General features: G+C 59.6%; 95 protein-coding genes and 8 pseudogenes (1 of these 103 only partly in view). 50 read left to right on the top strand and 53 right to left on the bottom strand.

Annotation, left to right across the window (positions count from 1 at the left end):
- On the bottom strand, positions 1-238 hold the 5' end (the start) of the coding sequence (locus tag HWX91_RS17890; protein ID WP_028197538.1) for a DMT family transporter. The gene continues 629 nt to the left of window position 1, outside the view; 238 of the gene's 867 nt are visible here — the first part of the coding sequence; the start codon lies at positions 236-238; the stop codon falls past the left edge of the window.
- A gap of 126 nt (positions 239-364) precedes the next feature.
- Entirely contained in the window at positions 365-703 is a 339-nt protein-coding gene (locus tag HWX91_RS17885; RefSeq protein ID WP_025647654.1) for a DMT family transporter, read from the bottom strand.
- A 233-nt stretch (positions 704-936) separates the two neighbouring features.
- Here HWX91_RS17885 and HWX91_RS40775 point away from each other — a divergent pair.
- A pseudogene (locus HWX91_RS40775) lies at positions 937-1,203 on the top strand (integrase); the annotation flags it as partial.
- 245 nt (positions 1,204-1,448) lie between these two features.
- On the opposite strand, the gene HWX91_RS17880 reads toward HWX91_RS40775, so the two are convergent.
- The 8 genes from HWX91_RS17880 to HWX91_RS17845 form a co-directional block, all read right to left on the bottom strand.
- Entirely contained in the window at positions 1,449-1,937 is a 489-nt protein-coding gene (locus tag HWX91_RS17880; RefSeq protein WP_025647650.1) for a DUF2127 domain-containing protein, read from the bottom strand.
- A gap of 150 nt (positions 1,938-2,087) precedes the next feature.
- Entirely contained in the window at positions 2,088-2,612 is a 525-nt protein-coding gene (locus HWX91_RS17875) for a hypothetical protein (RefSeq protein WP_028197536.1), read from the bottom strand.
- Positions 2,609-3,808: a tyrosine-type recombinase/integrase gene (locus tag HWX91_RS17870; protein ID WP_028197535.1), complete on the bottom strand. Its 1,200-nt coding sequence runs from the start codon at positions 3,806-3,808 to the stop codon at positions 2,609-2,611. The genes HWX91_RS17875 and HWX91_RS17870 overlap by 4 nt, the downstream gene beginning before the upstream one ends.
- 406 nt (positions 3,809-4,214) lie before the next feature.
- Positions 4,215-5,420, bottom strand: a complete 1,206-nt coding sequence (locus tag HWX91_RS17865) for an IS91 family transposase (RefSeq protein WP_025647643.1) — start codon at positions 5,418-5,420, stop codon at positions 4,215-4,217.
- Between the two features lie 286 nt (positions 5,421-5,706).
- Positions 5,707-6,717: a site-specific integrase gene (locus HWX91_RS17860; RefSeq protein ID WP_028197534.1), complete on the bottom strand. Its 1,011-nt coding sequence runs from the start codon at positions 6,715-6,717 to the stop codon at positions 5,707-5,709.
- Positions 6,714-7,697, bottom strand: coding sequence for a tyrosine-type recombinase/integrase (locus tag HWX91_RS17855; RefSeq protein ID WP_028197533.1), 984 nt, complete (start codon positions 7,695-7,697; stop codon positions 6,714-6,716). The genes HWX91_RS17860 and HWX91_RS17855 overlap by 4 nt, the downstream gene beginning before the upstream one ends.
- The gene (locus HWX91_RS17850) at positions 7,690-8,952 is read right to left on the bottom strand and encodes a site-specific integrase (RefSeq protein WP_028197532.1); all 1,263 of its coding nucleotides are present in this window, start codon (positions 8,950-8,952) and stop codon (positions 7,690-7,692) included. The genes HWX91_RS17855 and HWX91_RS17850 overlap by 8 nt, the downstream gene beginning before the upstream one ends.
- A gap of 125 nt (positions 8,953-9,077) precedes the next feature.
- Positions 9,078-9,863 carry a tyrosine-type recombinase/integrase gene (locus HWX91_RS17845; protein ID WP_042275511.1) on the bottom strand — a complete coding sequence of 262 codons (786 nt, stop codon included), beginning with the start codon at positions 9,861-9,863 and terminating at the stop codon, positions 9,078-9,080.
- Positions 9,864-10,079: 216 nt separating this feature from the next.
- On the opposite strand from HWX91_RS17845, the gene HWX91_RS17840 reads away from it, so the two are divergent.
- The 12 genes from HWX91_RS17840 to HWX91_RS17785 all read left to right on the top strand — a co-directional run bounded on the left by HWX91_RS17840 (position 10,080) and on the right by HWX91_RS17785 (position 23,463).
- Positions 10,080-11,132, top strand: a complete 1,053-nt coding sequence (locus HWX91_RS17840) for a DNA-binding protein (RefSeq protein WP_102857446.1) — start codon at positions 10,080-10,082, stop codon at positions 11,130-11,132.
- A gap of 56 nt (positions 11,133-11,188) precedes the next feature.
- A complete protein-coding gene (locus HWX91_RS17835) occupies positions 11,189-11,878 on the top strand; it encodes a response regulator transcription factor (protein ID WP_028197531.1) in 690 nt (229 codons plus the stop codon).
- On the top strand, positions 11,862-13,169 hold the full coding sequence (locus HWX91_RS17830) for a sensor histidine kinase (protein WP_025647635.1): 1,308 nt from the start codon (positions 11,862-11,864) through the stop codon (positions 13,167-13,169). Before HWX91_RS17835 ends, HWX91_RS17830 begins: the two co-directional genes overlap by 17 nt.
- Positions 13,170-13,272: 103 nt before the next feature.
- A complete protein-coding gene (locus HWX91_RS17825; protein ID WP_025647632.1) occupies positions 13,273-13,563 on the top strand; it encodes a DUF4148 domain-containing protein in 291 nt (96 codons plus the stop codon).
- Between the two features lie 227 nt (positions 13,564-13,790).
- Positions 13,791-15,182: a TolC family protein gene (locus HWX91_RS17820; protein WP_028197530.1), complete on the top strand. Its 1,392-nt coding sequence runs from the start codon at positions 13,791-13,793 to the stop codon at positions 15,180-15,182.
- Positions 15,179-16,243, top strand: a complete 1,065-nt coding sequence (locus tag HWX91_RS17815; RefSeq protein WP_025647628.1) for an efflux RND transporter periplasmic adaptor subunit — start codon at positions 15,179-15,181, stop codon at positions 16,241-16,243. Before HWX91_RS17820 ends, HWX91_RS17815 begins: the two co-directional genes overlap by 4 nt.
- Before the next feature lie 42 nt (positions 16,244-16,285).
- Complete coding sequence (locus HWX91_RS17810) at positions 16,286-19,405, top strand: efflux RND transporter permease subunit (protein WP_028197529.1); 3,120 nt, start codon at positions 16,286-16,288, stop codon at positions 19,403-19,405.
- 114 nt (positions 19,406-19,519) lie between these two features.
- Positions 19,520-19,825: a hypothetical protein gene (locus tag HWX91_RS17805; protein ID WP_052660759.1), complete on the top strand. Its 306-nt coding sequence runs from the start codon at positions 19,520-19,522 to the stop codon at positions 19,823-19,825.
- Between the two features lie 255 nt (positions 19,826-20,080).
- On the top strand, positions 20,081-22,099 hold the full coding sequence (locus tag HWX91_RS17800; RefSeq protein ID WP_028197527.1) for a bifunctional DedA family/phosphatase PAP2 family protein: 2,019 nt from the start codon (positions 20,081-20,083) through the stop codon (positions 22,097-22,099).
- Between the two features lie 39 nt (positions 22,100-22,138).
- The gene (locus HWX91_RS17795) at positions 22,139-22,741 is read left to right on the top strand and encodes a phosphatase PAP2 family protein (RefSeq protein ID WP_028197526.1); all 603 of its coding nucleotides are present in this window, start codon (positions 22,139-22,141) and stop codon (positions 22,739-22,741) included.
- Between the two features lie 17 nt (positions 22,742-22,758).
- Positions 22,759-23,283 carry an HAD family hydrolase gene (locus HWX91_RS17790; protein WP_063607669.1) on the top strand — a complete coding sequence of 175 codons (525 nt, stop codon included), beginning with the start codon at positions 22,759-22,761 and terminating at the stop codon, positions 23,281-23,283.
- Positions 23,284-23,313: 30 nt separating this feature from the next.
- Positions 23,314-23,463: an integrase gene (locus HWX91_RS17785; RefSeq protein WP_028197525.1), complete on the top strand. Its 150-nt coding sequence runs from the start codon at positions 23,314-23,316 to the stop codon at positions 23,461-23,463.
- Positions 23,464-24,359: 896 nt separating this feature from the next.
- Here the strand turns inward: HWX91_RS17785 and HWX91_RS17780 are convergent.
- The 3 genes from HWX91_RS17780 to HWX91_RS41330 form a co-directional block, all read right to left on the bottom strand.
- A complete protein-coding gene (locus HWX91_RS17780; RefSeq protein WP_156034533.1) occupies positions 24,360-24,500 on the bottom strand; it encodes a hypothetical protein in 141 nt (46 codons plus the stop codon).
- A gap of 643 nt (positions 24,501-25,143) precedes the next feature.
- Positions 25,144-25,362 (bottom strand): hypothetical protein, encoded by a 219-nt coding sequence (locus tag HWX91_RS17775; protein ID WP_028197524.1) that lies wholly within the window; start codon positions 25,360-25,362, stop codon positions 25,144-25,146.
- Between the two features lie 442 nt (positions 25,363-25,804).
- On the bottom strand, positions 25,805-26,038 hold the full coding sequence (locus HWX91_RS41330) for a cytochrome b/b6 domain-containing protein (protein ID WP_169742598.1): 234 nt from the start codon (positions 26,036-26,038) through the stop codon (positions 25,805-25,807).
- Positions 26,039-26,334: 296 nt separating this feature from the next.
- On the opposite strand from HWX91_RS41330, the gene HWX91_RS17765 reads away from it, so the two are divergent.
- From HWX91_RS17765 to HWX91_RS17750, 4 genes are all read left to right on the top strand, one after another.
- A complete protein-coding gene (locus tag HWX91_RS17765; RefSeq protein WP_028197523.1) occupies positions 26,335-27,228 on the top strand; it encodes a LysR family transcriptional regulator in 894 nt (297 codons plus the stop codon).
- Between the two features lie 638 nt (positions 27,229-27,866).
- On the top strand, positions 27,867-29,036 hold the full coding sequence (locus tag HWX91_RS17760; RefSeq protein ID WP_030101873.1) for a porin: 1,170 nt from the start codon (positions 27,867-27,869) through the stop codon (positions 29,034-29,036).
- A 1,080-nt stretch (positions 29,037-30,116) separates the two neighbouring features.
- Positions 30,117-30,806 (top strand): response regulator transcription factor, encoded by a 690-nt coding sequence (locus tag HWX91_RS17755; RefSeq protein WP_028197521.1) that lies wholly within the window; start codon positions 30,117-30,119, stop codon positions 30,804-30,806.
- Entirely contained in the window at positions 30,790-31,836 is a 1,047-nt protein-coding gene (locus tag HWX91_RS17750) for a histidine kinase dimerization/phospho-acceptor domain-containing protein (protein WP_052660757.1), read from the top strand. Before HWX91_RS17755 ends, HWX91_RS17750 begins: the two co-directional genes overlap by 17 nt.
- Before the next feature lie 64 nt (positions 31,837-31,900).
- On the opposite strand, the gene HWX91_RS17745 is transcribed toward HWX91_RS17750, so the two are convergent.
- Positions 31,901-32,206: a PepSY domain-containing protein gene (locus tag HWX91_RS17745; protein WP_028197520.1), complete on the bottom strand. Its 306-nt coding sequence runs from the start codon at positions 32,204-32,206 to the stop codon at positions 31,901-31,903.
- A 205-nt stretch (positions 32,207-32,411) separates the two neighbouring features.
- On the opposite strand from HWX91_RS17745, the gene HWX91_RS17740 reads away from it, so the two are divergent.
- From HWX91_RS17740 to tnpC, 11 genes and pseudogenes are all read left to right on the top strand, one after another.
- On the top strand, positions 32,412-32,738 hold the full coding sequence (locus tag HWX91_RS17740) for a DUF4148 domain-containing protein (RefSeq protein ID WP_028197519.1): 327 nt from the start codon (positions 32,412-32,414) through the stop codon (positions 32,736-32,738).
- 193 nt (positions 32,739-32,931) lie between these two features.
- The gene (locus HWX91_RS17735; RefSeq protein WP_028197518.1) at positions 32,932-33,708 is read left to right on the top strand and encodes a COG4705 family protein; all 777 of its coding nucleotides are present in this window, start codon (positions 32,932-32,934) and stop codon (positions 33,706-33,708) included.
- A 31-nt stretch (positions 33,709-33,739) separates the two neighbouring features.
- Positions 33,740-34,486 (top strand): COG4705 family protein, encoded by a 747-nt coding sequence (locus HWX91_RS17730; protein WP_030101870.1) that lies wholly within the window; start codon positions 33,740-33,742, stop codon positions 34,484-34,486.
- A gap of 21 nt (positions 34,487-34,507) precedes the next feature.
- Complete coding sequence (locus HWX91_RS17725; RefSeq protein ID WP_028197516.1) at positions 34,508-35,173, top strand: response regulator transcription factor; 666 nt, start codon at positions 34,508-34,510, stop codon at positions 35,171-35,173.
- Entirely contained in the window at positions 35,149-36,495 is a 1,347-nt protein-coding gene (locus HWX91_RS17720) for an ATP-binding protein (RefSeq protein ID WP_028197515.1), read from the top strand. The genes HWX91_RS17725 and HWX91_RS17720 overlap by 25 nt, the downstream gene beginning before the upstream one ends.
- A 1,483-nt stretch (positions 36,496-37,978) precedes the next feature.
- Positions 37,979-38,827, top strand: coding sequence for a metallophosphoesterase (locus tag HWX91_RS17715; protein ID WP_052660756.1), 849 nt, complete (start codon positions 37,979-37,981; stop codon positions 38,825-38,827).
- A gap of 1,319 nt (positions 38,828-40,146) precedes the next feature.
- On the top strand, positions 40,147-40,581 hold the full coding sequence (locus HWX91_RS17710; RefSeq protein WP_051743439.1) for a response regulator: 435 nt from the start codon (positions 40,147-40,149) through the stop codon (positions 40,579-40,581).
- A 448-nt stretch (positions 40,582-41,029) separates the two neighbouring features.
- Positions 41,030-41,272 (top strand): annotated as a pseudogene (locus tag HWX91_RS40770) (SMP-30/gluconolaconase/LRE-like region family protein); the annotation flags it as partial.
- Between the two features lie 77 nt (positions 41,273-41,349).
- Positions 41,350-41,736 carry an IS66-like element accessory protein TnpA gene (gene tnpA / locus HWX91_RS17705; protein ID WP_028197512.1) on the top strand — a complete coding sequence of 129 codons (387 nt, stop codon included), beginning with the start codon at positions 41,350-41,352 and terminating at the stop codon, positions 41,734-41,736.
- A gap of 16 nt (positions 41,737-41,752) precedes the next feature.
- Positions 41,753-42,070, top strand: a complete 318-nt coding sequence (gene tnpB / locus HWX91_RS17700; protein WP_081833121.1) for an IS66 family insertion sequence element accessory protein TnpB — start codon at positions 41,753-41,755, stop codon at positions 42,068-42,070.
- A gap of 63 nt (positions 42,071-42,133) precedes the next feature.
- Positions 42,134-43,480, top strand: a pseudogene (tnpC, locus tag HWX91_RS17695) (IS66 family transposase); the annotation flags it as partial.
- A 118-nt stretch (positions 43,481-43,598) separates the two neighbouring features.
- Here tnpC and HWX91_RS17690 read toward each other — a convergent pair.
- Entirely contained in the window at positions 43,599-44,027 is a 429-nt protein-coding gene (locus tag HWX91_RS17690; protein WP_255246792.1) for a tyrosine-type recombinase/integrase, read from the bottom strand.
- Positions 44,028-44,215: 188 nt separating this feature from the next.
- Between HWX91_RS17690 and HWX91_RS17685 the strand changes: the two genes are divergently transcribed.
- From HWX91_RS17685 to HWX91_RS17675, 5 genes and pseudogenes are all read left to right on the top strand, one after another.
- Entirely contained in the window at positions 44,216-44,875 is a 660-nt protein-coding gene (locus HWX91_RS17685; RefSeq protein WP_051743438.1) for a site-specific integrase, read from the top strand.
- Between the two features lie 24 nt (positions 44,876-44,899).
- Positions 44,900-45,175, top strand: a pseudogene (locus tag HWX91_RS41325) (tyrosine-type recombinase/integrase); the annotation flags it as partial.
- A gap of 4 nt (positions 45,176-45,179) precedes the next feature.
- Complete coding sequence (locus HWX91_RS40765) at positions 45,180-45,476, top strand: tyrosine-type recombinase/integrase (RefSeq protein WP_127837934.1); 297 nt, start codon at positions 45,180-45,182, stop codon at positions 45,474-45,476.
- Positions 45,473-46,420 (top strand): tyrosine-type recombinase/integrase, encoded by a 948-nt coding sequence (locus HWX91_RS40760; protein WP_028197511.1) that lies wholly within the window; start codon positions 45,473-45,475, stop codon positions 46,418-46,420. The genes HWX91_RS40765 and HWX91_RS40760 overlap by 4 nt, the downstream gene beginning before the upstream one ends.
- Complete coding sequence (locus tag HWX91_RS17675; RefSeq protein WP_028197510.1) at positions 46,413-47,426, top strand: site-specific integrase; 1,014 nt, start codon at positions 46,413-46,415, stop codon at positions 47,424-47,426. The genes HWX91_RS40760 and HWX91_RS17675 overlap by 8 nt, the downstream gene beginning before the upstream one ends.
- Here HWX91_RS17675 and HWX91_RS17670 read toward each other — a convergent pair whose 3' ends face one another.
- From HWX91_RS17670 to HWX91_RS40755, 6 genes and pseudogenes are all read right to left on the bottom strand, one after another.
- On the bottom strand, positions 47,427-48,095 hold the full coding sequence (locus tag HWX91_RS17670) for a tyrosine-type recombinase/integrase (protein WP_244144084.1): 669 nt from the start codon (positions 48,093-48,095) through the stop codon (positions 47,427-47,429). It abuts the gene before it with no gap.
- Positions 48,052-49,041: a tyrosine-type recombinase/integrase gene (locus HWX91_RS17665; RefSeq protein WP_244144083.1), complete on the bottom strand. Its 990-nt coding sequence runs from the start codon at positions 49,039-49,041 to the stop codon at positions 48,052-48,054. The genes HWX91_RS17670 and HWX91_RS17665 overlap by 44 nt, the downstream gene beginning before the upstream one ends.
- The gene (locus tag HWX91_RS17660; protein WP_028197509.1) at positions 49,038-50,270 is read right to left on the bottom strand and encodes a site-specific integrase; all 1,233 of its coding nucleotides are present in this window, start codon (positions 50,268-50,270) and stop codon (positions 49,038-49,040) included. Before HWX91_RS17660 ends, HWX91_RS17665 begins: the two co-directional genes overlap by 4 nt.
- A 169-nt stretch (positions 50,271-50,439) precedes the next feature.
- Complete coding sequence (locus tag HWX91_RS17655) at positions 50,440-50,676, bottom strand: helix-turn-helix domain-containing protein (protein ID WP_028197508.1); 237 nt, start codon at positions 50,674-50,676, stop codon at positions 50,440-50,442.
- Between the two features lie 266 nt (positions 50,677-50,942).
- Entirely contained in the window at positions 50,943-51,521 is a 579-nt protein-coding gene (locus HWX91_RS17650) for a glycine zipper 2TM domain-containing protein (protein WP_028197507.1), read from the bottom strand.
- A gap of 334 nt (positions 51,522-51,855) precedes the next feature.
- A pseudogene (locus tag HWX91_RS40755) lies at positions 51,856-52,044 on the bottom strand (hypothetical protein); the annotation flags it as partial.
- A gap of 99 nt (positions 52,045-52,143) precedes the next feature.
- Here HWX91_RS40755 and HWX91_RS17645 point away from each other — a divergent pair.
- Both HWX91_RS17645 and HWX91_RS40750 read left to right on the top strand, forming a co-directional pair.
- Complete coding sequence (locus HWX91_RS17645) at positions 52,144-52,542, top strand: hypothetical protein (RefSeq protein ID WP_081833118.1); 399 nt, start codon at positions 52,144-52,146, stop codon at positions 52,540-52,542.
- A gap of 1,032 nt (positions 52,543-53,574) precedes the next feature.
- Positions 53,575-53,729, top strand: a pseudogene (locus tag HWX91_RS40750) (hypothetical protein); the annotation flags it as partial.
- A 577-nt stretch (positions 53,730-54,306) separates the two neighbouring features.
- On the opposite strand, the gene HWX91_RS17640 reads toward HWX91_RS40750, so the two are convergent.
- From HWX91_RS17640 to HWX91_RS17630, 3 genes are all read right to left on the bottom strand, one after another.
- A complete protein-coding gene (locus HWX91_RS17640) occupies positions 54,307-55,209 on the bottom strand; it encodes an NAD(P)-dependent oxidoreductase (protein WP_028197504.1) in 903 nt (300 codons plus the stop codon).
- Complete coding sequence (locus tag HWX91_RS41205) at positions 55,109-55,630, bottom strand: helix-turn-helix domain-containing protein (RefSeq protein ID WP_341809976.1); 522 nt, start codon at positions 55,628-55,630, stop codon at positions 55,109-55,111. The genes HWX91_RS17640 and HWX91_RS41205 overlap by 101 nt, the downstream gene beginning before the upstream one ends.
- An 83-nt stretch (positions 55,631-55,713) precedes the next feature.
- On the bottom strand, positions 55,714-56,637 hold the full coding sequence (locus HWX91_RS17630) for a LysR family transcriptional regulator (RefSeq protein ID WP_028197503.1): 924 nt from the start codon (positions 56,635-56,637) through the stop codon (positions 55,714-55,716).
- A 131-nt stretch (positions 56,638-56,768) separates the two neighbouring features.
- Here HWX91_RS17630 and HWX91_RS17625 point away from each other — a divergent pair, with 131 nt between their 5' ends.
- The 7 genes from HWX91_RS17625 to HWX91_RS41090 all read left to right on the top strand — a co-directional run bounded on the left by HWX91_RS17625 (position 56,769) and on the right by HWX91_RS41090 (position 64,458).
- Positions 56,769-57,632: an amidohydrolase family protein gene (locus HWX91_RS17625; RefSeq protein ID WP_028197502.1), complete on the top strand. Its 864-nt coding sequence runs from the start codon at positions 56,769-56,771 to the stop codon at positions 57,630-57,632.
- A gap of 170 nt (positions 57,633-57,802) precedes the next feature.
- Positions 57,803-59,107 carry a dicarboxylate/amino acid:cation symporter gene (locus HWX91_RS17620; RefSeq protein ID WP_028197501.1) on the top strand — a complete coding sequence of 435 codons (1,305 nt, stop codon included), beginning with the start codon at positions 57,803-57,805 and terminating at the stop codon, positions 59,105-59,107.
- Positions 59,108-59,223: 116 nt separating this feature from the next.
- Complete coding sequence (locus HWX91_RS17615; RefSeq protein WP_081833134.1) at positions 59,224-60,318, top strand: porin; 1,095 nt, start codon at positions 59,224-59,226, stop codon at positions 60,316-60,318.
- Between the two features lie 101 nt (positions 60,319-60,419).
- A complete protein-coding gene (locus HWX91_RS17610) occupies positions 60,420-61,445 on the top strand; it encodes an amidohydrolase family protein (protein WP_028197499.1) in 1,026 nt (341 codons plus the stop codon).
- Positions 61,446-61,447: 2 nt separating this feature from the next.
- Positions 61,448-62,131: a 4-carboxy-4-hydroxy-2-oxoadipate aldolase/oxaloacetate decarboxylase gene (gene ligK, locus HWX91_RS17605; protein ID WP_028197498.1), complete on the top strand. Its 684-nt coding sequence runs from the start codon at positions 61,448-61,450 to the stop codon at positions 62,129-62,131.
- Between the two features lie 14 nt (positions 62,132-62,145).
- Positions 62,146-62,835 (top strand): substrate-binding domain-containing protein, encoded by a 690-nt coding sequence (locus HWX91_RS17600; protein ID WP_028197497.1) that lies wholly within the window; start codon positions 62,146-62,148, stop codon positions 62,833-62,835.
- 63 nt (positions 62,836-62,898) lie between these two features.
- On the top strand, positions 62,899-64,458 hold the full coding sequence (locus HWX91_RS41090) for a methyl-accepting chemotaxis protein (RefSeq protein WP_052660755.1): 1,560 nt from the start codon (positions 62,899-62,901) through the stop codon (positions 64,456-64,458).
- Positions 64,459-64,637: 179 nt separating this feature from the next.
- On the opposite strand, the pseudogene HWX91_RS17590 reads toward HWX91_RS41090, so the two are convergent.
- The 7 genes and pseudogenes from HWX91_RS17590 to HWX91_RS17560 all read right to left on the bottom strand — a co-directional run bounded on the left by HWX91_RS17590 (position 64,638) and on the right by HWX91_RS17560 (position 74,237).
- Positions 64,638-66,303: pseudogene (locus tag HWX91_RS17590) on the bottom strand (phage integrase family protein).
- A 10-nt stretch (positions 66,304-66,313) separates the two neighbouring features.
- Positions 66,314-66,652: a transposase gene (locus HWX91_RS17585; protein WP_474631172.1), complete on the bottom strand. Its 339-nt coding sequence runs from the start codon at positions 66,650-66,652 to the stop codon at positions 66,314-66,316.
- A gap of 247 nt (positions 66,653-66,899) precedes the next feature.
- Positions 66,900-70,937: a CheR family methyltransferase gene (locus HWX91_RS17580; RefSeq protein WP_042275440.1), complete on the bottom strand. Its 4,038-nt coding sequence runs from the start codon at positions 70,935-70,937 to the stop codon at positions 66,900-66,902.
- 519 nt (positions 70,938-71,456) lie between these two features.
- Positions 71,457-71,654 carry a hypothetical protein gene (locus HWX91_RS17575; RefSeq protein WP_025496736.1) on the bottom strand — a complete coding sequence of 66 codons (198 nt, stop codon included), beginning with the start codon at positions 71,652-71,654 and terminating at the stop codon, positions 71,457-71,459.
- Between the two features lie 331 nt (positions 71,655-71,985).
- Entirely contained in the window at positions 71,986-72,420 is a 435-nt protein-coding gene (locus HWX91_RS17570) for a hypothetical protein (protein WP_127837935.1), read from the bottom strand.
- A 50-nt stretch (positions 72,421-72,470) separates the two neighbouring features.
- The gene (locus HWX91_RS40730; protein ID WP_244144081.1) at positions 72,471-73,292 is read right to left on the bottom strand and encodes a hypothetical protein; all 822 of its coding nucleotides are present in this window, start codon (positions 73,290-73,292) and stop codon (positions 72,471-72,473) included.
- A 504-nt stretch (positions 73,293-73,796) separates the two neighbouring features.
- Positions 73,797-74,237 carry a c-type cytochrome gene (locus HWX91_RS17560; protein ID WP_341809975.1) on the bottom strand — a complete coding sequence of 147 codons (441 nt, stop codon included), beginning with the start codon at positions 74,235-74,237 and terminating at the stop codon, positions 73,797-73,799.
- Between the two features lie 715 nt (positions 74,238-74,952).
- On the opposite strand from HWX91_RS17560, the gene HWX91_RS17555 reads away from it, so the two are divergent.
- The gene (locus HWX91_RS17555; RefSeq protein WP_042275433.1) at positions 74,953-75,312 is read left to right on the top strand and encodes a hypothetical protein; all 360 of its coding nucleotides are present in this window, start codon (positions 74,953-74,955) and stop codon (positions 75,310-75,312) included.
- Positions 75,313-75,442: 130 nt separating this feature from the next.
- Here the strand turns inward: HWX91_RS17555 and HWX91_RS17550 are convergent, their stop codons facing one another.
- Both HWX91_RS17550 and HWX91_RS17545 read right to left on the bottom strand, forming a co-directional pair.
- On the bottom strand, positions 75,443-76,354 hold the full coding sequence (locus tag HWX91_RS17550; RefSeq protein WP_162181300.1) for a class I SAM-dependent methyltransferase: 912 nt from the start codon (positions 76,352-76,354) through the stop codon (positions 75,443-75,445).
- Between the two features lie 506 nt (positions 76,355-76,860).
- Positions 76,861-77,217, bottom strand: a complete 357-nt coding sequence (locus HWX91_RS17545) for a SpoIIAA family protein (RefSeq protein WP_028197493.1) — start codon at positions 77,215-77,217, stop codon at positions 76,861-76,863.
- A gap of 1,204 nt (positions 77,218-78,421) precedes the next feature.
- Here HWX91_RS17545 and HWX91_RS17540 point away from each other — a divergent pair.
- Positions 78,422-79,114: pseudogene (locus HWX91_RS17540) on the top strand (tyrosine-type recombinase/integrase); the annotation flags it as partial.
- 611 nt (positions 79,115-79,725) lie between these two features.
- Here the strand turns inward: HWX91_RS17540 and HWX91_RS17535 are convergent.
- From HWX91_RS17535 to HWX91_RS17460, 15 genes are all read right to left on the bottom strand, one after another.
- Positions 79,726-80,496 carry a DUF3047 domain-containing protein gene (locus HWX91_RS17535; RefSeq protein ID WP_028197492.1) on the bottom strand — a complete coding sequence of 257 codons (771 nt, stop codon included), beginning with the start codon at positions 80,494-80,496 and terminating at the stop codon, positions 79,726-79,728.
- A 797-nt stretch (positions 80,497-81,293) separates the two neighbouring features.
- Positions 81,294-81,509 carry a hypothetical protein gene (locus HWX91_RS17530; RefSeq protein WP_127837936.1) on the bottom strand — a complete coding sequence of 72 codons (216 nt, stop codon included), beginning with the start codon at positions 81,507-81,509 and terminating at the stop codon, positions 81,294-81,296.
- A 182-nt stretch (positions 81,510-81,691) separates the two neighbouring features.
- Positions 81,692-82,045 (bottom strand): DUF3579 domain-containing protein, encoded by a 354-nt coding sequence (locus HWX91_RS17525; RefSeq protein ID WP_035520035.1) that lies wholly within the window; start codon positions 82,043-82,045, stop codon positions 81,692-81,694.
- Positions 82,027-83,649: a methyl-accepting chemotaxis protein gene (locus HWX91_RS17520; RefSeq protein WP_042275429.1), complete on the bottom strand. Its 1,623-nt coding sequence runs from the start codon at positions 83,647-83,649 to the stop codon at positions 82,027-82,029. The genes HWX91_RS17525 and HWX91_RS17520 overlap by 19 nt, the downstream gene beginning before the upstream one ends.
- A gap of 112 nt (positions 83,650-83,761) precedes the next feature.
- Complete coding sequence (locus tag HWX91_RS17515; RefSeq protein ID WP_028197488.1) at positions 83,762-84,892, bottom strand: porin; 1,131 nt, start codon at positions 84,890-84,892, stop codon at positions 83,762-83,764.
- A gap of 192 nt (positions 84,893-85,084) precedes the next feature.
- Complete coding sequence (locus HWX91_RS17510) at positions 85,085-85,759, bottom strand: response regulator (RefSeq protein WP_028197487.1); 675 nt, start codon at positions 85,757-85,759, stop codon at positions 85,085-85,087.
- Between the two features lie 417 nt (positions 85,760-86,176).
- Positions 86,177-87,037, bottom strand: coding sequence for an ABC transporter permease (locus HWX91_RS17505; protein WP_025495996.1), 861 nt, complete (start codon positions 87,035-87,037; stop codon positions 86,177-86,179).
- Between the two features lie 25 nt (positions 87,038-87,062).
- Complete coding sequence (locus HWX91_RS17500; protein ID WP_028197486.1) at positions 87,063-87,860, bottom strand: ABC transporter ATP-binding protein; 798 nt, start codon at positions 87,858-87,860, stop codon at positions 87,063-87,065.
- A gap of 99 nt (positions 87,861-87,959) precedes the next feature.
- Positions 87,960-88,973, bottom strand: a complete 1,014-nt coding sequence (locus HWX91_RS17495; RefSeq protein ID WP_028197485.1) for an ABC transporter substrate-binding protein — start codon at positions 88,971-88,973, stop codon at positions 87,960-87,962.
- Between the two features lie 1,272 nt (positions 88,974-90,245).
- A complete protein-coding gene (locus tag HWX91_RS17485) occupies positions 90,246-90,611 on the bottom strand; it encodes a hypothetical protein (RefSeq protein ID WP_051743435.1) in 366 nt (121 codons plus the stop codon).
- Between the two features lie 95 nt (positions 90,612-90,706).
- Positions 90,707-91,309: a ubiquinol-cytochrome c reductase iron-sulfur subunit gene (gene petA / locus HWX91_RS17480; protein ID WP_028197483.1), complete on the bottom strand. Its 603-nt coding sequence runs from the start codon at positions 91,307-91,309 to the stop codon at positions 90,707-90,709.
- A gap of 320 nt (positions 91,310-91,629) precedes the next feature.
- On the bottom strand, positions 91,630-92,148 hold the full coding sequence (gene pal / locus HWX91_RS17475; protein ID WP_028197482.1) for a peptidoglycan-associated lipoprotein Pal: 519 nt from the start codon (positions 92,146-92,148) through the stop codon (positions 91,630-91,632).
- A gap of 1,035 nt (positions 92,149-93,183) precedes the next feature.
- Positions 93,184-93,615, bottom strand: a complete 432-nt coding sequence (locus HWX91_RS17470; RefSeq protein ID WP_028197480.1) for a carboxypeptidase-like regulatory domain-containing protein — start codon at positions 93,613-93,615, stop codon at positions 93,184-93,186.
- Between the two features lie 52 nt (positions 93,616-93,667).
- Positions 93,668-95,122, bottom strand: a complete 1,455-nt coding sequence (locus tag HWX91_RS17465) for a trypsin-like peptidase domain-containing protein (protein WP_028197479.1) — start codon at positions 95,120-95,122, stop codon at positions 93,668-93,670.
- An 895-nt stretch (positions 95,123-96,017) separates the two neighbouring features.
- The gene (locus tag HWX91_RS17460; protein WP_042275421.1) at positions 96,018-97,538 is read right to left on the bottom strand and encodes a sensor domain-containing diguanylate cyclase; all 1,521 of its coding nucleotides are present in this window, start codon (positions 97,536-97,538) and stop codon (positions 96,018-96,020) included.
- 1,432 nt (positions 97,539-98,970) lie between these two features.
- Here HWX91_RS17460 and pstS point away from each other — a divergent pair.
- Positions 98,971-100,002 (top strand): phosphate ABC transporter substrate-binding protein PstS, encoded by a 1,032-nt coding sequence (gene pstS / locus HWX91_RS17455; RefSeq protein WP_025496808.1) that lies wholly within the window; start codon positions 98,971-98,973, stop codon positions 100,000-100,002.
- Between the two features lie 1,560 nt (positions 100,003-101,562).
- Positions 101,563-101,772: a hypothetical protein gene (locus tag HWX91_RS17450; RefSeq protein WP_042275419.1), complete on the top strand. Its 210-nt coding sequence runs from the start codon at positions 101,563-101,565 to the stop codon at positions 101,770-101,772.
- A gap of 76 nt (positions 101,773-101,848) precedes the next feature.
- On the opposite strand, the gene HWX91_RS17445 is transcribed toward HWX91_RS17450, so the two are convergent.
- The 4 genes from HWX91_RS17445 to HWX91_RS17430 form a co-directional block, all read right to left on the bottom strand.
- The gene (locus HWX91_RS17445) at positions 101,849-102,166 is read right to left on the bottom strand and encodes a P-II family nitrogen regulator (protein ID WP_028197477.1); all 318 of its coding nucleotides are present in this window, start codon (positions 102,164-102,166) and stop codon (positions 101,849-101,851) included.
- Between the two features lie 496 nt (positions 102,167-102,662).
- Entirely contained in the window at positions 102,663-104,678 is a 2,016-nt protein-coding gene (locus tag HWX91_RS17440) for a VTT domain-containing protein (protein WP_028197476.1), read from the bottom strand.
- Positions 104,679-104,809: 131 nt separating this feature from the next.
- Positions 104,810-106,147 (bottom strand): ATP-binding protein, encoded by a 1,338-nt coding sequence (locus HWX91_RS17435; protein WP_028197475.1) that lies wholly within the window; start codon positions 106,145-106,147, stop codon positions 104,810-104,812.
- Positions 106,111-106,785 (bottom strand): response regulator, encoded by a 675-nt coding sequence (locus HWX91_RS17430; protein ID WP_028197474.1) that lies wholly within the window; start codon positions 106,783-106,785, stop codon positions 106,111-106,113. The genes HWX91_RS17435 and HWX91_RS17430 overlap by 37 nt, the downstream gene beginning before the upstream one ends.
- Before the next feature lie 217 nt (positions 106,786-107,002).
- Between HWX91_RS17430 and HWX91_RS17425 the strand changes: the two genes are divergently transcribed.
- The 4 genes from HWX91_RS17425 (at position 107,003) to HWX91_RS17410 (ending at position 113,645) form a co-directional block, all read left to right on the top strand.
- The gene (locus tag HWX91_RS17425) at positions 107,003-108,238 is read left to right on the top strand and encodes a TolC family protein (RefSeq protein WP_028197473.1); all 1,236 of its coding nucleotides are present in this window, start codon (positions 107,003-107,005) and stop codon (positions 108,236-108,238) included.
- Positions 108,239-108,245: 7 nt separating this feature from the next.
- Complete coding sequence (locus tag HWX91_RS17420) at positions 108,246-109,283, top strand: efflux RND transporter periplasmic adaptor subunit (protein WP_081833115.1); 1,038 nt, start codon at positions 108,246-108,248, stop codon at positions 109,281-109,283.
- Positions 109,284-109,303: 20 nt separating this feature from the next.
- Positions 109,304-112,339 carry an efflux RND transporter permease subunit gene (locus HWX91_RS17415; RefSeq protein WP_028197471.1) on the top strand — a complete coding sequence of 1,012 codons (3,036 nt, stop codon included), beginning with the start codon at positions 109,304-109,306 and terminating at the stop codon, positions 112,337-112,339.
- 106 nt (positions 112,340-112,445) lie between these two features.
- Entirely contained in the window at positions 112,446-113,645 is a 1,200-nt protein-coding gene (locus tag HWX91_RS17410) for an MFS transporter (protein ID WP_028197470.1), read from the top strand.
- Positions 113,646-113,815: 170 nt separating this feature from the next.
- Here HWX91_RS17410 and phoU read toward each other — a convergent pair whose 3' ends face one another.
- Positions 113,816-114,523, bottom strand: a complete 708-nt coding sequence (phoU, locus tag HWX91_RS17405) for a phosphate signaling complex protein PhoU (protein WP_028197469.1) — start codon at positions 114,521-114,523, stop codon at positions 113,816-113,818.
- Positions 114,524-115,343 lie beyond the last annotated feature (820 nt).

Here is a 115,343-nt window from a genome sequence, read left to right as displayed (position 1 = left end):
TAAATGCCAAGAAGAGAGCCACGCCCGCGAAGGCGCCGTCCTTCAGTTCGTCGAATCTTATCCGCCGTGGTTTGCGCGCCAGAAGAATCAGCATGACAACGCCGCCAACAAGAAAGCGGAATGCATTGAACGCAGTGGCGCTCAAGGTCGTTAGGGATTCGTGGATGGCGACGAACGACCAACCCCATAGGATCGTCACACCAACCAGTGCGGTTGCCCACATGTTTTCGGTCTTCATCGGTTCACCTTTACAGCGCGGGGCGCATCTGCCAGCCGGCAATGCGTGCCGAGGCGCAAGGATCTTTTGACGCGGTGCCGCTCGAACGCGGTACGCATTTCGGTCTTACAGTCGAACTGACCACCCCTATGGAGGGCTCTCGCTAAGGTTCAGCACGATCAGGCTAACGACGGCCAAGGCGAGACCAAGCAGTTTGAGGGTGGTGATGGATTCACCAAACCACGCGATGCCGATAAGAGCAGTCAGCGCGGTGCTGGCTCCTGCCCACACCGCATAGGCCATCCCGATCTCAATATGTTTGGTGGAGATCGCCATGAGCCAGACTGCACCCGTATAGCAAGCGACAGTGAAAGCCGTTGGCAGGAGGTGAGTAAATCCAGCGGAGATTTTGAGGCCGATGGTGCCGAGCACTTCAGCAGTGACGCTGACACCGAGAAGAATCCATGCGATTTGAATCGCGGGCATACAAATCCTCACTACCTCAACGTTTATACCGAACGTTGAGAAGAGGATGCCAGCGGTACCCCGGATGCGGTTAGATTAGTACAAGCGGCAGAGGATCGCAAGACAGCCGCTATCTGTTTTTGTCATGTCAGTTGTCTCATGCACGTGATTTACTTTTCGGCATTTGTGCGGACTGGGCATTGGCCAGCGCGACACGCGCTCCGTGTCGCGAATCGACGTAACGGAAAACGCCCCTGACCTCCACGCCTTCGTCTGAACCTCGCCTCGTCGATTTTCCAGATGCCGACGAACTCGCCATGCTGCGCGCCTGGTACGCCGGCACGCCGGTTCGCAAAGCCGTGGAGCGCTACCTGCCGCAGCGCGTCGGGGCCGGGCGGTCGGCACGGGGCGTCCTCGGCGGCATTCGCCGACGACTGGCGAAGGTCGCGCGACAGGTCGGTCGGCCGGATCTCGCCGCCGTTTTTGAGCACCCTGACGGTGAGCGCTTACGGGAGGGTCGGCCGTCACTTCGTCTAATCTGTCGGTGTGGGTAATCGTAAAATTTTCGCCAAAACGCCGTCAACCTGTTGTTACGCAAGGGAATTCGCGCTAACGAAGTACGCATCGAATGCGAACTCTCATGCGTGATCGGTGCCGTGCGCGCTATGTCGTTATTGACGATCAGCTTTGGCTTGCATATCGGTGGCCCTCTTGATCGGTAACGCGATGAACTCGCGCTTTCGTACCTGCCCATAGGCCATAGGCGTCAGAGTGCAGCTTGCGACTTGATCTTGCCATGACGCATGAGACGGTATTCATGCCAGATCAATAACATAACGAAGAGGTCAAGAACCGTCAGTACAACCAGACCAAAGGAGTGGGTATAGGAAAAACGATATCCTTGATAAATAATGAATAGACCCAATACAACGAGAGACGCCGGATATGCCCACAATTTATTCCTGAGAAGACCGATGACCAGAAAGACCTTAATGATTCCATGACTTAAAAGGTAGAACGCGTAAAAATGCTGGCTACTTACAGAAAAATGAGTTGCGAAAGTAAGTAGGTGGGTTGCAATAAAATCTTTCGGGTCTTCGACGAGTTCTTCTTGCGTGAGCGTGTTAACCAACGCCAGTATTGTGCTCTTGTCACCGAAGGTCAACGCGAGACCGCCAATACATTCGATCAATGCGTGAGCACCCTTAAGAATCAGGCTGACGGAAAAAATCTGGTGGATTCGTTTTTCGTTCATGAATTTGATCCTTTTATCAAAGGGATCCGGCTGCAATCGCGGGGGCGCCGGCCCGGAAGCAATGGAGCAGAAAAATCCATTTAAACCATCCTGCTATAGAGCCACAATAAAAATTGCCGGGCCCTATTCATCCAGCTCATTCAGGGAAGGCTATTGTCGATCGGCCCGCTGGCGGATATTGGCAGCTGTCGTGACCGGCAACGCGATGAAATCGCGCTCCGGCATCTCCCCGTAGATCCTCAGGAACGGCAGGTACAGTTCCACAATCCACTCTTCCCCGTCTTTCCGGCCCGCGTAGGGATGGAGGATTTCGCCGTCTGGCCGGCACCGGTCGAAACGCAGAACGCCTTTGTGCGGGTACCGGTTATCGGGATCTTTGTAGCGCACGTCCATCATGTGCGTGACGACCTCATGCGGGAAACCCGGGTGCCCGGAGGTTTCATGTTCGTGGACGGCAGCCCTGATCGCCTCTTCCTCCGTCCGATGACAGGCCGCGATTTCGTGCTCGTCGAACACTACTTCCTTCGCGATATAGGGCGGTCCGCTATACCAGTGGGGAATGTCCCGATCGAGCTGGATGGCAACGATGGTCCGCTTGCCGACATCGGTGCAGCGCCACCAGAAGCCCGCGATGCCCATGAATTCAAGGCCGATATGGAAATCCGAATGCTTCATGCGGGTCCCGGTGAAGTGGGTGGAGGCTGAACGGCATCGGTTTGTGCCAGGCGGAGTTGATCCGGTTCATTGACGGTTTGCGCATGCCGCCGGTCGTCCTCGGCATGCAGATAGATGCCGGTGGTCTCGATCGACGCGTGCCGCAGGTTCTTCTGGATGAAGCGCAGGTCGGTGCCGGCGTCCGCCTGATGCGAGGCTGCGCTGTGACGAAGCCAGTGGGTTGACGCGCGGCGCAGCGTGACGGCGCCAACCGGATCGGTAACCTCAAGCGCGTCCGCCGCGCGCCGGAACACTTCCTTGACGATCAGGTAGATCGCCGCCGGTGTCAGGTGCCGCGCGTCGTTGCCGGCGATACTCATCACGGCCGGACCGGTCTCGCTCGCCGATGGCGCGGGCGACAGGCCGTGAAAGACCCGGTACCGCGCAAAGTCGGCCATCAGTGCGTCGCTGACGGGCACATCGCCTTCAGCGCCGCCCTTGCCCACGACGTGCAGCCACCATTTTCCTCGACGCTGATAGAAGTCGGCCGCCTTGGCATTCGCAGCTTCGGAGACACGCAGTGCGGTGTGATACAGCAGGCGAATCAGCCAGCGGCTGCGCACGTAGTGCTGCTCGTCGCGTTCCGTCAGGCGCGGCCAAAGCTCGAGACTCGCGAGCACGTGATCCCACAACGCGTGATCAAGGTAGCGCTCGACCCGGCGAGATCGCCTGGCTGACGTCGTACGCCCACGGCGCAGCGCGAGCGGATTGCCAGCCAGATAGCCGGCGCTTACCAGGTAAGTCATCAGGCCCGAGAGGATGCCCAGCGCCTGATGCTGGCTGCGCTCCGATAGCGGCCCGTCGAACAGCCGCCGCGCGCGGCCTCGCCTCGGCAGCGCAGGATCGGCCCAGTCGCCGGTCGGCGCCGCGAGAAAACGCTCATACAACAGGAAGTCTTCGCGCGTGAGGCTCGACAGCGGCTTGCCGAGCGTCTGCGTGGCCCACAGCAGCAGGCGCACCGCCTCCTTGCGATAACTGCGCAGCGTATGCGGTGATGCGCTGTATTCGGCAAGCCACAGCCGCACGGCCTCGATATCCGTGTCGGCGGCGATCTGCCTGTGCCGACCGCTCGCGCGGTTGGTGCCGAGGCTGCCGTCGAGCGCGGCCGGCAGCACGATTGCGAGAACAGGTTCGGAGCGTGCGACGGCGAGGTTCATGGTGTGACGCGGTCTGGAATCAGGTTTTCGCAGCGTACAGCAAAGTTACTTGCGATTAGGCAGAGGATTTTTAGCGAAGCGGAAGCGGCGCACCGGGATGAACGCAGGCACGGTATGAAATCCGCGTCCGCTTCGCTAAAAATTCTTTGAGCTAAACCGCTCCGCTGGCGTCAGCAGCTATGGGCATTGAATCAGGGTGATGACCGTGATGTTGCAGATGGCGGTGCTGGATGCGTCGTGGAAGACGTGCCGCTGCTGCGTGTGAAGGTTGCGAGGACGCTGGTGCGATCGTGACGGGCGGTGCGATGTGGACTGTGGCGTCGCGCTGGCTGCGGCGCGGCCGAGCGCTGCCTCAACCGGGCGACCGGTTGTCCGGGCAGGTACGCGAAGCGTGAAGGCGCGGGCGTCACGGCACACCACCGGGAGGTGCCCGCGGCCGGGCGTGATGCGGCAGGAGTTCGATGCATACCATGTGTCCGCGCGCACACGCTGGGCAGTCACGCAAGGATCGACCGGTGAGTCTGGCATAGCGGTCACGATAGTCCTGGCTGAGCTCATCAGTGACAGTCGCGCGCGGTGGTATGACCTCGAGCAGACGCCGGCATTCGGCGAGTCCGGTTTCGCGGCGCCGGTTGCTGAGGAACCCATAGTGACGGATACGCTGCAGTCCGCGCGGCAGCACGTGAAGCAGGAAGCGGCGGATGAACTCCGGTGCGTCGAGCCGCATCACACGCTGTGCGGATTCATGGCGGTAGTCTTTCCAGCGGAACGTGACGTGTCCATCAGCGATGGCGATCAGGCGATTGTTCGAGATGGCGACGCGATGCGTGTAACGCCCCAGGTAGCCGAGTACCTGCTGCGGCCCGCCGAACGGTTCCTTGGAGTACACCACCCATTCCGCGCGTCGCGGGCTATCCAGATAGCGGGCGAACGCCTGCACATGCTGCAGGGGCGCGAGGGCGTTGAAGAACCGCAGGCGCCCGGTCTCAAAGGCACGCTGCAACCGCTCGAGGAACAGACGCCGGAACAGGCGTGATAGCACGCGCACCGGCAGGAAGAAACCAGGACGGCAGGCAATCCAGCGTGAGTGGTCCGGCGCCAGACCGCCACCTGGCACCACGCAGTGCAGGTGTGGATGGTGCAGCAGGTTCTGCCCCCAGGTGTGGAGGATCGCGATGAAGCCGATGTCAGCGCCGAGGTGTTTCGGATCAGCAGCGATGGTCTGCAGTGTTTCGGCGGTGGCCTGGAACAGGATGTCGTAGACCACCGCCTTGTTCTGGTAGGCGATCGCAGCGATCTCTTGCGGGATCGTGAACACCACGTGGAAGTACGGTACCGGCAGCAGATCGGCCTGACGGTCGTCAAGCCATTGTGCGCGGGCAAGTGACTGGCACCTGGGACAGTGGCGATTTCGGCAGCTGTTATAGGCGATGCGCTGATGGCCGCAGGCATCGCACTGTTCGACATGTCCGCCGAGCGCAGCGGTCCGGCATAGCTCAACCGCGCTCATGACGCGCCGCTGGGCGAGACTGAGTGACCCGGCATGGGTTTGACGATACGCGGTGCCGTAGCGACGCAATACATCTGCCACTTCCAGTTGAGCAGTCTTCATGGACGTGCTCAGACGTTTGCGGGTGGTTCTTCTGGCGGGTCAGGCGCAACTGGTTGAGGGAGCAGGTCAAACGGGCTTATGGTCGCGCAGATTGTGCTGGTAGCCACCTTCAGATAACGGAAATGTGCTGCAGCACATTTGCGTTATTACCGGCAGAAAGTTGTTATGTGCAGTGTTGAATTCCGCTCGCAATAGCAAAGGTTTCCGGTCGTAGGAACTCTACATAAAAGTTTGGACAGGTGTGGAGGCCCGCAGCCAATAATCAGCGTGCGTAACCTCCGCAGTCCTACAGCGAATGCAGCCATTCGAGCAGCGTTTTGTTCTGCTGCCAGGATGGGATCTTTGGAAGCGACGCGCCGTCGGTGGCTTTCTCGAGAGCCTTGCGCTTCATCTCGAGATTTGCGCGAGCATAAATCTCGGTTGTCTTCACATCGACGTGACCAAGGAAGTCGCGAATGATCTCGAGCGGCACGCCACTCTGCAGCAGGTGCATTCCCTTTGTGTGCCTCAGACTGTGCGGACTTACCCGCTGCGTGAATTCAGGGTGACTTCGCCTTACAGGAATCACATACTTTTGCAGAAGATATCGCACACCCGAGCGCGATAATCGTGTGCCTTGCCGGTTTTGGAAGAGTGGCTTGTCGGTGTGTTCAGGGCGATCGAGGTTGTTATCGCGTCGATGCTGGCGCAGCAGCTCGACTGTCGAGTCCATCAGCGGCACGGCGCGCAGCTTTCGACCCTTTCCCCTGAGGCGCACCTGCGATGGAGGATCCAGGCGCACGTCCCCGGCGTTCAGGTCAATCAACTCCTGTACCCGGGCACCGGTGTCATAGAGTACGCTTAACATCACTGCATCCCGACGGCCTTCAGACGTATGCAGGTCCGGTTGTGCGAGAAGCTGTGCAAGATATTCCCTGGAGAGGTAACCGACGCTGGCGCGCGGCTGTCGCCGCAGCGGAATCGCGAGGACCTGCTGACACTGCAGCAGGCGCTCGGGTACTTCCGACTGTACGTAGCGGAAGAACGCGTGCAATGCCGCGAGGCGATGATTCTGCGTGCTGACCGAAACATGCCGTTCGTTGGCCAGGTGATCAAGGAATGCCTCGACCATGCCTACGTCGATCTGTGCAAGAGACAGACGCTCCAGTGCGATTCCCCGCACGTCACGACAGTATCGCAGCAGCAGGGTGAACACGTCGCGATAGGCCTTGATCGTGTTGGGGCTCAGGTTGCGCTGTGCGGCCAGATGGTGCGTCAGGAAGCTGGTCACGAGCATGGAGAAATCCGTCGGCTTCATGATCCGCTCCTGCGCGGGATGACATCACCGAAGGCGGCGTTCGTGCGGGCCGTGATCTCCGGAAACAGTTCGGCGATCAGATGCAGATAGCACTGCGTTCCGGCGAGGGAGCGATGGCCGAGGTAGGTTGCCAGCACCGGAAGCTTCGCATCGAGGTTGGCTCCCTCCTGACACCACCGCAGCAACGCATGGACGGCGAAATTGTGCCGAAGATCATGTAAGCGCGGCCCCTTGCCTCTGCCGGCATGCGGGATCCCGGAGCGCAACAGCAGCTCCCGGTACAGCCAGTAGATGGCCGGGTGGCTCAGCGGGCCGTCTGATGGCGAAGGGAAAAAGTAGGCGTCGGACGGGCGATCGCCCATGACTTGTGCGTAGACTCGAAGGCGCTGTACCAGCGGCAAGGCTGGTGGGATGAGCCTGTCCTTACCAAATTTGCCATCACGTACCGTCAGGATTCCCCGCTCGAGGTCCACATCGGCCACGCGCAGGTGCAACACCTCGCTAATCCTCAGCCCGCAGCCATACAGGAGCCGAAGCACTTCCGGCATGATGAGATGCCGCATTGGGGATCGGGCGGTCGGTGTAAGCTGGTCAGCCGCCTGCAACAGCCGCTGAATCTCGGCATGTGTCAGGATGCGTGGAGAGAAGCTGCTCGCTCCCCTTTCCATCGGCCATCGATCCGGCACATCAGCGGCATATCCCAACCGGCACATGAACAGGGCAAATTGGCGAACTGCACAGATACGATGATCATGGGTGCCCTTGCTCTCGTGGGGCCGTTTGGCGAGCCACTTGCGGCTGATCGAGCGCGGCAGCTTGCATTCCATTAGCGTTTCATCGCTCAGGAAGCGGTCAAAGCATGCCAGCAAGCGGGCTGGCTCATCATATCGGTACCCACACGCCCGTTTCTCCTGGACGAACTGTTCCATGAGTGAGCCGACAGCACTCCGGAACTGGCCCTTGAATTTGCTACTAGACATGGCGCATCTCCTCGGTGTTCAACGCAGCAGTGCGTAGGGTTTCCACGTCGGTCTTGGCGTAGATCAACGTCGAGGCTGTCGTCGCGTGCCCCAGGATGTCGCTGATGACTTGAAACGGCGTCTGTTCATGGAGCAATTGTGTCGCGAGTGTGTGGCGTAGCGAGTGCAAACCATAGCGTTGTGGAGTCCTGAAGTGAATCCCGGCCATGGCCTTCCAATGACGGACGATCCAATGTAGGCTGTCGGCTTCGCGGAAGGGTAGGAAAGGCGCGTTCAATGTGAGGAACACTTCTCGATGATCCGAGTGGGGACGGCCCGATCTCAGATAGTCAATCAGCGCTTCGCCAACTTCCTCCGTCAATGGCAAACAAAGAGGTGCGAGGGTCTTCGACTGCCTAACCTCTATTGTGGCCGTTTCCCACTTCAGATCGTCGAGGGATAGTGCGCGAATATCGCCCACTCTCAATCCGAGGCGACAGGCAAGTAGAAAGATCGCGTAATCGCGCTTACCTTTGGGCGAGGTTCTATCAACGGCTTCGAGCAGCCTGGTCAGGACTTCCGGGGCCCAGACCGACGGAATAGTCGCATCGCGGGGAACGTGGACCACCGGCAATACATGGCTGAGATCCTGCTGCAGAATTCCTCGCATCAGAAGAAAGCGCAGAAAGCAACGGACATCGGAAACGATGCGCGAGACTGACTTCGCCGACAGACGATGTTGCGCGGTCACAAATGCGCAGAGATCGGCCGGCTGCATCTGATCAAAAGACGTGATATTCCTTGAACCAAGGAAATCCGCGAATATCGCTATCTCCCGCGTCCGCTCGCGAAGGGTCGTTGTACGAAGATGACGGCGATCCCGGCAGTACAGTTCATAGTCGCGCAATGCCGTGCTCATGGGTGCGGGAACCTGTATCTTCTGCATGTCGGTGACGATGCGCTCAATGTACCCGTCATGCGCAAAGCGCTCGAGAACCTTGAGGGAAACCACGATATTCCGCCGCCACCCCTGGTCAGAGTTCACGCATTCGTCGGCACGAACTTGATACGTAGAGCAAAACCGTTTCGCCAGCTCCAGGGAGTACTCATCGCCCAGACTCATCTCCTGACAAAACTCAATGAGATGACGCCAGACTACGCGATAGCGCCAGAGCGATTTCCTGCTATAGCCTAGCCTCTTCAGCTCGCTCAACGCACCGGCGACGAACTGCTGCAACGGCAGATGGCTTGAAACTTGATGGGTTGACTTCTCCATGATCGAACTCCTCACAAAGGCGATCACGATGGCCGCCAGGAGCCCATCATGAAACTTTATGTGCAGTAGTTCAAACCAGATGCCTTGCTCACAAAGCGTAGGACGTTGCTACTCTACATAAAGATCTACGGTCGGTAATAACGCGAGGTGGTGGCGAGGCTGCGGTGGCCGAGCAGCAGCTGGATGGTACGCACGTCTGTGCCCGATTCGAGCAGATGGGTGGCGAACGCGTGGCGCAGCGAGTATGGCGTGACCGGCTTGCTGATGCCGGCCCGGCGCCGGGCCTGCTGGCACGCCAGCCGTATCGTCGCAGGAACGACGGGCTGGTCAGCGAACCGTCCCGGGAATAGCCAGTGCTCGGGTCGACCAGTCTGCCAGTAACTGCGCAGGATTTCCAGCAGTCGCGGCGAGAGCATCACATAGCGGTCGACCTGGCCTTTGCCCTGCTCGATGCGCAGCACCATTCGCTGGCTGTCGATGTCGCAGACCTTCAGCCGCGTCACTTCCGAAATACGCAGGCCGCCCGCGTATGCCGTCATCAGGATCGCGCGGTGTTTAAGGCTCCTGATTGATTCGAAGAAAGCGGTGACCTCCTCGCGACTCAGGATCACCGGTAGTGTGCGTGGCTGCTTCGACATGACGATGTCGTCGACCGCCCAGTCGCGTTTGAGCGTAACCGTGTAGAGAAAGCGTAGCGCGGCGGTCGCGGTAACCAGGCTGCTGCGCGCCAGTTGCCGAACCTCGACGAGGTGCAGTTGCCAGGCGCGAATCTCTTCGGGTCCCAGCGTCGCCGGGGAGCGGCCAAAGTGCTTCGCGAAGGCGCCAACTTGCTGCAGGTACGCGCGTTGGGTATTGGCCGAGAGATTGCGAACGCGCATATCCTCGACCATCCGCTGACGTAGGGGTGTCATGGCAGGACTCCTTTCGGGATGAGCAGGTGCGGTGAATTGCACTGTCATCGTCGCACCCGGAAAGGAATGCCCGCGGCGCCGGCCAGGACGGGGACGTCGGCCAGCCACCATACCGCGTCAGCGGTTTAGTTCAATGCGGATTATCGTAAATTCTGAGTGTTTATCGTTATACGTATAACGTAATATTATGATATACATCTCTAATTCTCACAAAAAATCCATACCCTCCACCACTTTCACCCGGAAAATGCCGTCATAAGCCGTGTCAGCGACACCCGCATCCGTACCCGCGAAGCCGCTGCACGGCTCGTTGCCGCCGGGCGCCTCCCTCATGAGCTAACCGTCGACCTGATCTATGCAGAGATCCGCCAGGGTAGCCGCACCACGATCAATGATGAACTGAAGCAATGGAAGGATGAGAAAACCAGAGTCGACGCGCTCTCCAGGCAATTGCCGCCTTCCGTCGCCGATGCGATGCTTGCTGCGTGGGCAGTCGCCGTCGAACATGGCGAGAAAGTGTACGATTCGCGCGTCGGTGAACTGGAAGCGGAGTTGGCGGACGCATTCGTGCGGGCTACGACGGCCGAGCGGACGTGCGCCAGTGCCGACGAGGCACGCCGCGTCGCTGATGCTCTGTCTGCAGGACAAGGTGTGCGGGTAGCCGACTTGCAGCGGCAACTCGCGGCGGCGGCCGATGAACAAAAAGCGGCACAGGCGCGTATCGCCGCGCTGGAACAGCTGTTGGACACTACGCGCGAGCAGGCAGACGTGAAACTTGATGCGCTACGCGCGACTCATGACCGGGAGGTTGCTGCGTTACGGGCATCGGTCGATACGCGCGATGCGGCGTTCCAAAGTGAGCTGAACAGGGCCACCGGACGTATGGAGGGAGTCCAGAAACACATGATGCAGCAGATCAGCGAAGCCCGCGACGAGCGCAAGCGAGCCGAGGCCCAGAGTGCAAAAATCCGGGAGAAATGCGAGACGCTGCACGCTGAAACGGGCGCGTTGCGGACTGATCTGACCGAAAAAATGCGGATGCTCGAACGATCTGGCAAGTCACTCGAACAGACTGAGGCCGATCTGCAGCGCTTGCGAAACGAACATTTAACGGTGCTTGCTCAACTGGCCGAAGCGCACGGAAAGCTGGAGAGCGTCGGGCAACTGGTTGCATCACTGGAAGCCCGGGCGAGGGCCGCTGAGGCGCGGCCTTCGGATGAAATATCCGGTCACCGCGGCACGGCCGCATCGGGCCGCGGTAAATCCTAGGCACCTGCAAACGTTGCTATTGCCGGCCAGCATGAATTCTTCCGGAGAACCGCACGGTGAAAGTATTGATCATCGAAGACGACACCGCCATCGCGACCAACCTGTACGACTATCTGGAGAGCGGCGGCTATGAGGTGGACCTCGCGTCAGATGGCGTGATGGGACTGCATCTCGCTGTCACCCAGCACTGGGATGCGATCCTGCTCGATCTGTCGTTACCGGGGATGGACGGCCTGACGATCTGCCGCAAGCTGCGCGAAGAGGCGCGTCGCGATACGCCGATCCTGATGCTGACCGCGAGAGATACGCTGGATGACAAGCTCCAGGGTTTTGGACAAGGCGCGGACGACTACCTCATCAAACCATTCTCACTCAAGGAAGTAGGCGCACGGCTCGGCGCACTGATCAAGCGCTATAAAGGCAATGTGACGCAGGCGACCGTGTCCTGTGCAGACATCCGCTTCGATCCAGCGACGCTCGCCGTCGACCGTGGCGGCCGGCCGGTGAAGCTGCCACCAAAATGCCTGCATCTGTTGCGCATCCTGATGCAGGCGCCGAATCGCGTATTCGGTCGCGCGGAACTCGAAACCGAAGTCTGGGGCGAGCAGTTGCCGGACAGCGATACCCTTCGCGCGCACATCTATACGCTACGCCGCGCGCTGACCGCCAATGGCGAGGACGATCTGATCGAAACGGTCCATGGTCTCGGCTACCGGCTGGTGGTGAGCGATGCAACCACGCCGTAGCCTGCGCTTCAAGGTCGCGCTAGTTTTTTCGGCGCTGACGATCCTGTTGCTGATGGCTCAAGCTCTTGGCGTGAAGGCGCTCGCCGAAGCGCAGGAGGAGCGGCTCATCAGCGCGCTGATCGCAGACGACATGGCGAGCGTCCTCAAGAGCTGGCAATCGGACCCAACGGCTGTGCCGCCGCTCGATCCGAGACTCGATGGGCATGTCTCGACAGGAGGCCACGTAAGCGTGTCGCTGCCCGCATCCGCCAGGAATCTGCGTGACGGCACTCACGAAATCATCGTGAGCGGCCGTGAAATCCATGTGGCAATCGCACCGTTCGGCGATACCCGCGTGTATCGGATCTACGACTTCAGCGCGTACGAGCAACGCTTCAGGCAGGTGATTGACGCCCTGATGTTCGGCACCGGTGTATTTGCGCTACTGGCATTCTGGCTCGCGTTTGGATTGTCGGGCCTGCTGGTCCGACAGGTTGCCGGCCTCGCCCGCCAGGTCAAAGCACTCAGGCTCGGCGCGTCGGCCGCGCTCGATGCCGGCAGGTACGATGAAGTGGAGGTCGTGGAACTGGTCGATGCGTTCAATGACTATCATGGGCGTATGGCGCAGATGATCGAGCGGGAGAAAGAGTTCACCGGCAATGTCAGTCACGAATTGCGCACACCGCTCACGGCGATCAAGACCAGTTGCGAGCTTCTCGACCACGATGTGTCGATCAACGCGAAGTCGAGAGTGCGCCTGCGGCAGATCGAGCGCGCGGCCGACACCATGAGCGATCTGGTCAATGCGTTGCTGCTGCTTGCGCGCGAAGAGTCGCCGGCCGACATTGGCCCGGTGCGTCTCATCAGCGCCATCGAGGACGCACTTGACCTGGTTACCGACACGCTGCAAGCCAGAGGTATCCAGACCCGGATCGAGGTCGATCACGGCCTGCACGTCGAAGCAAACCGCTCCGCGCTCGCGCTCGTGTTGTCGAACCTGGTCGACAACGCAGTCCGCCACACCGACAGCGGCCATGTCCGCTTCGCCTATGCGGATGGCTGGCTCCAGATCGAAGACACCGGCTGCGGCATCGCGCCGGAATCGCTTCCGCACGTGTTCGAGCGCTTCTATCAGGCGGGCGCGGTACACGCCGGCGCTAAAGGCTTCGGCATCGGCCTGGCGATCGTCAGGAAGATCTGCGACCGCTACGGTTGGTCGATCCAACTCGACAGCGAACGGGGCAAAGGGACCCGCGTCTCGCTCCGGTTGCCGCCGGCAAACCGGATTTCCGCTGACTTCACAAAAAGTTGATGTTTTCTTGACGGAAACTTCACAGCCCGCTGCGTAGCATGGGGTTATCGGCCTTTCCGTGGATGCATGGAAAGTACATTACCCCTCCGTGAAGGAGCTTGTCATGAAATCGCTTATCGTCGCGCTCGTTGTCGCGTCAACCGCCATTCTTCCCTCGGTTTCGTTTGCTCAGCGAACTCACGAACTCACGCGTGCCGAGGTTCGTGCCCAGCTGGTCGCTGCGGAGCAGCAGGGACAGATCCCTCAGTCCAAAACCCAGTATCCAGATCCGATGAACATGCACGGGACGACTGATAACACGTCCGGATACGGAGCACCCACGGCCGGCAGTCAGCAGGCAGGCACGCCGCTCGGGCAGCAATTGGGCCGCTCCTCCATCTATGCGCACCACTAAGCGTAGCAGCTCGTGCTGCGTTGACACTGAAGCTGTCAATGCAGCACGAGCTGCCCGGTAGTGGCGACCGGATCACCATGGGCATCGACGTGCGGCAATCACAGTCCGCGCATAGAGATGTTAGTTATGACAGATCGTCTTGACGAAAACTTCACAAGCTTTAACGTAGCATCCCCGTCTGCCTGCCGCTTGATCAAGTGGCCAACAAGAACACCGTGGATATTGCTATGCGCCGACCGCTGCTGCTCGCGGGCATCCTGCTGACGGGATGCGCCACCTATCACCCGCAGCCGATCACCCTGACTCACCTGGCCCGCCACTTCGAGGACCGGTCGCTCGCGAGCGACGATTTGCGCACGTACCTCACGCGGCAGCTCGGACACGAAATCGATCCATGGCCGCTGTCGCGCTGGAACCGCGAGATGCTTACTCTCACGGCCTGGTACTACAGCCCGGCGCTCGACGTCGTGCGTGCGCAGTGGGGCACCGCAAAGGCGGCCATCGATGTGGCTGGCGCGATTCCTAACCCGGTGTTGCAACTGCCTTTCCAGTACGCGACCCCCAACCCGGGGCCCGGTTCGTCGTTCATCACCGGCCCGGCGCTCGACGTTCCGATCGAGACTGCACACAAGCGCGGCTATCGGATAGATCAGGCAACACACCTGTCGGAAGCCGCGCGCCTCGCCATTGGCAACGAGGCGTGGAAGGTGCGCGCTCAGGTGCGTGACGCGCTGATTTCGCTTTATGCCGCCCGGCAGCGCACTGCCTTCCTGTCGCGCAAGGCCAATGCGCAGCAGCAGATCGTCGCGATGTTGAGGATGCGCCGGTCGGTTGGCGAGAACTCCGGACCGGATGTCGATGCAGCAGTGCTCGCAGCCACGCAGGCACAAGCCGAGCTTGCCGCTGCACACAGTGCCGCACAGGACGCACTCGCGCAGATCGCCGCCGCGATTGGCATCCCGGCTGCAGCACTCAACGGGGTGCAGCTCGAGCTGGACGCGTTCGGCACCGTCCCTCCTGCACCGCCCGCCGCTGACGCGCGACGCGAGACGGTTTTCCATCGCGCCGACCTGCTCGCGTCGCTCGCCGCGTACGCGGCCGCCGAGTCGGCGTTGCAGCTCGAGGTAGCGAAACAGTATCCGGATATCCATTTCGGCCCGGGGTACACATACGACACCGGCACCAACAAGATCGCATTCGGAGTGGCCGGCATCTCGCTTCCGATCTTCGACCAGAACCAAGGCGGTATCGCACAGGCGCAAGCGAAACGCAAAGAGGCAGCCGCGCGCACGATGGCGCTGCAGGATGCGATTCTCAACGATCTGGACCACGCGCTCGCCCATAACCAGGCGAGCATCGCTGCAGTGCGACTGTCCGCCGAACACCTGGCGAGCGCGCGCAGGCAACTGGACAGCCAGGCCGCGAGTTTCGCGGCCGGCGCCACCGATCGCCTCACGTTCACACAAGCCAGGGCCGATTATCAGACGAGCGAGATCGCCCATCTGGACGCTGTGGTCGCTGCGCAGCAGGCCGCCGGCATGCTCGAAGACACCATGCAGCGGCCTCTCGAACCGGAAGCAGTCAACTCCACCGTGACCGAACAGGAGATATCGCGATGAAACGACCAGCGGTCATCTTTTCCATCGTCTACCTGCTGCTGGCAGCCGGTGCCTGCTGGTTCGCTTACCGCACCTTCTACGTCGATGCTTCGCTGCCAGACGCGGCTGCGCAGGTCACTGCGCAGCCGTCCGTTCAGACGGTGAACGGCGAAACGGTCGTCGTCGTCGCCACCGACGTGCAGCGTGCCAGTCACATCGATGTTGCGCCGCTCACGGCCATCACCAGCCAGCCCGGGAGCATTGCGTACGCGACGGTCGTTGACTTGCAGCCGCTGTTCGATCTGCGAAATCGCCTCGCGGCCGCGCGGGCCGACTACGAGACGTTGCGTGTACAGTCCGGCAACTCGCGCGTGCAGTTCGAGCGCAGTCGTGTGCTGTTCGAAGACGACCGGAACGTCTCACAGAAGAGCCTGCAGGACGCACGCGCTGTCATGCAGGCCGATCAGGCGAAGCTGCAGTCGGCCGAGGCCACGCAAGGCGGACTGGATGCGAGCATGCGGCAGCAATTCGGGACAGTGCTCGCCAACGCCGCAATGGCGCCCCCCTCGGACTTCTTCCAGCGGCTGCTCGCTGGCCGCGCGGTCGTGTTGCGCGTGACGCTGCCCACCGGCTATAGCGGCGCAGCGCCCGCGCACATTAAGGTGGACACACCGGACGGCCAGCCAGCCGCGGCGCAGAAACTCTCGGCTTCACCGCAGGGCGACCCCGCGATCCAGGGCAACCCGTATTTCTATGATACGGACAGTACGCTGCCGGTGGGAACCCACACCGTCGCGCATGTGCCGGCGTCGAATCCGGGCCCATCCGGGCTTGTCATCCCCGAGGGCGCCATCGTCTGGTACGGCGGCCAGCCGTGGGTCTACGTGCGCACCGCGCCCGATCGCTTCACGCGACGCTACGTACCGGCATCCTCGTCCGGCGAACAGGGCTTCGTCGTGACCAAAGGGTTTCACGCGGGCGAGAACGTCGTGACGCACGGCGCGCAGTTGCTGCTGTCCGAAGAGCAGCGGCCTCAGGGCATCGCGACGGCATGCAAGGATCCGCCCGAATGCGATGACTGATCCGTAAGCCTGCTTCATCCAACACGAATTTAACGAGTACTCATGCTCAACGCGATAATCCGGTTTTCGCTGCGTTTTCGCGGCGTCATTTACGCGCTGGCTGTGTTGCTAGCCGGCTATGGCCTCTATACGCTCACGCGCGCGAAACTCGATGTGTTTCCGGAATTCGCTCCGCCAATGAGCATCGTGCAGACTGAGGCACCGGGCCTGTCGAGCGAACAGGTCGAAACGCTGGTGACCCAGCCGGTCGAAAATGCGCTCGCCGGCATGGCGGGCCTCCGGTCGATGCGCTCGAAGTCGCTGCAGGGCCTGTCGGCGATCACGGTGGTATTCGATAGGCATGCGAATCTGTTGCAGGTCAGGCAACTGGTGTCCGAGCGCGTCAATGCGCTGGGCTCGACACTGCCCGCGGGCGTGCAGCCACCCAGGTTGCTGCCCCTCACGACCACGACGAGCGTGGTGCTCACTATCGGGCTGACGTCGACGACCCGCTCGCTGATGGACCTGCACGACATCGCGCAGTGGACAGTCCGTCCTCAACTGTTGAGCGTGCCTGGCGTCGCTGACGCCATCGTGTTCGGCGGCGACACGCGGCAGTTGCAGATACAGGTCGATCCGGCCCGGCTGATGCGCTACGGCCTGTCGATCCAGGACGTGATCACTGCGGCCCGGGCATCCACGGGCGTGCGCGGCGCAGGTTTCATCGAGAACGCCAATCAGCGCATCGCCATCAATACCGATGGTCAAATCAGAACTCCCGCCGCACTGTCCGGCGTGGTGCTGCGCTGGAGCAACGGCGCAGCCGTGCGGCTCGGCGACGTCGCGACCGTCACCTGGGGCAGTGCGCCGGCGGTGGGCGCGGCGTCGATCATGGGCAAGCCGGGTGTCATGCTGGTGCTCGAAAGCCAGTATGGCACCAACACGCTCGCTGTCACGAACGACATCGAGAAGACGCTGGCCTCGCTTAAGCCGGTGCTGGCCCAGCAGGGTGTCGAGCTGACCGCGGATGTGTTCAGGCCGGCGAACTTCATTGAGGTGGCGGTCAGTCATCTGCGCACCGCATTGCTGGTCGGCGCGGTGCTCGTCGTTGCGGTGCTGTTCCTGTTCCTGCTCAACATCCGCACTGCGGTCATTTCAGCAGTGGCGATTCCGCTTTCGCTGCTGGTCGCGATCATCGTGCTGAGCTCGTTTGGTGTAAGTCTGAACACGATGACGCTCGGCGGCCTCGCGATCGCGCTCGGCGAGGTGGTCGACGACGCAATCATCGACGTCGAAAACATCTACCGGCGGCTGCGCGAGAACCGCAACCGGCCCGAACCCCTTCCGCCGTTTCGCGTGGTGCTGCGCGCCTCGCTCGAAGTGCGCAGTGCAGTGGTGTTCGCCACCTTTATCGTGATGCTGATTTTCCTCCCGGTGCTGACGCTCTCGGGCATCGCCGGCAAGCTGTTCGCGCCGCTTGGCGTCGCCTACATCCTCGCGGTGCTGGCGTCGCTCGGCGTCGCGCTCACGCTCACGCCAGCGATGGCGCTCGCGCTGCTGACCCGCGGGCCGTTGCCGGCCGGGGAGCCCCGATTCCTGACGTGGCTGAAAACCCGCTACGCCGCCGTGCTGCTGAAGGTCGAGCAACGGGTGAGAACCGTCATGGTGGTGGTCGCGTTGATATGCGTTGCTTCCCTGGCTGTGCTGCCGTTCATGAACGGCAATTTCATTCCGCAGTTGCGCGAAGGCCACTTCATTGTGCATATGGGTCTTGAACCGGGAACGTCGCTTACCGAGTCGATGCGCATCGGCACGCAGGTTTCGCAGGCGCTGATGCATATCCCTGGGGTGCGCCTGGTTGCGCAGCGCGCCGGCCGGGCCAATGAAGTGGTCGACCCGGTCGGCGTGCAGTTGAGCGAGTTCGAGGTCGACCTTGAGCCGATGGGCTCGGCGCGGCAGAGCGCAACCCTGCGCCGTATCCAGGAAACGCTCGCGCGCTTTCCCGGCATCACCACGTCGGTCAATACGTTTCTGGTCGAACGGATCGATGAGACCATTTCGGGCGTGACCGCCCCGGTGGTCGTCAACGTGTTTGGCGACAACCTCGACGTGATTGACCGGAAGGCGCAGGAGATCGCCCGGCTGCTGGGGACGATCCGTGGCGCGGCAAGCGTGCGGGTGGAATCACCTCTAGGCATCCCGGAACTCGACGTCAGACTGAAGCCTGATCAGTTGAGCCGCTGGGGCTTCCGGCCGGTGGAAGTGCTCGATGCAATCCAGAGCGCCTATCAGGGAAGCACGGTTGCACAGACCTATGACGGCAGCCGCGCCTACGACGTCACTGTGGTTCTCGCGCCCGATGCGCGCAAGAATCTTGCCGATGTCGGCGCGTTGATGCTGCGCAATCCGGATGGGCTGTCCGTCCCGCTGCGCGAGCTGGCGAGCATCGGTCAGGTCTCGGGCCGCTATCAGATCACGCACGACGGCGGCCGGCGGATGCAGACAGTGTCGGTCAATCTCGGCCGGCGCGCCGTGAGCGATTTCGTCAGCGTAGCGCGATCCCGCGTCAGTCGCGAAATTGTCATGCCCAAAGGCACCTACGCAGTGTTCTCGGGCGAAAGCGAGGCACGCGCGCAATCGCAGCACGACCTGCTCGCTTATGGCGCCATGTCGGCGGTCGGCATCGCACTGCTGCTCTTCCTCGCGCTGAAGAGCCGGCGCGGTGTCGTGCTGGTGATGCTGAACCTGCCCTTCGCGCTGGTGGGGGGCGTGCTAAGCGTGCTCGTCACAGGCGGCAACCTGTCGCTGGGCAGCATGGTGGGCTTTGTCACTCTGTTCGGCATTTCGTTGCGCAACTCGATCATGCTGATCAGCCACTTCGAGCACCTGGTGCATGTCGAAGGCGTGCCTTGGGGTATCGACACAGCGGTGCGCGGCGCGTCCGAACGGCTGATCCCGATCCTGATGACAGCGCTCGTGACCGCGCTCGCACTGCTGCCGCTCGCGCTCACCAGCGGCGCGGCGGGCAACGAGATCGAGGGGCCGATGGCGATCGTCATTCTCGGCGGCCTCGCCACCTCGACGCTGCTGAATCTCATCGTGCTGCCCACACTCGCGCTGCGCTATGGGCGGTTCGAGCGCGATACGCTGGCAGAGCCGGGAGCGCCCAAATCGAACGGATAAGCAGGGCATTTCAATTGTGCTGCCTGTGCAAGCGGTGTGTTCCAGCGTTTCCCGCGTGACTGGAACGAGAAAGGTCTACCCCGGGGACAAGTTTCTTGCGTCAGGAGACTCACCATGTCAATCATTCGACAATCCTTCGTCGGCACCTTCGTCATGATCTGTGCTATGGGTACCGCACTCGCTGCCCCGCCGGCGAGCTATACGACCACCGTGCGACTGCACGATGGCAAAAGGGTCACCTGTGCGGTCAATAAACCGGCAGATGTGCCAGCCGGTAGCACATCAACCTTGACGAGGCGCGAACGCACCGAAGCCCAGGTCAAGGCGACGGCCCGGCTGCGCCGGCGGACAGGCGATGAGAACGCTTATCCGAGCCCCACGACGGCGCCGCATGTGCAATGCTGGCGAGCAAACCCTTGACCGGAATGCGCTTCATGCGCTGCCGCCCGGAAGCGGGCAAGTACATGGATGCCCCGCGGCGTCCATGATGTGGCAACAACCTGACTGATACGGGTTGGCCCGGTCATTGGGATAAAACGAGGTGAAACGGCCACGCGGTGGCCGCCCCGCCAGAATCGTCCTCGTCGTGCTGTCACTATCGGCGGGGACATCTTGCAAGCGGCCGCCTTTCTGGACCGGCGCCCCTGCCGGGTCCATTTTTTATTTGAGTTACCTATGCACGCATGGCTCAACAGCATTAGCGCTCATCCCTACATAGTGCTGGCGATTGTCTTCGCCGTCGCGTGCACGGAGTCGCTGGCCGTCGTCGGTACGCTGGTCCCTGCGGGCATCGTAATGTTTGCCGCTGGCGCGCTGATCGGAGCCGGCACGCTGAACGGGTGGGTGACGCTCGCCATCGCCGCACTCGGCGCAGTGGTGGGCGACGGTATCAGCTATGAGATCGGCCACCGGTACCACCGCGAAGTGCGAACGTGGTGGGTGGCGAAGGGGCACGAAGCGGCCTGGGAGCGTGGCGAGCATTTTGTTGAACGGCATGGCGGGAAAAGTATCGTGCTGGCGCGCTTCTTCGCGCCCGTGCGCGCGGTTGTCCCGCTGGTCGTCGGCGCGGCGCACATGCCGCGGCGCAGGTTTTATCCGATCAACATCGCTTCCGCGTTGGCATGGTCACCTGCGCATATCGGCCCAGGGATCGTGTTCGGCGCGTCGGCGCAACTTGCTGCAGCGGTCAGCGGACGTCTCGCCGCGATGCTGCTCCTGCTGGCGGCACTCCTCTGGCTGGTCGCCGTGCTGACGCGCCTGGCCATCCAGCGCGGCGTGCCGCTGGTCGGCACCGCGTCCCAACGGGTGGTACGACGTTTAAGTCGCCGGCATCCGCGGCTGGCGGGCCGCTTATCGCGCATCATCGATCCCGGCAAGCCCGAGTCGCAGACACTCCTGATACTGACGCTGCTTTTCATCGGCAGTGTGTGGCTGTTTCTTGGCATCCTGCAGGATGTGGTCGCGCACGATCCGCTGGTTCGCGCCGATACCGTCATCTACAGCTTCCTGCAGACCCTACGCGCGGCGCCGACCGATTACGTAATGGCCGTCGTGATTCAGTCGAGCACCTACGGAGTGGGGCTGGCGGTGGCCGCTGCCGTCCTGATCTGGCTCATCGTGCGCCGATGCTGGCGCACGGCAGGCTACTGGATTCTTGCGGTGGGCGTTGCAGGCGCGGTAAGCCCCGCGATCGGACCCGGGAACGGTTATGCGCGACCCTTCACCTGGCAGCCAGGGATGGTCCATGTTCCGCTGCCCAGCGGCGATGCCACGTTCAACCTACTCGTGTATGGGTTTCTTGGCTGGCTGCTGGTGCGCCGGCAACGATTGCTCTGGCGGGGCGCGGTCCTTGCCGTCGTCGCCGTCTGGCTGGTCATGACCGGATTCGCCCGCCTGTATCTCGGAGAGAACTGGCTGGCCGACGTGCTGGGCGGCTGGAGCCTGGGGCTCGCGTGGCTTGCGGTACTTGCCGGCGCATACACATACTGGCAGGTACACGACAACGTGCAGCCAGGTCTGCTGAGCGGCATCGCTATTGGAATGCTCGCCGTTTTTGGCCCCTGGACGAACCCTGAAGGATTTCACGCCGATCTCGCGCGGTACGACCCCAGAACGCAGCCGGTCACGCTCACGATCAGCCAATGGACGGATGGCGGCTGGCGCGCACTGCCGCAACGTCGCACCGAACTGAGCGGCGACGAGGAGGAATATCTGCCATTGCAATGGGCCGCCGACGATGGCGCGATCGCGCGTTACCTCGAACCGGCTGGCTGGCGGGCCGCCCCGGCATGGTCAGCGCAGTCTGCACTGCTGTGGCTGTCGCCCAGAACATCGCTGGATGCCCTGCCGGTGCTACCGAAACTCTCGGAAGGCAAAAGCAACGGGCTGACCTTCCTGAAGTTCGATCCTCAGCGACCGATGATCCGACTGGTGCTGCGGCTCTGGCGATCGCGATATCAATTGATGACCCCCGACGGGGTCGGTGAGCCGATCTGGTACGGTGCGCTATATCAGGAAACGTTTCAGCAGCCGTGGCACCTCGTCACGGTGGGCAGTGCCACGACCTGGCCTGATGCGCCCACTATTCGCCAACTGTTGCCGGCCAGCGTGCAGACGTTGAGCCCCTCGGCAATCGAGAACGGATCAGTCCGACACGCGGTGCTGATCCTGCCGACTGTGCCGACGGCACCATGATGGATTTTTCTCGACAACCTTCTCGATCATTTCACAGCAATGGATACCCTCGAAGCCTTCAACCGGGCGCTGTTTCTCGCAATCAACGGCACGCTGGCGACGCCTGTATGGCTAGTCGACATCGCATCGCTGATCGCCAATTACGTGATCTATCTGGTTCCGTTGCTGCTGGCCGGCATGTGGCTGTGTGGCAGTGACGCGCAACGGAGTCTCGCCATCCGGGCGTGTCTCGTGGCGATGCTCGGCGTCGGCGCGAACCAACTGATCGGGCTGGTGTGGCAGCATCCGCGGCCGTTCATGATCGGTCTTGGTCACACGTTTTTGGCGCACGCGCCGGACTCTTCGTTTCCGAGCGACCATGCTACTGTGTTTGCCGGCATCGTCCTGACGCTGCTGCTGGGGCGTGCGCACTGGCTGGGCGTCCTCACGTTGCTGGCCGGAGTCTCGGTCGCCTGGGCCAGGATCTTTCTCGGTGTTCACTTCCCGCTGGACATGCTAGGCGCGGTCGTAGTGGCCTGTGTTGCTTACTTTCTGGTCGCGCCATTCTGGGATCTCGGCGGCGCTGCCGTAACACAGTGGGCGATTGCGCTGTACCGCAAACTCCTCGCGCGGCCGATCGACCTCGGCTGGCTGCGCCGCTGACTATTACGCACCAACCGATGCCGCGCGATCAGATCGTCGCCACCTTCGATTTCGACGGCACCAGCACGACCTCGGACAGTCTGCGTGACTTCGTGCATTACACAGTCGGTCGCGCCCAGTTTGCCGTTGGGGCCATGCGCGCGTCGACGTGGCTCATTGGCCTGCTGGAAGGCGTGTGCGACCGGGGCTTCGCCAAGGCTCGTCTTGTTGCGACGCTTCGCGGCATGACACAGTGCGAGCTTGAGGACGCGGCGCAGCAGTACGCCGCCAGGAGACTGCCGGCCCTGATCCGCCCTGAAATGGCCGCGAGGATTCAGGAACACACGCGTCGCGGGCATCGGCTGGTACTGAGCAGCGCATCGCCTGCCCTGTACTTGAGGCATTGGGCCGCGGGTGCGAGTTTCGACGCGGTGCTCGCGACCGAACTCGAGTTTCGCGGCGACCGGTTCTCTGCCCGCTTTGCCTCACCGACCTGCTGGGGGCCGGCGAAAGTGCGGCGCCATCAGCAATGGTTCGCCAGCGAGTCGCCACACGTACTGTAGGCATACGAAGATGGTCGTAGCGACCAGGAAATGCTCGCACTTGCGCTGGCTCGCGGCGCTGAACTGACGACGGTGCGGGACAACCTGCGTCATTCGTCGATCGCGACCACATCGATTTACCTGCACAGCGCCGAAGTCAGGCGAGCGCAACAGATCCGGAACGCCTTCGCGGATGGATAGGGGTTCAAACTGCTCTGAAACGGCATGATCTTTCCGGTTTATATAACCTAGACGCTTATGATAGGAATTCGCGCTTTTAGGCACAGTTCCGGGTTGTATACAGTTCAGCAATCTTCGGAAGTGGCTACGGCCGACCGATGCCGGTTTGCTAGGAACAGCACCTAATGAAGGTTCGCATAATAAGAGCAGGCTTTTCCGATCGGCCATGGTGGCCGAAAGGGGAAGCTGATGTCCACGCCATCGACGCCGACCTGGCAACAAAGGAGCGAGCCCTTGAGAAGCTCGCGCCCACGGACGCAACTTCACTTAGGTTCAAGCCCACCGACAGCGTGCTTGCCTTCCTGCAACAGCTCTGATTATCTACAGTTGGTCCGCCGGCAATCCAGAAACATCGGATCGTCAGCGGACAAACTGTGTACAACCCGGAACTGTGCCTAAAAGCGTCTATGCCCTGCAGCGCATAAACGCTTATCTTGGCTCAACCTCAAATGGAGCAACGTCCCGCGCAACAGCAGGGATTTTACGGGTAAGCGCGAACGTCAAGCAAAAACAGTCTCCCGGATTCCCAGGGCGCTGCACTCTAGCAAGCTGATGCTCCCGTTCACAAGCATTTTATTCGACGTGCCAAACAGCCGCGCTAACGCTCACCCAGGGCGCCGAATCTGCAACGGCGAACCTTGATGAAAACCTTAGGGAAGATACCGACGACACCGGCGAATCACGATAGGAAAATGTATTCCTAGGAATGCCGTCGTGACTGAGCCTTAGGAAATGCTTAAGGATCTCGAAAAACTCAAAAGATATACTTCTCAAGCGCGCTAGATCCAGGCCGTTAGATAGAACGCAGTACACACGTTTTTCTATCGGGAGATTTAGATGTCCATTCAGGCAATCGGTCAAGGCACCGCACAAACAGATCCTTCGTCCACCGCATCGACTTCGAGTTCAGCGTCGACGGCGCGGGCATCGAGCACGACCGCTTCGTCGGCTACGGGGTCAAGCACCAGCACGTCGACGTCGTCGTACACGGTCAACATCAGCAGCGCCGCGCGCGCATTGATGGCTGAAGCAAGCGAGACGTCGGTTCAAACCGCGCAGGAAGCAGGAAAAGGCGATCAGCAGGCGCAACGCCTGCTCGCCAAGGAGGTGGCTGCCAAAGCGGGCTAACGCGCCCGAGGAGGGCACTTCGACGAATTCGATCGAACTCGAAAATCCGCTTCGACGTCTCGACATCCGATCACCGCGGCGTAGCCGATCTCTGCTTTCGCTCACTGCAATATTCAAGGCGAAAAAAAAGATCTCGAGGAAACCGATTTCCGGTCTGGTGGACACAATGCTCGCGCGAAACGTACCACCAGGAAATCGATCGAGAATTCGAACGAGTGGGTCCCGGCCGCAAGCAGATGTTGCCGCGGCCGCCAGGGGCACATCGCCACTACAAGTTTGAACTCATCGACGGTTCGCTCAGCCCGAAATTCGTAGATTACGCATGTCTTGCATCGGTAACTGACGATCAGTGACTACGTCAACCAGGCATCGTTGATGCCAGTGTGGATATCTGTAAGGAGCAGCCCGGTTCTCCCTTGCTTACTCTCACGCGACGACAGCGAATCGACAGGTCCGACGACCGGTTGAAGCATAGCAACGGTTTCCTGAGAAGTGCGGGGGTAACCCGCCAGGCTACGCGAGAGGTTCATAGAGATCGTAGAAAAGCTGATTGCTGATGCGATGAACTGAGCCGTCGGATGAAGTGATCACCCAGTCGCCAGGATGCACGTCGCTCCATCCTTCGGCCGTAGCGATGGACCGTGCGCCGTTGCGTTGTTCTACGGCCGCGTGATCTCCCGGTGAAAACCACTGCGTGGCCTCAACAAGCCAGTCACGTTTCCGGAATTTCAAATCGACCTCCGATAGTCGCGTGGAGCCGCCCCGCATAGGGAAGTGCTGGCGGTGGAGAACGGAAACGCAAGAGAGCATGGCGCTGACTGCTCTCTTGTTGTGGTTCCGCTGCCTCAACAACGAGGCGAGCGACGAGGTAGCTGAATCGAAGTCGCTGTTTGTCATGTCTGCGGATATCGCATCGGCGAGTCTTAAGGAGATCTCACCGGCGCCAGGAACGCGCTTTCACGCACCCGTTGGCTAGCCATGCTGAGGGCTCCATTGGCCACTATCAACCAGGATCGCCTGGCGCACCTTCTGAGTTGCAAATCGAAACGGTTCGTCCGGTCGATCCGACCCGGACGGATTGACGCCGCCGTCACAGGCAACAAAGTCCCGGCGTTCCTGTAAGAGGATCTGGGAACTCACGTCGACACTCCCTCAGGATCAGCGTCCAACTCAGCTACAACATGCGTCGGAGCAGATTGTCTCTAAATCCGACCTGATGCACAAACACCGCAAAAACGTGCAGACCAATAAGGATCGAAAGAACGATGGCGCTTGTGCTGTGCCATTCCCCGAGGGCGGCTGCCGTTGAATTAGCCGTCGCGAAGCGAGTCTGACGATCCAGCCACGACCGTCTGCATTTAGCCAGCGGATCGGTTTCTGTCAGCAGACGACTGCGCCCGCTCGGCACATGCGCTGACGCGCCCAACAAAGCGGCAGGCTAGGCGGAAAGGGATAGCCGGCTCCGAAGCCGTGACCGCACGGCCAGGCTAATTGACCACCGGGTCCCAGCGGCAGGGCTGCCAGCGCCGAATCACGGTTAAGCAATCGTTAAGCTGCCGTCCTGATAATAATCGCCCAGCCAGTGCTTGCGGCACCGTCCGTGCTTCACCAGAGAAGTGAACTTTCGCGACTCGCGTGGCATATGCGATGTATTCATCAGATAACGCGAGCCGTGGCACTAATTCGAGTTCTACGGACGCGGTAATGGACCATCTGACTTCAATGCGCACCTTCATAAAGGTGGCGGAGTGTCTTAATTTTGCCGCGGCGGCGAGGCACCTCGACGTTTCGAATGCGGTCGTCACCCGGCAGGTGGCCATGCTCGAATCGCACCTTAATGCAAAGCTGCTAAACAGGACGACGCGCAGCGTGTCGCTCACCGCTGCCGGTCGCGCCTATCTGCAAGGATGCGTCGAATGGCTCAACGAACTGGAGTCGATGGAAAAGGGCATCCTGTCTGCCGCCAATGAATGTGCCGATGCGTTGAAAATTGCGTGTGCAGCGTCGTTTGCCGAAGGCGACCTGGCGGACTTGCTGACTGAGTTTCACCTCGCCGAACCGCAGATCCGGTTCGATCTCAGCGTCTTTGAATCTATGCAACGCGTTACCCTCGTCGATTTCGATGTTTGCTTCAGCGTCGAAAGCCAACTCCGCGATTCCGCGATGATATGCCGAAGCCTCGCAGTAACAAGGGACGTCATTGTCGCATCACCGCGCTATGTGAAACAATGTGGTATCCCTGAGCGTCCCGACGATCTTACACATCACAGTGTCCTGGTCGCAGGCGAGATACCGGCTCGTTTCTGGGAGTTTGACGATGCCCACGGCGTCAACCGTGCGTTATTCAGGCCCGTCCTTCGGGCCGGAAGCGTTCTGGCCGTCAAGCGCGCCGCACTTGCCGGGCTCGGGATCGCGCGCCTGGCGGAGTCGCTGGTGCGGACAGAACTGAATGACCGGACTCTTGTTCCGGTGCTAGGCCAGTTTCCGCTGAAAGGAAATGAACGGGCAATATGGATGCTTTATCCGGCGCATCGCCATATACCGAGAACCTTGCAGAGCTTCACCGATTTTGTGGTGTCACGCTCGCGTCGCTACTGAGGCACGAACATTTCCCCGGCCATCTGCCGGAAGAATGCTCGTGGCAAGCGTGACCACCCGCCAGCTCTAGCGTGCTTTGGCAACTACAGCCATGACGGGCGCCCCGGATGAGGGGGTTGCGCGTCTTCATGCGTGGCGCTGTCTTGTGCCGTCGTGGTACAGGCAGGCAGGAAAGCGACCAAGGTGGTTAACACTAAAGCCGCCATAATATTTTTCATGATCGCCGCCCGTCGTTCCGTTACCACAATTCTCGCTGCGCGACCTTAAGCGATCCTTAACCAATGTCGTCGTATCACTGGTCTTCTGGCGAAACCCCTCCTCGACCAGGCTGCATCCCGATCTCCAGATTTTATATCGTTCGGCGCATCGCCGGTCCAGCGTGGATCCTCAGTCCTGAGCGGCACCGGCGGTCCCCAAGCGACAGGCATCGGGTCGAGCAATTGCGCTGCACACGGTCGTGATGATTTAGCAACGCCCAGGGGAAACAGTCTGGCGCGAACATAGACGTCGCAGTATCGGCGTGTAAGGATCACACCCGCTGTATTGATAACAATTCAGTCAATAGTACTAACGCAGAAACAAACACAAGCTGTCTGAAAAAAAGTTGTCTACTCGAACAACATTTCTGGAGATCTTTTATGAAGAAAAGTCTGATCGCGCTGGCTACGTCAGCCACATTTGCAGTGCCTGTGTTCGCCCAGAGCAGCGTCACGCTGTATGGGGTGGTCGACGAAGGTTTCAACTACACCAACAATGTCGGCGGCAAGCACGACTATGAACTGCAAAGCGGCTATGCTCAGGGAAGTCGCTGGGGACTCAAAGGAGCCGAAGATCTCGGCGGCGGCACGAAGGCGATATTCCAGCTTGAGAATGGTTTTAACCTGAACAACGGTCGTCTGGGTCAGGGTGGCCTGTTATTCGGACGTCAGGCATATGTGGGCGTCTCGAATGCCACGTTCGGTACAGTCACGCTCGGTCGTCAATACGACTCCGTCGTCGACTATCTTGCGCAGACAACAGCCAACGGAAACTGGGCCGGCTATCTGTTTTCGCACCCGTTCGACAACGACAACACGGATAACTCTTTCCGGGTGAACAATACGGTCAAATATGCGAGTCCGGATTTCGCCGGATTGCAATTTGGCGGCACATACAGCTTCAGCAACGCCACCGGCTTCGCTAACAATCGACAGTTCAGCCTGGGCGCGCAATACGCCAATGGCGGTCTGCTGGTCGCGGCGGCTTACCTGAATGCTGACAATCCTGGCCAGTCGTCCGGTGGTGCCATTACGTCGACCGATGCGAATTTCGTGGCGGAACGTCTGCGCATTTTCGGTGGCGGCATCAACTACACGTTTGGCCCCGCGACCGTAGGCTTCGTCTACACGAACACTAACATCAAGAACCCGTCCGCGAACGCCGGGTATCTGTCCAGCACCGAAACGATCCAGCCCGTCACGGGTCCGTTGGCGGGCGGGAAGCTCAACACGCTCAAGTATCAGAATTTCGAACTCAATGGCAAGTATCAGATCACGCCGGCATTCTTTGTCGGCGCGCAATATGTGTACACGCTTGAGAATTACGACGCGACAACGGGCAGCGTAAAACCGAAAATTCATAGCGTCGGATTGATGGCGGACTACAACCTTTCGAAACGCACGGATATTTACTTTCAGGGGGCCTACCAGAAAGTTGCAGGAAGCCAGACGGGGTCATCGCTCGACCAGGCTTATGTACCGGGCGCAGCCGACCTGTCGTCAAATTCGAAGCAACTTGTCGTGCGCGCGGCAATTCGCCATAAGTTCTGAAGCGTGATGCTAAGGCGACGCGTACGCATTGCCTTAGCATCGCTGGAGGTAAAAGCAGCGCCCGCACTTTATCCTGCGGGCGCGCTCCACTGGTCTGCCATCCAATTTCGGGTGCCCCCATCAACGTTGATTGTCCAGTTCAATGAAACGAACCAAAAAGGCACAGCTTGCCGCATCAGCAAGCCGGATAGGAGCCGATGTGTCGCGGAGTTCAAGGATCTCTCCCCCATCGCGGTTGTCACAAATGGCATCCGAAAAAATGTGCCCCGAAGGGATGGAACGAATAATTCGGCAACGCCTGTCCCCGATTTGGTGGCATCGATCATCCTGCGATTGACCCACCTCAATTCAGCGTCTGTTAAGGAGCCCCGTCAGAAAATGAGTTTTAACGCGGGTTGCCGCGCCTCGTGGGAGAACTCATCATGCGTATATTTTTCAGAATCGCGTTTGCCGGCGTCCTAGCCGCTGCCGCCGTTGGAAACGCCTTTGGTACATCCAGCGTCTCGTATGTGACGACCGTTCGCCTGCACGATGGAAAACAGGTCGTTTGTGCTGTCAATGAACCCCGGTCGATTCAAGCGGGCGACCGCAACCAGACGCTGACCACTGGGGAACTTAACGAAGCACAAATTGATGCAACGGCTAGATTGCGCCGTCATCCAGGCAACAAGAATCACTACCCGTCCGCCTCCACAGCCCCGCACATTGACTGCTCCTAGGCAATCGCAGGGATTGGCGGGCAGGTCTCCAAGCAAAAGGAGCGGGTCCATTCTATGGCCGGACGCGCGTGACCTCCGCATCGCGATGGCCCTCGACGCGTCGAGAAAGTGAGAGCCTATGCGCCAAGGTCATCATTAGACGGTATCGAGCTCACTGGCGTTGCACTGACGCATTGAACGCGCCCATTGAGATTGAGCGCGCCGCGCGTCCTGAGTCGTCCGCGACGGTTATAGTAGAAAACAATGAAAGGCCATCGCGAAAGCCATGAACGGCAGCGAAAAGCACGGCGGACCGACGATGTGAACGTGTTGCGCGTTGCCCTTCAGCCGCTCAATGTGACACTCCGCGGAGAACTGCAGGATGAGAATCCTGATCATTGAAGACGATGCAGCGATCGCCGCCAATCTGTACGATTTTCTGGAGAACGCCGGCTATGAACCCGACCTCGCGCGGGACGGAGCGCAGGGACTCCACCTCGCTGTAACACAACGGTGGGACGCAATTCTGCTCGACCTGTCGCTACCGGCAGTGGACGGCCTGACGATCTGCCGAAAGCTTCGCAAGGAGGTACTTCTCGACACGCCGATTCTGATATTGACCGCGAGGGACACGCTGGATGACAAGCTCCAGGGCTTTGAGCAAGGCGCGGACGACTATCTCGTCAAACCGTTTTCACTCAAGGAAGTGGACGCACGCCTCGGTGCACTGATCAAGCGCTATAAAGGCCATGCGACGCAGGCGATCCTGTGCTGCGCTGACATCCGGTTCGACCCCACGACGCTCGCTGTGGAGCGAGCCGACCGGCCGATCAGGCTGCCGCCGAAGTGCCTGCATCTGCTGCGCCTTCTGATGCAGGCGCCGAATCGCGTATTCGGTCGCGCGGAGCTCGAAACGGAAGTCTGGGGCGAGCAGCTGCCGGATAGCGATACCCTACGCGCGCACATCTATACCTTGCGCCGAGCGCTGACCTCTAACGGGGAGGACGATCTCATCGAAACAGTTCATGGTCTCGGTTACCGGCTGGTGGTGATCGATGCAACGACGCCGTAGCCTACGCTTCAAGGTCGCGCTGGTTTTTTCGGCGCTGGCGATCCTGTTGCTCATGGCCCAGGCGCTTGGTGTGAAGGCGCTTGCCGAAGCGCAGGAGGAGCGGCTCATTACTGCACTGATCGCCGACGACATGGCGAGCGTCCTGAACAGCTGGCGGTCGGACCCAACGCTTGTGCCGCCTCTGGATCCTCGGCTCGGTGGTCATGTTTCGACAGGCGGCCGCGTAAGCGTGCCGTTACCGGCTTCGGTAAGGGATCTGGCCGAAGGCACCCACGAAATCATCGTGAACGGCCGTGAAATCCATGTGGCAATCGCACCGTTTGACGATGTACGCGTCTATCGGATCTACGACTTCAGCGCATACGAGCAGCGTTTCAGGCAGGTGATTGACGCACTGATGTTCGGCACCGGTGTGTTTGCGCTGCTCGCATTCTGGCTCGCGTTTGGACTGTCTGGTCTGCTGGTCCGGCAGGTTGCCGGCCTCGCCCGCCAGGTCAAGGCACTCAGGCTCGGTGCATCGAGTGCGCTCGATTCGGACAGGTACGATGAAGCAGAAGTCGTGGAATTAGTCGACGCGTTCAATGACTATCACGGGCAGATGGCACAGATGATTGCGCGGGAGAAAGAGTTCACCGGCAACGTCAGTCATGAATTGCGCACACCGCTCACGGCGATCAAGACCAGTTGCGAGCTTCTCGACCACGATGCGTCGATCAACGCGAAGTCGAAGACGCGCCTGCGGCAGATCGATCGCGCAGCCAACACCATGATAGTTCTGGTCAACGCGCTACTGCTGCTTGCGCGTGAAGAGTCGCAGTCCGATATCGGCCCCGTGCGTCTTGCTAGTGCCATCGAGACCGCGCTTGACCTCGCTCGACATCCTGCAAGCCAAGGGCATCCAGACCGGATCGACGTCAATCGCGGCCTGCACGTCGGCGCAAACCAGTTCGCGCTTGCCCTCGTGCTACCGAACCTGGTCGACAACGCGGGCCGGTACTTCAACAGTGGCCGTGTCGCCTTCCGTTCCTGAAAAAGTCGATCAGGGGCGAGCGCCAGACACTTCAGGCTCCGTGGTGCGCCCCGATGCGCCCATTTCAGTCCGGGTTCGGTCCTTCCCTGCTGTTTTCGAGGACCGACCCCGTTTGCGCGTCCACTCCGACTTCCTGTGTGCCCTGTTTCGTCGCAATGTCGAACGAGTAACGCAGCCCACTACCTCCCGCCTCTCTTTCAAGTTCTTCGTCGGTGATCTTCCCAGGATGGGCCTTGAGAGCGGACACACGCGCCTGCTTCAGGCTGATCTTTGCGTCCTTCGAGTACTCCTGACCAGTGAAAGCATGTGCCGCGATACTTGTAACGAGCAGACCTGCCGAGGCCAGACTAAAGTAATAACCCTTTTTCATGTCGAACTCCAATGTTGATTTGCCACGATTTCATGCTGGCATGTATCAGGTTAAGAGAACCTGAACCGGCGAGAATTCGCGAAATACCTCAACTTCGGCAGAGATAGCAGGCGGCTAAGCTTCACCTAAGTCAGCCGCCCTAGAATGGGTTCACGGTCGCGGCGAATGCCGCTCCAGAAAGCCAACTATTCTCGCAGGAGCAGCCATGAAATCGTTAATTCGTTCAATCATCACAGTTGCCGCGCTGACGGCTCCCGTCATCGCCTTCGCCCAACAGTCAACCGGCCCGGTTACCCGGGCACAGGTGCGCGCCGATCTCGTCCAGATGGAAAAGGCTGGCTACAACCCGGCAAGGCGCGACGATGCAACCTATCCTGCCGACATTCAGGCGGCTGAGGCCCGCGTTGCCGCTAAAAGAGCTGCGATGCCGATGTCCGACACGGGTATGGGCACCGAGCCGACCGGCGCGTCCCAGTCGGGCACGCGTAGCCACACCGGATCCGCGCGGTCGAATCTTTATGCTCACCACTGATGGGGCTCCTTCGCGCAGGTCGTGAGCGCGAGCCGAAGATCACATAGGCAGGAAACGGCCGTGTGCTCTTCGGCTCCCAGCGGGCCGGCGGGGAAACTCTATTGCTCGCGCGTGCGAGCGAATCATTCGCAGTGCAATTAGTGCGGGAAAGGTGATAGCGGCGCCCGCTCATATTCCCCAATAAGAAACGTCCATGAATCCAAGCTCGCCCACGGCCGTCAAATGGCTAAACAAGGTCCCGGAGATCACACTCGTCTTCTGGATAATCAAAATGATGTCCACGACGGTGGGTGAAACGGCCGCAGATTATCTGAGCATCAACCTGAAGCTTGGTCTGGCCGGAACTTCGATCATCATGGCTTGCCTGCTCGCGGGCAGCCTGTTTTTCCAGATACGCGCGAAACGATATGTGCCCGCCTTATACTGGTTCTGCGTCGTCTGTATAAGCGTGTTCGGCACGCTGGTCACCGACAATCTATCCGACACCTTTGCGGTCCCGCTCGCAGTCTCGACTGCGGCCTTTGGTACCGCACTTGTGATCGTCTTTGCGATCTGGTACGCGAAAGAACGCACGCTTTCTATCCAGGCAATCGATACCCGTGGTCGCGAATATTTCTATTGGGCTGCTATCCTGCTCACGTTTGCGCTCGGCACAGCAGCCGGCGACTGGATAGCAGAAGGTCTGGGCACCGGCTACGCCAACGCCGCTCTGCTCTTCGGCTCCATGATTGTCTTCATTGCCCTGGCACGCTCTGTGTTGAAGGCAAACACCACGCTTTGTTTCTGGCTGGCATACATCCTGACGCGCCCGTTCGGTGCGTCATGCGGTGATCTGCTGGCACGGCCGGTAACCAACGGCGGCCTCGGCCTCGGAACGACGATGACAAGTATCATCTTCCTCGCGACCATCGCATGTCTGATCGCCTGCCTATCCATTTACAGATACCCACTCGGAGAACAACGTGTCTGATTCGCCCATACATCGCCCGCCAGATCGCAGCATGGACAACGCCCTCGTTAAAGTTCCAGAGGTTACGCTGCTGTTCTGGATGTTGAAGATTGCTGCGACTACCCTCGGCGAGACCGGTGGGGATGCCGTGTCGATGTCGATGAATCTCGGCTATCTCGTTGGAACGCTTATCTTTGCTGTCGTGTTTCTGGCGGCCGTAACTGCGCAGATCCGGTCCAGGTTCTTCCAGCCTCCACTGTACTGGGCAACGATTATCGCGAGTACCACGGTCGGCACCACCATGGCTGACTTTGCTGACAGGTCACTCGGCATCGGTTATGCGGGAGGGGCGTCGCTTCTTCTTGCGCTACTATGCGTCTCGCTGATTGTCTGGTATCGCGAAATGGGCTCCATCTCCGTTTCGTCAATCGGATCACCCAAGGCTGAGCTGTTTTATTGGATAACCATCATGTTTTCCCAGACGCTCGGCACCGCATTGGGAGACTGGACAGCCGATACAGCAAGACTTGGCTACACGGGCGGTGCTCTCGTTTTCGCCGCCCTGCTCGCCGTCGTCGTCGCTGCGTATTTCTGGACCAGGGTATCGCGCACGATGCTCTTCTGGATCGCATTCGTACTGACCCGGCCGCTGGGGGCGGTTGTGGGCGATTTTCTCGACAAACCGGTGAACGCTGGTGGTCTCGCCTTGAGCCGCTATACTGCTTCCGCGGCGTTGTTGACATTTATCGTCGGCAGCATTTTTTTGTTCAGGCAGCGCGCTGCGTCCAGATCCCATTGATAGCCAGTTCGCGGGGTAACTATGAGGGTACTGCTGCTGGAAGACGATCCGATGATCGGCGAAGCCATCGAGGGAGCGTTGAAGGACGCTTCGTATGCGGCGGACTGGGTAAAAAGCGGCAGCGCCGGTCTTACGGCGCTTCAAACCCACTACTATGATCTGGTGCTGCTCGACCTTGGACTTCCTGGAACAGACGGCATGCAAGTTCTGAAGGCGATCCGCGGTAACGCCAATGCTGTTCCCTTGCTCATTATCACTGCTCGGGACGGACTTGAGGACCGGCTTCAGGGTCTCGATGAAGGAGCTGATGACTACGTTCTGAAGCCATTCGAGATCGCGGAACTCCTTGCCCGTATGCGCGCAGTGCTGCGTCGCCGGAATGGCAACGCGTCGCCGTCCCTGTCCAACGGGACGGTGACGCTTAATCTGGCGACCCGGGAGGTGTCCGTTCGAAACGGCGAACCCCTGCAACTGTCGAATCGCGAATTTGCATTGCTCCGTGCCCTCCTGATCCGTCCCGGCGCCATCCTGTCACGGGCGGAACTGGAAGAGCGAATCTATGGCTGGGGTGAAGAAGTTGAGAGCAACGCGGTCGAATACCTGATACATGTATTGCGACGAAAACTCGGCACCGATCTGATCCGCAATATCAGGGGGGCCGGATGGATGGTTTCGCCTTCAGGCTGAAGCATTCCGTCCGATTTCGCATCTCGCTCTGGTTGTGTGTGGCGATCTTTGCGGTCGCGATCATTGCGGGCATCTCGGCCTTTGTTTCAGCGCTCGATGAAGCTCATGAGCTTCAGGATGATGTCTTGCGGCAAGTCGCAACGCTTCTCAGTCAGACGCCCGTCTCCCTTGGTGACACCACTGGTGCGCTCCATTCGACTGGTGGCGGCGAAGAGTCGCGCGTTATCGTCCAGTACTTCACCAACGACCATTCCGGCGGGGCGGGAGATGGAGATACCCAGCCTCTGGAGATCCCCCAGAACATCGCCGATGGTATTTATACAATGAGCTTTGGCGGCGAATCGTTTCGCGTGCTGATTCATACCGCGGCTGCGGGCCGTCGCGTTGCAGTAGCACAGGAGACGGGACTACGCGATGAGATTGCAACAGGTAGCGCGTTTCGCACCGTGACGCCGTTCCTGGTGCTGGTACCAATACTTCTGATCATCGTCGCCCAACTGGTCAAACGCATGTTTTTACCGATTGCGTCACTGGCCATTGGTGTCGAAGCGCGGAAAGAGCAGGATCTGTACCCGCTCAGCGAGCGGGACATTCCAGTCGAGGTGCAGTCGTTCGTCGCCGCAATCAACAGATTGCTCGCCCGCGTCGGGCAGTCGATGGAAACCCAGCAACGCTTCATTGCAGACGCGGCGCATGAACTGCGCTCGCCGATGACCGCTTTTTCCCTTCAGGCGGAACGTCTCGCGCGGATTCCAATGTCACCTCAGGCGTCCGAACGCCTGGCCGATCTGCGACGAGGCATTGAACGCGGGCGTTCGCAACTCGATCAGCTGCTAACGTTAGCGCGAATCCAGTCCGCACCCGTGGACGCCTCCTCATCGGTCTCAATTCTCCAGGTCTATCGCCGGGTACTGGAAGACCTGATGCCGCTGGCCGCGGCGAAGCAGATCGATATCGGCATCGAGAGTGGCGACGACGTGCAAATTAGCGCGAATGAAATTGAAGTTCGAACGCTTGTGAAAAATCTCGTCGACAACGCGATCCGGTACACGCCGGAAGGCGGCCGGGTTGATCTTTCCGTGACAATCCAGCAGAAGCATGTGCGGCTTGCAGTGAAGGATTCCGGGCCCGGCATCGCGCCTGCGGAACGTGCACGGGTTTTCGATCCCTTCTATCGCGTGCTTGGCAGCAATCAGGAGGGCTCGGGCCTTGGGCTTTGCATTGTCAAAACAATCGCAGACCGGCTAGGCTGGCATCTAGGTCTGACTTATTCCGACGAGCCCGCGCGCTCTGGACTCTGCGTCACGGTCACAGTTGTGTGAGACGCATGGCGTGGGCTTTGTGTCGTCACTCGTCGGATACTGGCATCGGCCGCAATGCATTTGTAAGGGCGCATCCTAAACTTTCGAAGTCCGTCCTAAGGGCCGGGTCGTGTGGAACCTTCCGCGCACATGACAGCGCCGCTCGCCGTTCGGCGCCCGGTTGCGCGCAGCGAATTGAAGGCTCCAGACTGTCGCTGCCGCGACGGCTGACATGTGCGGGTCCGATCTCCCTGACCGATCGATTCGCGACCACGTCGATTTACCTGCACAGCGCCGAAGTCAGGCGAGCGCAACAGATCCGGAACGCCTTCGCGGATGGATAAGGGTTCAAACTGCTCTGAAACGGCATGATCTTTCCGGTTTATATAACCTAGACGCTTATGATAGGAATTCGCGCTTTTAGGCACAGTTCCGGGTTGTACACAGTTTGTCCGCTGACGATCCGATGTTTCTGGATTGCCGGCGGACCAACTGTAGATAATCAGAGCTGTTGCAGGAAGGCAAGCACGCTGTCGGTGGGCTTGAACCTAAGTGAAGTTGCGTCCGTGGGCGCGAGCTTCTCAAGGGCTCGCTCCTTTGTTGCCAGGTCGGCGTCGATGGCGTGGACATCAGCTTCCCCTTTCGGCCACCATGGCCGATCGGAAAAGCCTGCTCTTATTATGCGAACCTTCATTAGGTGCTGTTCCTAGCAAACCGGCATCGGTCGGCCGTAGCCACTTCCGAAGATTGCTGAACTGTATACAACCCGGAACTGTGCCTAAAAGCGCTTATGCGCTGCAGGGCATAGACGCTTATCTTGGCTCAACCTCAAGACGGATGGTCCTGCCGCCCGAAGACACGAAGATTAGATTGTCGAAATATCTGAACCACGTGATCAAGCAGGACCATCGCCACATGAAATCCAGAGCGGATGTGATGCCAGGTTTCAAATGCCTCTGGAGGGCCGCGATCGCGAATTCAGGCATTGAGTTGACGCATCGCATCGCAAGGGGCAGTTCAATGGCGCTAAATTCGGTCTGAAGGACGCTGCCGCTTCGGCCGCCTATGGGATGCGGTCCCTGTCTATTCGATAAGGCCTCCTGATTATAAGGCTAATTCGCGACTGGCTTTTTACAAGGTCGGCTGGCGATCAGCCTCCGCGTGACGCGCGTTCATCGGCAGAAGCAACCGGATCAAACCATCGGACGAATACATCTCTGTTTACAAACGGATACTACTGGCGAGCAATTGACACTCGACACTACCTGTGCGGTGGACCACAGTCGCCACGCCGGCAAAAGATCAACATCAGTGGCTGATTGACGCTATCGTCCGCACCTAGCTCGCGAAACAAAGCTCCCGCGACGCGCATGCGCCGCGCACCCGTAAGCAACTCTCTCTGAACGATTGCGCAAAGCCTCGTGCTGCCGCGCTGGAGACTCGGATTGAACATTACGCTCCATCCTGACGACGGTGCAACGAGGACATCCTTACGGCGGCAAAAATGCGGCAGACCTTCCCACCAGTTCGGCGCTTTAAAAAAAATACGTCAGGTCGTGACTTTGTTGTGGGCGATCTGCACGGATGTTTCTCGCAACTGCGAAAGGAACTCGAAGCATGCCAGTTCGATCTCGCCAGGGACAGGCTCTTTGCCGTCGGCGATCTCGTAGACAGAGGGTTCGAATCACCTGCTGTCCTCGATGTGGTGCGTCGGTACGACATCCAGTCGGTGCGCGGCAATCATGAGGAGTCGATCGTGCGCTGGCGTCTTTATGGCGCCAATGACGGCTTCGTTCGGGGCAATGGCGGCAGGTGGCTACTTGATATGGCAGCGGACGGGCAGTCCATTGACGCTATCGTTGCGTACATGGCAGCGCTCCCCTATGCAATCGAAATAGAGACGGACTTTGGTCTGGTCGGAATCGTACATGCGAACGTGCCTCTGCAATCCTGGCCCAGAATGGTTAAGGCAATAATGAAAGAAGATGTTGACGGGAAGATACGGCGCAAGGTCATCTGGGATCGGTCACGATGGCAGTTGCCAGGATGGGACGGCTTCGCGTCGATGCGCTGCGTCGCAGCGCGACTGTTCAGGCGGTTGAAGTCCGGAAGGCTTGATACGTGCGGCAGGGTCGAAGGGGTCACGGCTGTTATCGTAGGACATACGCCTTCACCCCGGCCGGTCGTGAGCCACAATGTCATCAACGTCGACACGGGTGTTGTCTACGGCGGCAACCTTACACTATTGCGCCTCGACGAAATCCCCACCCTGCTGAGCGAGGGCACCCGCGCGGCACCTGCACTCAGCCCGATAGCGCAATACCCGCCGGCCCGCGAATCGGGACAAGTATAGTGCCCTGTCAGGCTCATGCGTCAGCATGACCGACGGGCGCAGGTACGAGTGGGACGCCCAATCCACCGGTGCGGGGTAGTCATTCAATCTGAGATTTTTTGCAGCGAACGCCAAAGCGCCCGGTTGACCCGCCTCATTATCCTGGCGTTCAATGCCCGCGCAAACCTCGTCGGGGCACATTAATGCGCCGCAAGTATTTCAGCTTTCCGGCTAGAAATCCGCGATCGGGAACCCCACTTGCGCTTCCTTAATACGCGCGACGGCCTGTTAACCAGCTGCAAGCCGCCGCGTCAAACGCCAATGCCGCGACGGCCGGTCAGGAAATCGCTCCAGGAGACAGAGCGGACTGCCATAAAACATGGGCGGGCTGATCAGCCAAGCGGCGTATCGGGACGACATTTCTGCATTCAAAGTGGCAGCGAACGCGAGTGCCGTCGCTGTTTTCCGATACAAGATGCCCGTTCGTTTCTTTCGTGCGAAACCAGTACGGCATCCAACAGCAACGCTTCGATGACTTCGGACGCAATGCGCGGCGCATTCGTGGGCGGTAGTGAGAGCCGTGCACACGCCGGAAGGACCCGCACCGAGGTCTACCATCAATTACGGCGCGCCCAAAAAAGGATGGCACACTGGATCCATGAATGCACGATATGGCGGAGGCAACTGACTGGAGATACGCTTGCATTTCTGCCAGTTTCGCGAAACCCGGTCGCGCAAAACGCAATTGCGCGACCAATCATAGCAGGGAATAACGTAGGCACCATGTTGGGCAGAATTTCCTAAAAATCGACTGCTGCTCGTCCGAGCTGCCGGTGGCTGTTGAGGAGATGTTCAATCCGAGTGAACGCCTTACACGCGGAGCATTTTCGAACTTGCTAGTTAAGCAGCCCCAAGTCGCCGAAGCAGAAATTCCCGCGGAGGTCGCTTTGCCTTCGCTTTTTCGCTAACGCATCGTCGGATCGACCGCGATCGATATGCTCGGTCTTATTCCAAACGCCGAGACCGGCCCGGCAGACCTCCGATTGGGTCCAAAGATTTTTACAAGCCTTGTGCCGAGGTTTGCAGGATCGCCCCGGGAAGCATGCGCCCCCTGTCGAACGTGTTAAAAAGTGAACCGCATTGACGCTAGGGCGCCGAACTCGCGAGGTCTTGCCATTGCAGTCGCGCCGTTACAATTCGTTCAGATGTAAACATTTCAACGGAAGCGACAGTCCTTGGTTAAAATTACAGCATCGGAACGTTTCCCTTGCGTGGGCGCCGCCGGGTGGCATGGCCAATATCTTGCTTAAAGTGGCCCAGTTTGGACTCGCCACACTGACATGAAGCCATCCGAGCCGCACCCACTGATCCTCTTGGCCGACGATGACGAACAGACCGCTGCCGCCTGGACGGCCGTCCTCCGCCTGAACGGGTTTGATGTTGTGTGGGCGCCTGACGGCGCTTCGGCCTGGGCTCTCGCGCGTACCGCTCGCCCGGACCTTTTGCTCACCGACTGGAACATGCCTGGTATAGACGGGCCGGAATTGTGCAGGATATTCCGGGCCGACCCAACTCTGGCTAGTGTGCCTATCGTTCTGGCTTCGTCACTAAGCCTGCCGCCCTCTTCGCCGCCTGTTCTGTCCGATCTGTTTCTTCAGAAGCCCGCAGACGCGACAGCACTGTTAACGGCAGTCTCCGCGCTTGCGATTGTCAAGGGAGTTGCAGATGGATCGAAGGATGACGCCAAACCTCACAATGGAGAAACCGGGGTTTGACCGACCGGTTCGGACGAACGGGAAGAAGTTTGGACCGCTTTTATCCGGATCGGAGAACGAGCGCTTTAATTATGCTGACGGTCTCTCATGCTCTGGCAGCCCTCGGAAAAATGTCAGAGCATTTCGCCGGCACGGACGAAAGTCCGTGCCGTTTTTTTGATGGTCCGAGGTCCCGTTTGCGCACGCACCTTGCGCACCCGGCTCGTCCCGTTAACCGGAAAGTGATGCAGGCCTCCAGCCGTGCTGGCGCCGTCATCAAGGTCAAGTGAGAAATCTCTCAACTCGCGCCGCGGACCGCCGTTAACTCAGACGACATACCTGACCAATTCGACGCGTCACGTCGCAAGTGCTCGAATCGTCAGGGTTCGGACTCCAAGTTTGCCAGGGTTGGCAACACCGGATTATGGACGCCTGTACTGCACGGCGTGCGATCGAAGAAACGTCCCTCATGGTTTTCAAAGGACTCTGTACCGCGTTCATCGCGGTAGTGCTGAGCGCCGCGGCTGCGTCCGTTTGCGAAGCACAATACTCCACTCGGTGGATAGCCAACACGCATGGCACGGCCACGACTCGAGTGGGCAATGTGGCTCGCTCGATGTGGGTGGCACCTGAAGGGGAGATCTATACCGCATCAATGTGGGACGAAGGTGAGGGCGGCATCGCGATCTATCAGAACGGACAGAACATCGGTTGTAAGCGCCTAGCCATCCCATCTTGAGTTGCATGAAAGGTCTTGGGAGCATCGTATCCACTTAAATAGGTGGACACGTGAACACTATCGAAGAAGAAGCGCCAGTTGGCCGTCGTCGACGCCGGCGCTATAGCGTCGAGTTCAAAGCCCAGGTGGTGGCAGCCTGCCAGGGGCCTGGGGTATCGCTCGCGGCCATCGCGTTGCACCACAAGCTGAACGCAAATCTGCTCCGACGTTGGGTGGAACAGGCCGAAGGGAACGAGCGCTTTCTCGTCTCACGTAGCGATGTGGCGGTGCAGTCGGCAGTGGCGCCGGCATTCGTACCGCTCCCGCTCGACACGAAGAACGTGCGCCCGGCTGAGATCCGCGTCGAAGTGCGCCGCGCGGACCAGTCGATAACGGTTAGCTGGCCGACATCAGAGGCCGCACAATGCGCCACCTGGCTGCGAGAGTGGCTCGCGTGATCCGCATTGATGAAGCATGGCTGCAGTCGAACCACTGGACATGCGTGCGGGCTTCGATACGGCACTGGCGCGGGTGATTACGGTGTTCGGCGCGGCGCATCCGCACCATGCTTACCTCTTTGCCAACCGGCGGGCCAATCGCCTGAAGGTGCTGGTTCACGACGGAATCGGGATCTGGCTGGCAGCGCGACGGCTGAACGAGGGACAGTTCGTCTGGCCTCACGCTGGTAGCGAACCAAAGCAACACGCACTCACGCAGGAGCAGCTCGGAGGTCTGGTGGTGGGTCTGCCGTGGCAGCGCATCGGCCCAAACGGTGTGATCCGCGTCGTATGAGGCCAACAGGGACGTAAACTGTCGCGCTTTCACTGTGCCAGGGGTTCTGGCAGACTGGTTTGCATGAACCTGCCTGCCGACCTCAATGCCCTCAGCCCTGAACAGTTGCGCGCGCTCGCCGCGCAGCTGATTGCCCAGGTGCAGGAGAGAGACCGGGAGATTGAGGAGAAGACGCGGGAGGTCGAGGACAACGAACGCGAGCTGCATTACCGACAGACGCGTATCGAGCAGCTGAGCCACGAGATCTCCATCCTCAAGCGCCAGCAGTACGGTCGGCGCAGCGAACAGTTCAGCAGCGAGCAGATGAGCCTGCTGGAAGAAGCGATCGACGCGGATCTGGCCGCCATCGAACTGGAGCTCGAGCAGCTTCAGCCGCAAGCCACCGCCGGCCAGTCACCCCAGCAACCGAAGCGCGCATCACTGCCAGCACAACTGCCGCGCACAGAGATCCACCACGAGCCGGATAGCACCGTATGCCAGTGTGGCTGCGAGCGCGTGCGCATCGGTGAGGACATCAGCGAGAAGCTGGACTACACGCCGGGCGTGTTCACGGTTGAGCGGCATATCCGTGGCAAGTGGGTATGCAAGAACTGCGAAACGCTGATGCAGGCGCCGGTGCCCGCACACGTTATCGACAAGGGCATCCCGACCACGGGGCTGCTGGCCTCGGTGCTGGTTGCCAAATACGCTGACCACCTTCCCCTGTATCGTCAGGAACAGATCTTTGCGCGGGCGGGTCTGGCAATACCGCGATCGACATTGGGTGCGTGGGTCGGCACGTGCGGCGCACAGTTGCAGCCACCGGTCGATGCCCTGCATCAGGAAATCCTGCAGCAGGGTGTGCTGCATGCGGATGAGTCACCGGTACAGATGCTTAGTCCAGGTAAAGGGAAGACACACCGGGCGTACTTGTGGGCGTATACGCCCACGCACTTCAGTGAGCTGCGCGCCGTGGTCTACGACTTCGCCGACAGCCGTGCAGGCGAGCACGCCCGCACCTTCCTTGCCGGCTGGCAGGGCAAGCTGGTGTGCGACGACTACGGCGGATACAAGGCCGGATTCCAGCAGGGCATCACTGAAATCGGATGTGCTGCGCACGCACGGCGCAAGTTCTTCGACCTGCATGCCAATCACAGCAGCCACGTCGCTGGACAGGCCATGCCGTTCTTCGCTGCGCTTTATGATATCGAGCGCGACGCTGCAGTGCTGGATGCCGAAGAGCGGCGCAAACTCCGGCAGAGTCGGGCCAAACCGGTGTGTGACGCACTTTATGAATGGATGGTGGCGCAGCGTAAGCTGGTTTCGGAAGGTTCAGCGATTGCGAAAGCGCTCGACTACAGCCTCAAACGTTGGGAAGCGCTCACGCGCTATCTCGACGACGGACACGTGCCGATAGACAACAACTGGGTTCATGCCGCTAGCGGCATGAACCCAGTTATGCCGACTCCCCGATTATGCCGCGTCATGAATCCATCCACACAACGGTTGGGTGGATCTCTGTTCCCGGCCGCTCGGATTGTCGGCATTATCAGAGAGCCTCCAGGAAGGCAAGCAACGGATCTGGAGGTTTGTAGCGTCTCGGCGCGACACCGCTCGCCGTGGCGTGCGCGAGCGCGCGTTCCTTGAGTTGCATGTCGGCGTGCAAGTAAATCTGAGTCGTCTCGGAGGACTCGTGACCGAGCCAGAGCGCGATCACGGACAGGTCTACGCCGTGATGCAACAGGCTCATCGCGGCCCCGTGTCGAAGCGTGTGGGGAGTTACTGATTTCTCCTTCAGCGAGGGGCACGAGCGGCACGCGATTGCGACGTTGCGCGACACAAGCCGCTGAAGTGCGTCGGCGCTAAGACGGCCACCGCGCGAACTGGGGAAGACCGGATCGTCGGATTCGCCAGGTTGATAGCGTAGCCATGCTTTCATCACCGCGACGACGTCCGGTCGAAGCGGAGTGCATCGCATCTTCCGTTCATGCAAATATTTGCATGAGCGCAACTATGCCGATCTCGGGAATATGCGCAGTTCCGCGCCACGGAGACTCGTTTGCCCTTCTGCGATGGGTTTTCCACGGCGGCCGTCAGTAGTGGACTGCGCATAATAAAAGTGCTTTGCTCAGAAGGCAGTACGGCCTTTTGAGGAGAGTCATCATCATGGACAACGATTTCGCGATACCGCAGCAGACCCGGGCATGGCTGACAGACGGCGTGTTCAAATCCAGCTACCGGGCCTATTCGAACTATTTGATCGGGCGCGGATATTCGGCGTGGAGCGTCCGTAAGTATCTGTGCAGCGTCGCGCACTTTGCGCATTGGCTGCGCAAGCGACGCGTCAAACTCAGTCAGATTGATGAAGCACTGGTACGCCGTTTTCTGGATGAACACTTACCGCGGTGTGACTGCCCTTTGCGCACACCACGAAGCAGGAACCATGTTGGGCCAGCCTTGAATCGTCTGCTTGTCGTGCTTCGCCAGAGAGCCGACATACCACCTCGGCCCGATTTCACGCCCCTTTTGATACAGGAGGAACTCAAGGAATTTGATGCACACCTTGACCGGACTTGCGGGCTGGCCCCGTCTACGAGAACATTGCGCACGCGTATAGTACGGATATTCCTGTCGGAGCGATTCGGTGTGTCGAGAATCGATATGGCACAGGTCAAGCCGGAACATGTCTACGGATTCGTAGTCCGTCACCTCGCGGGATGCAAGCCGAGCACAGGCAAAGTCCTCGGGATCGCGCTACGCAGCTATTTGCGTTTCCGGGGCATGCACGGAGATCACGTCCTGTGCCTTATTGCCGCGATCCCGTAAATCGCCCAGTGGCGGTTCGCATCGTTGCCAGACACGCTATCTGAGGCGGAACTGGAGCGCTTTCTCAACGCATTCGATCGCCAATCCGCGATCGGCCGCAGAGACTATGCGATGGCCCGGTGTATGGTCGACCTGGGACTGCGCGCCGGCGAAGTGGCCTCGCTCAAGTTGGACGATCTGAACTGGCACGACGGGACCTTGCGGTTATCAGCAGGCAAGGCGCGGCGAACAGACGTGCTTCCATTGCCGACCCGGACCGGACGCGCCATTGCCCAATACCTGACTAGCGGCCGTCCGGCCTCCGATAGCCGGGCGGTATTTTCTGCGGCATGTCGCTCCACTTACCGAACCAATCGGTTCGAGCGTCGTTCGCAACACCGTCCGCGCCGCTCATGCGCGATGCGGCAGCGATGCACGCCTGCGTGGAACTCATGTTCTGCGACACAGCGTAGGGAGCCGGCTGATCCAGGCTGGAGTCCCCATGAAGGAGATCGCCGATATCCTTCGACACCGGTGTCTGGATACGACGGCGATTTACACCACGATCAACATCAAGAGCCTTGCCCGGGTCGCGCTGCCCTGGCCGGGGAGCGCATCATGAAACGCCCCGTCAGGATGGTATCGCTCGCCGAGGACTACCTTGCGTCAAGACGTCGCCTCGGCTTTGACCTGAGGAGCACGGGACGCCGGCTCCTTGACTTTGCCCGCTTCGCCGACCGGGCCGGCCATCAAAGTCCGCTGACCACAGATCTCGCCGTGTCCTGGGCTCGCTCCGGACCACTTCAGGCGCCCATCACCTGGGCACGCCGGATTGAGATCGTTCGCCCGTTCGCAAGATATCTCCAGCAATATGACCCTGCCACGGAGGTTCCTGCGCTTGACCTGTTCGGCCGCTCTCATCGCCGTCTGGCACCGCACATCTATACCGATGAGGAGATCCGGGACCTGCTGGTCGCAGCTGCAACCTTGCCCTCGAAGGAGAAACTGCGGCCCGTCACCTACTCAACCCTGTTCGGGCTGATCGCGTCCACCGGACTGCGGATTTCTGAGGCGCTTAATCTGAGACGCACAGACGCCGACCTGGGTCACGGCCTGATTATGATTCGGCATGCGAAGTATAGTAAGTCACGCGTCGTTCCACTTCATCCAACCGTCGTGCGAGCACTCAGTCGCTACGTAAAGCTACGGGATCACGATTGGCCCGTCACGCTAAGCGATCACTTCTTCATCGTGCACGGAAGCAGCATGAAGATCAGTACGGTCGAGGATGTCTTCGGGTCATTGCGTTCACAGTTGGGATGGGTCGCCCGTGGTGATCATCCGGCTCCACGCATCCACGATCTGAGACACTCGTTTATCTGTCGACGGGTGTTGCTCTGGTACCAGCAAGGGGTGGACGTCGACAACGCGATGGTCATGCTGTCGACTTACGTCGGGCATGCCAAGGTGACCGACACCTACTGCTATCTGACCGGCATCCCCGAACTAATGGCGATTGCGGCCCAGCGCTTTGAGCACTTTGCAGGAGGAGCTTGCCATGTCTAGGCCCAGGCATTCTTCGGCGTCGAACTTCGCGGCGCTGCTACAGGAATTCTTCGTTGAGCGGTTGATGCAACAGCGGGCAGTCAGTCCGCAGACGATAGCCAGCTACCGGGATACATTTCGATTGTTCCTCCAGTTCGCTCAGGCGCATCTCCACAAGTCGCCCACCGACCTGGCGTTGACGGACATCGACGTGAAGTTAGTGTTGGCTTTCCTTCGTCATCTGGAAGACGACCGACATAATTGCGCGCGTACCCGGAACGCGCGGCTCGTTGCCCTCCGTTCATTCCTGAAGTACGCGGCACTTAAGGACATTTCTGCACTGGCTGTTATCCAAAGCACTCTGGCCATTCCGATGAAACGCTTCGACAGACCGCTCGTCGGCCACCTGTCGCGTGATGAGATCGAGGCGCTACTCGCCGCGCCTGACCTCAACACCTGGTGCGGGCAGCGGAACCGGGTACTGTTTGCAACTCTTTACAACACTGGCGCACGCGTTTCCGAACTGATCGGTCTGCGGGTGGGCGACGTCGTCCTGGATAAAGCGCCCTGTGCCCATATCCACGGCAAAGGTCGGAAGCGGCGCACCGTACCTCTGTGGCGCTCGACAGCGAGCCTAATCAGAAGCTGGTTGCCACGCATCGGGGCGTCACCCGACCAGATGCTGTTCCCCAATCGCTCGGGCAATCCGATGACGCGCTCGAACGTAACGGATCGGCTCAAGCTCGCCGTGCGGACGGCCACCGGGCAATGTCCCCAACTATCAAGCCATCCCGTTTCTCCGCATGTCATCCGGCATTCGACCGGGACGCATCTGCTGCAATCAGGCGTTGACCTCAGCGTCATTGCGCTGTGGCTCGGACACGAAAGCCCAGCCACGACTCACATGTACGTCGAGGCCGACCTGGCGATGAAGGAGCGCGCGCTCAATACTTTGCAGCCACCTCACAGCAAGATCCCGCGATATCGACCGCCCGATCGCCTGATGCAGTTCCTTGAAAGCCTGTAATTATGCGCAGTTCACACCACGGACCCGCCATGCATAGCCCATCGCAGAGAGACAAACGAGTCTCCGCGGCGCGGAACTGCGCATATTCCCGAGATCGGCATAGTTTCTGCCTTTGCCGAGGCAACGGACGTGGGCGCCTGTACCGAGCACCACATCCTGACGCCAGAGAGAGGTCAATTCGCTATTCCGCAGACCCGTTTGAACCGCTACAAGAAGCAGCGCTCGGTCGCGGTTGCCGATCCATGTTCGTACATCAGGTGCCGCTACTAGCGCTGCGGCCTCGCGCTCGGTTAGAAACTCGACGGGACCATGTTCACAACGTTTGGATGGAATTGCAAGGATACGCTGACACTGCAGAAACAACGCAGGCTCGCTGACCGCGACGAACCGGAAGAAGGCATGCACGGCGGCAAGCCGCGTGTTGCGTGTCCGCACCGAATTGCCTCTGCCGTGTTCGAGGTGCTGTAGGAATTCCTCGATCAACGACACGTCGAAGTCCTCGATTCGCAGCTTTGACGGCGTGAGCCCGATACGCTTCGTGGCAAACGCTAGAAGCAGCCGGAACGTTTCACGGTAACTTGCCACCGTATGCGAACTCAGACCTTGCTGCTCGAGCAGACGCTGGCTAAAAAAACGCTGAACGAGGGATGGGAGACTGGCGGCGCTCACGGCTGTTCTCCTGGACAGTTCTTGTCGAGATAGGCTGCCGCGAGTTCGAGCAACTCAGGAACCGCTTCGATGTACCAGTACGTAAGACCGCGAAGTTGACATGCCCGAGGTAGGCGGCAAGTTTCGGCAATTCCCGACTTACGTCGCGACCGGCACGGTACCACTCGACCAGCCGTCCAGTCGCAAAGCTATGCCGGAAGTCCTGGAGGCGTGGGCCGTAACCATCGCGCCCATCCTCTGTCGCCGATCGCAGACCGACAGCGCGCGACATTCTGACGAACATACTTCGTGCGGTGCCGGCCTTCAATCGCTTGCCGCGCTCACTAACCAGGAACGCCTCGCTCAATCGTAAAGGACAGAGTTGATCGCGTTTCTGGACGTAGTGTTCGAGTGCCACCCGGGTCGAGTCTGCTACAGGAACACACCGCGATTTGCCGAGCTTCGATTCCCGGATGGAGAGTATCCCGCTGACGAGGTCAACGTCGGACCGGTCGAGCCGAAACGCTTCGCCTGGCCTGAGGCCCGTCGCTACAAGAAGCCCTATGAGCGTCGAATAGGTCAGTGCTCGCATGCCGGTTCGGGATCGCAGTCGAGCTGCTCGGGTCATAAGCAGATCAATTTCCTGCTCAGTGTAAATGTGCGGTGCATTGCGCCGTCTGCGGGCACTCAGGAGCCCTGCCGGAGGAATCTGGTTTCGACCGTCAGTGACGTTTATCCATCGGGCGAATCCTCTCACTTGCGAGAGGCGCCGCCCCCAAGTGGCGCGTTCGACGAGTGTGGACGTCATCGCCCAGCGCAGAGCCAGATCGGTAGTAATGAACTCTGCATCTTCATGTTCCAGAAGATCAACGAAATGGCCGAGTGCCAATGCAGGTTCGTAGAATGACGCCCCGAGAGCGCGGCGGACCGCCACGTACCGAGCGAGAGAATCGCGGATCGCAGTCATATTGAACCTCCAGCCGTGGGCCACGAGCGCGCGACCTCGCGCAGGTCCTCAAACGCGACCTTTGCATAGATCGCGGTACTGTCCGTTGAGCGGTGCCGCAAGACCTCGGCTATTTCTGCCATCGAGGCCCCGTGGCGAATCATCGTCGTTGCCAGACCGTGACGGAACAGATGTGCGGCGCCCCGGCACGCGGGGCGGAAACCGGCACGTGCGAAGGCCTGACAAACAATCTTGCCAATCGCCGCCGGCCCCGCCAAACCAACCCGAGGTGCCAATCTGCGAAGGAAGACGCGCCGCGATGCACTTGCTCCGCGACAGTCGCGGAGATATGTTGCGATTGCTTCTCCGACCTCCGATGGCAGGGGGACGTGCTCGACCATTTGCCCCTTGCCATGAACGACGAGTTCCCCCGAACGCCAGTGAATGTCGTCGAGTTCGATGGCAACGATTTCTCCGGCACGTAGACCGAGCCGCGCCAACAACAGCAGGATTGCGTAGTCACGGCGCCCAGTCGGAGTCGACCGGTCTGCAGATGCAATGAGAGCTTCTTGCTGCTCAGGCGTGAGGAACGTTGGCACAGTTGATTGTCTCCACTTACGAACCGAAGGCACTGACTCATACAGGTCTCGGGCCGTATCACCGCGCAGAAAGAGGAAATGGCAGAACGAGCGAAGCGCAACTGCCATCAGCCGCGTGTACTCTGCCGATCGGCCTTTTCTGCGGGCAAGAAGATGATTCCGGATCGTTACCGCGTCGAATGCATCTGGCAATAAACTTCCGTCGCCGGCCGAGTGGCTGTCGAGAAAGTCGCGAATGAACGGACCATAGACGAGCAGAGAGTTCTTCGCGAGTCCGCGATCCTGCCTCAGATAGTCCAGGTATCGACCATAGATGTGCGCGATTGCGGATTGGCGGCCCGACGTCGGCGGCCACACAATGGCTTCGGCACGCAGATAGGCGAGAAACTGCCGTAATGTGGGTCGCGCACGCTGGACGCGGTCTCGTGATTCGCCGATCATGCGCTTCATAAAACGAGCCGCGACAGACTCATCGAGATCAATCAGGTCGATGTTCCTGTTCTTCATCCATCCAGAGAACGCACACAGGACTCTTCGTTTCTTGCGAAGCGATACCTCGGAGTAGTGTGCCGTCCGTAGACGATCAAGAAATGCATTGATGTGATGGGCCGGCAGCCCGCCGGATTCGCTGACTGTGCGTGTCGCATTCATCTGATCTCTCCTGGCCAGCGCGATAGCCAGCCTGAGAAATCATACTTTTATGCCGACACAGCGATCATGAAAGGCCATACCCACCGCCACGCGCATGCATGACGCGGCATAATCGGGGAGTCGGCATAATTGGGTAGAAAACCAGATACGTCCATGGGCAATGGGGCGTTCATTGTGCACCTCCTTCTGAGGCCTCGATAAACATTGGGATTTGTCCTTCCCCATCATTGCGACACGGGCGATGTTTGCGCGATAAGGCCGCTGTAACCGCATCGCTGCGCAGATCGCTCGCACGAATTTGCCAAGGAGCGTCGGGCATCACCTGCTCGGCGGGCAGAACCCGATCGTTGATCAACCGGCGGATCGCGTGACTGGTGACGCCGAGCAGTTTTGCGGCTTCGAACATCGTCAGCCATTCTCCATCCTTCTCAGCCGACTTGTACGCATGGATGTCTCGCACTCGCCGTATGGAACTGACACGGTGCGCAGATTTATATGAGCATGCAATCCTGGCGCGGGCACACGCCAGTCAACGAGTATGCAGACGCGGGCAACTCACAATGCTCCGGGGTCCGTAAATACAGGCCGGCGCTTGCTGCGTCGGAACGACTGCCCAGCCAGTGAAAAAACTCGGCGAAGCACAGGCACCGGCCATACTGGCAAGCAGATCGATCAGGAACGGTCCAGCCGGTTTCCGTCAATCCGCACGCGGTCGCCCGGACGGAGATCGCCGGGTGAGGGCACGTCGAAGGAGCGTGACGATCCGTCATTGAGTTGAACAACGATTCGATACGCGCTCGGGGCCGCATTGCTGTACTGCCGGCCAATCTGATTTCCGGCCACCGCACCGCCGAGCACGCCCACTACGGTCGCCACGTCGCGGCCATGCCCTCCGCCAAACTGGTTGCCGACCACACCACCGACGACCGCGCCGACCACCGTGCCCATTACACTGCCCGGGCTAACCGCATTGGATGTGGCGAGAGGCTGAATTCCCGAAACAACCCCATACTGAAGTCCGTAACCGGAGCTTGCAGGAGGCGCGTTGCCATAGGCGCTTGCGCTATCGACTGGCGGTGGATAGGTTGGCTGCACATACACCGGCTGGGCATATGCGGGTTGCACATAGGCAGGCTGCGCCGGACTCGCACCGTACGGCATGTTTGCGCCAGGAACCACGCATCCACTCAGGGGTAAAACTGCGCACAGCGCGATGTAAAAGATTGGTTTGGCAAATTGAGTGTTGTACATGATGCTCTCGACATCTTGACGCCGCATGTCAGCGGCCAAAGTTGAAGTTCCGCATGGAGTATAAGGATTCGTTGCCGAATATTTTCACTGCGCCGCGTAACAGTGTGTAAGTTGTTCCGCCGCCACCGCTTAAGTCAAACGCATTGCCCTGCTGACTTGTGTAGTTTCTCTGCGACGCGTTCCCGGACGCTTCGCTCGACGGGTGAGCGGCGTCGCGGCGTCGCGTTGAGTCGACCGCTTGATGTGTGCCGGGCACTAAGCAAACGGGGGTGCCGGAAGACAGCCGCTCGAACGCACTTACGTCCTTCCTCGCGGCCGCAGTTCGAAACGCCGATCAGCACTCGCCTTTTTTCGCATGTCCCGGCGGACAGTGATCGGGCCCGTGCCCGTGATGGCGATGACGCTCTTTCCATTCGTCGCGATCCCAGTAACGGCGTCCGTCGCAGTAACGGTCGCCATGCCAACCCGGCGACACGACGAGCACCGCTGCCGGAGCGACCACGTCGGGCGGCGGCACGCCAATTGCTGAACATCGGCCAACCACATTGACCCATTGACCACAGCTGCCCAACTAGCGAAGCGCAGCTGATCAGGTCGGTCCGATCTGATTCCGTACAAGCTTTTGAACATCGCCGGCATCATCTACGGTCTCATTGGCGTACTGGTTTTGTTGGAGATGGTCGCAAAAAGCGTTGCAATGAAGGCATTCTTGGTCCATTGGGCGGCGGCCGTGCTCGTCTGGGCTCACACGGTTACCCCGATCGTTGCCCTGATTGGTGCGAGCATCGGTCCCACACTTCCATCCGCCGCGATCACGGTGAAGTTCTTCATGTCGTTTTTGTGCCATTCGGTCGTCGTGCCAGGAGTCGCGGAGTCGGTGGTATTTTTTCCACGGTCAAGGCGCTTTCAAGCGCTTACATCGCGTACGTTGGCATTCGGCCTGATCAGCAAAAACGGCGCCGAGTTGCTATACCGCGACTCAGGAGTGACGCGATGGAAGCTGTTGGACAAGTGGGTATGAGAACGCGGAAAAAGCGAATGGCGGGTGGTAATAGCTCGCATAGGGGCTCAAGATTTGCCTGATCCGAAAGGGTGCAGACTTTCGCGTTGCGCAGTTGTCGCAGGTCCGCGTTAAAGATTCACCGAAGGGAAGCTTGTGAGAGGCCGGTATCGTTACGGTTCAGCGCCCTTCGTTTCAGCGATGAGGCGAATCAACAATGTGATGCTTGCGAAGGGCTCGTGCAACTGGCGAGACCGGCGTCAGTGCGACGTTTAATGCTGTGCTTGAGCGCAGTGCAGCGAAAGTCGCATGCTGCGTTCTTCGGGGGCTGCGTTTCCGAGAGGGAACGTGGCTACCCTCTTGGTCCGTGTTCACGGCACGTGACCGCACACGGAGCAGCGAGGGGGCTGGCGGCAGGACTCGCCACCCGTCGCGGCTCCGCCAGACCCGGTCCCCGCCATGCGGGCCGTTATTTTGCGGCGCTTCAATGCTGATAAGTCGTATTAGCTGCGTTGCGTTTAATGATCCGGCGGGCCGCCGACCGCTCCGGTCGCGCAAAGTCGAAAATATCGCGTCCCCTTGCAACCATGCACATCGGCGACAACGCCGGTTGCCTCCGAAGGCAGATTGAGGCAGAACTCCAGACGGACAAAGCCTCTGGATTATCTGGTCAACCGTGGCCGGTACATTGCAGACCATCTGCGACGGGACGTGAACGATGAAATCTTCCGGCGCCGACCGCTAGCTGTGCTGGTGGGTGACGTGATAGTCCATGCTATGGGTGTTCAGCCCTCTTCTGCTCGTGCCCTGCGTTCTGGCCAGCTTCTGCGCCATATCACTGGCGATCCCGTAAGGCGAATGCCGGCCGGCTAAGCGTTGGCGAGGCAGCGTGGCTTTGAATGCGCGGTGGCCAGTCGTAGAACGCATTGAAGATGTCAACACGTGCGCAATTAAAGTTGTCAACTGGATGAGATCTCGAACCGTGAAAAACGCGCAGGCATGCTGGACAATGGATTCCCGTGCGCGAATTAAACATGTCAACTGCCGCCGGAAGCGTACCGGGTTCCGATCGGGGCGAGGCTGCGTATCCAACCCAATCATGCATGTGCAACGAGCTCACAGCATCCGGTCTATCAGGCGCTCGCGAAGGACGGCACAGTCGAACGTGGTGCCGGTTTTACGGATGGTCATTCGGCAGGATCAACTGATGCACATGGCCACCCCACTTCGGTTCGACAGGACACGCGACGTGTCTGCGAGATGAACGGCGGTAACGCAAGTTCTGCCGGCAGTTCAAGCCGTATTCAGTAACCTCCTCCAGTTCCCGCAACGAACACGGCACGTGCGGACTGCGTGCAATTGCCGCACAGCGGTCCGGATGGCGCTGCCATTTTCGAAGTCAATCGCCATCACGCACGGTCGAGCGAGATTGAGAAGTGCGGCCGGGTCGGGCTACCGGGTTGGCGAAGGTAGCGGGCGGGTAACGCAAACGCCGCGTCAGGCGACGTTGCCGGTCCGCGACCATGGAATGCAGGTCGCGCGGTTGAATGCAGGCTCACTTGCAAATAATCCGGGCTCGTGCGCGCCGTCGGTTGCAGCTTAGGCTGGCGCAAAAAGCGTGGATTGCAGATTCGGCTGTTTTGGATTGCAGTTCATACAATTATGCAACGTCATCGTACCGGTCCCTCAGTCAGCGTTTTCCTTGGCACCTAGCGCAAACGGATGAAGCGACCGACTTCCGTCTGTCCTCACGGGCCAGGTTCGCCTTGCTACTTCAGGATTGGTTCAGGTGACCCCGAGCAGGTTTCTCCACTCCGGAAGGCTTCCCTTGGGATCCAGTGCGTTGACCAACGGTGCGGCACGCGTCGCCAGGTCCTGTTGTACGTCGGCGATAGCATTTGTGAGGGCACTCGACATTCCTAAGCCGTCTAGCATTAACGCTGCTTCGCGCATCTCTTCGGCGCGCCGTTGCCCGTGTTCGACCACGCGACCGATCAGATACGCTTCGTAGCCCTTGTCCCACCCTACACCCGGAAACGTTGCCGCGAGCGACGCAAGCACGCGGCCGTCCACGTCGAACTGTCTGGCCGCCAGCATCGACTGAACGCATAGCGCCTCCATGCCCTTGATCATGATGCTGCGGCATAGCTTGATGGCTGACGCGAGGCCGACTTCCTGCGCCACCGCTTCCGTGCGCATCCCCAAACCATTGAGACAGTCTGCCGTTTGTACAGCGAGTCGGCCGCCCAGCAGCATCGGCACCCGTATGCCTTGCGGCGGAACCGGCGCCATCACCGCGGCTTCCACGTAGTGGGCGCCATTGCGCTCGATCTGTTGGCAGTTGCGTTGTTTGACGGCGGGCGAAACCGAATTGAGGTCGAGGAAGATCTGGCCGCTTGTCAGATATTCCGCTGAAGCTGTGGCGACCGCTTCCGCCTGGCTCGCGGTGACTGCGGAGAAAATAAGTTGCGCATCGCGCAGTGCCGCAGGGAGATCGTCGGCCACGTGAACTTTGCATTCGTGGGCCCGCTGCATGATCGTCGGGCGCGTAGCCGCATCGTGCAGCTTGATGTCGAAGATCGACACTTCATGGCCGGCCGCGGTCAATGCGCGACCGAAAATAGGCCCCACTTCTCCGAAGCCGATAATTGCAATGCGGCCAATAGGCTGAGTGCGATTCTGATCCATGCTGATTCTCTGCGAGTGAGGGTGGAAAATGAAAATATGAAGTGAAGGAGCGCCGTGATGTGTGTCGCGACCTCAACGCGGATGTTCGGACGCCCAGACTGTCGCCGGTCCGGCTGACGGCGCGTGACGGTCGCTCACGTAGGCGTCGGGTTTCTGCTGGTCGAACATGCCCTCCCATTTTGACAGCGCGAGCGTTGCCGATCACGTTGGTCGTCGCCGTGGCGATCGCGAGCACGCGATCGATGCCCAATAGCCACCCCACAACCGAGGTGGGCAACATGCATGATGGCCGCCGTTCCAGCAGCCGTTCGCCGAGCGTTTCTTGGAGTTCCCGCACGGAGCGCGTCACGGCTGATTGCGCGCGAAAGAGCAGTGACGCTGCCCGGCTTGCGCCGCCGTGTTCGACGACGATTGTGAACACACGCAGTTTGGCGAGGTTGAGAATTTCGGCGATCGGGGATGTCGGGTTGGCCAGGAGAGCGGACGTGCGAAGTAAGCGCACGGTCAGGCAGCGGTGCCGTAGAGCGGCAATATTCTCGACTCGAGCATTGCGATCGCCTGGATGGCAAGTTGTGACAGCGTGTGCTTGCTACTGGTTGCGATTGCAAGGCGGCTGAAGAGCGTCGGCTCGGTAATGCGGATCACCTGGAAGCGCCGCTTGAGCGCATCGCTGCTAGTCGCATTGAGCGATAGCACCGCATAGCCGATACCCTCGCTGACCAGATCGAGAATCGAGGTCACTGCGTCGACCTCCAGCTCGATACGCAATCTTACGCCCTGTTCCGCAGCAGCCGCCTCGACCATCCGTCTGATCGCGTGCATGCGGCCCGGGATGATGAGTGGGTAGCGCACGATTTCCCGCAGCGCGATCGTTGTTGTTGACTCGCCTACTGCCTCTGTGAGTGTATCGCCATTGTCCGGGCCGATCAGAAACAGTTCTTCAGTAAAAATGGTTCGCTTGTCGATCAGCGGCGTATCGAATGTGTCGTACAGGACAGCGACGTCGATGCGGCCCATCATCAGCCATTCGATCAGATAGGTGGACAAGCCTTGCGCCACCGAGATAGTCGCCCCGGGAAAGGAGGACCGAAAGCCACGCACGAGTTCATGCGTGGCGACCCTGGCAAAGCTGGGGGTAATGCCGATGGCGAAATGACCACCGGGTGCGCCGTGTAACTCGTCCAGATCCTGCGAGGCCCGCTGCACCTGCTGCAGGATACCTTTCGCATGCGCGAGCATCCGCTGGCCGGCCGGCGTCAGCGTCACGCCGCGGCCGGTGCGCTCGAGCAGCGTATGCCGCAATTCCACTTCCAGATGCCGCACCAGCCGGCTCAAGGCGGGCTGATTCGAGTCCAGCGTAATCGCAGCACGGGTAAAGCTGCCGAGTTCAGCGACGTGAACGAATGCCTCGAGCTGCTTCAGGTCCATTGTCGATAACCTATGTGAAATTCACATATCAGCTAGTTCAATATGGCGATTGTATCGGTCCATCGTCGCGGCCACAATGCATACAACCCATAGAAAGCCGCGCCATGCGGTCTGACATTGAGACGACGCTCATGAAATCCTGCCTGCCGCCCGATCCCCACCCCGTTCAACCCACCCAGCGTCTGCCTGCCGGTGCTTGCGATGCGCACTGCCACGTGTTCGGCCCCGCCGAAATCTTTCCATATGCGCCGGACCGCAGCTATACGCCGCCCGACGCGCCTTTCGAGCGGCTTGTTGCGCTGCACGATTTTCTCGGCGCGAGCCGCGGCGTGATCGTCCAGGCAAGCTGCCACGGCACCGATAACACTGCGATGCTGGATGCGATTGCGCGCGGCAACGGACGCTATCGGGGCGTCGCGATTGTCGACGGCGACGTCACCGACGAACAGTTGGCAGATCTCGACGCGCGCGGCGTGCGCGGCGTGCGATTCAATTTCGTCGCGCATCTGGGCGGCGCACCCGATCTCGACGTTTTCGACCGCGTTCTCGAACGTATCGAGCGGCTCGGCTGGCACGTCGTGCTGCATCTCGATGCACAGGACATCCTCCAATACGCCGAACGGATTGCGCGTATCAAGGTGCCGTTCGTGATCGACCACATGGGTCGCGTACGCGCGGATGCCGGGGTCGATCAGCAGCCGTTCCGCCAGCTTCTGGAACTGATGCGCAATCCGCTTGCCTGGGTCAAAGTGTGCGGGGCCGAGCGCGTGTCCGTAGGCCGCCGTCCGTTCGACGATGCGATCCCGTTCGCGCGCACACTGATCGAAGCCGCACCCGACCGCGTGCTTTGGGGTACCGACTGGCCGCATCCGAACATCAGCAAGGACATGCCAAACGACGGCGAACTGGTCGATCTGCTGTTCCGCGTCTGCCCGAACGCGGCGCTGCGCGAACAACTGCTCGTCATCAACCCGGCGCGGCTTTACGGATTCTGAGCGAGCCGTTTGCTTCACAAACTTTGAACTGCCACACGAAGAATGGCAGTCAGGCGGAAATCCGGAATCGACCGGCTTTTCGCTCACCATTCGAATCAGGAGACAACGATGACCGATATGCATCGCCACGCGGCCAATGCGGCCGATTCGGCTGATCAGGGAGCAGCGTCATGAACGACAGTGCCGTCATGACGCCCCCCGCGCGCAGCGCGAAGAAGAAACCCTTCTATCGCACGCTGTATTTCCACGTTTTACTCGCGATCCTGCTCGGCGTGCTTCTCGGTCATTTCGCGCCGTCGCTTGCCGTGCAAATGAAGCCACTCGGCGACGCCTTCATCAAGCTGGTCAAGATGGTGATTGGCCCGATCATCTTCTGCACCGTCGTCACCGGCATGGCTGGAATGGGCGACATCAAGAAGGTCGGGCGTGTAGGCGGCAAGGCGCTGCTGTACTTCGAAATCGTATCGACGCTGTCGCTCGTAATCGGACTCGTGGCCGGACATCTGTTTCGTCCCGGCGCCGGCTTCAATCTGAATCCCGCGACCATCGATACCAAAGCGCTCGCCGGATTCACGACTGCCGCCCATGAACAGAACACGGTCGACTTTCTGATGCACATCATTCCCGACACCGTGGTTAGTGCGTTCTCCAGTGGCAATGTGCTGCAGATTCTACTGATTTCCGTGCTGTTCGGCGCTGCGCTCGCGGCTACGGGGGAATATGGCCGGCCACTGGTTCGCATGATCGACCGCTTTGCGCAGACGTTCTTCGGCATCGTTCACATCATCATGAAGGTCGCAGCGATCGGCGCGTTTGGATCTATCGCGTTCACGGTCGGCACCTTTGGGATCGGCGCCGTACTGCCGTTGCTCAAGCTGATCGGGACGTTCTACCTGACGCTCGCCTTCTTCGTGCTGGTGGTGCTCGGCATCATTTCCCGCTTACTCGGTTTCAGCATCCTGCGTTTCCTGAGCTATATCCGCGAGGAAATCCTGATCGTGCTCGGCACAAGTTCGTCGGAGGCCGCGCTGCCGCGGATGCTCGAAAAACTCGAACGGCTCGGGTGCTCGAAATCGGTGGTGGGTCTCGTGATTCCGGCCGGCTATTCATTCAATCTGGACGGCACCAACATCTACCTGACGATGGCGGTGCTGTTCATCGCGCAGGCCTTCAACATCGAACTTACCCTGACGCAGCAACTGACGCTCGTGGGCGTGGCGATGCTGACGTCGAAAGGCGCAAGCGGTGTGGCTGGCGCGGCCTTTGTGATGCTGACATCGACATTGATGGTGTTCCCGATTATTCCCGTGTCCGGAATGGTGCTGATTCTCGGCATTCACCGCTTCATGGGAACGGGACTCGCGATCGCGAACACTATCGGCAACGGCGTCGCCACCCTGGTGGTGTCGGCATGGGAACACGAGCTTGACCGTTCGAAACTGAACGCCGAAATGTCACGCCGTCACACCGAATGACAGGCTAGCCCGCGAGAAAAGCCCTCGTGTACTTCTGTCTGCGTGCGCCACCACCGGTGCACGCAGCGGGAAGCGTTCGCGCATAAAACAACAACCTGGTTTGGAGACGAAACATGATGTCAGTAAAAAACAGCGGCACCAGTACACCCTTGAAACTCCATGCGGTATGCCTGGGCGCTGCACTGCTCGCGGCCGGCGGGCTCGTCGCGCCTGTCGCGTACGCCGACGATTCGCAGGTAGCGGCCGGCGCAGCGACGATGTCAGGCTCCGCGGTTCAGTTGTATGGACTGATCGGTATGTATCTCGACAGTTCCAAACTGAGCACCACGCGGGCCAGCACGGTACAGCTAGGCGGGGGCGGGATGACGACGTCGTTCTGGGGCATGCGCGGCCGCGAGGACATTGGCGGTGGCAATGCAGTGTTCTTCGCGCTCGAAAGTTTTTTCAGGCCGAACACGGGGCAGATGGGACGCAACACGACGGATGGCCTGTTTTCCCGCAATGCGTATGTTGGTCTGACCGGTGCATACGGCACGTTCAAGTTCGGAGAGCAGACCAATCCAACTTATTTTAATCAGATATTCGTCAATCCGTTCGGTGGGTCGGTGGTGTTTTCGCCGTTGATCGTGCAGTCGTACACGGCGAGCTACAGCAATACGCAGATCGGCGACACAGTCTGGCAGAACGCCATCGAGTATGTTTCTCCTAGCTACGGCGGCCTCACGGGCACTGCGATCTATGGCGTGAGCACCACCACGGGTCAACAGGGGAAGGACAACTTCGGTTTGCATCTGACCTATGCAAACGGGCCGCTGACGGCGGTGTTCTCGGCGCAGCGTGTACGAACGGCTGCGGTCGCGCCATCGAGCGGTCAGTATCTGTATCTCGCAGGCGCTGCGTACGATGCAAAGCTGGTGAAGCTTTATGGGGCTGCACAGATGACAAGCAACAACAATGTCGAGACGGGATCGCATACGTATGAGCTAGGGTTTTCCGTACCGTTGTCACCGTCGAACATGATCCTTGCCGAATGGGCGCGCACGAAGAAGAGCGCACCGCTGAACCATAGCAACGTACGCAACACCGGCTCTATTGCATATGACTACATTCTGTCCAAGCGCACGTATGTGTACGTGGTCTATTCCTACGACAAGCTGACGGCCAATCCGTCGGGCAGTACATACGGTGTCGGCATGCAGCATACGTTTTAGGGCGAGGCGAATCTGCAGCCGAAAAAGGTTCGTTAACGACGTCGGCGCGCATGCCATTCGCACCATCGCGCCGGTAACTCAACCAGCTTTTTGGAGCGACGATGATCATCGACATTCACGGCCACTACACCACCGCGCCGAAGGCGCTGGAGACGTGGCGCAAGCGCCAGATTGCTGGCATCACAAATCCGTCCGAGGCGCCGAAGGCGCCCGAATTGCGCATCGGCGACGACGAGTTGCGCGAGTCGATCGAAAGCAACCAGTTGCGTTTGATGCGCGAGCGCGGCCTTGATCTGACCATTTTCAGCCCGCGTGCAAGCTTCATGGCACATCACATTGGCGACTTCGAAGTATCGAGCACGTGGGCCGCCATCTGTAACGAACTCTGCTACCGGGTGAGCCAGCTCTTCCCGGATCATTTCATTCCGGCTGCGATGCTTCCCCAGAGCCCGGGCGTGGACATCGCCACCTGCATTCCCGAACTGGTGAAGTGTGTCGAACAGTACGGCAACGTCGCGATCAATCTGAATCCGGACCCGTCGGGCGGCCACTGGACCAGCCCGCCACTGTCCGACCGCTACTGGTACCCGATCTACGAGAAGATGGTCGAGTACGACATTCCCGCCATGGTTCACGTGAGCACGAGCTGCAACGCATGCTTCCACACCACTGGCGCACATTACCTGAACGCGGACACGACTGCCTTCATGCAATGCCTGACGTCGGACCTGTTCCGCGACTTCCCAACCTTGCGCTTTGTGATCCCGCATGGCGGCGGCGCTGTGCCGTACCACTGGGGGCGCTTTCGCGGGCTCGCCCAGGAGCTGAAGAAGCCGCTACTGACGGAGCATGTGCTCAACAACGTCTTCTTCGATACCTGCGTCTATCACCAGCCGGGCATTGACCTGCTTACGCGCGTAATTCCCGTTGACAACATCCTGTTTGCCAGCGAGATGATTGGCGCGGTGCGTGGCATCGACCCGGAGACCGGCGACTACTTCGACGACACGAAGCGCTATATCGAGGCGGCGCACATCGATGCAGATGAACGGTACAACATTTACGAGGGTAACGCGCGACGTGTCTACCCGCGTCTGGATGCAGCATTGAAAGTGAAAGGGCATTGATCATGTATGAACTTGGAGTGGTGTATCGCAACATTCAGCGGGCAGACGGCGACGTCGCCGCGAAGCTCAGTGCTCTCGGGACTGCGACAGTACACGAGGCAATGGGACGTACTGGACTGATGAAGCCCTATATGCGTCCGATCTATAGCGGCGCACAGGCGAGCGGCACGGTTGTCACGGTCCTGCTCCAGCCGGGCGACAACTGGATGCTGCACGTCGCAGCGGAGCAGATCCAGCCGGGCGACATCGTGGTTGCCGCGGTCACGGCTGATTCCACCGACGGTTTTTTCGGCGACCTGCTGGCGACCAGCTTCAAGGCGCGCGGCGCGCAAGGGCTCATCATCGACGCAGGCGTGCGCGACGTGCGCGTGCTGGCGCAGATGAACTTCCCGGTATGGAGCAAGGCGATCTCTTCCAAAGGGACGGTCAAGGCGACGCTCGGATCCGTGAACATTCCCGTCGTTTGCGCCGGGGCGCTGGTGAATCCGGGAGATGTCGTCGTCGCGGATGACGATGGTGTGGTCGTGGTGCCCGCAGCATTGGCGGCGCAGGTGCTCGAGAAAGCAGCCGCGCGTGAAGCCAACGAAGGCGAGAAGCGCGCCAAGCTGGCCGCCTGCGTGCTCGGCCTGGATATGTACAACATGCGAGAGCCATTGCAACAGGCCGGCCTGCGCTATATCGACTGAAAGGCAGAGAAACCATGAGTGGGCAGATCACCGGCATCTCTTCGATGGCCACGCGCCAGGTGCTGGCCGAGCTGGTCGAAGAATACGGGCGGCTATCGGCGCGGCTGGTGGCCATCGAGTCGGTTGGCGGCGTCGCCGCTGCCCGGCGAGTCCAGGAAGGTGAGCCGTTCGATATCGTCGTGCTTGCGGCCGACGCGCTCGACCCGCTTGCCGCAGCCGGCCGGATCGATCCGGCCAGTCGGGTCGACCTGGTCCGTTCGGGCGTGGCGATTGCGGTAGCAGCAGGCGCGCCGCGGCCCGAGATCGGCACTGAAGCCGCGCTGCGCGACGCCATTCTGGCCGCGCGTAGTATCGGGTATTCGACGGGTCCGAGCGGTTCACACCTGAGTCGCCTGTTCGAACACTGGGGCATCGCCAAGACCATTGCGCCGCACATCGTGCAGGCGCCTCCAGGTATTCCGGTCGGCGCGCTCGTCGCGCGCGGGGATGTCGAGCTCGGCTTCCAGCAATTGAGCGAGTTGATGCACCTGCCGGGCATCGATGTCGTCGGTTCTTTGCCCCCGGAAGTGCAAATCATCACTACCTTTGCGGCCGCCATATGCACGGCATCCCGACAAAGAGATGCCTCGAGGGCATTGCTCTCATTTCTGGCCTCCCCTGCGACCGCCCCCACCAAGCTTCGTCACGGCATGGAGCCGGCATGACAAAAGGCGGACCTTGCTGAAACCCTGTTGCCCCTATCGCGATAACTCATAGATCAAGGTTGCATGAAACTCGCCACCAAACTCTGGATTTCAACTGCGTTGCTGCTTGTGCTGATTTTCGGCATCGTTGGCTTGTCGATGTGGCGGTTCGCGAGCATGGAGGCGCAACGGGACACCTCGCTGAAGATGCTGTCTGGAAAAGTGACTGCTGCCTACGCCTGGTCGAAACTCGCGGATATCGCGGCATTGCGCACGCAGGCGATGATTATTAGCGCCGATCCCGCTTTATCGGATTTCTTCAGCAAGGATAATGCCGCGACGATTTCCCAGATCGCAGTGGTGCAGAAGACGATAGCCGTCCTGGCGCACACCCCCGCTGACCGGAAGCAGCTCGATGCTATTGCAGGGTTGCGCAATCAGGTGCTGGCGACCCGCGACAGGATCGTGGCAATGCGATCCAATGAGGCCCGGAAGCCTGCGGCGCTTGCCATGTTGAACGAGGAATACATGCCGGTTCAGACTGCCTACGGTAAGGCGATCAGGACGTTCGTTGAACTGCAGGAGCAGCAACTGGCGACGGCCCAGGCAGATTTCGAACGTCAGCGATACATCATTGTTGCGACGACCGCGATACTGATTGTGGTCCTCGCGCTGAGCGTACTGACCGGTGCTGCTGCACTGATCCGGTCAATCCGCAAGCCTTTGCTCGAAGTCAATCACCTCGCGGCGAAAATCGCGCAAGGTGATCTGAGTGCGGATCTGACGGTAACCCGAGTCGACGAATTTGGCGAACTGATGGAATCCATCCTCGCGATGAGCCGCTCATTGGCGTGCATCGTTCAGCGCATTCGCACCGGCGCCGAAAGTATCGGTACGGCATCGAGCCAGATTGCATCCGGCAATCTCAACCTGTCGCAGCGTACGGAGCAACAGGCCGCGTCGCTCGAAGAGACGGCGGCCAGCATGGAACAGTTGACTGGCACGGTGAGGCAGAACACTGACAATGCGCGGCAGGCTGGTATGCTTGCGGTGACCGCTGCCTGCACGGCCGAGCGGGGCAACGAAGTCGTAAGCCGCGTTGTCGCCACGATGGCCGAAATCAGTCAGCGTTCGGAAAGGATTGGGGACATCATCGCGATCATCGAAGGGATTGCATTCCAGACCAACATCCTCGCGCTCAATGCAGCGGTTGAAGCTGCCCGGGCCGGAGAACAGGGTCGCGGATTTGCCGTGGTCGCGGGGGAAGTGCGCACGCTTGCACAACGCTCGTCGTCTGCGGCAAAGGAAATCAGGGATTTGATTGAAACGTCCGCAGAACGTGTACGTGCCGGAAGTTTGCTGGTTGGGGAGGCCGGCCAACGGATGAATGAGATCGACACGAGCGTGCGGCGCGTGACAGATATTATGGGCGAGATATCCGCCGCTTCAGCGGAACAACAAACCGGTATTGAGCAGGTGGCGCTGGCGGTCACGCAGATGGACGAAGTGACCCAGCAGAACGCCGCGCTCGTCGAAGAAGCGGCGGCCGCCGCGCAGTCACTGGAGGAACAGGGGCGTGATCTGAAGGCGACCGTTGCCCTATTCAGATTGTCGGACTATAAGCGCCTTTCGGGCAATGCGTGAGGAATGTCTCGCGCTAGCAGCTCCTACGTGGGAAGCGCGGTAGGGTGTGGGACTAAATACTGAAACATGTCGCCCCGGGGCGTTGGACTATCGTGCGGCAAACGCATGATTGGGGTCGCTTCAGAAAATGGAAATAATGCATGTTAAGCAGGTGACGCCCGTCTGGCTCGGCCTTCTGACTATCTTGCGGCGAAGGCTTCAGTCATCTGGCGCGCACGCTTGCCCTCGTCACTTTGCGGGTAAATCGAGGTGGTCGCGATCGAGGCGCGGCGCAGGTTATCCCGAACCGTCGTCAGTTCCGCTCCGCGGGCCAGCGCATGGGTGGCTTGGGCGTGCCTCATCCAGTGCGGGCCGGCGCGTCGCAGCTTTTCGGCAACTGCGGGATGGTCGGCCGCAATGACATCAGCGACCTCGTCAAAGAAGCGCCTCATCACATCGAGGCTCGCGAGCAACGGTGTCCTTGGTTCCCAGCGCGCCGGCGTCACCGGAAGGCGACGCTGGACGAGGTACTGGTCGAGCGCTGTGCGTGCCAGTGGTGGCAATGCCACCTTGCCGGGCTTGCTTCCCTTGCCGACCAGATGCAGCCAGTGATCGTCGTGTTCGTCGGTGCGGATGTCGCCAAGCGTCGCTCCCACGAATTCGCTCGCTCGCAATCCGGTCGCATACGAGAAGTCCAGCGCGAAGCGCATCCGCTGAGCAGCGGGCGCTTCCCAGCCATATGACCATTCAAGGCCGTCTGCAATCGTGCGAACGAGCAGCCATTCGCCTTCCCTGAATCCGCGCGATGTGTCGAGCGGCGCAACGCGCGTGCGGCCCCGCACTTTGATGGCCGGCAAACGGGTTGGCCAGCACGTAGCGCTGCTCGATCAGCCAGCGAAAAAGCGCGCCCAGCACCGACAGAGCGTAGGCGACCGAGCGCGCCGACAGGTTACCGGCGAACGGCCGCCAGTCAGGTGCCGTGCGTGGCCGTGGCGGTCCGACCCAGCGCTCGCGCGGCGTCGGCCGGCGCAGGAAAGCCCAGTACGCGATCGCGTCTTCCGTGGTGAGTGACGATAGCGCCCGTCCACGCTGCACGATCGCCCACAGGATCAGCCGCTCCGCCTCCTTGCGATAGGCGCGCTGGGTCGTGGGCACCTCGTGCAGCGCGAGCCACGCCTGCACTGCCTGAAAGTCGTTCGATGCGTCCAGCGTGCAGGCCTGCCGGGGCGCGCGGAAGCTACCGTGCGAACCATCAACCTCATGCGGTAGCCGCAGCCGTTCCCACTGCACGACCAAGTCTGGCGAGGCCGTCACGATCAGTGCACGGGCCCGATCCGTCAATCGGGGATGGGCCTCGAAGAACATCTCGATCTGTTGTGCACTGGTCCGGCCTAGACCGGGAATTGCGCTCCACCATCGACGCCGGCGTGGTACCCGCACAGTCAGGTCCGCAAGCGTGGTGATACCGGCCGCACGTAGCACGCGTACGGCGCGAGGTTTCAGCCACAGTTCGATGTCGTCGACGATCTGCGGCTGCGGCGCAGGCAAAGCGGCGAGTATCTTGAGCGCGTGTGCGACCGCACCGGCCCGCTCAAGCCGTTCGTTGATGGAGTGCAGGAGGAGATCAGCGAGATCGGTGCGCTGGCGATGATGCGCGAACGCGATCAGTTGCAGGCGGATCAGGCCGATGACGCCGCGAGCCGACTGGCCCGACGCCTTGCCCTGCGGCAGGTAACGGTTCACTGCGGCCGTGGAAGACAGGTCCGCATACCAGCCGCGCAGCGCCGCCAGCCGGTCAGCATTGGGAAACGTTGGCGAATCGGGTGTGTGGCCGTGCCCGGGGGCCTTGGACTGACCTATTTTCATGATCTGAAGTTTAGTGTAAAGATGTGTCTATTGAGATAGGAATACTTATCTTAATACCCGGTAGCCACATAAGTTCAATATTGCGTTGAGTCTCATGCTCCAGACGCCGACTGGACTGAATCCGATTCGGATAGCCGTCGATATAAATATTGAGCAATACAGATGGATGATACGAGGGCCGCCCCGTTGCTGCGGGCGCGGTTCCGTCGAAGCCGAGATGATGGAGATCAAGCTCGTCGACAAAGACGTCGACTACGCGCACCGGATTGTCCGCGGAGACATAGTCTTCGAGATACTCGGGCAGCAGGACAGCCCGCTTACGGTCTTCGCGTTCAACGAATCGCTTCATGTGGCCGCCCGGTCTGAACGCGTTACTTCAGTTGAGGCGTTCAGCATGCGTTTTCACACAAGCTGGACCCATCGCTGCCCGCTAACCAGTTGCATGGAATGTCAGAGCCTCAGCCAATTGCGGCCGCTCATAGTCGCGGATCCGTGTTACCTGGCAGGCTGATTTGTCGCAGGTGTCGCGCATACGTTGAGTTTCTGCGAAATACGGCTGCCGGCGCGCCGGCGGTTAGCTGTCGTTGTCGCGAGCACTACGCGTACGAGCTCCCGTCCGTTCCCCCGTCAAATAGCCTGATCAAGGCTTGATAGTCAACCGGCTTGGTCAGATGATGGTCGAACCCAGCCTCGGCCGATCTGAGGCGATCCGCCGGAAGTCCGTATCCAGTGACGGCCACCAGGATCACATTTCGATTTGCCCCGGATTCGCGTAGCCTTCTCGCTACTTCGTATCCGTCCATGCTTGGGAGCCCGATGTCGAGAAGTACGAAGTCAGGGTTGAAGGTCGCCGCAGCGCTGAGTCCCGAAACACCATCTATGCGCGTCTCGACCTGATGACCCTCACTCGCCAGAAGCATTGCCAGCGCTTCGCTCGCGTCGGCGTTGTCATCAATGATGAGAATCCGCCTTGGAGGGGCCGCAGCCGCGGCTGACTGCGAGTTGATCTGTTCGTCCGGGATGGCTCCCGGGTCAAGCGGCAGATCGATGATGAACTCACTGCCAGTCATGCCGTCGCTAATAGCCCGGACCGTGCCGCCGTGCAACTCGACCAGCCGTCTCACCACGGACAGGCCAACACCCAGGCCATTCTGGCGCTGACCATCCGACGCAGGCCCCTGAACAAACATGTCGAAAAGACTCCCGAGCATCGAGGACGGGATGCCTTTTCCGTTGTCTTTGATGCTGAGCGATAGTCGATGCGCCGTTGTGGTCGCCCGCAACTGTATGGAGCCGCCCGGCGCGGTGTATTTCGCCGCATTGATGACGATGTTCTCGATGACCTGCGACAGCCGGGTCGGGTCAGCGTTTAGCCAGATGGGTTCTTCCGGCAGGGAGACGGACAGCGTATGACGACGTTCATCAATGATCGGCTGGCAAACTTCGATGGCGCTCTGAACGATTGTTTTAAGGAGAACCGTCTGTCGGTTCAACTCGATGCTGCCGCTCGTTATCCGGGTGATATCGAGCATGTCGTTCACGAGGTGCATCATTGCGCGCCCCTGCCTTTGAATGACGCCGGCGGCCCAGTCCTTCTGCGTGACCGGCACCGTTTCCGACGCGAGCAGATTTCCGGCGGAAACCAGCGCTGCAAGTGGATTGCGCAGCTCGTGGCCGAGCATGGCCAGAAATTCGTTTTTCCGCCGGTCGGCGACCGCCAGCTGTTCGGCACGCTCGCGAAGGTGAGCATTGCTCACGCTGCGGTTGACGAGATCACGCTCGGTTGATGACACCGCAATCGCATTGCCCCCGTCGTCCGTCAGAACCGATAGCGTAAGCCATATGTCGACGACGCGGCCGCCCTTCGTTACCCGTTGTGTCTCGTAGGAATGCAGCGCCTCGTTGTGCTCAGCATGGCGCACGAAGTCGATATGATCCTGCCTTGCACCGCGGGGCATCAGATCGGAAACAGTCATGCGCAGCGCTTCGGCCTCGCTGTAGCCATACATCGCGCTCGCAGCCTTGTTCCAGGCGAGAAAGCGGCCTTTGAGGTCGAATATCGTCACCGCGTCGTTCGAATCCTGAACCACGGCGGCAAGGCGGCGGGCGCGTTCATCGGATAGCTTGAGATGGGTGATATCGGTCCAGGTCACGACGACGCCCGAAGGCGGCGTTCCGCGAACCGCGATATACGGCATGACGCGGCGAACATACCATTCTGCGGTCGCGGTTTCTATCTCCTTCTCGACCCGCTGGTCCACGCCCATCAGTATCCGGTCGACCTCTGAGGGCAACGCGTCGCCGAGCGGGTTGCCGAGGACCTCTACGATCCTGCGTCCGATGTCCGGCGGCGCAAGGCCCAAAATCTTCGCTGCGCTAGGGGTAAACCGTTTAATCAGCCCCTGCCTGTCGAGCAGCAGCGTCGCGATTTCCGTGCTGGCAAGCAGATTCGTGACGTCCTCATTGAGGACCTCCAACTGATGAACCTTCTGCTCCAGTTGAGAATTGACGACATTCATCTGCTCATTGACCGCCTGCAGTTCCTCCTTGGACGTTTCGAGCTCTTCGTTTGCGGAGCGCAGCTCCTCATTCATCGAAAGGATTTCTTCGTTCGATACCCGCAATTCGCTGTTGCTCTCCTCCAGTTCCTCGATTGTGCTGCCAAGCTCCACCTGCGTTGTGCGAAGTTCGCTCTCGAGGTGCCAGAGGTCGGAATCCGCGCCGGAGGGCGCCATCGACACAGGCCGGTCGGCCGTCGGCAACCTGGCGAAGATGACAAGCAATGCCTTGCCGGCATGCGTCGTGTCGAACGGTCGCGTCACCGTGATTTTCACCGCGGGCGCACCACCGTCAGCGACGATTTCACTGACCGGCGAGGCCGACTGGTCCTGGATCGCCCGACGCAATACAATCCGGAGCTTGAGGCGCAGGCCGTCGCGCGCCATGTCGAGAATATTGCCGGTTGGCTCACCTGCCGGCTGCGTCAGGTATTCGTCCGTCGAGCCGCTCACGTAGAGCACCTGGTGAGCAGAATTGATTAGCACCGAGGCGGCATGGTGCTCTTCCAGCAGCGTGGCGTTGACCAGTTCCGCGTAACCCTTGCTGCGGACACCGACGCGGCTTGCGGGCGGGAATTCCTCGCGGCGCGCCGTATTTGCGGAAAACCGGTAGCCAGTGACAGCCGGTGCGATGACCGGACTGCGCTGGTAAATACGCCAGGCTCTCGACACCTCCTGGAACTGGGTGGAATCGGGATCGGTACTTTCCGATCGTCCCAAAAACAGATAGCGCTTCGGATTCAGCGCGAAGTGGAATAGCTCAAATACCCGCTGCTGGGCTTCGGGCTCGAGGTAGATCAGCAGGTTCCGGCAACTGATCAGATCGACGCGGGAAAACGGGGGATCGGCAATAAGGTTCTGCGGGGTGAACAGAACCGTTTCGCGAAGTTCCTGCCGGATCTGGAATCCATCGCTGTGCGCCTGAAAGAAACGCTCGAGCCGCGCTTCACCCACTGGTGACGCGACGCTGGCCGAATAGATGCCCTGACGTGCGCGTCCCAGCGCAACGCGGTTCACGTCAGAGGCGAGGATCATGAACGGCCGCGTCACCCGGCGCTTCTCGATCTCCTCGGTCAGCAGCATGGCCATCGAATAGGCTTCTTCGCCCGTTGCGCATCCCGGCACCCATACACGAATTGGCTGCTCGCTCTGCGGCTCCTCGAGCAGTACGCTCAGCACGCGTTCGGACAGCGCGGTCCATGCATCAGGATCGCGAAAGAACTCCGTCACACCGATCATCATATCGAGACTGAGTGCCTGAGCCTCCTCGGGCGAGGCCGACAGGACGCCGCAATAGGCATCAAGGCTATCAATCCGGTTGACCGCCATGCGGCGGGCAATGCGGCGCTGAAGCGTCCCCCGTTTGTAGCCCCTGAAATCTGATCCGGCAGCCGCAAGCGCCCTGAGCACCGGTTCAAGATCGACCGGCCGCGCGGCATCCAAGGCGGCCTGTGACGTCCCTGCCGTGGATCGTGTGATGTAATCGAACAGCGCAGCAGGCATGTTTTCGACCGGCAGCACATAATCGACCAACCCCGTTGCGATTGCATGGCCAGGCATTGCGCTGTGCTCCGCCGTGTCAGGCGTTTGCGCCATGACCATGCCGCCCTCGGCCTTGATCGCTCTCAGGCCCGCTGAACCGTCCGCGTTCGCGCCGGTGAGCACAACCCCGATGGCGCGATCATGCTGGTCAGCGGCCAGCGACGTGAAGAACGCGTCAATCGGCATGGGGATTGCTGGGCGACCGACGGCGGCCCGCAGCCGGAACGTGCCATGCTCGATAACGACAGACACCTTCGGCGGGATGACATAGACATGTCCCGCGCGCAGTGTTGCGCCATCCTCAATGGCTGACACGGGTAAACGCGTGTCTTTGGCCAGCAATCCGGGGAGGTGACTCTCCGAACCTGGCGCCAGGTGGACAATGACCACGAAGGCAACATCGGCCGGAATTTCGGAAGCAGCCCTGAAAAACAGGCTTAACGCATGGAGGCCACCGGCCGACGCGCCGATCGCGACTATTCGCGGAGCGATGGCCAACCCTTGCGCTGTAGAGGTCTTATTGGGATCATTCATGGTACACCGCTCAAGACCGCTGGAGCGCCAGTGTAGCGCCTATTACATCGCCACTGATCGAACTCCCGGTGCAGAGGCATTTCACGCCCGGTGGCGGACGTTGGATACGGAGCACGCGAAAACGCGTTGGCATGAAAGGAGACTTACAACGGTATGCCTGACGTACCATACAGCACGGCTGCAAATATCCGTATCCGAATTTCCGTGATCGCCCCCAAGCGGCCGGCCAACTTTCTCGGCAGCGGACGTTCGCAAACTGTGACGACTGAAGTGATGCTACGTAGCTGACAGCCACTTCCTGATTTCGACAGCGTTGTCTTACGTGTAACTCATTCGTAGAGCACCTGAGCGAGCGCGAGCCAGCCGCAATCACCGGCATGGAAACGCTAGCGAGTGGAGACTGCGAAAGAGGTCGAACACCCGTGGGGAGTTCGAAAGGATCAGGACGGCTCAGATCGCACCCTTCTGTCGCCACCTTCCCGTAAACGCTCACCGTGCAGCACGCGCTGGCGCTGATGGTCATTGGTTGATTGTGTGGGGTTTCCATCGAGGGAAACTTTCCAGAAAGCCTTCGTCCACCGTCAGCATGTATCGGGCTTTAATCCCTAGCGTGATATAGCACGCATCCTGCACCAGTGTTGCACCACCAAACACCTGTAGATCGCGCTGCAAGTCAGGGAGTTCGGCTTTTGGTATATCCAGAATCAGAAGGACCACGACTTCCCCTTAAGCTTAGTTTTTACCGACTATGCCGCAAAACCGGCGGGGTTTTCGAATGCCGCCACTAGCACGCTGGCCCACTCAAGGAAGGCCCGGCGTGATGTCGGGTGCCCCCTTCCAGCATTCATCTTTATTGCAAGGATGTCGCCGACATGTACTGTTCGCGCACTGCCAGCCCTCCATAAGGCAAGTGAGACGCGGTGACTGTCGCGACGTAGTCTGAATAGGCATATTCCACCCTCGCCACCGCCACGGGTTTTTCCATCAGCGAGGTCAAGGTCGTATCACCCGCGATCGACGTCGGGATTCCAAGGGCGTTCCGGAGATTTTACACGGCGATCCGCCAGCTCTGACTGGCCTCGGGTTTGGTCATGTCCCGGCGGTACAGGTTGATCGCCATCAGTGTCCCATCCGGTCCGAAGCTGAACCATATTTCGCTCACAGGTGGCCCGTTTGTGCGAAGCAGTTGCGCCGGTACGCCCCGACAGCGCAGGTAGCGAAAGTCGCGTGATATTTCATCGCAACGCACGTTGTCGCGAGCCATTTTTTCCACCACTTCCGGCTCGGTACTGCGATCAAGCTGCAGTCCCAGCGCCGGACGGTCTGGCGCCGCAGTTGATCCTCTTTCCCGCGAAATTGCGTGGTTCCGCATGGATAGAACGACGTTGGAATCGACCGTATCAACTGGACATTGGACGCCGAGTTTGACCAGGAGATGCCGCCCCTGTGACGTGTGCATCCTGCCAATCGCAGCGACGCTCACGCACGCCGCTATAGCAACGCCAGCCATCACGCGTGTGCTTCGCGCAGCCGTTAGCCTGAATATGACGTTGCAACCGTAGGAGGCAGATAAAGCGGGCCGCCGGGCGTAGCGCGTATGATTGTGCTGCGCAGGTTGAACAGAGTCGGAACCGCACTGAATTGGAACTTCGTGCCAACCGGTATGCCCGCGGAATTTGTCGCGGTGAGCGGGTAGGTTCCATTTGTAGTCGAAGTCAGTGCGGCGAAGTCCGCGGCAGGTAGTTTGCTTTGCAGCGTTGCGACCAGATCTACCATGAACTGATCGAACACGCAGCCAGGAACGCCGACGTCTTTATGGGCGGTCGTCATGTCCTGACACATTTCGGGTTGGGCGTCGATATCTCCGGCAACCTTGACCGGCCCTGGATAGGTGTACGGGCCACCGAGGAGCAATTCGAACTGCAGCGTGAGACATGCTTCCAGCCGGGCGGGAGTGTCATGGGCTGCACTGCTTTTGCTGGTGTTGGCGACGGGGCTAATTGTCGACGAAATGTAGGGATAGCTCCATGCCGGCGCGCTATTCCATACGTCCTGCACGGCGGGATTGTTGTGCAGGGTCAGGCCGAGTATCAGGTCGCTGGAGTCCCCGATGATACTGTCCACAAAACGGAAATCGGTGTTGTCCGACCCCCAACGACCCTGCCATTGGCCGTCACCGTTCTGGTGATCGTAATTCGAGTAGGTGAACTGGGCGAATCCGCCAATATGATCGGTAATTTTGCCTGCAAGGAAAATCCTGGCCGAATCGAACATCGGAAGGCCGTTTTTTGGATTGATGGGCATCCCGTTGGAGTCCAGGTTGTTCCTTGTCTTGCTCAGATCGACAGTGGCCATAGCGGCTAGCGGAATCGTGCGCTCGCCGATGATATAGCCATTTCACTTGAACCAGCGCCCGTAGGGTGTCAGTTCAGGAAATTGCCCGCCGGCGTGACACGCCACGCAACTTTGCCCCGTCTGTCGTGCGAATATGGGCAACGCATGGGCGGCAGAGGCCTGGAGCAGGCAAAGCGCCGCCAGTACGGCAATCCAGGCGCGGCGAAGCAGGCAGCGGGATGTTCGGTCGCGGGCAAGAGCGAACGTCATGGTCGTTTCTCCCTCTGCAGTGTCGCACCGCGTCGCACTCTTCCTTTAAGGAATCGGTAGCGAAGGCGAGTCATTCAGGCATGAGTGAATCTCGCTGTGCCCTGGCAGCGTCGCATTGATCAAGATCATCTAGCCTACGGAATAGCTTGTTCAGAGTCTGCCGCCCCGCCAAGCGGGGAATATCTTATTTGGATTGCAGATAGACCGCCACGGCCCTGGCCTGTTCGTCATTCAAGGTATGCGCTACCGCGCTCATCAAGGCGCATTGCCACGCATACCGTTTTTGAAAACCTCGAACTGATGCAATAGATACTCTTTGTGTTGCCCGGCCAGCCGTGGGAATGCGCCGGCTCCCTGGGCCTCCGCGCCGTGACATGTCGCGCAAGCCGGCACGCCCTTATCCGGCAGGCCGCGTTCGAAGATTTCCTGTCCCTTGGCCGTCAAGGCGACGTCTCCAGTCGCGCCTCGCGTTGCCGGCTGGTGCGAGAAATAGCCCGCTAACGACTTGACGGCGGCGGCGTCCAGCAGGGCGGCCATGCCCGACATGTAATCGCGGGCAGTGTTTTCACCGCGCGCGTGCTCGCGGAATCCCGTCAACCGGGCTTCGATGTATTCGGGGGTCTGCCCATTGAGTTTCGGAAACATCGGCGATTCGCTACGCCCCCCTACACCGTGGCAGCCGGAACAAATCTGCATGGCAATGCGGACACCACCCTCACTTTGTGCGAGGGCTGGCGTCAAGGTGAGGCCAGCGGCGGCAAGCAACGCAATCACGGGCATTCGTGGACCGAGGATCATTTTGTCAGCGTTGTCTTCAAGTCGAACGGATGGAAGATGTCAACTCGTCCGGGGCAGAATAGGATATTTTTGAACTCAACGCGAAGGGAATGATGGAAGCACGGTGTGTTGTGCGACACATGCGACCGGTGTGGGTACGTTGCCACAAGCAGCGGATGCCCGAGTGGCGCATCCCGAGTGTCTCGATCACGATTGGGCCTGTACGTGACGCGCTGTGGCATGGCACTTCCCGACAAACGCGCTCAGCTTGTTTGCTTTCGCGGCAGACCACCTAGCAGTTTTCTTGCGTGCCGCGAACGTAGCTGATTCCAGACTACGCCATGGGCGTGGGCTGCGGCCAGAATGCACTGATCTGCCCCTTTTTTGGGGGCGCGTTACAGAATGGCACCAACCAGTATCCCTTCTTGATGCGCCTGAGGTTGTCGTGGATACTCCATCGAAGGTGTCCTGTTAGGAATACTTCAGGTTTCCATCAGGTACGTTCTGTAGAGTGTAAACCGGTCATGAGACTATTAGCACTTAATCTGATAATCAACGCCAAACGGCTTGGTAAAGTTGTGCGAGTGTTCGAACCGAAATGAGAACGATACCGAGGCTCAATTCGGCAAGGTGGATGCCTAGCCTGAAGGCGCCAGAGACCGTGCGTGCTTTTCGTGCGCATCTGATAGCGGCGTCTGTGGCGGCGATGTCTATTCAGTTGGTTGCGCTCGCAACCATTTTTTTGGCCGGAGTGCCAGAGCATCTGTTCGAGACAACCATGTTTCGACTCTCGGCTGCAGCGTTGGTGCTAGGTATGGTGGGCGCAATAAGATGCGTCGCGTGGATCGCCTTCGTGGCTGCCATCGGCCGCAACGATGCGAAATTTCTCGATGCTCGGCACAGTCTCGTATCGGTTTCGGCAACTTGTCCGCGGCGCCATCTGGTTATTCTTCACGCTCGATTCGCCGGATTCGCGGAAGAAATATTTAGTTAGTCAGTTCGCAGAGTATCCGCCGAACCGCCTGTTTCGCGTACTCTTTTCGATTTTTGCCAGCCGCAATCATTGCTGACGAAAACGGGCGACGCATCATCGAAACGGAGCGGACTTGGGGCCGCGTGTCCAACTACCCACGCGGCTTTACCGCGGTGACGTAGGAAATTCGTGATGCAGACAACTGTCGGCCACTCTCAACCAATGGTCGCAACCTCGATACGAAGAGTTGCCGCTCCTCCGCAGTGAACCTGTCCTCAAGAATACTCTTAAGTGTTGGAGCCAATGGATGAGGCGAGTTGTTAACAAATACTTCCCACGAAGGCGCGTTGGCGGGTAAAACGTCTATATGTAACTCAAGATGGATTTCGGTGAAGCCCGCGTCCATCGCAAAACGGATGAGATCCCGTTCGCCGTAGTTGGTAATGGGAAGTTGACGAGCTTTTTCTTCCGTGTCTGGGAATTGCGCAGACCTCCAGCGGAGCATCAGCGGAAAGAATGGATCGTCAGACGCGGGGCCGATTCCGTCGACCAGTTTCCTTAGCGCGCACACCTCGAACGCTTCATCGCGGAGAACGGGCTCGGCAATCGAGATGCGTCCACCCGGTTTGAGGATCCGGTAGAACTCTCGCATCGCGGCGACTTTGTCGACAACATAGGCTAGGACCGCGCGCGTCGCCACGGCATCAACCGACGCATCGTCGATTTCGGCGAGCGAATCTGCAGAGCAATTAAAAAACTGGCATTGTTGTCGAATACCGCGTTGATTCGCGAGCATTTCCGCGTAACGCAACATCGGTCTGGAAACATCAGTCATTAGCACGTTTAGCGATGGGCCAATGCGCTCGATTGCACGGAAACCAACCAGACCGTCTCCAGTGCCTATGTCCGCGAGCGTCATACCTTCGCTTAAACCTGCAGCGTCAAGGACACGATCCGCGTATCGCGTGACATCAGCGCGAATAGTTTTCTCATGCCCGGCGTCACCGCCGTGGCGGTGATTTAAAAGCCATTCTGACCAAATGTCGGAGCTTTCGGTATTCACTGAACGATTCTCAACCTGCTTAAACATCCGATTCGACGTTTCGCGTCCGTTGCCCGTCTGCTGGGAGTGGCGGAGATGGTATCGGGGATACCTTATGGATGCCTTAAGCACGCAACACGCCCAGACATGTTTCTTGCTCCGCATCATTGCCGACGGGGCGCAACCGGCTATCTAGCAGATCCGACAACATGAGACGCCGCAGGTTACGCTGAAGTCGCGCAGATCCGGGTGTGATCGACCGTTATTCATCATGGTTCGGACTTCCGAAGAGGCCCACCGAAGGACTGTAAAGGGTCGAACTGGAACGCCCAAAGTCACTTGGCCAGGTTTTCAAGCGCGGCGATAGTTCAGGGGGAATGACAGGCGCACGGCCTGTCGGATATGGCTTGCTACCATTACTGTAGCAAATCTGTAGCGCACAAAACTCCCCATCTTAAAGCCTCGCCCGACTACCACTCCGTCCCGGCTCGCGCGCGCTCATTTCGACGAAATTCACCGGGCGGCGCTCAGGTGTTGATCCAGACGCGCGCCTGCTCCAGCTCGTCGACGTGGAACGCCTTGACTTCGGCCTTCGTAAAGAACCGCGCCAGATGCATCGAGGCACGGACCCAGCTCGCATCGGCCACCACGGCGGCGCGCGTGACCTTGCGGGCCACGGAAACGCCGAGCGTTATATCGGTCCACAGCGCCCTCGGCTCGATGCCGGCGAAATGTTCGATGTGTTCGAGCACGCGGGTCTTGCCGTTCAGTTCGAGATCACCACGCATGCGCTCAATGGCTTCGCGCAGATCGTGGTCGGTGATTTTGCCTTCGACGGAAATTTCGATGACCGGGGAATCGGGCTCGGTGCGATACAGGATCATGGCAAGACCGCCTGACTAGGGAGACGTTACACGCTCAGGCGCGGCGCGGACGAGCCTGGCGTTCGATAATTTCTTCACGATACCCCATTTCACACGGCTCGGTTAGACCGGTTCAACGCCGTTTAGAGTACGCTGACGGCCCCGCCCCGTTACCATCTTCCCGCCCGTGTCGGTCATTCGAACGTCGTTACGCCCTGACAGCGGACCTGGTACTCTCTTCCAAGTAAGTCGACGGCCTGCGCGAGAACATTTTTCCACGGACGGGTGAGCCCGATGCTGTTGCATCGCTGATGCGCGTGAACAGCACCATTAGCGTAGGCCAAATTAAATGTGTCACCGACGGAGTCTCGAAATGTCGGACCGATTCGCCGTTGTAGTGACACTTTTGCTTGCAATCGGAACGAAATGAAACTGTCACTTCGCATAAGTCCGTATTAACTTTGTCACTTCGCATCGCGCTCAGTGACTTTTGTCGTAACCATCTGATCTTACGGGTGATTCTCGGTGGCGACCGGGGTTGCTCGTCAACTGTAGCCGCCGCATAGGTGCCGCGCTTGGGCCGCGCCATCAGCAGCTCTTGCTTAACCGCAGAGGGCCAGCGAGCAGCGTTAGATGACCGCAACTAGATATATACAGTTAGGAATGCGGCATACATTTACTCTTATCTAGCGCGATGCCCCGCGTTAGATATCATTGAACCAGGATCAGAGGGTTCTGTTCAGTGACCGAGGTATATTCATCCTGTCAGTTCGGGCGCAGGGAGTGGACGAAGACTGGAGTTGAATCCCTTACGTAGCAAGGGATGCGGCCGATGTGGAGGTTCTCGCATCGTTTCGGCCATGCCCCTCTGGGACGCCGATGGCAGTACAATTCACCGCATCCTTTCGTACCAGTGGCAGCGCGGCGCGCTATGACGCCACACCGTTTCGCCACAGCCGTAGATCAGGATAACGTATCATAGAATCGCAAATAAAGAGTCCGCCCGTCAAGCTTTCCCCATGCTAGCTTTTGCGCTCCGCAACGCAGGGGAGGCGACCCAAGCGGATTCCGCAGTGACACGTTTGCGGACCGGCGGCAGTGACGATTTTCGTTCGCTCGCGCCAAGTCATTGAGCCGACACGCTTTTTTCGGGACATTGACTGACCAACGCGCGAAATGACGGTTTTATTGTCGAGGCTGTGACACTTTTAATGCTGTCTACGCCAGAGGGCGCCGCTCAAAGCCACGCATCACACGCTATCTCGACCGCGAGCTGTGGCAGGAAGTGAATGTGTATATCGGCAGCCTGCCGAAAGACACTCCGCGCGAGCGGGAGCGCTAACTTCGTGCACGGTGGCTGTTCACGCTGTTCTATCTCGGTGGCCTGCGCATCTCCGAGGTCGGAGGCAACACGATGGGCTGCTTCTTCTGCCGACGCGATGCCGACGGTCACGAGCGCTGGTGGCTTGAAGTGCTGGGCAAGGGCAACAAGGAGGGGTTGGTACCCGCCTCCGCGGAAATGATGGTGGAGCTTGGGCGTTACCGGCGCGACCGCGGCCCGTCCGCCCTGCCCGCCCGGCATGAGGACACGCCGCTCGTGCTGCCGCTGGGCAAATCCATGAAGCCGCTGACCCACGCCGCGCTGCACACGATAGTCAAGGGCATCTTTGCCGGCCCGGCCGGACATCTGAGGCTGCGCGGCGACAGGTTCGCGGGACAGGCGGATCTGCTCGAACAGGCCTCCGCCCACTGGTTGCGTCACACAGCCGGTTCGCACATGGCCGACGGCGGCGCCGATCTGCGGACCGTGCGCGACAACCTGCGTCACGCGTCGCTGACAAGCACCAACCCCTACCTTCACACGCCTGACGAAGAGCGCCACCGTGAAACCGAGGAAAAGCACCGCATCGACTGGTAAGGTCTCGCCCGGACCGTTGGTGACAGGCGCCCCGATCCGGAACGTCTGGACAGGCAATTATTTACGCAGTCGCCTTGCTGTTCTAGCCGCTCCCGGACCGCCTGCGCCAATAATCTGACCTGCGTCAATGCGGCATCCATTAGACGCCGCGCTCGCTACTTCAGGGTTGATAGGTACTTGATCAACGCCAATGCCCCGAAGGCCAGGACGATGATAGCAAGGATCGATATCAATCCAATGCTGAACATTCTCCAGCCACCAATCATGGTGTCCATATTGATGCGCCTTATCGCCTCGCAGCGCTGAGTCTATGGTTCACGCTCCGTTATCGAATTTTACCTGCACGCTCTTGAGAGGAAGACCTGTCCAGGGCTGCCAAAGGGTCGAAGTGAAAACTAATCGGGCTAGGTCGGTTTGCTGGGCGGATCAGACGTTCGGATGCTCGCCTAAGACCTCGCTCGAACGACCGAACGTCGCCGAAGCACTCGCTGAGCGATGCCGTCGCAAAGCTGTCGTTGCCGCAAGGAGAATGCTTGCTTACGGCGCGAGGATTGAAAGCCAGCTACTCGTATCGTACTGATGGACTCAGTTGGTTCGCCGCCTTTGCGTCATCAAGGCCCGGGCAGGAACTCGACGTCTCCATACCAGGCACGCGTCGTGGTAGCGGTATTATCGGTGTCGGTTAACAGCCCGTAGCCGTTGATTCGTCCTGGCGGTTCGTGAAAAACCCGTCTGTAGTCTTGCACGATATTGCGGCGTAGGCTTTGCCACTGACCCGCGTCGCCGGGTAGACCGGAGACCACGATCATCTGCACGCGATCGGTGTGAGGGTTGGCTATGACGGTGCCTGGCGCGGCGGTGGTCGACCAGATATACATCAGCGTGGCATAGGGCAGCTCCTCGCCACCCAGGCGCCTTGCCAGATCCATCTTGGCGCGGTCGAAAAACGATAGCTTGCTTTTGTCGCCGTCAAATAGGAACACCAGTCGCGCTGGCGCGTCTTCCTTCGATCCGACGCGGTTGTCGGCCCCCTCGATCGGTCCTTCTGCTTTCCAGCGCCATGCCACTACAGGTGTGCGAGCGAGATCGATGTTGCCCTTGTGCATCAGCGCAGACGCAGAGCGGTTCGCGTCCGCCTGCAGGACGGCGGTCTGACCTTCGTGAACGAGCGTGTATTGCGTCATGGGCTTGCCGCGCACGACCGGCACGTTCTTCCAGCCTGATGGCAGTGGTGCGCCGGGCTCGATCGCGGAAAAGGCGATACCCGGCTTTTCGTCCTGAGCGCGCAGAGATGGCGACAACAGAAGGAGCGCGACGCACACGGCGCTGCAGACTGGCCGGGCTGTTCGTTTCCGCGGGCGATGGATCGAGGGAAGATGCATGGCTGGTCGTATTGGTCGTTTGGCTAGCAATCATTGTAGTCGGCTCAGCTGACGGCATTTTAGCGGGAGCTCTAACACCGACGCTTACATCCTGTGAAGCGGAACTCCGGGCCGTCAATCTCAAGCATAAGACCGACTCCCACCTACCCGCGAGCAATGGCGCAACTACTGCGGTAATCGTTAGGTTGATGCGAAACCTGGAGGTAGCCAGACGCAGAGCCGCTTGCAGCAAGGCCCGGCGGCTGTGCGACTCGTGCGCAATAGAAGGTTGCGCAAGCTATTGATCAATATCGATCTGTCGAAACCACCCGCCAGATTCGCACGGAAATTACGACAGCCCCGATGCTCAGTTGACAAGCTCACACCTCACGACAGGCGCCGTGTAGGGGGACGGGTATACCGATTTGGGGCCGCTCAACACGCGCAGGCGCTGAGTGGCTAGCACCTCTGCCTTGCGCTGATCGCTCAGGTCCAGCGTACTGCTTGAGACGCGCGCGGCATCCGCAGGCTCATTCACGGCACACTGCGCCGTTTTACCGTCGGGCAGACGTACGGTTGTCTCGTACGTGTAGTCGGGCTGCGGGGCCGTGCAGGCAGTGCCGAAGACAGTCACTGCAACCAGCGCGATAAGCTTTGCGGGATCATCCACTTTACTCTCCCCGAAAAACTACATGATCGTTTGACCCGTTCGCGCCCGGGCTGTTCGGGCCGTTTGGGAAAAGGCCGTTCTACAAGGGGGAGATCAGGCTGATCGCGAATTCCCGTCACAAGCGCCAGGGTGATATCGATGCACCGAACTAATCGGAAACATTGAAGCCGATGTCAATAATCAGATCGCAAATGACCGTGACGCGGTGACGACAGGCAGCGACAAGAGAATTGCCAGAAGAAATCCGCTCTATCTCCGGGAACTGCACGTCGGTATCGAGCACCACGTTGCTCCAGGCGCTGTGCGTAACATCCAATGAATTGACCGGGTCCGCAACCGCATCATGTCCGGTGAGAACGAGCAAAAAACTGCACGTGAGGAAACTGGTGCAAACGCGCCACATTGCCGTTGAGGGCCCATGGCGTAACTCTGTGCCTCTGGCACGACTATGAGTTGGCCCTCAAGTTGCCACGGCAGGTCGCCCCGCGGCCGGTTCGACCGATTGCCCGTCCCACGCGGGCCCGCGTCGCACCGGTACGGCGCGAATCAGACGACCGGAGACGGACCCAGCCGGGCAGCCCGATCGCCGGGCGAGAAACAAACCTCAACCGGCAGATCATTGTCTTCGGCAAACCTGACAACGAAGTCAAAGGCTTCCGGACACACGCTCCAAAGTTCGCCAGACACGATCAGGCATTTCACGCCAGCGTCGACGACAGGCATGGCGAGGCGCGTCGCGGCAACATGAATGCCGGGCCGACGCTCCCCGACGAACAGGATGATGACACCCATCAGACGCTCGGCCCAATCACCCGGCCGGAAGACTGTCCGGTGGTGTGTGAGGCCACTGATCAGGTAGTGTGCGCTGCTGTCGGCTATCGTCATGCGTTGACGGTCAATGGTTCGGACGCCATCCAGTTCTGCTCGCCAGGTTCCACGGCGGGAGATCGGTCTGTTTCAGCCAGCCGGAACACGGCCACCGCATGGTCGAGCGCGCGGGCCTGTTCTTCGAGCGCCGCCGCCGCCGCGGCCTGCTCGACCAGTGCGGCGTTCTGCTGGGTCGCGTTATCCATCTGCGTCACGGCGCGATTGATCTGATCGATGCCGCGCGACTGTTCTTCCGAGGCCACGCTGATTTCGCTGACGATGGCGGTAACGTTGCGGGCCGCTACGACGATTTCGGTCATCGTGTCGCCAGCGCGAGCTGCCAGGTCGGCACCGTTCCTCACTTTCGCAACCGAATCGCCGATCAGTTCCCTGATTTCCTTTGCTGCAGCGGCCGAACGTTGCGCGAGCGCGCGGACCTCGCCCGCGACCACCGCGAATCCGCGCCCTTCCTCGCCGGCACGCGCCGCTTCAACGGCTGCATTCAGCGCGAGGATGTTGGTCTGGAACGCGATACCCTCGATCGCGCCAATGATATCGACAATCCGGTTTGAACTCGATGACATGTCCGCGATCACATCGACAACCTGACCGACAACCTTGCCCCCGCGTGCCGCGACTTCCGACGCATTTTCTGCGAGCGCGCTGGCCTGCCGCGCGTTGTCGGCGTTCTGCCGGACGGTCGCAGTCAGCTCTTCCATGCTCGACGCGGTCTCCTCCAAAGTCGCCGCCTGCTGCTCGGTACGTGTCGAGAGATCGCCATTGCCACTCGCGATTTCGCGCGCACCGTGTGTGATCGCTGCCGTCCCGTGCCGCACCTGCCCCACGGCGGCAGCAAGCCCCGCCTGCATTCGCGCAAGCGCAGCCATCAGCCGGCCCATCTCGTTGGCGCGCAGCTTATCGATCGCGCTTGTCAGATCTCCCGCCGCGATACGTTCGAAATGACGAATCACCTGATCAATGGGCCGTACGATCGATGCCATCAACGCGAAACGCGCGAACACGCCCAGCACGATCGCAGCAGTCCCGATCGCGCCGAAGAGCCAGAGCAGCATATGGAAATGCTGTTCCGCTGATGCGAAACTCGCCTTTTGCTGCTCTGCCTGAAAATCCTCCAGCGCAAGCTCGGCGCTCCGGTAGTCACTGAAAAGGGTGTCTGGTGCCTGACGCTGCGTCGTGCGAAAAGACATGAAATCGTTCTGGTCAAGCGCCGCAATTTCAGGCGCAAGTGCCTGCTTCATCAATTGCTCGCGCTTCGCCCGCAGCGCGTCGGCCAGCTTCCTCTCAACCTCATTCGAAGGCGGTTGTGCCGAATAAGCAGCCAGTTCCCGGTCGCTGCCCCTCTGCTCCGCATGCACCCTGGCGAGCACCGCATCAGTCGGTTTTCCCTGTGCGACGAGTGTTTCGAACGCGCCGAGATCGACTCGCACCTGCAGAAGCGCATCGCTGCTGGCGGTCAGGTGTCGCAGCGCCGCCGTTTCCTCTCGATACATCCTGTCGAGCGCCGTGTTGGCCGCTTTGAGTCCCGCGATCGACGTTACGATCACGAGCATTAGCGCTGCTGTATAACCGGCGATGGTGATGGTCAGCGCGACCCGGATAGTGGTATTTCTGAACATGGCTGCCTTCCTCGACCCGCTGAGCAGAAAAAAGCGGCAGGCGGATACATCCGCCGCCGCAAAATGGAGGAAATCGATCGAAAAGATCTACTGCGAGGAGCTGATGCCAGGGTCAGAAGCGGGTGCGGATACCCGTGGCCACTTCGATCTGGTTGTTGTGGCCGAACGTGGTCGACACCGTGTAGCCGCCATGCAGTTTCATGTAGTCGGCGGCCAGGTACACCTCTGTGCGCTTCGAGAGGTGGTAGAAAGCTGACGCGTAGACCGTCTCCTTGTAGCCGTTGTGAACCGTCGTGGCCGTCGTGTCGAATGCGCCGGAGTTGGCATTCGGGATGTCGCCGTCGCTGTTGTAGGCGGCGTTCTTCACATGCATCTGCTGATAGCCGAGTTCATAGTCGAACGGACCCTTTGGTGCGAGCTTGAACGACACCGTCCACGCATTGTCCTCCCGATCCGGCAGCGAGCCCTGCTTGCCCGTGTAATGGAAGTAGCCGGCGTTGACACGGCCGATGCCGAAACGATAGTCGCCCCCCACCGAGTACGTCTGATCGGTAAAGCCGCCGTTGTTCGTGTGGCTGTAGAAGCCACCGATTGAGGCCGGCCCAACGTTCCAGCCGAGCACGGCCTGATAGCCCGAGCCGTTGGCGAACTGCGTTGAGTTGCTGAACTGATAGCCAGCGGCCGCATAGATGCCGTTGCTGAAGAGCTTGCGCCACTGGATGCCGTTCTCGGAACGCGTGCCGGTCGGGCCAGCCGCGTAGAACACCAGTTGCTTGAAGTTGTTGGAATTGGTGTAAGCGCCTTCGTTCGTCGAGAACTTCGCGCTGACGTACGGGTCGGCGTAGAGGCCCGAGAAATCCTTCGCAACGGTGTCCTGGAAGCCGGCCGTCACCTGGCCGATCGTGGGGTTCTCGATGCCGACCCAGGAGTCACGATCGAAGAGCTGACCGGGATCTTCCATGTTGCCGTTCGCGGCGACGAATTCGCTCTCCAACTTGAAAATAATCTTATTGCCGCCACCGATGTCCTCGGCGCCGTGCACGCCCCAGCGGCTGCCGCTAAACCACGGCTCGCCGGCGTGGCCCATGCCAATCACGTGCTTGCCGGATGCATCGGCATTCGTCGTGTAGGCAAGCGCGCTCAAATCGATGAGGCCATAGAGTTGCACGCTCGATTGGGCGTGCGCGCCGCTCGACGCCAGGGCGCCTGCCGCGACGGCCATGGTTAGGTACTTTTGCTTCAAGGTCATCTCCTCTGATTACTGCGTTGAAATTTTTTTCTTGTTGCCCGCTGCAACTGCGGTGCGGACATCCGGATGACAGTTCCCTTCAGTCAATGAGCGCTATCCTAGTGAGCTCAATCCTTCAGGCAGCTTTCCCGTATCATTCGCACAACTAAGTGTATTTGCTGATATACGCTGCTGATTTGGCACCCGCTACACCGCGTCCCTGCTGCGCAAAATGTATCCAAGCCCACGCAGTGTCACGATCTGCGCGCTCGACAGGGCCAGGTGCCTGCGCAAACGGTGAATATAGATGTCAATCGCATCCGCGCTCGGCTCGTCGTCGAGACCGAACACGCTGTCCATCAGGGTTGTCTTCGAGACTGTTTTTCCCTGTCTTAGCATCAGGGCTTCGAGGATGGTGCGCTCACGAGCCCGCAACGCCAGCGGCAGGTTGTTATGACGAAAGTCACGCGTGTCGGGTATGTACTCCAGATCGCCACAAACAAGACAGCCCGACATGGCGCCTGCCTGTCTGCGGATCAGCGCCTTGATCCGCGCCACCAGTTCCCGTGCGTCGAATGGCTTGACGACATAGTCGTCGGCGCCCGCGCTAAAACAGTCGACCTTGTCGTCTGTCGAGCCATAGGCTGTCAGGATCACTACCGGCACCTTGTCGCCGCGACGGCGCAGTCGTGCCAGCACTTCCTTGCCGTCCATCCGTGGCAGCTGGATGTCCAGTAGCACCACGTCGTAGCAATGGGCCGCCAGCAGCCTATCCGCGCTTTCGCCGTCGCCGACGCAATCGATCGCGAAGTTTTCACGACGCAGCAGGTTGACAACCCAATGCGCGAGTTCCGCGTTGTCTTCCACGAGCAGCAGCTTCATCGCCTTTCCTCAATTGCGCGACGCGCGCAAGCTAACCGCGGCGAGGGCAAATACGCTCATCTTCCCTTGTGCCGGTCCGTCGCCCCAGCGTCAGGCAAGGCAAATCCGTGGACATTTGATGACCCAGGTCAGACGTGCCCGTCATCGGTCGTACCTCGAGTGATCGAATCCATGCCTGTCTCCGCAGGAATACCCGAACCGCTCACTCACCTTACGACCAGGTCGCCGGATGACGACCCGAATGTCTTCACCACCATAGCGACCTCGCCAGGGACAGCGGGTCCTCGTCTGCGTTGGTATCGTCATCCGACGTTCACGCCGACAACAGCTAAGCGACGTGCTTCACCAGACTGGCCGTCTGCGGCATTGTGCCGGCCACGCCCCTTCGCTTTAGCAACGCCCCCCTCCTCCTGAAGCTCAGAATGCCGCCGGCCGCCACTTCAGCAGACGCTTCTCCAGCGCGGTCAGCAGATAGTCGGCCGTGAGCGCGACCACCGCGAGCACGATCATCGCCGCGAACACGCCGCTCGCATTGAATGCGCCTTGCGCTGTCGAAATCAGCAGGCCGATACCCTGCTTCGAACCGAGGAACTCGCCGACTACCGCACCGACCAGCGCGAAACCGAAGCTCACGTGCAGGCTCGCAAGGATCCATGACAGTGCCGATGGAATCACCACTGACGTGGTCAACTGACGCTTCGAGGCACCGAGGATCTGCGCATTCGCGATCATGTACCGGTCGGCCTCACGCACGCCCTGGAATGCATTGCCAAACACGACAAAGAACACCATCACGACCGCCAGCGCGACCTTTGAGGCCATGCCCAAACCAAGCGCGATCACGAACACCGATCCCAGCACCACGCGCGGAATCGAGTTGGCAATCTGGATGTAAATGCTGAACACGTCGGAGAGCAGTTTGTTGCGACCAAGCACGACGCCACAGACAATGCCACCGACCGCACCGATGAGAAAGCCGATGCCGGTTTCTTCAAGCGTGACCCAGACCTGCTGCAGCAGTGGGCCCTGCGAGGTGCCGTTGACAAACCAGTCCACGATCTGAGCGAAGATCGCCGAGGGCATCGAAAAAAAGAACGGATCGATCCACTTATGCCGTCCGCCCATTTCCCATCCACCCAGCACGACGACCAGCACCAGTACCCGCAGGGCGATGATCAGAGCATGCCGCTGGCGCAGCCTGCGCTGTGCGATTTTTTCAACAGTTGCCAGCGACGCGCTATCGAAGCCCGCCTGCAGTGCGTATTCAGGAGTTGCCATGAATGTTGTTCCGAATTCAGGTTTATCAGGCGATCTGCACTTCTTCGCGCAGGTCATGCCAGATATCGCGCGAAATCTCGATGAAGCGCGGCTCGTAGCGAACTTCCGACGTGATCCGCGGGCGCGGCAGATCTATCTCATAGACCTTCTTCAACGTCGCGGGGCGCGCGCTCAGCACGAACACGCGATCAGCCAGCGCGATCGCTTCTTCCAGATCGTGCGTGACGAACACTACCGACCCCGAATTAGCCGACCACAACTGCAGCAGTTCGTCCTGCATCAGCGTGCGGGTCTGCATGTCGAGCGCCGAGAAGGGCTCGTCCATCAGCAGGATTTCAGGCTTGTTGATAAAGGTTTGCGCGAGCGCCACACGCTTGCGCATGCCGCCTGACAGCTGATGCGGATAATGCTTGCCGAACTTCTCGAGCCCGACGCGGCGCAGCCATTCATTGGCCTCGTCGTGCGCGGCCGATTTCGAGCGGCCGCGATAGAGTGGCCCGGCTGCCACGTTATCGAGGACCGAACGCCACGGAAACACCGCATCGGCCTGAAACACGAAGCCGATTCGCGGATCGATGCCGTCTACCGGCGCGCCCATCACGCGCACTTCGCCGGTCGTCGGCTTCAGGAGCCCGGTGATCATGCTGAGCGTGGTCGACTTGCCGCAACCGGTCGGTCCGACGATGGCGACGAACTCGCCCTTCGCAACCGCCATGCTGAAGTCGCGCAACGCGATCGTCGCCTTGCCGTCTGGAGAAATGAAACGGCACGACACCGAGCGGAACTCGATCACCGGCGCGCTCTGAGAAACAACTAGGTTCATCTGTACATCCGTGGGAATGGCCGGTACCGCAAACGCGGCACGGCAAGCGAAACGAAACCGGCTGCATCAGACACGCAGGCGCAACCGGCAGGCGCTGACTTACTTCGCGCCAACGAACTCATTGGTATAGGTTTTCCCCAACTCAATATGTTTGCCCTTGACCGACGGATTGAACGCCGACAACACCTTGAGCACGGTCGCCGGTCCATCGGCGGGCATCCTGCCGTCCGGCGTGTACATCGGCAGCGAAGCCTTCAGCGCACTCACGTAAAGCGGTTTGTCCTTCTGGTAGTCGCCGGGCATCTTTGCGGCGATTTCTTCCGCGCTATGCGTGTGGATGAACTGCATGGTGCGCACGAACGCGTGCGCGAGCTTTGCTGCTTCAGCCTTGTGCGAATCGGCCCATGCCGCCTGCACATAGAGGCTCGACGCCGGGTAGGTGCCGCCCAACGCCGCCTTCGTGCCTTCGACCGAGCGCATGTCCACGAGCACCTTCGCATCGCCAGACTTCTGCAATGCCGACACGGTCGGTTCGGTCGTCATGCCGGCGTCGATGCGACCTTGCTTGATTGCGGCGATGAAGCTGGCGTCAGCGCCCACCGGCAGCATCGTGTATTCCGTCGACTGGATGCCATGCTGTCCGGCAAGGTATTGTGTAAGGAAGCTTGTTGAAGAACCGAGGCCAGTCACACCCAGCGTCTTGCCCTTCACGTCGGCCATCGATTTGACCGTGTCAGCCGCCTTGGTCGACACCATTTCGACCTCGCCCGGCACCTGACCGAACACGACAATCGCCTTGACGTCCTTGCCTTTGGTTTGCAGATCGATCGTGTGGTCGTAGAACCCGACGACCGCCTGAACGGCTCCCGCGAGCAGTTCGTTTTCAGCGTCAACGCCGGCAGGCTGCGACAGCAGTTCGACGTCAAGCCCTTCGTCCTTAAAATAACCGAGCTGTTCGGTCAGGCGCGCTGGCAGGTAGATCAGCTTCGTGATGCCGCCGACCATGATCGTGATCTTCCCGCTGTCGGCGGCTGTCGCGTGCTGCGACGCAATACCGAACAGCAGGCTGGACGCGACGGCGATATGGCGCAGCGAGCGAAAGCTAGGGGTCATCGATAGTCTCCATTATTGTCCGGCGCGGCGGAATGCCGCCCGTCTGCATCGATGGAGGAGATTCTAGGGGAGTGAATCCTTCTGCCGACTTACACGGGGATAGGTTTTTCATGAGGGATTTCCATGAGCGGAGTTGTCGAGCGTTGGCAATCGATGCTTCGTCAATACTCAGCGACCGGCAGACAGCTCTTACACAATTGTCTCGTCGCCCGGTTTCCTGCTGGACGAGCCATGCCTGGATTTGCTCTCGACTTCGAGGCGGCCACGCGCGAGGACACGCGGCGCAGCCACGGGTCGGCGATCCGGCATTTCGCGGGTGAACGGGCTGGCTTCCCTGGTCCGACCAGAATCACGCAAGGTCAGCAAGCGCCAATGGCATCGCGCGCGACGCGCGAACCTGCAGCACGTATATCGGTAACAAGCCGCTGTTGCTGTCACGCTTCTGACAGAGCTTTCGCTCTGGCGGACTCAGCAGACTTCGGCTCGTGGCATAAGGTCGATCGTTTAGTTCGTGACGAGTGCATCTTTACGTCAATCGACTGCAACCGCATCCACGTCAAGGCCCACTCTTGCGGCACTCTCATATAGTCGAGAAAGTCCCGAGTTTAGTAGCCAGGTTGCAGGAACTTAAGTTCGCTTAACACCGAAGGAGTACTCACGCGGCGTTGACTGAATCAATCGCGCGGTGTTGCATGTGGATAACGTGATTTGGCAGAACGCCGCACTCGTCGAAAAGATCGAGTCTCTCGACGGCACTGCGGCGGTGTGCCCGCTGTGCTAGGCGCGCGCCAGCGGTCACCGAAAACATGAACAAACACGCCGCGATGCCGGCGTGATCTGCGACCTGCCATCAACCTGGTGTTGACGCACGTCGCAACGTCGGTCGTGGAGGCCGGCGTCAAACGTCTGACTGTCGTGGGCGAGATGCGATGCGCTTGCCCTGATGCGTTCGATTTCGTTGCCCGCTTCGCACGCGATAACGACCTGCCGGTCCAGGCGCTCATCCAGCCGGTCGTCGAATCCGGTCAAGCCCGAACCGGCCAATCCATCCAATTGGCTTTGCGCAAAGGAGGCTTACGACGGACAAGCTATTGATCGTCGGCTGCCTTCACAGGTCATTGTGCATCGGCGTTCTGAACAGCGCGGGATGCGACGCGTTGAGCGGGCCGTCAACCTCGATTGGCCCGGTTCGCGCCGTATCCATTTCCGGGCGATGTCCCGCATCGCACCTCGTAGTCGCCTCGGGCACCGGACGGCGCGAAGCGGCCAGCCCTAGCCTGCGCTCGAGCAAATGATGGTGGGCGCGGTGTAGGGCGATGGATAGCCGGAATCGGGGCCGCTGAGGACGCGCAGGCGCTGGGTCGCGAGGACGTCCGCTTGCGTTTGCTCGCGGCGGGTGAGAGCTGCGGGCGCGGCGCCGTTCGGCAGAGGTTCGTTGACGCCGCATTTCAGCGTCTTGCCGTCGGCAAGCTGTACCGTCGTTTGGTAGGCGTAATCGGGTCGCGCAGCCATGCCGTCGGTCGACCAGAAAGTGACGACGCCGAGCAGTGCGCAGGTGAAGTGTCGAATCATCATGATGTGTTCCTCAATACTTGTCCACGTCATTTGACACCGGCCGACGCTGTTGAGATACGGCATATCCTGAAACTCTCTTTTCCAGGATATGCGTTTGTCGTAGGGCGACGCTGATCCGGCGGTGTTGGCCCCTCTCGTGATGCGACACGTGCATACGGTCAGTTACGCTTCTCCCCGCTTACAGGCGACAAAAACATATAGCGTGGTACATCCAGGTTTTGCGGCGCAGGTTTGTTCCTGAATACACGACCAGCGAGGTCGTATGTGGAACCATGACAAGGGCACAGGAAGCCACCCGGCCAGTTGTCTGGCAGATTGGCCTGTGGCCCCGGCTGAAATCGCGGTCTGGGTGTGCAGCCAAGATGCGTACAGACGCCGACGACAACGAGAAGGTTTTGATGATTCGCTCGCGAACGGTATTCATTCTTGCAGTAATTCGGCAACGGCATCGAGAACGGATGGCGAGTGGATGGGTCTGCGACCATCGAACCAGCCTTGACCACATCTGCCAGCATTTCCTCTGTCCGGTTGACGACGAATACCGGCATACCGCGCCAGGCAACCGTCATCATCTCGCCCGGCCCCAGCGTGCTGATGTCCGCAGTAACCGGCGCACCCTCGGCCCGAGCTTTCTCCGATGGCGCGAACGAATCCACAATCGGCACGAGCGTGACCACACCGGCGATTCCCCCTGTCACCGATGTCGCAATCAACCACTTGCGGCGGCTGCCGTCCACGCCTTCTTTAGCATCTGCTTTCACGTCGCCCTCCATGCGTCCGAGGCTCATGTCTATTTGATTTTTGTTTTGCTGGGGCGTTCTGCACTCCGACCGAATCCTTTTCGATAATTTGTCGACTGTCCGCGATTTACTATTGAAGGGCATTTTGTCAGAGGCGTCGACGACGGCCTCTGACAAGCTATCAAGCTATCGCAAGTGTCCACTGACGCGCCGCACTTAAGCGATAGCAGAGCAATGCCGGTGCTGCGCCACGAGTCGCAGACCCTACGCCGTTCTCGAAACCGCTGCCGCCGCGATCGTGCAGTATTCGCGAAGCGGTCCGACGTACCGTGCGTCGCCGCTTACTGTTGATATGCCAAATCGGCACGTCGGTTTTGCGCCCACGATGCTTCGTCGTGTCCTGTTGCGACCGGCTTTTCCTTTCCGAAACTGACCGCCTCGAGCTGCGAGTCGGGAACGCCAAACAGAATCAACTCACGGCGGACCGCCTCGGAACGCTTCTGACCCAGTGCGAGATTGTATTCACTCGAACCTCGTTCATCGGTATTGCCCTGGATACGCACATGGCGTTGTGGATGGTTCTTCAGATATTGCGCGTGCAGCTTCAGGAGCGACTCATATTCGGGCTTGACGGTGTAGTCGTCGAAGTCGAAGTAGACACTGCGTTTGGCGAGCGGGCTGTTCGGGTCGTTCAGCGGGTCTACCCCTATCTGGGTAACGGCGTTCGGGTTCGTTTGTGCGCCGACGCCGCCACTGGGACCCGTTGCGCTGGCGCCCTCGTTGAGCTTGACCCCCGAGTGACATGCCGTCAACGCCCCGACCAGCAGAACAGTGAGCAACTTAGGAAGTTTCGACATCATTTGGTCTCTCCTTGGTGGTTTAAACACTGCCAGCAATACTCATCATGCGATAGCCGCCCGACGGTCACCTGTCATCGTCACGCTCGTGAAGGAAAAACCGGCCGCCGCGCAAATACTCAAACCACCCTCTGCCACGCAGCTCATCACCTCGCCACGCTGGGTAATAGCCTGGTCCATGGACCACGGGTGGAATGCGATATGTCACCAGCGGAAGGTCATTCTTGACGTCAGATATGTCGCTCGCAATAGATGTCGTGTTGACCTCGACCGGATTGAGCATTCCGATTTCAATGCACGCTTGCGATTGAGCACTGGCAAGCGGACTCATGCATGCAGTCGAAAAAACAATCAGTAAAGCGGCTGGACGGTGTCTCATGGCTTCTTTTTCTCCAACCTGCCGACCCGGTAACGGTGCCGACTGGAAACGCATCGAGTCCCGGACGCTTTACCAATTCTGGGACAAAGCTCACACCGCCGTACCGAAGGCGGCACGGTCCTGGCATTCAATGAGGGAATAATCTCGCCACGATGCTCAGCACGCACATTGCTACCACCAGCGTTGCAATCACGACGGGGACTACGAGAACGATAACCCAGAGACTCTTAATCGCTCCAGACTCCCGACGCGTCGGACGAGCAAGTCCGCTTGGTCCGAGAATTGTCGTTCGGGGAACTCTCGGACCTCGTCGCGCGGCGGCTGATTGTGTATGAACAACTCCAATTCGACGTGCTTTCCCTGTCCTGGCTTGATGTCTCATCGGTGCCTCGCACCTCATTGTCGAATCTGCTTGGCGGCGCTTTGTCGAGCGCCGTCAAAAAAAAATGAATCGTTGGTCCCCTTTTTGCCTGCAGCGCCGAGAAACGAAACTTCGCGGACGCTGCGTAACCCCTGGCCGCCATCGGTCGACCTAAAAGGCGCAGACTCACCAAGACACGGCTTGATTGGGTCAGTGTCGAAATGGCAATCAAGTTGGTTCGTGTTGTCGCAGGACGGAGAGTTGGAGTTTACTCACCGCGCATGCCCACCTCCGTGCCCTACATGGGCCATACGAACAGTTCGCGCGCGGGTGCGCCAGCTGCAATACTCACCACGCGGCGCACCTGGTTTCCGTTGTAGCTGGCCGTCACCGTGTACCGACCATACGGCAGAGAGACCAGCATGAACGGACCGCGCGTGCTTGTATCCAGCACGACAGTACCGTGAGCGTCGGAAATCTGGACAGGTATGTCCGCGAGATACTCATTCCCAGCATTCGTCTTGCCTGCGAACTCAAGAACAAGCGGATAGTTACCCATCTCGCTTTTGATGGCTGTCGACTCGTCACTACCCACGCCACCGGACAAATAATTTATTGCACCCGCCTGCTGCACAGGCGGAAGTGCCTCTGGCATAGCCAACGCGAGTTGTGCGGTGGCGGAGAGCACGAGCGTCATCGCACTCAATCGCAATATCGAATGTTGCTTCATGTTGACCTCCGTCGAACTCCTTGAAATACGGGAGCATCCGGCGCCGGTATCCCTATCCGATGTCGATTGCCACGAAGATTGGACGACCATCACGCTGAACCAGCAGCGCGACGTTGCCGCCAGCGTTGTCTAGCTCGTCACGCAACTGAGCTGCGCTTGAGACCGGTGTACTGTTGACCCGCGAGATGATGTCCCCCAGCTGAACGCCGGCGAGCGCTGCGGGGCCCGAGCTCTCCTCGACGCGGACACCGCCGGTGAGGCGCGCCTTTTGCCGTTCTTCTGATGTCAGACTGCGCACTGTCAGGCCAAATTGTCCGACCGCAGTCTTAACGTGTTTGGCCGAGGCGACTGAGTTCTCCTCCATTGCACCCAACACGACCGAAGTTTCATGGGCCTGTTGGTCCCGCCAGAACTTCACGCGTACTGCGGTCCCCGGGCCCAAGTCGGCCACAACTAGAGGCAATTGCGCCGAGTCGGTAATTGCCACGCTGTTCACTCGCAATATAACGTCTCCGGCTCGCAAGCCAGACTTCGCCGATGGACCGTTACGATCAACCGAGCTGATCAGCGCACCGATGGGCTGTGCCATGCCGAAAGACCTCGCGAGAGGCGCGCTGACCTCCTGAATGGTCACACCCATGCGGCCGTGCTCAACCTTCCCGTGAAACTGCAATTGCTGTTCGATTCTCATCGCGACGTCAATCGGAATCGCAAACGAAAGTCCCTGAAAGCTATGATGAACCGGTGTATCAATACCGATGACGTCGCCGTTCAAATCGAAGAGAGGCGCACCTGAATCGCCAGTATTCAGGGTGAGGTCGGTTTGAATCAGGGGAACATACGTTTCGTCCGGCAGCAACCGTCCCTCGCTGCTGATGATGCCGGCAGTGGCTGTATTTTCAAATCCGTAAGGCGAACCAACAGAGACGACCCATTGCCCGACCTTCGCACCGGATGGGTTTCCGATTTTCACCGTCGGAAGGTTATGCGCATCGATTTTTAGCAACGCTATATCGCTCGGCGGGTCGATACCGATGACCGATGCCTTGAATTCGCGACGGTCCGTCAGCCTGACGTTGATTTGCGATGCACCTGCAACCACCTGGGCGCCAGTGAGAATGTATCCGTCCGGGCTGATGATGAAGCCGGAGCCGAGGGCTCCCGATGACAATGGGCCTTCACTGGAACGGCTGGGGGAGAATTGTCTGAAGAACTGGACGAACGGGTCATGCTCGTTCGATGCAGGCGGCCAAAGCGGCGTCAGATTGGCGACATGGCTCGCGCGAGGCGCGCTGATATTGACCACGGCTGGCCCGTTTTGCCGCACGATATCTGCAAAGTCCGTCGTAATCCCTGTCGAGAGAACGCGCGGCGTCGTCGGTCTCGCGCTGGGGACTACCGAACCCTGCATTGCCGACGAATAGGTCGGCCTGGACATGCATCCGACAGACAAAGCCGCGACCAGACACGCCGCAACCGGCGTACGCATCAGATTTCCGGTTCGCATAGCATCGCTCCTGGCGACGTGGAAATGACCCGCGTGACCCAGCGGTTATACAAAAGCCACGTATCCATTCCCTATCACGACGATTCCAGCGTAGACCGACAAACTTAAAGAATTCTTAAAATTCCAGCGGAAAGGAGAGCAGGAATCAAGCTCCCCGCCGCAAGGGGCGGGGTATGAACTGCGCTTTTCCAAACTGCCGATCTTCGATCGGCCTACGTCGCAAGCGGCGGGGAATCCGACCCGAAGAGATTGATAATGCAGAATTGGCGGGGCGGCACGACCCGGACACCCGACCACCGTGCTCGGCGGCCCATGCGAGGTGGCCAGACTGCGCGACTGGCCACGAACTCGCCGACGCGACTTGATAAGCGGTCCGATTGCCACAGGTAGAGTACGCCGTGAAAGCTATACGACCTACCGTGGAAATGTCGTGCTTGATGACGCGGTTGAGATGTCGGCGGGTCGACTCACAGCGATAGTCGTCTACGTAATGTATCTGAACGCAAGCTGCAGGCCGCTGTCTATCGACATACGGATTCCAACAACGCGCGCACTGAGTGAAAGAATGGCAAAAGGAAAACCGCGTTCAGACGAAGCTATAGCGCTTGAACGTGTCGTCGACGCCGCGCGCGAAGTACATGCGGCGTCAATAGCACTTGAAGCAAGCGTCCCTGATAAAGGAAGTGAGAAACCATCGACCTTGCAACTCGCGCGATTCACAGCCGCCATGCAGGAGTTGCGCGACGCAGACCGCCCCGCTCCCGACACACGTCGTCGGAGCCGGCGCCTCCTTAGCCGTTCTCTCGCGAGACCAGTCTGACCTCGTGGGTAAGGCAATTTGTCTTTCGATTTACGAGCACGCGTCGGCGAGGCACGGCACGGTCTCGGTAGTTGTTCAATTGGCGCAGTCCTCGGATGACTGAGCACTTACAGCGCTGTCCTGCTGCGTAGCTACGGGATAGCAGCTAATCCGATTCCTGCCGCTGTTCTTCGCTTCGTACATCGCCGCATCGGACGCATTCACCAGTGACCTCAAAGTCGGGAACCGCTGGTCCACGGCGCAGGCGACCCCTATGCTCACGCTCAGAAGCTGGTGCGTGCTGGCGACATGCCGGAGTTCCAGCGCTCTTACCGATGCAAGAATCTTTTCCGCAATATGCGCCGCACCGCCGCTATCCGTATTGGGGAGAAGCACAGTAAATTCCTCGCCACCGTAGCGCCCTGCGATGTCTCCCGGGCGTCTGATGCTTTGACTGATGCAATGTGCGACTGCAATCAGCGCGTCATCACCCGCCGAGTGTCCGTACAAATCGTTGAAACCCTTGAAGTGGTCAACGTCGATTAGAAGCATCGACAACGGGTGCCCGGTTCGCTGAGCGAGACGCCACTCGGTCTGCGCCATTTCCTCGAAGGTACGACGGTTGTGTAGTCCCGTAAGACCATCTGTCCGCGCGAGCACCCGAAGCTCCTCTTCGAATGCGAGACGACGTTTCCACTGCTGCGAGAACGATAAGGCGAAACCGACAATCATCACGTCGAGTGCTGCCATCAGCGAACCTATGGTCCAGGCGCGACCGCGCCACTCGGCATAGATGTCTTCGGTCGCAAGCGCAACATCGAGAATTAGCGGAAATCCGTTGATGTGCCGATATGTGTACCAGCGCTTTACTCCATCGAGAGCTGCCGTACCAAAGAAAGCGCCACTTGATGTTTGCGCGAAACGAGTGTAGTTCGCGGTTCCCATCAAACTCCGGCCGATGACCTTTTGGTCGTATGGGCGCCTCATCAGCATCGTGCCGTCCTCGAGCATCAGCGCCATCGAACCGCCAGAACCAAGATTCATGCCGTCGAACAATCGACGGAAGTAATCGAGCTGAAGCGTGCCGACCACAATACCGGCAAAGCTTCCATCAGGGTGCGAGAGTCTGCGGCTGAGCGCGATGGAGTCACCTCCTTCACCGAGGCGTGGGATGAAAGGGTGGCTAACGTATAGCCCAACGTCAGGCGACTTACGATGGACTTTGAAATAGTCACGGTCAGCGAGGTTGATGCGACGAGCTGGAACGGACCTTGAGTCAATGACAACGTTGCCGGATTCGTCCACAACCAGGAGAGCGCCCAAATCCTTGGCGGACGCTGCGCGGTCGAAGAGTACCTTTTGCCTCATGAGCGGCGGAAGTTTGTTGACCCCAGGCTCCTGGAGCCCATCAATGACCGCCTGGAGAGACAGGTCATAGATTTCCAGGTTTCTAGATGTGTCCCGCTCGACTATGAGCGATAGGTTGGTAGCAGCCTCCTGAGCCCGGCGAAGCGCATCCTGGCGCATGTCCACCAGAACCAGGGCTGAAATCAGGAATATGGCGACCGAAACAAACAGGCTAACGCCAATCAGGAGGTTCGGCCGCCGCGGCGTCATTTTTTTACTCTTCGTCAGATTTTGGGTGTTTCAGGCTCGACTAGGTATTCCCAGCGCTTTCAACGCAGCTATCCAGCATCAGAGCAATCGCAGCAGCATGCTGGGGACGCCGGAGCCGCCCGGATAATCATCGAAGCATAATCGCTGCGGACACAAGACCATCGGTTGAAAAGGAGCAGGTTCGAGCGCTTCTTCCCGGGTTTAAGCGGAAATACAGATTATGTGATGCCAAGAAACGCTACAGGAAGCGCTTGCGACGAGCGCCGCCGATTCACGCCAGAATTCGACACGTTGTGTGACAGATGAGGCTCCTATTGCAACTACCGCACGCCGGCTTTCGGGAGCGTTGACAGGCGCGTCCACCGGACAGGCGGCACCCGCAAGCTTTTTTTGCGCTGCCTCCATAGAAAATGACCCGCGACACCGTTAAAGCAACACGCACATGCGGCAGGATGGTGTCGAACCGAGGATTGCTCGCAGGTCAAACCCTATCGCCTGTGACGAAATGCGTCCCAGCACTCGCTATGGTCCATCCGACGGAGAAGCCGCTTGCGGACATGCTCGCGTCGATAGTGTCCTGCGACCAATAACGCGGCAATTGCCAGCACGGCTATACCCATAAACGTTCCTGTGACTTCCGTCATTGGACCACCTCGTAAACCTGTGTCGTTTCCATGCGATGTGCCGCCCGAGTGTTGCCGGCACGCTGAAGCATGACCAACTGAACCGCATGTTTATCCATGGCGGAGCACGGCTCAACCGCCCTGCTCTCCACCCAGCATCGCGATTCCATTTAGTACATCCTGCCCACTGGCCACTGACGTCTTGAAGTGCTCACTAATCTGCGCTGCGCTGACCTGGTTCGCTTGAACCAGTATGCTTTCAACGCTTGCTAGTGCCCCGGTAACAGGTTCCCGGGGCGGGACGTGTGTCACTACCACTCCCCCACCTTTTGTTGGGGAAATAATCCACAGGTCGCCATCGCCAAAGCTACCAATTTAGATGGACCCAATCTTCGTCTTTCCATGGCCGCTGGGAATTTTTATCTTTTCGGGAATCGGTTTTTTCGTAACCATCACACACCTCACACGCGTCGTCATCGAAATGAAAGATGAAAGAGTTCGAAAGCTCTCCCAGTGCCACGTTGAGCACAGACCCGCGGTTGCGCTCGCATACAAGGATTCTTCAGGATAGTTCGCATCCGGCACTTCGCCTAGCCATTACCCTTAAGAACAGCCAAGGCGCTGACATCGCGACGACCCCAGCCGTAAGACGCAGAACAATTTAACGAGACTCCGAGCCAGGCCTTGCGCCGGACTCACCAGAGCATCGCAGCCCCATGCATTCGAGCGCGGGCACCCCGTCACATTATTGACATCAATCGGGTCTATTTTCGGGCGACCTTTTCCTACAACCACACGCTGGAGCACATATGAGACTCATTCAAACCACGATTGCCGGCCTGACTGGCGCGCTCTTCGTCGTCGCGGCCCACGCCACTGACATCACGGGAGCAGGCAGCACGTTCGCCGCACCTATCTACGCCAAGTGGGCAGACGCCTTTCAGAAGGCAAACGGCGGCAAGGTTAACTATCAGGGCATCGGCTCCTCGGGCGGTATCAAACAAATCATCGCCAAGACGGTCGACTTCGCCGGGTCAGACGCCCCCCTGAAGGACGACGAACTGGCGAAAGACGGCTTGTTCCAGTTTCCGACCGTGGTGGGAGGCGTGGTGCCGGTCGTAAATCTGCCGGGCATCAAGCCGGGCGAGTTGACTCTATCTGGCGAAGTGCTCGGCGACATGTATCTGGGCAAAATCAAAAAGTGGAATGACCCGGCCATCGCCGCTTTGAACCCCAAAGTTAAGCTCCCCGACACAGATATCGCTGTTGTCCGTCGTGCCGACGGCTCTGGCACGAGCTTCATCTGGACGCACTATCTGTCGCAAGTCAATCCCGATTGGAAGAGCAAGGTTGGCGAAGGCACGACCGTCAGCTGGCCGACGGGTACGGGCGGCAAAGGTAACGACGGTGTGGCCGCTTTCGTCCAGCGCCTCCCGGGTGCCCTTGGCTACGTCGAGTGGGCATACGTGAAGCAGAACCATATGGTCTACACCGCGATGAAAAACGCATCCGGTGCTGTGGTTCAGCCAGACACGGAAACGTTCAAGGCAGCCGCTGCCGGCGCTAACTGGTCGAAGTCGTTCTACCAAATCCTGACGAATGAACCGGGCAAGGATGCGTGGCCGGTTGTCGGCGCTACCTTTGTACTGCTGCACACCGCGCAGGACAAGCCTGACCAAGGTAAGGAAACGCTGAAGTTCTTCGACTGGGCATTCAAGAACGGAGACCAGGCTGCTCAGGACCTGGATTACATTTCCCTGCCGCAATCCGTCGTCACCGAAATCCGCTCGCAGTGGAGCACGAAAGTGAAAGACACTGCCGGCAAGCCAATCGCTGAATAAGTTCGAGGCCTCAAGCGCGCTCCCTCCCGGAGCGCGCGATGCCTAAACCCTGGAGGGCACTTTTTGCAAAGAAACTTTGCACCTCATTCGTCATCGTGCTCGCCGCGCTTTTCCTTGTCAGTATCCCCAGCTCGAAGTGCCGTTAGCCCGAGACTGAGCGCCATCACAACAAGGAGCGCCAGAAAGTACCACCCCCACGAGAATCTCAGGTCCACGGAAACCTCCGCTGTCAACCTTCACTGCATCGCAGTGCAAACCCACTCCTTTATTCTAGAAGCCGTGTGGCGCAACAATTAGTTCAGAAACTGATGCAGTGCAACAGAAAATTGGCTGTAGGCTTCTGCGCCGAACGGGTACTGACTTCTGTGCCGCCGAGGGAATTCAGCAGCTATTCGCGCTAGCGTTGTTTTAGTATTCTACGAAGCGCGCGGATACAGGCGACAGAGCGTAGCGACGCGGGAGGCGTCCGCGTTTTCAAGACCATAGATGAATGGCACAGCAGTTCCGCCGCGCCGGCGGAACTGCTGTGCCGCTGGAGGAGCGAAACAATGCGTTCAACGACCGACTTTCCCGTAAGAGCCCTCGCATGTCTTACCAGCCTGGGCATCCTGGCGTACGGCACGCGTGGACTTGCATTGCATCAGCACTTGCATATGGCCTATCTGGCACTCACCGCGGTCGGAATAGTCACGGGAGCGCTTTTCACGGCCACGTGGTCGCCAAAGGCGTAGATAGCCGGTTCGCCAACGAACTCGGCTAAGCGACCAACAATCGATGCTCAGGCACGCGTCGACGTTTCGACGTCACGCCTCATGGACACACGCCTTGCCTTGACCGCTCCCTTTCTAACAATCTGGTGCCGCGCCGTAAGTCTTCAGCGGAGTGATGCTAGACGGGGGTGCGCTCTGATGGGCTCGGTCGCTTCCAGGTCTGTACAAATCCCTCTTGACAGCCCCGCTTCCGCTCGGCCTTATGCCGTTGTACGGTTCCAAGCGACTGCTTCAACGGGGACTTTGTCAGTTGGGGAAGCTCATCCGCATCGCATAGCCGACCACTCGACGTTGCACCGAATTTAAGTCTGGCTTAAGCGCCATCGAGTACATTGCGCAAACCTTGCCGACGACCGCGTCGACATAGGTCCCAATACTTCGCATGATCGCTCAATCGCCGTCCATACGGTCGCGGATACATTCCGGCTAGAAGCAAACGAGTCCAGTGCGGTCACAGGCAGTTGCAACCAACAGATTTCCAGAACGGCTGGTCGACCCTCCGTCATTATCCGGGGCCGACTTTGGGACCCGGAGCTCCGCCGGGTCCGCTTTTTCCCTACTACCAGGCGCTGTCTGCGACAGCGTTAAACCGCTCGTCCAGTCAATCATGATGGAAAGCCTGCTACCCACTGCCACCTACATGTCGCTACCAGTCGGTGTCGTTATCAAATCGTTGTCACGCGGCTTCGCTATAGTCGGTCATTGCGTACAAGGGGCGTAACCACCTTCCTCGTTCCTCAAATCGCGTGTTGATAGAACTCCATGTGCGTAATAGTTATTGAGGCACATCATGAAGAAGCTTCTTAGCCACCATGAGATTGCGATGTTGTTTGTGCTGTTCAGCGCGCCAGGACAGGTGGCGCTCGCAGACCCCGATGTAGCGACCCTTCAACAGGAACAATTGGTGGAAGTCGTGTCAGCGACATCCGAGAACGCCGAATTCAGATTGACATTGGAGGGTACCGAGATGCTAGGGCGCCTCAGGCTGGCGAGGACGTGACGAACGGGTCGCCGGGACCGGGACGGGCAGGCACATAGGTACTGCTGCTCGACCGACCTGTAGCACGCATGTCCAATCACGGTTTCGCCTCAGACTGGCTGCGAACGCGGAAGAATTTCTCCACCGGCATGACTGCAACGACCCCATTTCCGGCCGCGCCGACGTGGGCGATATCCATGATTGTCTTGATTAGCGCGTCGACGCTTTCCGTCTGCACAAAAATTTCGATTTTGATGTGCTCCCTCGTCCAGTCGTCGGCGAAGAGATTGGGGTGCGCACCGAATCCTCTTACCCGCGTAACGGTCACACCATGGATGTCGATAGCACCAAGTTTCCTTTCCAGTACTTCCGCTAAACCGGGCCTGACAATAGCGACAACGCATTTCAGTTCCATGTCTTCCTCCAGCAACGTCGATTGTTAGCGAATCCGTCTCCTACCCTATGCTGTCATTTTGCAACCCCAGCCGCCGGAACCATGCTGGTACCCTGTGAACTCCAGCTTGTGTCATCTGCCAGACTGCCGCCTTTGCTCTGGGGAACCGCACATGTCACTGCCGTCAGGTCTTCGAAGTACTGAAAATTGGAACGGTGCACGCCGCGATTTCGGCCTCCGGCCCGCTGCAGGCGCGTGATGAACGATGCCGATTGCGGACCTGCCGCAGACCGTCGCGAAGCGAATACAGGAACTCGCTCCAATGGCGAAGCCCCATGGCCACCCACACCCCGATCAACGGTCGCGGTGCTCCCCCGAATAAGAGACTCCCACAAAGACCGATGGCTAACATGTCCAGGTGAGTTCACTTCGAATGAAAGAGTTAAAAGGCATTGTAGCGACGTCACTTAGTGTCTCCACGTCCCTAAATTTTAGGCAACGCCCCGTCGCACCGCATTCAGTCGGAGCGCGACGTCAGAAGCGTCACTGGACTGCCATGACAATCCTTCTCCGCCAACACGGCCACCCCGGGAAGCGCGAACAACTGGTCATGAACGGCCAGAGGCGCTGTCGCCGGGCCAACGGCACGTAGCATGTTGATTGGCCAGGACGCACGATAAAGCCGCTCACGCACAAGCGAACCCAACCAAACGGGTGCAGCTGACGCGGCGCCCTGCTCCTCAACCGCGTAGTCCGTGGGCCAGAGACGCAGCACATCGCGTTCGTCTCGCGCGTTGCCGGAATGCGTGAAGACCAGCAAAGACGGCACACCATTGTTCAGCTCTGGCAGCACCGGCAGTCCCATCGCCGAAACCTTGGGCGATGCGAGGGAGAGCAGGCTGCGCGCAGAAAGCTCCGCTCCGTCGACCCAACCTTGAGCTCGAAGGCGACTTCCTATTTCATCAACCTTCGCGGACCACTGAATTGCCAGAGGCTCCTTCCGGTCACCCTCCATGTCTGAGCGATAGCAAGGCAAACGCTGCCACAGAGAATCGGTCCATTGTGATGTTGTGACGATGACCGGTGCGGTACCCGGCGCGCTGTCAGGTTTCGGCGCGGGCGTCCCGGCGTCGAGTTGCACCGCCACACTGACGCACACAACCGTCAGAATGAGAGCTGGCATGAACCCATGCGATGGTTGCACTACCGGCCTACGCCACACTGCGGTAAAGGCGACAACGGAAACCCACACCGACGCAAGCGCCGCGCCTCCAATGGCGTCGGAGAACCAGAATCGACCGAAATAAAGCCCAGACAGGCTGACTCCGACCACGACGACGGTACTCGCAGTCACGACGCACACGCCAACCACGGTACCAACCCTTCGAGCGAGCAAAAACGCAAGAAAGCCATACACAACGACCACAGCGGCGACGTGATTGCTCGGGAACACATATGCGCCGGACGCGAGCGAATCTGGCGGAGCTCGATGGATTGCAAGCTGCAGGGTAAATATCAGTAGCTGTGAAAAGACGACGGCAGTGAGCCAGTACCCAAGCGTGCGCCAACGACGTTCCCACACCATCCACAGCGCCGCTGTGGCGACCAGCGCTGCGAGCGTGGTGACACTGCCGGGCGTAGCAAGGCCCGACAGGACAGTGTCGCCCCATGGGCTGCGCACAGATTGAAGGAAGTGATAAACGGACACGTCAACCCGTACGAGTGGGTCACCACTGATGACGTCCTGCAAGACGCCGAAGAACAGCCAGCAGGAAAGAAGCACAATGACCGACGCCACCCCTATCGCACCGGAAGCGGGTCGGGTCGGATTCAGTAGCTGCAAGGCAAGACGACCTGTCCGCCCTTCGTGGCGACTGGCCCAGTTCGTCAGAGTGCGACCCGCGGCACTCGCCCAGGCACCGGCGTGTGAGAGAACGAAGCGGGCGCCCCGAAAGCTCAACCATACGATTCCAACCAGTAGCGCGATGACGATGACGATGCGAAACGAAACAGCGCCGGCCACCTGGACTGACGCCCCAAAAATAACGCCCGGCAGGATATGCGCGGGCGCCCAGAGTAGAGCTGACAGGATGTTCATGGTGTAAAACCGCACCGGCGTCATACCCGACGTTCCTGCAACCACAGGCACAATCGCTCGTAACGGCCCAATGAACCGGGCGAACACGACGCTCTTCGGACCGTGTTTTGCGAAAAAACTGTGTGCAGCCTCAAAGACTTGAGGGTGCGTGCGAAACGGCCACAACTGGTTAATCTGCGACTTATAGCGGCTGCCGAGCCAGTAGCTCATGCCGTCCCCGGCTACCGCGCCGGCAATCGCGCATGCGAACACCGCCCCCAGGTTCAACGACCCCGTTCCAGCAAGCGCACCTGCCAGGAACATCGCGGTGCTACCTGGGACGAATGTTCCAATCACTGCGACGGCTTCGAGAAACGCAGCCAGGAAAGCAACCGCGAGCGTCCATGCTGTGTGTCCGGCGAGCAGATGCAACAAATGGTCGTATGCGTGTTCCATCGACATCTCCATGGTGCGCGCGCCAGCTGCCGCCTAGCGTCATTCAGATTGCCGCAGGCCGTGTGTCGCGTGGTGCAGATACCGGCCGGCTGGACGGCAACCGGACACCTAAGGTCAGGCAGATACCGAAGTCATGGGTTCGGACATAACGGTTGAAAATACCGCGCGCGAAATCCGCCTTCGATGTTTTCGAGTACCAATCGGCCGCCTGTCCGGCGTGCAATCTCAGATACGATGGAAAGACCCAGTCCACTACCCGACGCAACCGAATGGTCCAGCCGGTAGAACGGTTCCAGCACACGGTCGAGTTCGACGTCCGGAATACCTGGCCCCGAGTCGATAACTTCAAACATCACTTCGCCTCCTGCATGAACGACAGACACATCCACCTTGCCGCCAGTTGGCGTGTATCGCACCGCGTTGTCGACCAGATTTCGCAGCACTACCATGACTGATGACGCGTCGACGACGGCATCAACTTCATCAAAGTGCTCGAATCCAAGGTCAATATCCTTCTCATGGGCGACGCCAATTGTGGAGTTTATGACCTCCGTTGCCATTGCTCGGAGCGACACCGTCGTCTGTTGCTCCAGCGCCGCTTGTTCAGACCGTGCCAGCGCCAGCATTTGCTCCACCAGTCTATGGGTACGGCGCAACCCTGCCTGAAGAGCGAGCAGCCGCTCCCGTGCATCCGGCGACGTAATGGCGGCTCCCAGATTTCCCGCTTGCAAGGACAGGGCTGCCAACGGCGAACGCAACTCATGTGCTGCGCTGGCGACAAATCGCCGCTGCTGACCAATAGCGTCCCTCAGTCGCGCAATCAGGCTGTTTATCGACCGGACAAAGGGCAGCACTTCCGCGGCGATACTCTCCTCTGATAACGGTTGGACCGTCGCATCGGTCTGGCGGTCCACGACGGCAGCAAGACGTGTCAACGGCGCAAGTTTCGTCCTGACAATCACCACCACGACGATGAATAGCCCAGGCAACAGGAGCAGCATGGGCACGAGTGTTCTCATCGCACCGTCCCGCGCTATTTCGTCACGTAACGCGGAGGGTTCTGCAACGGCGATGCGCCCGCCGCTCCGGAGCGTCCGTATATTGACGCGCCAGCTTTGTTCATCACCGCTCAAATCATGAAAGCCGTCGCCCAGCTCCTGCGGAATCGCCAATCCAGCAGACTGCGCGACGCCTGAGGGTGCCTCGCTTAACCGGTCAATAACTACCTTGACGTCCGGGTCCTGGGAGCTCTCGATTGATTGGCGGGACCCTGTGAACGCCAACGCGCCGCTATCAATGAGCGCAGCGACTTGCTTCAGTTGCCCGTCCTGAAGCTCTCTCGCCTCCTGATACGCGAACAGGAATGAAAACCCGCAGGCAAGCACGCCAACTGCCACAATCACGCTGCCAATCCAAGCCGACAACTGCAGCGTCAGCGAGCGTGATTGTTTTCCTTGTCTACCAACCATCCCACACCTCGTACGTTGCGGATAACCGACGCGCCAAGCTTTTTGCGGATGCCGTGAATCAGAACCTCCACGGCATTGCTCTCGACCTGTTCCTGCCAGGCGTATAGTTGTCGCTCCAGGTCGCTTCGCGACAGGACCGTCCCCGGCTTCATCAACAGCGCGCTCAAAAGCGCAAACTCACGACTCGTCAACCGGCACTCGTTGTTCTCATACACAGCCATGTGCGTGGCAGCGTCGAGTGTAAGACTCCCGCTTGTCATCCTGGTATCGCCATGGTCGCCAAGCCGACGGGTCACCGCCCGAAGTCGCGCGAGTAATTCGCTGATTTCGAATGGCTTGACAAGATAGTCATCGGCGCCGGCATCCAGCCCGACTATGCGGTCCTCGACACTGTCGCGCGCTGTAAGAATAATCACTGGAGTCTTGATTCCCCCCGCTCTGAGCGACCGGAGCACGTCAATGCCGTCGCGCTTCGGCAGATTCAGGTCCAGCAGCACGACGTCGTGCTCACGTCCCAGCAACGCCCCGGTTGCCGACTCTGAGTCGCGCACCCAATCGGCCGCATACGCCGCATCCTTCAATGCCTGGATGATTGCATCGCCAATCATTTCGTCGTCTTCTACGAGGAGAATTCTCATGCGCTCCACCGAATCGAAACAGCGTGCTAAGTCAAATCTAAGTCTTGCCGATTAGTATCCGAAGCGTTTTTTGCATCGGATACCCATCGTGCCCCATGATGCTTACGATAGTAGGTTGCAAAGCGGACTTCCCGCAACCGGTCGGCAATATACCGGCGCCGTTGTACTCGCGCGAATTGCGCTTGTCACGCTGTCTGTAGTGTTGGCCGGATGTGCGATGTATGCACCAAAGCCGCTCCCGGAAACGCCCCAATGGCCGGATGACATCGCGTCTACGGCCGCACCATGGACCGCGGACCAGGTGGTTGGACGTGCGCTCAAGCATAGTCCGGATATGCGCCGCGCTGAACGCGCGCTCGATATCGCTGCTGCCCGCCAATATGCGGACGGCCTGCTGCCGGACCCAACACTCAGCTTCAGTACCGACCGCCCCGGTGCGGAGGGCTTTGTTCCTGCATTCATGGTCGGGTTGAGCTATGAAGTGTCCGCACTCGTCGACCGACCGACAAAGACGCGAGCCGCATCTGCAGGCTTTGAGAAACAGCAGCTCGCGCTGCTGTGGACGAAATGGCAGGTCGCGAACCGCGCGTATGCACTCTACGTCAGCAACGTGAGCCTCGACCGTCTCGAGAAACAAGTCGAGCCGCTGGTCGCCTATCAGAAAAGTGTCGCTGAACGAATGCCAAAGGCGCTCGCACGCGGCGACATAACGCGAGACATCGCCGTGCAGGCGGAAACCGCGTACCGAAACAGCGCGCAGCAATTCGCTACGCTGCGCCACGCGCACCTCAAAGCGGGACAGGAACTCGATACGTTGCTTGAACTTCGTCCTGGGACACACCTGGCGCTTGCGGTTCCGCCGCAGCCGCTTGAAGTCCCGGAAGAAGCGGTGTTACATGCGCTCGTCGACCTCAGCCAGCGTCGCCCCGATTTGCTAGCACTGCGCGCGGGATACGCCGAACAGGACGAACGCTATCGCGCTGCGCTCCTCGCGCAGTTTCCCAGATTAGACGTTGGCGTCACGCGAGGCCGAGACACGTCGGCCATCTACACCTCCGGGCTTACCGTTTCGGTGACGCTTCCCCTCTTTAACGGCAATCGCGGAAATATCGCGGTGGAAAAGGCCACCCGGGAGAGCCTCTATCAGGAATACACCCAACGGCTTGACGATGCGTACACCGCCGTAGACGGCATCAGCTCGGAACTGAGCCTGCTGGGTGACCAGCTTCGTAACGCACAGTCAACGGAAGCTACGCTCGAGGCGTCGGTGACGCAGGCGCGTCGCGCCTATGGCGCCGGCGACATGACTCTACCGGTATTGGCCGACCTCGAATCGCGATTGCTGACCCAACGCATCGCGACAGCGAAACTCGCGAACGCGGTACTCCAACAGCAGGTCGAGCTCTGCACCCTGATTGGCGTCAGCGCTATTGACCACCAACCGCTTCGCTAGGCCCTCCATGAAATCCGCCCGTTTGTTCATCCTCGCCGCCGTCATCATCGCATCATCCGTCGCCGGTCATCGTGCGTTCGCCGAAGAGGTCGTGACAATGCCTGCGGTACAGAAGCGCGTTGTGACCACGCTCTCCGCGCCCGCGCACGTGCAGGCCGCGTCCAATACCGTGCTGAGTGCGCCTACGGCGGGCATCGTCTCCGGCCTGCGCGTCCTTCCGGGCGAAACAGTGCGGTCCGAACAGACGATTGCGCATCTGACCGGCCCCACGGTATCAGCCGACAGCGCGCGCCTTGCGGCCGACCTGAAATCGGCGCAGATACGGGTGTCTGCAGCAACGCAGGCTGCCGCCATTGAACAACAAAAGCTTGGTGAGCAACTTAGCACGCGCGACGCCGTCGTTCGCGTGCACGCCGAACGCGACACCGCACGCCAGCAACTCGCAGCTGCGCAGTCGGCGGCCCGAAGCTATGCAAGCTTTACTGCGGTTGGCGTACCCGAGCCCGGTATTGTGACGGCGGTCAATGCGGCCAATGGTCAATACGTGAGTGCCGGGCAGGCACTGATAACCGTGGCCCCCTCCTGCGGCCTTCATGTGGTCGCGAATCTCTATGGAAGCGACGCCTCATTGGTCGCCGACGGCATGAAGGGGGTCTTTCTGGCCGAAGGCGCGGATGCACCCATTGACGTGGTGGTTCAACGCACGTCGTGGAGCGTTACCGCACCCGGTCAACTGGACGTCTGGCTCAATGCCGCTTCGGGTCACGCTCTGGTGGCGGGGACGGTCGGCACAGTTTCTTTAACCACATCTGACGACAAACGGCTGGTCATTCCATCCACAGCGCTCGTGCTCGATGGTGGCCAGTGGTGGGTGCTGGTGCATGACAGGAGTGGCAACCAGCGGCGGCATGTCTTTCCGGGGCCCTCTGATGGCGGCTGGACGTCAATCGTACAGGGGCTCTCGCAGGATGAACGGGTTGTATCACAGGACGCGTATCTGCTATTCCACCAGGATTTTGCTACGCGCTACCAGCAAGCCGACTGATGCTCCCTGCCGACAGGAACATGCTCAACGACATTGTCAAGCGCCCTCTCCTCTGGGTCATGCTGTATGGCGCGCTGATTGCGTACGGCATCTACGCGCTCATCAACATTCACGCTGAAGTCCTGCCGCAGTTCAACATGCCACAGGTGAGCATCATCGCCCAGTTGCCCGGTGCGACGACGTTAGACCTGGAGGGACTGATAGCCCGGCCAATTGAGGCCGAACTTCAGTCGCTACAATCGCTAAGCGACGTACGGACTGTCGTAGGCCAAGGCTCCGTCAGGATTGAAGCACGTTTCGCAGAGGGGACTGCCGCAACAGGCGCGCTGCAAGACGTCAACGGCGTCATCGGGCGCATCAACGGCTCGCTGCCAAATGGCGCGACCTTGACAACGGAAATCTCCGGCAACGCGATAAATGAGGTTGCCGACTATGCTGTGCAGATTCCTGACGGTGTCGACGCGTCAATGGTGCAACGTGTCGTCGAGTCGAATCTCGCTCCTCGCATCCGGGCGGTTCCAGGTGTACAACGCGTGTCGGTGGCCGGACCTGGCCAGGATGCCATATGGGTCCGCCCCGACCTCCTGAAAATGCAACGCTTTAACGTCTCTGCGTCGACACTCGCTGCGTCGCTCGGGGCTGCCACGGGCATGATGCCCAGCGGGTACGTCGACCTGGGCCACCAGGACATTTTTGTTGAAGGAAGAAGCCTGCCGACGCAACCGTCCGACTATGCGGGCGTATCGCTGCCGACACCCGGTGGCACCATTCCTCTAGGCGCGATTGCCGACATAGTCCGTTCCGCGCCTCCATCTCACCACTCCGTCAAACTTGACAACAGGCCTACCATCGCGCTGGTTGTGTTCAAGCAGCCGGACGCCTCAACGCTTCCGGTTGTCAACGACGTCGACAGGACACTTCATGAACTGGAGCCCCAGTTACCCGGCGGCGCCCGTTTCGTGCGCATCTACAGCCAGGGACATATCGTCGGCGTGGTCGCCGCTGATTTGAGCCGCAATCTCGCTATCGGCGCTGTACTTGCCGTTGCGGTCCTGTTCTGGATGCTGGGCGCGAGCCGTGGAATATGGACGGTGGCCCTGAGTATTCCCCTCTCGCTTCTGCTCGGCATCGCCGGGCTGTACCTGGCCGGACAAACGCTGAATTTACTGACGTTCGGCGCCTTGTCGGTAGCCGTGGGGCTGCTTGCCGACGATGCCATCATTGTGCTGGAAAGCATCTACCACCGGTGGGAGGCCGGCGACGCCCGGTGGGAAGGCGTTGCGCGTGGCTTACGTGACATTGCCGGGCCTGACATTTCCGGGACGATGACGACCGTCGCGGTGTTTCTGCCGCTTGCGTTCGTGGGCGGCCTGGCGGGACTGTTCTTTGTTCCGTTTTCGCTGGCGATGACGGTGAGCCTGATTGCATCACTCATCATTTCACTAAGCGTGATTCCGCTGGTGCTGGGATTCATCGGCCCTCATGCGGAAAAGCGCACATCATCAGGTGCGCACGCAGTCGCGTGGCTCAAGAACCATAACCTCCGTCTGTTCGAATTTACCCTGCGTCGCCCCAAGCGCTCGCTCTGGGCATGCGTGGCCATTTTCGCGGTCTCTATTGTGGGACTGGCGCTGGTTCCCGTGGATTTTTTGCCGCTGCCAAACGAGGCCGCGCTGCTCGAAAGCTTTACCCTGCCACCAGGCACTTCGCTGCATGATGCTCAGGACGCCGCGGACCGCATTAGCGAGCGATTGCGCGGACTCGGGCCCGTCGCCCATGTGTTTTCACGCGTGGGCTCGGCGTCGGGAACCTCCTACACGGAACCCGCTTACGCTGGCGAGATTCAGATTGCTCTGAAGCCGAATGTGAATGCAAGCAGTCTCGACAAAATCGGTCAGCAGGTTCTCGACGCGTCGAGGCTCCCTGCCCTACAGACCGCAATTGGCACGCCGACGTTGGAGCGGGTGGGCGAAACGCTTTCGGGCTTGCCGCAACCGTTCGTTATCGACGTGTACGGCGATTCCATTGCAACCTTGCAGTCACTCTCGTCGGAAGTCACGCGTCGACTCGCGGGCGTGCCCAATCTGTCGGGCGTGTTCAACAACGACGGCTATCCAATTACCGAATTGCAAATCACGCCCAAGCCGAACGGCTTGACGCTCCATGGCATCACGCCTGCACAGCTCTTCTCCCAGTTGCATATCCTGCTGGCCGGGCAAACGGTTGCCACGGTCCCCGAAGGCAACGGCCACGTGAATGTGTTTGTCAGACTGGCCGACCCCACACACCTGTCCATCGAGCAGCTAAGGCAGCTTCCGGTGATGGCTAATGGGTGGACCGCCCTGAGCGATGTGGCCGATGTCCGCATGGCGACGGGACCCAATGTCATCAGGCATCTGAACGGGCTGCGCGCGATTGAGATACTCGCGACGCCAACTGCCCCGCTCGGACAGGTGATTTCCGCCTCCAAACGGGCGCTTGCGACGCTTTCGTTGCCGCCTGGCTACGAGGTGAAGTTTGGCGGCCTGTATCCGCAACTCGAACGTGCGGCAATTAACGTAGGTATTGCGGCAGTGGTCGCACTCGTGCTCATGCTGGGTATCCTGACACTGCAGTTTGACGGCTTGCTCGTGCCGGGCCTGCTGTTGCTGCAAATGCCGCTGGCGTTTTCCGGAGGCGCAATCGCGCTGGTGGTCAGCGGGGTTGGCCTGAATGCAATCGGCCTGATTGCCTTTCTCACCCTGATTGGGGTAAGCCTGAACCACGGCATCGTGCTACTGCAACTGGTGAAGCGAAACGAAGCGCAGGGGATGTCTGTCACTGACGCCGTACGCGATGCGGTTGAGGTGCGCTTCCGGCCGATTCTCCTGACTGTCCTGACAGCGTCACTGGGTCTGCTGCCGACGGCACTCGGCTTCGGCAAGGGCGCAGCGCCCGAACAGGGGTTGGCCATCGTTACGCTGGGCGGGTTAGTCTGGAGTGGCCTGCTCAGCACAAACCTGTTGCCGGCTCTTTATGTGTACAGGCGCGAGAAGCAACGTCAGAAGACACTGTAGGGACACGCGAGACCATCGCTGCGTCGTTGGTATCGCTTCATAATGGCGCTATATGAATGACCGACCCCACCGCTGCTAAATCTGACACTTGCTACATCGAGAAACGATGCAGACCAAACCCGCGCCGAGCAGCAGCACACTACGCCAAATCCCCCGTGGCATCTGGATGCTGGGTTTCGTCAGTATGTTCATGGACATCTCGTCGGAAACCGTTCACAGCCTTCTGCCGATGTTCCTGGTGACGAGTCTGGGTGCAAGCGCAACGATGGTCGGCCTGATTGAAGGCGTCGCAGAAGCCACAACACCCATCGTGAAGATGTTCTCCGGCGCACTGAGCGACTACCTCGGCAACCGGAAATGGCTTGCGGTCATCGGATACGGCATAGGGGCGTTGAGCAAGCCACTGTTCGCTCTCGCGCCGACGGCAGGCATCGTGCTTGCCGTGCGTGTTGCAGACAGAATCGGGAAAGGCGTGAGAGGCGCGCCGCGCGATGCGCTCGTGGCTGACATCACGCCCACGCATCTGCGTGGTGCCGCGTACGGACTGCGTCAATCACTCGACACGGTTGGCGCTTTTCTTGGCCCGTTGCTGGCCGTCGGATTGATGCTGTTGTGGGCGGACAACTTCCGTCGAGTGTTCTGGGTAGCCGTGATTCCGGGTCTTGTCGCCGTGGCATTACTGGTATTTGGTATCGGCGAACCTGCGCGCCACGCTGGCGTAAAACGCGTCAACCCATTGACGCTTGAAAATCTGCGGAAGCTGAGTCGCCCCTACTGGGGAGTCGTGTTCATCGGCGCAGTGTTCGCGCTCGCGAGGTTCAGTGAGGCATTCCTTGTTCTGCGCGCCATGCAGGGCGGTATACCGGTGGCACTGGTGCCTCTCGTGATGGTCGCGATGAACGTCGTGTATGCGGTATCGGCCTATCCGTCTGGAAAGCTTGCCGACTCGATGAGCCACAACTGGCTTCTGGCTGTTGGCCTCGTAGTGCTCTTCGCATCGGATATCGTGCTTGCCCACGGAAGCCAGTGGCCGGCCGTGCTGCTGGGCGTCGCGCTTTGGGGCTTGCACATGGGGCTCACACAGGGTCTGCTGGCGACGATGGTCGCACATGCAGCACCTTCGGACCTCAAAGGCACTGCATTTGGGTTGTTCAACCTGATGACCGGTCTCGTGACCTTGGTCGCCAGTTTAGTCGCAGGCGAACTGTGGGACCGGTTCGGAGCGAGCGCGACGTTTTACGCGGGAGCAGGGTTTTGTTTGCTGACCCTGTGTGCTCTGGCTATCGGCGCAGGATTGCGCCGATAGCGCGCTTTCTGGAGGACCATAGAGGCGAACGTTGCACCGGACCAGGTGGGGCCGATGTCGTTACGAGTCTGCGCGCGACATGAGATTTCGATTCGCGCGACATTGTACAGCTGTATTCCAGATACTTCGCCAATCAAAAAGTGACGCACGTCGCCTATCCTTGCCAGGCCTCACCTGCCAGAAGCGTCGCGTCCAGGCTGGTCTCGGGGTACATGGCGAACATCGGTGCCGCTAACCACATAGACAACCGACTCGGCGATATTGGTCGCGTGGTCACCAATACGTTCGATGGCTTTAGCGATAAACAGGTAGTCCAGTCCAATCGAGATTGTCCGAGGATCTTCCATCATGTACGTGACGAGCTTGCGTACGAAGGCTCGAAACTCGTTATCGATGGCCTCGTCATCCCGGATAATCTGTGCTGCTGCAACGGTATCCATCCGCGCAAATGCATCCAGCGCTCTCCGAAGAATATGTAAGGCCATTTCGCCGGATACCTTGATTTCAGCGATGTTGATGCTCCGTGCATTAGCTTCCATGGCAATGCGGCGCGTCCGCTTTGCAATCTTCCGGGCCTCGTCACCTGCACGCTCAAGGTTGGTGATGCACTTCGACGTGGCCATCAGGAGTCGCAGGTCACGCGCGGCGGGCTGTCGACGAGCGATGATGTTGCAAACTTCTTCGTCGGTTTCTATTTCCATCGCATTGAGCCGACGTTCGCCCTCAAGGACCTGCTCAACAAGTGACAAATCGAACGTGTTCATTGCCTCGATAGCGAGCGCGATCTGTGACTCCACAAGGCCGCCCATTTCGAGCAACCGGCTTGAGAGCAGGTTGAGGTCGACATCAAATTTTCTCAAAATATGCTTGTCCGACATGTTCATTCCCCGGCCGAGGCGACCAGCGACATGGTCCGCAGTTGCCTGCAGTATCGTATCGGGTTCGGAAAATCTGCCCGCTCGCACCAGACTTCGATGCATGACGGATGCCAGGTCATCAAGCTCGACGCGTACGATAGCGCTCGCAACCGTATTAGCGTATGCCTACGTTTCGACATAGGCAACAACGCCTACGCGCCTGGTACGAAAAAGAAGGCCCGGAATCGCTTCCAGGCCCGAGAAAGGTGGTCATGGCATAGCTCCTTCGGCTCGAAACGTGACTGAGCCGAGCTTCGCCAGCGGTGATAACCACCTGCGTGGTCGAACAAATGAAACAGCCCGACATGCGAGCGTCTCGAACGTCAGAAACGGAATTCCGCTACCGCCCTGCCTGCGCGAAAATTAGCAGCCTCTCCTTAAGGGCAGCTTATGCAGTGACGAAACGCTCTGAAGGGCTGCGCCTTTCGACATTGGCAAAAAAGGCGCGTCAGGTAGCCCCAGTTTTGAGCTTTGGCTATCCGGCAAGGTGTCATCGTCCGGAACTGCGCAATCCGGGTGCATCGCATCGGTCACGAGCACGCTACCCGCGGCGCGGTCACCGGGTCAGGATATTTATTCTTTTGAGTCCGATTTCCGCGTAACGGGGCGATGGCATCAACTTCCGCTTCATTTTTTTCCGCGGTCGTTAGTGTGGATATCGCGGCCCCAGTCAAAGTTTCAGGCCCATGTCCATTGACAATGCACGTTGCCGTCTTTCCATCACGAAGGCGTACCTGTTTGGTGTAGCTCATGGCGGGACTTGCGTTTGCATACGTAGTTG

The sequence above is a fragment of the Paraburkholderia fungorum genome, from assembly GCF_902833645.1.
In the GTDB taxonomy this organism is placed as follows: Bacteria; Pseudomonadota; Gammaproteobacteria; order Burkholderiales; family Burkholderiaceae; genus Paraburkholderia; species Paraburkholderia fungorum.
The sequence above is the reverse complement of the archived record's forward strand: the minus strand, read 5'-3'. Positions and strand labels throughout refer to the sequence as shown.

Coding starts and splice junctions, on each gene's coding strand:
- HWX91_RS17810 (WP_028197529.1), top strand. CDS start 16,286: ATGCTCAACGCGATAATCCGGTTTTCGCTGCGTTTTCGCGGCGTCATT.
- HWX91_RS17760 (WP_030101873.1), top strand. CDS start 27,867: ATGAAGAAAAGTCTGATCGCGCTGGCTACGTCAGCCACATTTGCAGTG.
- HWX91_RS17850 (WP_028197532.1), bottom strand. CDS start 8,952: ATGGAGAAGTCAACCCATCAAGTTTCAAGCCATCTGCCGTTGCAGCAG.
- HWX91_RS17870 (WP_028197535.1), bottom strand. CDS start 3,808: ATGAACCTCGCCGTCGCACGCTCCGAACCTGTTCTCGCAATCGTGCTG.
- HWX91_RS17555 (WP_042275433.1), top strand. CDS start 74,953: ATGCCTAGCCTGAAGGCGCCAGAGACCGTGCGTGCTTTTCGTGCGCAT.
- HWX91_RS17735 (WP_028197518.1), top strand. CDS start 32,932: ATGAATCCAAGCTCGCCCACGGCCGTCAAATGGCTAAACAAGGTCCCG.
- HWX91_RS17600 (WP_028197497.1), top strand. CDS start 62,146: ATGAGTGGGCAGATCACCGGCATCTCTTCGATGGCCACGCGCCAGGTG.
- HWX91_RS41090 (WP_052660755.1), top strand. CDS start 62,899: ATGAAACTCGCCACCAAACTCTGGATTTCAACTGCGTTGCTGCTTGTG.
- HWX91_RS17725 (WP_028197516.1), top strand. CDS start 34,508: ATGAGGGTACTGCTGCTGGAAGACGATCCGATGATCGGCGAAGCCATC.
- tnpB (WP_081833121.1), top strand. CDS start 41,753: ATGGCTGCAGTCGAACCACTGGACATGCGTGCGGGCTTCGATACGGCA.
- HWX91_RS17610 (WP_028197499.1), top strand. CDS start 60,420: ATGATCATCGACATTCACGGCCACTACACCACCGCGCCGAAGGCGCTG.
- HWX91_RS17430 (WP_028197474.1), bottom strand. CDS start 106,785: ATGAGAATTCTCCTCGTAGAAGACGACGAAATGATTGGCGATGCAATC.
- HWX91_RS17825 (WP_025647632.1), top strand. CDS start 13,273: ATGAAATCGCTTATCGTCGCGCTCGTTGTCGCGTCAACCGCCATTCTT.
- HWX91_RS17495 (WP_028197485.1), bottom strand. CDS start 88,973: ATGACCCCTAGCTTTCGCTCGCTGCGCCATATCGCCGTCGCGTCCAGC.
- HWX91_RS17815 (WP_025647628.1), top strand. CDS start 15,179: ATGAAACGACCAGCGGTCATCTTTTCCATCGTCTACCTGCTGCTGGCA.
- HWX91_RS40730 (WP_244144081.1), bottom strand. CDS start 73,292: ATGGCCACTGTCGATCTGAGCAAGACAAGGAACAACCTGGACTCCAAC.
- HWX91_RS17750 (WP_052660757.1), top strand. CDS start 30,790: ATGCAACGACGCCGTAGCCTACGCTTCAAGGTCGCGCTGGTTTTTTCG.
- HWX91_RS17675 (WP_028197510.1), top strand. CDS start 46,413: ATGTCTAGGCCCAGGCATTCTTCGGCGTCGAACTTCGCGGCGCTGCTA.
- HWX91_RS17420 (WP_081833115.1), top strand. CDS start 108,246: ATGAAATCCGCCCGTTTGTTCATCCTCGCCGCCGTCATCATCGCATCA.
- HWX91_RS17505 (WP_025495996.1), bottom strand. CDS start 87,037: ATGGCAACTCCTGAATACGCACTGCAGGCGGGCTTCGATAGCGCGTCG.
- HWX91_RS17780 (WP_156034533.1), bottom strand. CDS start 24,500: ATGTTGACCGTGTACGACGACGTCGACGTGCTGGTGCTTGACCCCGTA.
- HWX91_RS17855 (WP_028197533.1), bottom strand. CDS start 7,697: ATGTCTAGTAGCAAATTCAAGGGCCAGTTCCGGAGTGCTGTCGGCTCA.
- HWX91_RS17460 (WP_042275421.1), bottom strand. CDS start 97,538: ATGACGCCGCGGCGGCCGAACCTCCTGATTGGCGTTAGCCTGTTTGTT.
- HWX91_RS17790 (WP_063607669.1), top strand. CDS start 22,759: ATGCCGCGCGATCAGATCGTCGCCACCTTCGATTTCGACGGCACCAGC.
- HWX91_RS17730 (WP_030101870.1), top strand. CDS start 33,740: ATGGACAACGCCCTCGTTAAAGTTCCAGAGGTTACGCTGCTGTTCTGG.
- HWX91_RS17410 (WP_028197470.1), top strand. CDS start 112,446: ATGCAGACCAAACCCGCGCCGAGCAGCAGCACACTACGCCAAATCCCC.
- HWX91_RS17445 (WP_028197477.1), bottom strand. CDS start 102,166: ATGGAACTGAAATGCGTTGTCGCTATTGTCAGGCCCGGTTTAGCGGAA.
- phoU (WP_028197469.1), bottom strand. CDS start 114,523: ATGTCGGACAAGCATATTTTGAGAAAATTTGATGTCGACCTCAACCTG.
- HWX91_RS17560 (WP_341809975.1), bottom strand. CDS start 74,237: ATGCAGATTTGTTCCGGCTGCCACGGTGTAGGGGGGCGTAGCGAATCG.
- HWX91_RS17630 (WP_028197503.1), bottom strand. CDS start 56,637: ATGGACCTGAAGCAGCTCGAGGCATTCGTTCACGTCGCTGAACTCGGC.
- HWX91_RS17585 (WP_474631172.1), bottom strand. CDS start 66,652: ATGAAGCGATTCGTTGAACGCGAAGACCGTAAGCGGGCTGTCCTGCTG.
- HWX91_RS17860 (WP_028197534.1), bottom strand. CDS start 6,717: ATGAAGCCGACGGATTTCTCCATGCTCGTGACCAGCTTCCTGACGCAC.
- HWX91_RS17820 (WP_028197530.1), top strand. CDS start 13,791: ATGCGCCGACCGCTGCTGCTCGCGGGCATCCTGCTGACGGGATGCGCC.
- HWX91_RS17620 (WP_028197501.1), top strand. CDS start 57,803: ATGAACGACAGTGCCGTCATGACGCCCCCCGCGCGCAGCGCGAAGAAG.
- HWX91_RS17710 (WP_051743439.1), top strand. CDS start 40,147: ATGAAGCCATCCGAGCCGCACCCACTGATCCTCTTGGCCGACGATGAC.
- HWX91_RS17720 (WP_028197515.1), top strand. CDS start 35,149: ATGGATGGTTTCGCCTTCAGGCTGAAGCATTCCGTCCGATTTCGCATC.
- HWX91_RS17655 (WP_028197508.1), bottom strand. CDS start 50,676: ATGTTCGAAGCCGCAAAACTGCTCGGCGTCACCAGTCACGCGATCCGC.
- HWX91_RS17485 (WP_051743435.1), bottom strand. CDS start 90,611: ATGCCGTATCTCAACAGCGTCGGCCGGTGTCAAATGACGTGGACAAGT.
- HWX91_RS17795 (WP_028197526.1), top strand. CDS start 22,139: ATGGATACCCTCGAAGCCTTCAACCGGGCGCTGTTTCTCGCAATCAAC.
- HWX91_RS17500 (WP_028197486.1), bottom strand. CDS start 87,860: ATGAACCTAGTTGTTTCTCAGAGCGCGCCGGTGATCGAGTTCCGCTCG.
- HWX91_RS17885 (WP_025647654.1), bottom strand. CDS start 703: ATGCCCGCGATTCAAATCGCATGGATTCTTCTCGGTGTCAGCGTCACT.
- HWX91_RS17685 (WP_051743438.1), top strand. CDS start 44,216: ATGGACAACGATTTCGCGATACCGCAGCAGACCCGGGCATGGCTGACA.
- HWX91_RS17520 (WP_042275429.1), bottom strand. CDS start 83,649: ATGTTCAGAAATACCACTATCCGGGTCGCGCTGACCATCACCATCGCC.
- HWX91_RS17425 (WP_028197473.1), top strand. CDS start 107,003: ATGTATGCACCAAAGCCGCTCCCGGAAACGCCCCAATGGCCGGATGAC.
- HWX91_RS17625 (WP_028197502.1), top strand. CDS start 56,769: ATGAAATCCTGCCTGCCGCCCGATCCCCACCCCGTTCAACCCACCCAG.
- HWX91_RS17450 (WP_042275419.1), top strand. CDS start 101,563: ATGAAGAAGCTTCTTAGCCACCATGAGATTGCGATGTTGTTTGTGCTG.
- HWX91_RS17880 (WP_025647650.1), bottom strand. CDS start 1,937: ATGAACGAAAAACGAATCCACCAGATTTTTTCCGTCAGCCTGATTCTT.
- HWX91_RS17785 (WP_028197525.1), top strand. CDS start 23,314: ATGCTCGCACTTGCGCTGGCTCGCGGCGCTGAACTGACGACGGTGCGG.
- HWX91_RS17535 (WP_028197492.1), bottom strand. CDS start 80,496: ATGCATCTTCCCTCGATCCATCGCCCGCGGAAACGAACAGCCCGGCCA.
- HWX91_RS17615 (WP_081833134.1), top strand. CDS start 59,224: ATGTCAGTAAAAAACAGCGGCACCAGTACACCCTTGAAACTCCATGCG.
- HWX91_RS17545 (WP_028197493.1), bottom strand. CDS start 77,217: ATGATCCTGTATCGCACCGAGCCCGATTCCCCGGTCATCGAAATTTCC.
- HWX91_RS17690 (WP_255246792.1), bottom strand. CDS start 44,027: ATGCGATGCACTCCGCTTCGACCGGACGTCGTCGCGGTGATGAAAGCA.
- HWX91_RS17830 (WP_025647635.1), top strand. CDS start 11,862: ATGCAACCACGCCGTAGCCTGCGCTTCAAGGTCGCGCTAGTTTTTTCG.
- pstS (WP_025496808.1), top strand. CDS start 98,971: ATGAGACTCATTCAAACCACGATTGCCGGCCTGACTGGCGCGCTCTTC.
- HWX91_RS17465 (WP_028197479.1), bottom strand. CDS start 95,122: ATGCGAACCGGAAATCTGATGCGTACGCCGGTTGCGGCGTGTCTGGTC.
- HWX91_RS17865 (WP_025647643.1), bottom strand. CDS start 5,420: ATGAAGACTGCTCAACTGGAAGTGGCAGATGTATTGCGTCGCTACGGC.
- HWX91_RS17745 (WP_028197520.1), bottom strand. CDS start 32,206: ATGAAAAAGGGTTATTACTTTAGTCTGGCCTCGGCAGGTCTGCTCGTT.
- ligK (WP_028197498.1), top strand. CDS start 61,448: ATGTATGAACTTGGAGTGGTGTATCGCAACATTCAGCGGGCAGACGGC.
- HWX91_RS17440 (WP_028197476.1), bottom strand. CDS start 104,678: ATGGAACACGCATACGACCATTTGTTGCATCTGCTCGCCGGACACACA.
- HWX91_RS40760 (WP_028197511.1), top strand. CDS start 45,473: ATGAAACGCCCCGTCAGGATGGTATCGCTCGCCGAGGACTACCTTGCG.
- HWX91_RS17740 (WP_028197519.1), top strand. CDS start 32,412: ATGAAATCGTTAATTCGTTCAATCATCACAGTTGCCGCGCTGACGGCT.
- HWX91_RS17875 (WP_028197536.1), bottom strand. CDS start 2,612: ATGAAGCATTCGGATTTCCATATCGGCCTTGAATTCATGGGCATCGCG.
- HWX91_RS17640 (WP_028197504.1), bottom strand. CDS start 55,209: ATGGATCAGAATCGCACTCAGCCTATTGGCCGCATTGCAATTATCGGC.
- pal (WP_028197482.1), bottom strand. CDS start 92,148: ATGATGTCGAAACTTCCTAAGTTGCTCACTGTTCTGCTGGTCGGGGCG.
- HWX91_RS17845 (WP_042275511.1), bottom strand. CDS start 9,863: ATGACACCCCTACGTCAGCGGATGGTCGAGGATATGCGCGTTCGCAAT.
- HWX91_RS17435 (WP_028197475.1), bottom strand. CDS start 106,147: ATGGTTGGTAGACAAGGAAAACAATCACGCTCGCTGACGCTGCAGTTG.
- HWX91_RS17755 (WP_028197521.1), top strand. CDS start 30,117: ATGAGAATCCTGATCATTGAAGACGATGCAGCGATCGCCGCCAATCTG.
- HWX91_RS17800 (WP_028197527.1), top strand. CDS start 20,081: ATGCACGCATGGCTCAACAGCATTAGCGCTCATCCCTACATAGTGCTG.
- HWX91_RS17665 (WP_244144083.1), bottom strand. CDS start 49,041: ATGACTGCGATCCGCGATTCTCTCGCTCGGTACGTGGCGGTCCGCCGC.
- HWX91_RS17580 (WP_042275440.1), bottom strand. CDS start 70,937: ATGAATGATCCCAATAAGACCTCTACAGCGCAAGGGTTGGCCATCGCT.
- HWX91_RS17415 (WP_028197471.1), top strand. CDS start 109,304: ATGCTCAACGACATTGTCAAGCGCCCTCTCCTCTGGGTCATGCTGTAT.
- HWX91_RS17715 (WP_052660756.1), top strand. CDS start 37,979: ATGCGGCAGACCTTCCCACCAGTTCGGCGCTTTAAAAAAAATACGTCA.
- HWX91_RS17765 (WP_028197523.1), top strand. CDS start 26,335: ATGGACCATCTGACTTCAATGCGCACCTTCATAAAGGTGGCGGAGTGT.
- HWX91_RS17650 (WP_028197507.1), bottom strand. CDS start 51,521: ATGTACAACACTCAATTTGCCAAACCAATCTTTTACATCGCGCTGTGC.
- HWX91_RS17470 (WP_028197480.1), bottom strand. CDS start 93,615: ATGAAGCAACATTCGATATTGCGATTGAGTGCGATGACGCTCGTGCTC.
- HWX91_RS17805 (WP_052660759.1), top strand. CDS start 19,520: ATGTCAATCATTCGACAATCCTTCGTCGGCACCTTCGTCATGATCTGT.
- HWX91_RS17660 (WP_028197509.1), bottom strand. CDS start 50,270: ATGAATGCGACACGCACAGTCAGCGAATCCGGCGGGCTGCCGGCCCAT.
- HWX91_RS17510 (WP_028197487.1), bottom strand. CDS start 85,759: ATGAAGCTGCTGCTCGTGGAAGACAACGCGGAACTCGCGCATTGGGTT.